Annotated in this window: 101 protein-coding genes, 2 rRNA genes and 1 pseudogene (2 of these 104 only partly in view); 61 read left to right on the top strand and 43 right to left on the bottom strand. The window is 41.0% G+C overall.

All coding sequences use genetic code 11. The annotated features are described in order from the left end of the window. On the bottom strand, nucleotides 1–2,502 hold the 5' portion of the coding sequence (locus tag OM33_RS22085; RefSeq protein ID WP_052141017.1) for a GGDEF and EAL domain-containing protein. Its footprint begins 1,269 nt before the window's first position; 2,502 of the gene's 3,771 nt are visible here — the first part of the coding sequence; the start codon lies at nucleotides 2,500–2,502; the stop codon falls past the left edge of the window. A gap of 93 nt (nucleotides 2,503–2,595) precedes the next feature. Beyond that, nucleotides 2,596–3,060 carry a tRNA (uridine(34)/cytosine(34)/5-carboxymethylaminomethyluridine(34)-2'-O)-methyltransferase TrmL gene (trmL, locus tag OM33_RS13945; RefSeq protein ID WP_038642585.1) on the bottom strand — a complete coding sequence of 155 codons (465 nt, stop codon included), beginning with the start codon at nucleotides 3,058–3,060 and terminating at the stop codon, nucleotides 2,596–2,598. Nucleotides 3,061–3,154: 94 nt separating this feature from the next. Between trmL and OM33_RS13940 the strand changes: the two genes are divergently transcribed. Further along, the gene (locus OM33_RS13940; RefSeq protein ID WP_038642583.1) at nucleotides 3,155–4,024 is read left to right on the top strand and encodes a cation diffusion facilitator family transporter; all 870 of its coding nucleotides are present in this window, start codon (nucleotides 3,155–3,157) and stop codon (nucleotides 4,022–4,024) included. On the opposite strand, the gene OM33_RS13935 is transcribed toward OM33_RS13940, so the two are convergent. Genes OM33_RS13935 through OM33_RS13925 form a run of 3 tightly spaced genes read right to left on the bottom strand, consistent with a single transcriptional unit; the run spans nucleotide 4,002 to nucleotide 6,983 of the window. Continuing rightward, nucleotides 4,002–4,928: an alpha/beta fold hydrolase gene (locus OM33_RS13935; protein WP_038642581.1), complete on the bottom strand. Its 927-nt coding sequence runs from the start codon at nucleotides 4,926–4,928 to the stop codon at nucleotides 4,002–4,004. The genes OM33_RS13940 and OM33_RS13935 overlap by 23 nt on opposite strands. Next, the gene (locus OM33_RS13930; protein ID WP_038642579.1) at nucleotides 4,912–6,300 is read right to left on the bottom strand and encodes an ATP-binding protein; all 1,389 of its coding nucleotides are present in this window, start codon (nucleotides 6,298–6,300) and stop codon (nucleotides 4,912–4,914) included. Before OM33_RS13930 ends, OM33_RS13935 begins: the two co-directional genes overlap by 17 nt. Continuing rightward, nucleotides 6,300–6,983, bottom strand: coding sequence for a response regulator transcription factor (locus OM33_RS13925; protein ID WP_038642577.1), 684 nt, complete (start codon nucleotides 6,981–6,983; stop codon nucleotides 6,300–6,302). The genes OM33_RS13930 and OM33_RS13925 overlap by 1 nt, the downstream gene beginning before the upstream one ends. Nucleotides 6,984–7,138: 155 nt before the next feature. Between OM33_RS13925 and OM33_RS13920 the strand changes: the two genes are divergently transcribed. Then, nucleotides 7,139–7,588 carry a Spy/CpxP family protein refolding chaperone gene (locus OM33_RS13920; protein ID WP_038642575.1) on the top strand — a complete coding sequence of 150 codons (450 nt, stop codon included), beginning with the start codon at nucleotides 7,139–7,141 and terminating at the stop codon, nucleotides 7,586–7,588. A 59-nt stretch (nucleotides 7,589–7,647) separates the two neighbouring features. On the opposite strand, the gene yacG is transcribed toward OM33_RS13920, so the two are convergent. The 8 genes and pseudogenes from yacG to nadC all read right to left on the bottom strand — a co-directional run bounded on the left by yacG (nucleotide 7,648) and on the right by nadC (nucleotide 16,027). Next, nucleotides 7,648–7,881, bottom strand: coding sequence for a DNA gyrase inhibitor YacG (gene yacG / locus OM33_RS13915; RefSeq protein WP_038642573.1), 234 nt, complete (start codon nucleotides 7,879–7,881; stop codon nucleotides 7,648–7,650). Between the two features lie 83 nt (nucleotides 7,882–7,964). Next, nucleotides 7,965–9,647 carry a type IV-A pilus assembly ATPase PilB gene (gene pilB / locus OM33_RS13910; RefSeq protein WP_038642571.1) on the bottom strand — a complete coding sequence of 561 codons (1,683 nt, stop codon included), beginning with the start codon at nucleotides 9,645–9,647 and terminating at the stop codon, nucleotides 7,965–7,967. Between the two features lie 131 nt (nucleotides 9,648–9,778). Beyond that, nucleotides 9,779–10,369: a dephospho-CoA kinase gene (coaE, locus tag OM33_RS13905; RefSeq protein ID WP_038642569.1), complete on the bottom strand. Its 591-nt coding sequence runs from the start codon at nucleotides 10,367–10,369 to the stop codon at nucleotides 9,779–9,781. Between the two features lies 1 nt (nucleotide 10,370). Then, on the bottom strand, nucleotides 10,371–11,255 hold the full coding sequence (locus OM33_RS13900) for a prepilin peptidase (RefSeq protein WP_038642567.1): 885 nt from the start codon (nucleotides 11,253–11,255) through the stop codon (nucleotides 10,371–10,373). Nucleotides 11,256–11,261: 6 nt separating this feature from the next. Next, complete coding sequence (locus tag OM33_RS13895; protein WP_038642565.1) at nucleotides 11,262–12,497, bottom strand: type II secretion system F family protein; 1,236 nt, start codon at nucleotides 12,495–12,497, stop codon at nucleotides 11,262–11,264. A 92-nt stretch (nucleotides 12,498–12,589) separates the two neighbouring features. After that, the gene (gene pilB, locus OM33_RS13890) at nucleotides 12,590–14,278 is read right to left on the bottom strand and encodes a type IV-A pilus assembly ATPase PilB (RefSeq protein ID WP_038642563.1); all 1,689 of its coding nucleotides are present in this window, start codon (nucleotides 14,276–14,278) and stop codon (nucleotides 12,590–12,592) included. Nucleotides 14,279–14,658: 380 nt separating this feature from the next. Continuing rightward, nucleotides 14,659–14,784: pseudogene (locus OM33_RS23055) on the bottom strand (pilin); the annotation flags it as partial. A 388-nt stretch (nucleotides 14,785–15,172) separates the two neighbouring features. Continuing rightward, nucleotides 15,173–16,027, bottom strand: coding sequence for a carboxylating nicotinate-nucleotide diphosphorylase (gene nadC / locus OM33_RS13880; RefSeq protein WP_038642561.1), 855 nt, complete (start codon nucleotides 16,025–16,027; stop codon nucleotides 15,173–15,175). A gap of 195 nt (nucleotides 16,028–16,222) precedes the next feature. On the opposite strand from nadC, the gene ampD reads away from it, so the two are divergent. Together ampD and ampE are read left to right on the top strand one after the other, a co-directional pair. Further along, nucleotides 16,223–16,768 (top strand): 1,6-anhydro-N-acetylmuramyl-L-alanine amidase AmpD, encoded by a 546-nt coding sequence (ampD, locus tag OM33_RS13875; RefSeq protein ID WP_052141016.1) that lies wholly within the window; start codon nucleotides 16,223–16,225, stop codon nucleotides 16,766–16,768. A gap of 8 nt (nucleotides 16,769–16,776) precedes the next feature. Then, nucleotides 16,777–17,625, top strand: coding sequence for a beta-lactamase regulator AmpE (ampE, locus tag OM33_RS13870; protein WP_038642559.1), 849 nt, complete (start codon nucleotides 16,777–16,779; stop codon nucleotides 17,623–17,625). Nucleotides 17,626–17,655: 30 nt separating this feature from the next. Here ampE and OM33_RS13865 read toward each other — a convergent pair whose 3' ends face one another. Beyond that, nucleotides 17,656–17,916, bottom strand: coding sequence for a hypothetical protein (locus OM33_RS13865; RefSeq protein ID WP_199922456.1), 261 nt, complete (start codon nucleotides 17,914–17,916; stop codon nucleotides 17,656–17,658). A gap of 275 nt (nucleotides 17,917–18,191) precedes the next feature. Between OM33_RS13865 and pdhR the strand changes: the two genes are divergently transcribed. From pdhR to OM33_RS13815, 9 genes are all read left to right on the top strand, one after another. Beyond that, nucleotides 18,192–18,938, top strand: a complete 747-nt coding sequence (pdhR, locus tag OM33_RS13860) for a pyruvate dehydrogenase complex transcriptional repressor PdhR (RefSeq protein ID WP_038642555.1) — start codon at nucleotides 18,192–18,194, stop codon at nucleotides 18,936–18,938. Between the two features lie 69 nt (nucleotides 18,939–19,007). Then, nucleotides 19,008–21,674, top strand: a complete 2,667-nt coding sequence (gene aceE, locus OM33_RS13855; protein WP_038642553.1) for a pyruvate dehydrogenase (acetyl-transferring), homodimeric type — start codon at nucleotides 19,008–19,010, stop codon at nucleotides 21,672–21,674. A gap of 12 nt (nucleotides 21,675–21,686) precedes the next feature. Next, a complete protein-coding gene (aceF, locus tag OM33_RS13850) occupies nucleotides 21,687–23,588 on the top strand; it encodes a pyruvate dehydrogenase complex dihydrolipoyllysine-residue acetyltransferase (RefSeq protein WP_038642551.1) in 1,902 nt (633 codons plus the stop codon). A gap of 226 nt (nucleotides 23,589–23,814) precedes the next feature. Continuing rightward, the gene (gene lpdA, locus OM33_RS13845; RefSeq protein ID WP_010561735.1) at nucleotides 23,815–25,239 is read left to right on the top strand and encodes a dihydrolipoyl dehydrogenase; all 1,425 of its coding nucleotides are present in this window, start codon (nucleotides 23,815–23,817) and stop codon (nucleotides 25,237–25,239) included. A 120-nt stretch (nucleotides 25,240–25,359) separates the two neighbouring features. Continuing rightward, a complete protein-coding gene (locus tag OM33_RS13840; protein WP_038642549.1) occupies nucleotides 25,360–26,031 on the top strand; it encodes a tRNA-uridine aminocarboxypropyltransferase in 672 nt (223 codons plus the stop codon). Nucleotides 26,032–26,801: 770 nt separating this feature from the next. Beyond that, complete coding sequence (locus OM33_RS13830; protein WP_038642545.1) at nucleotides 26,802–27,803, top strand: Fe(3+) ABC transporter substrate-binding protein; 1,002 nt, start codon at nucleotides 26,802–26,804, stop codon at nucleotides 27,801–27,803. Beyond that, nucleotides 27,803–29,449 carry an ABC transporter permease gene (locus OM33_RS13825; RefSeq protein WP_038642543.1) on the top strand — a complete coding sequence of 549 codons (1,647 nt, stop codon included), beginning with the start codon at nucleotides 27,803–27,805 and terminating at the stop codon, nucleotides 29,447–29,449. The genes OM33_RS13830 and OM33_RS13825 overlap by 1 nt, the downstream gene beginning before the upstream one ends. Further along, entirely contained in the window at nucleotides 29,442–30,500 is a 1,059-nt protein-coding gene (locus OM33_RS13820) for an ABC transporter ATP-binding protein (RefSeq protein ID WP_038642541.1), read from the top strand. The genes OM33_RS13825 and OM33_RS13820 overlap by 8 nt, the downstream gene beginning before the upstream one ends. 15 nt (nucleotides 30,501–30,515) lie before the next feature. Beyond that, nucleotides 30,516–31,427, top strand: a complete 912-nt coding sequence (locus OM33_RS13815) for a Dyp-type peroxidase (RefSeq protein WP_038642539.1) — start codon at nucleotides 30,516–30,518, stop codon at nucleotides 31,425–31,427. Between the two features lie 55 nt (nucleotides 31,428–31,482). On the opposite strand, the gene argR is transcribed toward OM33_RS13815, so the two are convergent. Continuing rightward, the gene (gene argR / locus OM33_RS13810) at nucleotides 31,483–31,950 is read right to left on the bottom strand and encodes a transcriptional regulator ArgR (protein WP_038642536.1); all 468 of its coding nucleotides are present in this window, start codon (nucleotides 31,948–31,950) and stop codon (nucleotides 31,483–31,485) included. Between the two features lie 286 nt (nucleotides 31,951–32,236). Here argR and mdh point away from each other — a divergent pair, with 286 nt between their 5' ends. After that, nucleotides 32,237–33,175, top strand: a complete 939-nt coding sequence (gene mdh, locus OM33_RS13805) for a malate dehydrogenase (RefSeq protein WP_038642534.1) — start codon at nucleotides 32,237–32,239, stop codon at nucleotides 33,173–33,175. 101 nt (nucleotides 33,176–33,276) lie between these two features. Here the strand turns inward: mdh and OM33_RS13800 are convergent, their stop codons facing one another. From OM33_RS13800 to rdgB, 3 genes are all read right to left on the bottom strand, one after another. Further along, nucleotides 33,277–35,103, bottom strand: a complete 1,827-nt coding sequence (locus tag OM33_RS13800) for a DUF885 domain-containing protein (protein ID WP_038642533.1) — start codon at nucleotides 35,101–35,103, stop codon at nucleotides 33,277–33,279. An 84-nt stretch (nucleotides 35,104–35,187) separates the two neighbouring features. Next, on the bottom strand, nucleotides 35,188–36,324 hold the full coding sequence (gene hemW, locus OM33_RS13795; RefSeq protein ID WP_038642531.1) for a radical SAM family heme chaperone HemW: 1,137 nt from the start codon (nucleotides 36,322–36,324) through the stop codon (nucleotides 35,188–35,190). After that, a complete protein-coding gene (gene rdgB, locus OM33_RS13790) occupies nucleotides 36,324–36,917 on the bottom strand; it encodes an RdgB/HAM1 family non-canonical purine NTP pyrophosphatase (RefSeq protein ID WP_038643410.1) in 594 nt (197 codons plus the stop codon). Before rdgB ends, hemW begins: the two co-directional genes overlap by 1 nt. A gap of 202 nt (nucleotides 36,918–37,119) precedes the next feature. On the opposite strand from rdgB, the gene OM33_RS13785 reads away from it, so the two are divergent. After that, nucleotides 37,120–38,799: an alkaline phosphatase gene (locus OM33_RS13785; RefSeq protein ID WP_038642529.1), complete on the top strand. Its 1,680-nt coding sequence runs from the start codon at nucleotides 37,120–37,122 to the stop codon at nucleotides 38,797–38,799. 56 nt (nucleotides 38,800–38,855) lie between these two features. Here OM33_RS13785 and OM33_RS13780 read toward each other — a convergent pair whose 3' ends face one another. The 4 genes from OM33_RS13780 to OM33_RS13765 all read right to left on the bottom strand — a co-directional run bounded on the left by OM33_RS13780 (nucleotide 38,856) and on the right by OM33_RS13765 (nucleotide 41,455). Continuing rightward, the gene (locus tag OM33_RS13780; RefSeq protein ID WP_038642527.1) at nucleotides 38,856–39,296 is read right to left on the bottom strand and encodes a DUF4426 domain-containing protein; all 441 of its coding nucleotides are present in this window, start codon (nucleotides 39,294–39,296) and stop codon (nucleotides 38,856–38,858) included. Between the two features lie 91 nt (nucleotides 39,297–39,387). Beyond that, a complete protein-coding gene (locus OM33_RS13775; protein WP_038642525.1) occupies nucleotides 39,388–39,924 on the bottom strand; it encodes a YggT family protein in 537 nt (178 codons plus the stop codon). Further along, nucleotides 39,924–40,745, bottom strand: coding sequence for a pyrroline-5-carboxylate reductase (gene proC / locus OM33_RS13770; RefSeq protein WP_038642523.1), 822 nt, complete (start codon nucleotides 40,743–40,745; stop codon nucleotides 39,924–39,926). Before proC ends, OM33_RS13775 begins: the two co-directional genes overlap by 1 nt. Nucleotides 40,746–40,768: 23 nt before the next feature. Further along, complete coding sequence (locus OM33_RS13765) at nucleotides 40,769–41,455, bottom strand: YggS family pyridoxal phosphate-dependent enzyme (protein ID WP_038642521.1); 687 nt, start codon at nucleotides 41,453–41,455, stop codon at nucleotides 40,769–40,771. Nucleotides 41,456–41,492: 37 nt separating this feature from the next. On the opposite strand from OM33_RS13765, the gene OM33_RS13760 reads away from it, so the two are divergent. The 3 genes from OM33_RS13760 to OM33_RS13750 are packed head-to-tail and all read left to right on the top strand — an operon-like array spanning nucleotide 41,493 to nucleotide 44,602. Beyond that, on the top strand, nucleotides 41,493–42,545 hold the full coding sequence (locus tag OM33_RS13760; protein WP_038642520.1) for a type IV pilus twitching motility protein PilT: 1,053 nt from the start codon (nucleotides 41,493–41,495) through the stop codon (nucleotides 42,543–42,545). Nucleotides 42,546–42,560: 15 nt separating this feature from the next. After that, nucleotides 42,561–43,691 (top strand): PilT/PilU family type 4a pilus ATPase, encoded by a 1,131-nt coding sequence (locus tag OM33_RS13755; RefSeq protein ID WP_038642519.1) that lies wholly within the window; start codon nucleotides 42,561–42,563, stop codon nucleotides 43,689–43,691. A gap of 14 nt (nucleotides 43,692–43,705) precedes the next feature. Beyond that, the gene (locus OM33_RS13750) at nucleotides 43,706–44,602 is read left to right on the top strand and encodes a hypothetical protein (RefSeq protein WP_038642517.1); all 897 of its coding nucleotides are present in this window, start codon (nucleotides 43,706–43,708) and stop codon (nucleotides 44,600–44,602) included. Nucleotides 44,603–44,677: 75 nt separating this feature from the next. Here the strand turns inward: OM33_RS13750 and ruvX are convergent, their stop codons facing one another. From ruvX to rsmE, 4 genes are read right to left on the bottom strand one after another with little or no spacing between them, the layout of a single operon-like run. Beyond that, nucleotides 44,678–45,118 (bottom strand): Holliday junction resolvase RuvX, encoded by a 441-nt coding sequence (ruvX, locus tag OM33_RS13745; protein WP_038642515.1) that lies wholly within the window; start codon nucleotides 45,116–45,118, stop codon nucleotides 44,678–44,680. Next, nucleotides 45,119–45,688 carry a YqgE/AlgH family protein gene (locus tag OM33_RS13740; RefSeq protein WP_038642513.1) on the bottom strand — a complete coding sequence of 190 codons (570 nt, stop codon included), beginning with the start codon at nucleotides 45,686–45,688 and terminating at the stop codon, nucleotides 45,119–45,121. A gap of 24 nt (nucleotides 45,689–45,712) precedes the next feature. Then, nucleotides 45,713–46,672: a glutathione synthase gene (gene gshB / locus OM33_RS13735; RefSeq protein ID WP_038642511.1), complete on the bottom strand. Its 960-nt coding sequence runs from the start codon at nucleotides 46,670–46,672 to the stop codon at nucleotides 45,713–45,715. Between the two features lie 54 nt (nucleotides 46,673–46,726). Further along, on the bottom strand, nucleotides 46,727–47,470 hold the full coding sequence (gene rsmE, locus OM33_RS13730) for a 16S rRNA (uracil(1498)-N(3))-methyltransferase (RefSeq protein ID WP_038642509.1): 744 nt from the start codon (nucleotides 47,468–47,470) through the stop codon (nucleotides 46,727–46,729). A gap of 73 nt (nucleotides 47,471–47,543) precedes the next feature. Between rsmE and OM33_RS13725 the strand changes: the two genes are divergently transcribed. From OM33_RS13725 to OM33_RS13715, 3 genes are all read left to right on the top strand, one after another. Further along, nucleotides 47,544–48,443: an ABC transporter ATP-binding protein gene (locus tag OM33_RS13725; protein WP_038642507.1), complete on the top strand. Its 900-nt coding sequence runs from the start codon at nucleotides 47,544–47,546 to the stop codon at nucleotides 48,441–48,443. Beyond that, complete coding sequence (locus OM33_RS13720) at nucleotides 48,436–49,452, top strand: ABC transporter permease (RefSeq protein ID WP_038642505.1); 1,017 nt, start codon at nucleotides 48,436–48,438, stop codon at nucleotides 49,450–49,452. The genes OM33_RS13725 and OM33_RS13720 overlap by 8 nt, the downstream gene beginning before the upstream one ends. 82 nt (nucleotides 49,453–49,534) lie before the next feature. Further along, nucleotides 49,535–49,981 carry a globin family protein gene (locus OM33_RS13715; protein ID WP_038642503.1) on the top strand — a complete coding sequence of 149 codons (447 nt, stop codon included), beginning with the start codon at nucleotides 49,535–49,537 and terminating at the stop codon, nucleotides 49,979–49,981. Here OM33_RS13715 and OM33_RS13710 read toward each other — a convergent pair. Continuing rightward, complete coding sequence (locus OM33_RS13710; RefSeq protein WP_038642501.1) at nucleotides 49,978–50,874, bottom strand: DUF350 domain-containing protein; 897 nt, start codon at nucleotides 50,872–50,874, stop codon at nucleotides 49,978–49,980. The two genes, OM33_RS13715 and OM33_RS13710, sit on opposite strands and share 4 nt — an antisense overlap. A 130-nt stretch (nucleotides 50,875–51,004) precedes the next feature. Here OM33_RS13710 and glnE point away from each other — a divergent pair, with 130 nt between their 5' ends. Continuing rightward, complete coding sequence (gene glnE, locus OM33_RS13705) at nucleotides 51,005–53,806, top strand: bifunctional [glutamate--ammonia ligase]-adenylyl-L-tyrosine phosphorylase/[glutamate--ammonia-ligase] adenylyltransferase (RefSeq protein ID WP_038642499.1); 2,802 nt, start codon at nucleotides 51,005–51,007, stop codon at nucleotides 53,804–53,806. On the opposite strand, the gene OM33_RS13700 is transcribed toward glnE, so the two are convergent. The 3 genes from OM33_RS13700 to tolC all read right to left on the bottom strand — a co-directional run bounded on the left by OM33_RS13700 (nucleotide 53,803) and on the right by tolC (nucleotide 56,879). Then, entirely contained in the window at nucleotides 53,803–54,372 is a 570-nt protein-coding gene (locus OM33_RS13700; RefSeq protein WP_038642498.1) for a TcpQ domain-containing protein, read from the bottom strand. The genes glnE and OM33_RS13700 overlap by 4 nt on opposite strands. 203 nt (nucleotides 54,373–54,575) lie before the next feature. Further along, nucleotides 54,576–55,499 carry an LpxL/LpxP family Kdo(2)-lipid IV(A) lauroyl/palmitoleoyl acyltransferase gene (gene lpxL, locus OM33_RS13695; protein WP_038642496.1) on the bottom strand — a complete coding sequence of 308 codons (924 nt, stop codon included), beginning with the start codon at nucleotides 55,497–55,499 and terminating at the stop codon, nucleotides 54,576–54,578. A gap of 99 nt (nucleotides 55,500–55,598) precedes the next feature. After that, nucleotides 55,599–56,879, bottom strand: coding sequence for an outer membrane channel protein TolC (gene tolC / locus OM33_RS13690; RefSeq protein WP_038642494.1), 1,281 nt, complete (start codon nucleotides 56,877–56,879; stop codon nucleotides 55,599–55,601). A 193-nt stretch (nucleotides 56,880–57,072) separates the two neighbouring features. Here tolC and OM33_RS13685 point away from each other — a divergent pair, with 193 nt between their 5' ends. The 8 genes from OM33_RS13685 to rraB all read left to right on the top strand — a co-directional run bounded on the left by OM33_RS13685 (nucleotide 57,073) and on the right by rraB (nucleotide 65,226). Beyond that, entirely contained in the window at nucleotides 57,073–57,696 is a 624-nt protein-coding gene (locus tag OM33_RS13685; RefSeq protein ID WP_038642492.1) for an NUDIX domain-containing protein, read from the top strand. Further along, nucleotides 57,690–58,136: a DUF1249 domain-containing protein gene (locus OM33_RS13680; RefSeq protein ID WP_038642490.1), complete on the top strand. Its 447-nt coding sequence runs from the start codon at nucleotides 57,690–57,692 to the stop codon at nucleotides 58,134–58,136. The genes OM33_RS13685 and OM33_RS13680 overlap by 7 nt, the downstream gene beginning before the upstream one ends. After that, entirely contained in the window at nucleotides 58,123–58,905 is a 783-nt protein-coding gene (locus tag OM33_RS13675; protein ID WP_038642488.1) for a metallophosphoesterase, read from the top strand. The genes OM33_RS13680 and OM33_RS13675 overlap by 14 nt, the downstream gene beginning before the upstream one ends. Then, nucleotides 58,887–59,453, top strand: a complete 567-nt coding sequence (locus OM33_RS13670) for a YqiA/YcfP family alpha/beta fold hydrolase (RefSeq protein WP_038642486.1) — start codon at nucleotides 58,887–58,889, stop codon at nucleotides 59,451–59,453. Before OM33_RS13675 ends, OM33_RS13670 begins: the two co-directional genes overlap by 19 nt. Nucleotides 59,454–59,553: 100 nt before the next feature. Next, on the top strand, nucleotides 59,554–61,452 hold the full coding sequence (parE, locus tag OM33_RS13665; protein ID WP_038642484.1) for a DNA topoisomerase IV subunit B: 1,899 nt from the start codon (nucleotides 59,554–59,556) through the stop codon (nucleotides 61,450–61,452). A 28-nt stretch (nucleotides 61,453–61,480) separates the two neighbouring features. Beyond that, a complete protein-coding gene (gene parC / locus OM33_RS13660; RefSeq protein WP_038642482.1) occupies nucleotides 61,481–63,787 on the top strand; it encodes a DNA topoisomerase IV subunit A in 2,307 nt (768 codons plus the stop codon). Between the two features lie 391 nt (nucleotides 63,788–64,178). Next, nucleotides 64,179–64,913, top strand: a complete 735-nt coding sequence (locus OM33_RS13655) for a 1-acylglycerol-3-phosphate O-acyltransferase (RefSeq protein ID WP_038643407.1) — start codon at nucleotides 64,179–64,181, stop codon at nucleotides 64,911–64,913. Beyond that, a complete protein-coding gene (rraB, locus tag OM33_RS13650) occupies nucleotides 64,891–65,226 on the top strand; it encodes a ribonuclease E inhibitor RraB (protein ID WP_038642481.1) in 336 nt (111 codons plus the stop codon). Before OM33_RS13655 ends, rraB begins: the two co-directional genes overlap by 23 nt. A 58-nt stretch (nucleotides 65,227–65,284) precedes the next feature. Here rraB and OM33_RS13645 read toward each other — a convergent pair whose 3' ends face one another. The 5 genes from OM33_RS13645 to OM33_RS13625 form a co-directional block, all read right to left on the bottom strand. Next, on the bottom strand, nucleotides 65,285–65,569 hold the full coding sequence (locus tag OM33_RS13645) for a hypothetical protein (RefSeq protein WP_038642480.1): 285 nt from the start codon (nucleotides 65,567–65,569) through the stop codon (nucleotides 65,285–65,287). An 89-nt stretch (nucleotides 65,570–65,658) separates the two neighbouring features. After that, the gene (locus OM33_RS13640; protein WP_038642479.1) at nucleotides 65,659–66,816 is read right to left on the bottom strand and encodes a glutathionylspermidine synthase family protein; all 1,158 of its coding nucleotides are present in this window, start codon (nucleotides 66,814–66,816) and stop codon (nucleotides 65,659–65,661) included. Continuing rightward, entirely contained in the window at nucleotides 66,816–67,403 is a 588-nt protein-coding gene (locus OM33_RS13635; protein ID WP_038642478.1) for a DUF1190 domain-containing protein, read from the bottom strand. The genes OM33_RS13640 and OM33_RS13635 overlap by 1 nt, the downstream gene beginning before the upstream one ends. A gap of 8 nt (nucleotides 67,404–67,411) precedes the next feature. Beyond that, nucleotides 67,412–67,816, bottom strand: coding sequence for a DUF350 domain-containing protein (locus tag OM33_RS13630; RefSeq protein WP_081991090.1), 405 nt, complete (start codon nucleotides 67,814–67,816; stop codon nucleotides 67,412–67,414). A gap of 63 nt (nucleotides 67,817–67,879) precedes the next feature. After that, a complete protein-coding gene (locus OM33_RS13625) occupies nucleotides 67,880–68,251 on the bottom strand; it encodes a PilZ domain-containing protein (protein WP_038642477.1) in 372 nt (123 codons plus the stop codon). A 123-nt stretch (nucleotides 68,252–68,374) separates the two neighbouring features. Between OM33_RS13625 and OM33_RS13620 the strand changes: the two genes are divergently transcribed. Further along, entirely contained in the window at nucleotides 68,375–68,962 is a 588-nt protein-coding gene (locus OM33_RS13620; protein ID WP_038642475.1) for a hypothetical protein, read from the top strand. Nucleotides 68,963–68,968: 6 nt separating this feature from the next. Further along, a complete protein-coding gene (locus OM33_RS13615; protein WP_038642473.1) occupies nucleotides 68,969–70,051 on the top strand; it encodes a rhomboid family intramembrane serine protease in 1,083 nt (360 codons plus the stop codon). 62 nt (nucleotides 70,052–70,113) lie between these two features. Here the strand turns inward: OM33_RS13615 and ettA are convergent, their stop codons facing one another. Further along, complete coding sequence (gene ettA, locus OM33_RS13610) at nucleotides 70,114–71,787, bottom strand: energy-dependent translational throttle protein EttA (protein WP_038642471.1); 1,674 nt, start codon at nucleotides 71,785–71,787, stop codon at nucleotides 70,114–70,116. A gap of 144 nt (nucleotides 71,788–71,931) precedes the next feature. Between ettA and OM33_RS13605 the strand changes: the two genes are divergently transcribed. The 11 genes from OM33_RS13605 to OM33_RS13555 all read left to right on the top strand — a co-directional run bounded on the left by OM33_RS13605 (nucleotide 71,932) and on the right by OM33_RS13555 (nucleotide 84,663). Further along, nucleotides 71,932–74,160, top strand: a complete 2,229-nt coding sequence (locus OM33_RS13605; RefSeq protein ID WP_052141014.1) for a patatin-like phospholipase family protein — start codon at nucleotides 71,932–71,934, stop codon at nucleotides 74,158–74,160. Nucleotides 74,161–74,359: 199 nt separating this feature from the next. Beyond that, nucleotides 74,360–75,616: a serine hydroxymethyltransferase gene (glyA, locus tag OM33_RS13600; protein ID WP_010561692.1), complete on the top strand. Its 1,257-nt coding sequence runs from the start codon at nucleotides 74,360–74,362 to the stop codon at nucleotides 75,614–75,616. Between the two features lie 69 nt (nucleotides 75,617–75,685). Beyond that, nucleotides 75,686–76,135 (top strand): transcriptional regulator NrdR, encoded by a 450-nt coding sequence (nrdR, locus tag OM33_RS13595; RefSeq protein ID WP_038642469.1) that lies wholly within the window; start codon nucleotides 75,686–75,688, stop codon nucleotides 76,133–76,135. Nucleotides 76,136–76,139: 4 nt separating this feature from the next. Beyond that, a complete protein-coding gene (gene ribD, locus OM33_RS13590) occupies nucleotides 76,140–77,261 on the top strand; it encodes a bifunctional diaminohydroxyphosphoribosylaminopyrimidine deaminase/5-amino-6-(5-phosphoribosylamino)uracil reductase RibD (protein ID WP_038642467.1) in 1,122 nt (373 codons plus the stop codon). Between the two features lies 1 nt (nucleotide 77,262). Then, entirely contained in the window at nucleotides 77,263–77,922 is a 660-nt protein-coding gene (locus tag OM33_RS13585) for a riboflavin synthase (protein ID WP_038642465.1), read from the top strand. A 24-nt stretch (nucleotides 77,923–77,946) separates the two neighbouring features. After that, nucleotides 77,947–79,059: a bifunctional 3,4-dihydroxy-2-butanone-4-phosphate synthase/GTP cyclohydrolase II gene (ribBA, locus tag OM33_RS13580; RefSeq protein WP_038642463.1), complete on the top strand. Its 1,113-nt coding sequence runs from the start codon at nucleotides 77,947–77,949 to the stop codon at nucleotides 79,057–79,059. Nucleotides 79,060–79,156: 97 nt separating this feature from the next. After that, nucleotides 79,157–79,621 carry a 6,7-dimethyl-8-ribityllumazine synthase gene (ribH, locus tag OM33_RS13575; RefSeq protein WP_010561687.1) on the top strand — a complete coding sequence of 155 codons (465 nt, stop codon included), beginning with the start codon at nucleotides 79,157–79,159 and terminating at the stop codon, nucleotides 79,619–79,621. Nucleotides 79,622–79,630: 9 nt separating this feature from the next. Further along, nucleotides 79,631–80,044, top strand: a complete 414-nt coding sequence (nusB, locus tag OM33_RS13570; protein WP_038642461.1) for a transcription antitermination factor NusB — start codon at nucleotides 79,631–79,633, stop codon at nucleotides 80,042–80,044. A gap of 34 nt (nucleotides 80,045–80,078) precedes the next feature. Next, nucleotides 80,079–81,047 carry a thiamine-phosphate kinase gene (gene thiL / locus OM33_RS13565; protein WP_038642459.1) on the top strand — a complete coding sequence of 323 codons (969 nt, stop codon included), beginning with the start codon at nucleotides 80,079–80,081 and terminating at the stop codon, nucleotides 81,045–81,047. 11 nt (nucleotides 81,048–81,058) lie between these two features. Further along, complete coding sequence (locus tag OM33_RS13560; RefSeq protein ID WP_038642457.1) at nucleotides 81,059–81,529, top strand: phosphatidylglycerophosphatase A family protein; 471 nt, start codon at nucleotides 81,059–81,061, stop codon at nucleotides 81,527–81,529. A 14-nt stretch (nucleotides 81,530–81,543) separates the two neighbouring features. Further along, the gene (locus tag OM33_RS13555; protein WP_407681040.1) at nucleotides 81,544–84,663 is read left to right on the top strand and encodes a diguanylate cyclase domain-containing protein; all 3,120 of its coding nucleotides are present in this window, start codon (nucleotides 81,544–81,546) and stop codon (nucleotides 84,661–84,663) included. A 67-nt stretch (nucleotides 84,664–84,730) separates the two neighbouring features. Here OM33_RS13555 and dxs read toward each other — a convergent pair whose 3' ends face one another. From dxs to xseB, 3 genes are all read right to left on the bottom strand, one after another. Continuing rightward, nucleotides 84,731–86,596, bottom strand: a complete 1,866-nt coding sequence (gene dxs / locus OM33_RS13550) for a 1-deoxy-D-xylulose-5-phosphate synthase (RefSeq protein ID WP_038642456.1) — start codon at nucleotides 86,594–86,596, stop codon at nucleotides 84,731–84,733. Nucleotides 86,597–86,665: 69 nt separating this feature from the next. Continuing rightward, a complete protein-coding gene (gene ispA, locus OM33_RS13545; RefSeq protein WP_234402740.1) occupies nucleotides 86,666–87,523 on the bottom strand; it encodes a (2E,6E)-farnesyl diphosphate synthase in 858 nt (285 codons plus the stop codon). Nucleotides 87,524–87,564: 41 nt separating this feature from the next. Then, entirely contained in the window at nucleotides 87,565–87,798 is a 234-nt protein-coding gene (gene xseB / locus OM33_RS13540; protein WP_038642454.1) for an exodeoxyribonuclease VII small subunit, read from the bottom strand. Nucleotides 87,799–88,033: 235 nt separating this feature from the next. Between xseB and pomA the strand changes: the two genes are divergently transcribed. Beyond that, nucleotides 88,034–88,795: a flagellar motor protein PomA gene (gene pomA / locus OM33_RS13535; RefSeq protein WP_038642453.1), complete on the top strand. Its 762-nt coding sequence runs from the start codon at nucleotides 88,034–88,036 to the stop codon at nucleotides 88,793–88,795. Between the two features lie 3 nt (nucleotides 88,796–88,798). Beyond that, entirely contained in the window at nucleotides 88,799–89,710 is a 912-nt protein-coding gene (locus tag OM33_RS13530; protein WP_038642452.1) for a flagellar motor protein MotB, read from the top strand. Between the two features lie 89 nt (nucleotides 89,711–89,799). On the opposite strand, the gene OM33_RS13525 is transcribed toward OM33_RS13530, so the two are convergent. Further along, entirely contained in the window at nucleotides 89,800–91,854 is a 2,055-nt protein-coding gene (locus OM33_RS13525) for a TonB-dependent receptor (RefSeq protein WP_038642451.1), read from the bottom strand. 120 nt (nucleotides 91,855–91,974) lie between these two features. Here OM33_RS13525 and OM33_RS13520 point away from each other — a divergent pair, with 120 nt between their 5' ends. The 10 genes from OM33_RS13520 (at nucleotide 91,975) to OM33_RS22080 (ending at nucleotide 104,331) form a co-directional block, all read left to right on the top strand. After that, entirely contained in the window at nucleotides 91,975–92,244 is a 270-nt protein-coding gene (locus tag OM33_RS13520; RefSeq protein WP_038642450.1) for a hypothetical protein, read from the top strand. Beyond that, nucleotides 92,237–92,563 (top strand): hypothetical protein, encoded by a 327-nt coding sequence (locus OM33_RS13515; RefSeq protein ID WP_038642448.1) that lies wholly within the window; start codon nucleotides 92,237–92,239, stop codon nucleotides 92,561–92,563. The genes OM33_RS13520 and OM33_RS13515 overlap by 8 nt, the downstream gene beginning before the upstream one ends. Beyond that, the gene (locus OM33_RS13510) at nucleotides 92,560–94,179 is read left to right on the top strand and encodes a PepSY-associated TM helix domain-containing protein (RefSeq protein ID WP_038642447.1); all 1,620 of its coding nucleotides are present in this window, start codon (nucleotides 92,560–92,562) and stop codon (nucleotides 94,177–94,179) included. Before OM33_RS13515 ends, OM33_RS13510 begins: the two co-directional genes overlap by 4 nt. Before the next feature lie 248 nt (nucleotides 94,180–94,427). Next, the gene (locus tag OM33_RS13505) at nucleotides 94,428–94,910 is read left to right on the top strand and encodes a hypothetical protein (RefSeq protein ID WP_052141013.1); all 483 of its coding nucleotides are present in this window, start codon (nucleotides 94,428–94,430) and stop codon (nucleotides 94,908–94,910) included. Nucleotides 94,911–94,979: 69 nt separating this feature from the next. Continuing rightward, nucleotides 94,980–96,890, top strand: a complete 1,911-nt coding sequence (locus tag OM33_RS13500) for a DNA topoisomerase III (RefSeq protein WP_038642446.1) — start codon at nucleotides 94,980–94,982, stop codon at nucleotides 96,888–96,890. A gap of 179 nt (nucleotides 96,891–97,069) precedes the next feature. Continuing rightward, nucleotides 97,070–98,326: an efflux RND transporter periplasmic adaptor subunit gene (locus OM33_RS13495; protein WP_038642444.1), complete on the top strand. Its 1,257-nt coding sequence runs from the start codon at nucleotides 97,070–97,072 to the stop codon at nucleotides 98,324–98,326. 41 nt (nucleotides 98,327–98,367) lie between these two features. After that, nucleotides 98,368–99,069, top strand: a complete 702-nt coding sequence (locus OM33_RS13490) for an ABC transporter ATP-binding protein (RefSeq protein WP_038642442.1) — start codon at nucleotides 98,368–98,370, stop codon at nucleotides 99,067–99,069. Nucleotides 99,070–99,080: 11 nt separating this feature from the next. After that, nucleotides 99,081–101,504, top strand: a complete 2,424-nt coding sequence (locus OM33_RS13485; protein WP_038642440.1) for an ABC transporter permease — start codon at nucleotides 99,081–99,083, stop codon at nucleotides 101,502–101,504. A gap of 149 nt (nucleotides 101,505–101,653) precedes the next feature. Then, nucleotides 101,654–103,030, top strand: a complete 1,377-nt coding sequence (locus OM33_RS13480) for a sigma-54-dependent transcriptional regulator (protein WP_038642438.1) — start codon at nucleotides 101,654–101,656, stop codon at nucleotides 103,028–103,030. A 2-nt stretch (nucleotides 103,031–103,032) separates the two neighbouring features. After that, the gene (locus tag OM33_RS22080; protein ID WP_052141012.1) at nucleotides 103,033–104,331 is read left to right on the top strand and encodes a sensor histidine kinase; all 1,299 of its coding nucleotides are present in this window, start codon (nucleotides 103,033–103,035) and stop codon (nucleotides 104,329–104,331) included. Here the strand turns inward: OM33_RS22080 and OM33_RS13470 are convergent. Beyond that, nucleotides 104,324–105,625 carry an NAD(P)/FAD-dependent oxidoreductase gene (locus tag OM33_RS13470; RefSeq protein WP_234402697.1) on the bottom strand — a complete coding sequence of 434 codons (1,302 nt, stop codon included), beginning with the start codon at nucleotides 105,623–105,625 and terminating at the stop codon, nucleotides 104,324–104,326. The two genes, OM33_RS22080 and OM33_RS13470, sit on opposite strands and share 8 nt — an antisense overlap. 386 nt (nucleotides 105,626–106,011) lie before the next feature. Between OM33_RS13470 and OM33_RS13465 the strand changes: the two genes are divergently transcribed. From OM33_RS13465 to OM33_RS13455, 3 genes are all read left to right on the top strand, one after another. Continuing rightward, nucleotides 106,012–107,013 carry a 4-hydroxyproline epimerase gene (locus OM33_RS13465; protein ID WP_038642436.1) on the top strand — a complete coding sequence of 334 codons (1,002 nt, stop codon included), beginning with the start codon at nucleotides 106,012–106,014 and terminating at the stop codon, nucleotides 107,011–107,013. A gap of 11 nt (nucleotides 107,014–107,024) precedes the next feature. Continuing rightward, nucleotides 107,025–108,503, top strand: coding sequence for an aldehyde dehydrogenase (NADP(+)) (locus OM33_RS13460; RefSeq protein ID WP_052141011.1), 1,479 nt, complete (start codon nucleotides 107,025–107,027; stop codon nucleotides 108,501–108,503). Between the two features lie 116 nt (nucleotides 108,504–108,619). Further along, nucleotides 108,620–109,273: a GntR family transcriptional regulator gene (locus OM33_RS13455; protein ID WP_038642434.1), complete on the top strand. Its 654-nt coding sequence runs from the start codon at nucleotides 108,620–108,622 to the stop codon at nucleotides 109,271–109,273. A gap of 75 nt (nucleotides 109,274–109,348) precedes the next feature. Here OM33_RS13455 and OM33_RS13450 read toward each other — a convergent pair whose 3' ends face one another. After that, on the bottom strand, nucleotides 109,349–109,723 hold the full coding sequence (locus OM33_RS13450) for a rhodanese-like domain-containing protein (protein WP_038642432.1): 375 nt from the start codon (nucleotides 109,721–109,723) through the stop codon (nucleotides 109,349–109,351). A gap of 12 nt (nucleotides 109,724–109,735) precedes the next feature. Next, a complete protein-coding gene (locus OM33_RS13445; RefSeq protein ID WP_038642430.1) occupies nucleotides 109,736–111,043 on the bottom strand; it encodes an amidohydrolase in 1,308 nt (435 codons plus the stop codon). A gap of 80 nt (nucleotides 111,044–111,123) precedes the next feature. Between OM33_RS13445 and OM33_RS13440 the strand changes: the two genes are divergently transcribed. The 3 genes from OM33_RS13440 to OM33_RS13430 all read left to right on the top strand — a co-directional run. Further along, nucleotides 111,124–111,981 (top strand): tetratricopeptide repeat protein, encoded by an 858-nt coding sequence (locus OM33_RS13440; RefSeq protein ID WP_038642428.1) that lies wholly within the window; start codon nucleotides 111,124–111,126, stop codon nucleotides 111,979–111,981. Nucleotides 111,982–112,632: 651 nt separating this feature from the next. Then, nucleotides 112,633–114,165, top strand: a 16S ribosomal RNA gene (locus tag OM33_RS13435). Nucleotides 114,166–114,441: 276 nt separating this feature from the next. Continuing rightward, nucleotides 114,442–115,343 (top strand): 23S ribosomal RNA (locus OM33_RS13430); it runs 1,979 nt beyond the window's last position. The 16S and 23S rRNA genes sit together here, the layout of an rRNA operon.

Genomic DNA, 115,343 nt, shown 5'->3' with positions numbered 1-115,343 from the left:
GAGCTGTTCCATAAAAACGGTTCGATTAAGTAACCCCGTTATTTGATCGCGAGTAGCGAGGTGTCTGAGTTGTTTTTCTTGTTGCTTTTGTTGAGTGATATCCTTAAACATACCGATATAGTGTATTTTAGTAAGCAACCCTAATGTGCTTGAGAGCCTAATTTTGGTGATATTCAGTGAAATTGCCATCAACTCAGTATTTTTTCGTTTACTCCAAAGTTCCCCTGACCAAGACCCTTTTTCTTGAATGGCGCGTTTGATTATGTGTTCTAGTTTGGTATTACGTGTTTCCCCATCAAATACTTTCAGTTGCTTGCCGTAAACGTCTTCGGCAGAGAAGCCTGTAAGCGTATAAAACGTTTTGTTTGTATTGATAACTTTAAGGTTTTCATCGCAAATCCAAACCGCTTCCTGAGTTTGTGCTAGCAGAGCAGATGTAAGGCCGTATTGTCTATTTTTTCGATGCTTAAACCACCAAAAACTGGACATTAAAGCTAAGAAACTTAAGAGTATAAGAGTTGCGATTTTCCAGACATTAAAGTCAAAATAGCTATGAGTGATTGTTAGATTGATAGGCTGTTGATTTAAGCCATTTCGATTAACGACTTTCAGAGTATTTAAGGAGCTGTTAATAACATGGAATGTTAGGGTATTTTGTCCAACTGGCAAGGCTATCCAAGGAGAGCTGGGCGAAAATCGGTAGCTAAGTGCAAGCCCTGTTGTCGGTATTTCGCTATCATAAAAAGAAAGTGTAACTTGTGTCTCTTCCTCAGTTAGTGTGATGTTGTGACTGATAATATTATGATGCGTATTGTTTAAACTTATACTGTTTAGTTTTAGCCCTGTTAACGGGGTAATTGCTGGGGCGCTATTTAATGGATACGAGAAAACGTTTTCACCAGTAACAAAGAGCTGTTGTTCGTTATAGAAAAAATCAAAATCGCTTCTTAATAGATTAGTGTTATTTAAATAGGTGACTACTTGTTCAAATTCAGCATCAAATAATAATGTTTGAAAAGGTGTTTTGAGCCAAATATAACGACCGCCATTATGATTTAAATTTGTCACAGTGGTGTTTAGTAATTGCTTTGATTGCCAGTTGTCACCCTGCTTTTCTAGTAGCCAAAATCCTGTATTAGTTGATACGAAAAACTTACCTTTAAAAACACTAGCAAACTCTATTTCCCCTATCTGTGATGTGGAATTAAAGAGTGCAAAGGTAAGCTCACCAGTGTTTCGGTATATTCCTTCTTTGGTTACGATAAAAGGAGGGCTCTGTATATCTCCTATTAGCGCAATAGATTGCTTAAATGGAAACTTAGTTTGCAATTGTTGAGTAAGAAGATCAAAAGTGTAGACAAACTGAGCATCTGAAAACCAAATTTCTCCTCGGTTTGTTAAATAAAACTGTTTAATACCGCGATGGTTTATCAACTGGATAAGTTGTTCGGTGGCTAGGTGATAACGCCATAAGCCAGATTCATTTTTTATATATAGGTACTTATTCTGCCACTGTATTTCTTGAATTGACTGATGCGCTAATTTGTCGCTAAAAAGCGAGCTTAAGTTGTCAGAAGTGAGCTTAAGTTGATTGTATGAAGTTAAAAACCAGCTATTATTTTGGTGTTTTAAAAGTATGTGATTATTTTCAACCGGAAAGACGTGGGTTATTAAAGGCAGATCTAGGGGTCTCAGGTTTTTACTGTCTGTTTGAAAAAGAAATAGATTACCTTCGCTTTGCAGTATTAACGACGAACCATCGATAGGCGTGATTGCATCGATGGGTATTTCGAGACCGACTGATGCAATATTCGTTAGATTAGCGTCAATATAGCTAAGGGTGTTATTTTGGGTAAACCATAGCCTACTTTTTCGGTCTAGAAACATTGTTTTGATGGGATTATTTAATTTGAAACGTTTGCTTATATGAAGCTGATTTTCAAAATACAGCAGTTCACTTGCATTAGTTAATAACCAAAAGGAAGTATCACTGATAATTTCGAAATCATGAATTAGTACATTCAATTCACTTGTTAGGTTTTCTATTTTTTCTGAATAGGGCAGGTATCTAAATAAGTTTCCTTTGCTAATAAAGTATAACTGTTGTTGTTTGGTTTTGAGCTTTTCGACATGCTCATCTACAAGCATATGCGAGGTTTGATTGAGTAAGTCATATTTAATGAGTTGATTATCGGTTGCCAAAAATAGTTGGTTGTTTACCCTTGATAACTCTTTAAAAGTTGATGAATTGTAGTCTTGAAGCAGTGACTTATCGGCTTTAGCTAAGTTTTCTTTGGAAAAAATGTATAAACCTTCATGGCTAGCAATTAGAGAGGCACCATTAGGCAGCGATACAAGATCGTTTATTGCGATATTATGTTGCTTAAACTCAGTTAGGGAAGTGAGTTTTTGTGCTAAATCATCATTTGCAACAGTCTTAAATGTTGTAAAAATACAAAGAAATAATATTAAGCAAACTTGAAATAATATTGGGCGCTTCAATTAAATTGTCTAGCTAGTGTTTTTCATTTAGCTTAGTTTAATTTTTGCAAAGTGCGAATTGAAAGCGCCTTTAAAACCAAGGTGTGAGACTTTTTATACAGCACCCTCAAAATCAAACTGACGCCATGCCTCATAGACAAATACAGCGACAGCGTTTGATAAATTCATACTGCGACTGTCAGGCATCATTGGAATGCGTAAACGTTGCTCCGTTGGCAAAGATTCAATTAGGTCGTTTGGCAAGCCTCGTGTTTCTGGACCAAATAGAAGACAATCGCCACGTTCAAATTGCGCTTTGTGATAGTGGCCTGATCCTTTGGTTGTACATGCAAAAACACGTTTAGGTTGTGTTTTGTCTAAAAAGGCTTCCAAACTTGCATGACGTTCTATATGACTGAATTCATGATAATCTAACCCAGCACGACGCACGCGTTTGTCATCCCAATCAAAGCCAAGAGGCTCAATTAAATGGAGTTTAAAACCACTGTTAGCACATAAACGAATAATGTTACCTGTGTTAGGTGGAATCTCAGGTTGGTAGAGCACAATATCTAGCATTTTAAACCTTCGGAATAATGTTTTTTATTAGTTTATCAAAGCTTTTATGTTCGATACTATAAGTATTCGCTTTGAAAGTTCTATACACGCGGAAATGAAAGAGAAAGATTATGCATATTGGGTCAAACTCTCGAGCAGTTTGACATTAGTCTTAGCCAGCACCATGGTTGCAGCTAAATTTTGGGCGTGGCTTTCAACCGGCTCAACTACCATGCTTGGATCACTAACAGATTCATTGTTAGATATTACCGCTTCGGCAATTAATTTTTGGGTACTCAGAATTGCGCTAGTACCCGCAGATGACGATCATCGTTTTGGTCATGGTAAGGCCGAATCTCTTGTTGGTTTAGGTCAAGCTGCATTTATAGCAGGCAGTGCATGTTTACTGGCGTTTTATGGTATTGAGCGTCTTTTAAACCCCGTTACCAGCGAAGCTGTTATGACTGGTGTAGCAGTGAGTATTTATGCCGTTTTTTGTACGCTGCTTATCATAGCAGTGCAGCAGTGGGCATTAAGACAAACAAAGTCAGTGGCGATAAAAGCAGATTCAGTTCATTACAAAGGTGATCTATTGCTAAACCTAAGTGTTATTGTGGCACTTGTGCTTGCAAATATGGGTTGGGTTTACAGTGATGGCATTTTTACCTTACTGATCTCAGGATACCTTTTTTACAATGCCTTTGATGTTGCTCGTGAATCAACCGATTATCTAATGGATAAAGAGCTTGATGATGAAGTAAAAAATGATATAGAAACAGCTATCTTAGCCCATAACGAAGTACTTGGTTTTCATGACTTGCGAACGCGTCAAAGCGGTCCGACAAAGTTTATTCAATTGCATTTGGAACTGGATAGTAAGTTAACGTTAGCACATGCCCATCGTATTTCAGAGGAAGTTGAAACATCGCTTCACCGTATTATTGAAGGCGAAGTTGATGTACTTATTCACAAAGATCCATTTTAAAAAAGTCGAATATATCTTGCAGCGCCTTATCGCGAATGAGATCTTGCTCAAATAAGATTTCATGCCAACTATCTTGATAGACTTTTTTGGTGATTAATTCGTTTTTGCTGACAATCTGATTTTGTGCTTGGTTATCCACAATTGTATCTTTTTCGGCCTGAAGTAATAAAACTGGCAATGATGCTGATGCTGGTGTTGATTTTATTTGCTCAATAGCCGTAAATGCCTGCTTTAGCCATCCAACGGTGACTCCACCTAAGCGTAAGTCTGGGTTTTCTTTATAAAGTTGACGAAATACACGATATCGCGTTTCATTTTGCATTAATTGGTTATTTAAAAAGGGTTTATCTTGATAGCCTGCTTGCCCTAAAAAGTAATGTTTATTGAGTCCTATAAGACTTAGAGTATTGACTATCAACTTTGCCAACCAAGCTGGGATGTTTGGGGTAGGAATACCAAACATAGGTGCGCTTAATACCGCTTTGGTGAAGGGGTGTGGGTTATTAGCAAGGTACAGGTAACTGATGGCTGCCCCCATTGAATGAGCAAGCAAAAAGTGCTCACCTTGCCAATTGCTTTTTACGACTTGTTCAACGAAAAGAGCGAGGCCGTCGATATAATCATTAAAACTGTGAATATAGCCTTTTTCTGCAACTGGCAACAAACGAGTAGAAAGTCCTTGACCGAGATGATCAAACATAAATACAGCAAAGCCTTGTGAATAAAAGTCGTAGGCTATTTCTTGGTATTTTAAGTAACTCTCACAGCGTCCATTGACAATTGTGACTGCAGCTTTTGCATTTTTTGGGGCAATGTAAGCGTAATGAATTTGATTGCCATGAAAGCTTAAGCTTGCTTGTGTAAGCCCTTGCCAAAGTTGTTCAATTTTATGTTGTTTCGTCATCTTTAAGTGAAATGGTTACATTTAATCCTGAGTTTTGCTTATTTTTTAATGAAATAGTGCCTTGGTGTAATTCAATTGCTTGTTTGGCAATTGCAAGGCCAAGACCTGCACCACCGCTTTGTCTTTCTCGAGATTGTGAAGCGCGGTAAAAAGGTTCCAATAAAAACGGTAGGTCTGCTTCACTAACGCCCTCGCCATCATCACAAATATTAATAATAACCATATTTGGCTGATCAGTTATCTCACACTGAATGGCTGATTTACTGTATTTTATGGCATTTCTGAGTATGTTTTCAAAAGCACTTGCAATTAAAGCTGCGTCAAGTTGTAGGTGTTTCTTACTTGTGCCAATAACCTTAAGTACTTTGTGCTGTTGTTCAGCCTCAAATTCCGCGTCTTTGAGTACTTGCTGTAATATGCTTTGGAGAGATTGTTGTTCTTTTTCAATGTATTGATTATTAGCTTCTAAGCGCGAAAGTTTTAACACATCAGAGATCATTTTTTCCAAGTTATTCGCTTCTTTCTCAATGCGTGAAAGGTAACTGGCCTGTTCGCTTGATTGCTTTAATTGAGCAAGTCCAGTTGCCATTTGCAAGCGGGTTAATGGAGAACGTAACTCGTGAGAAATATCCGCCATTAGCCGTTTTTGGCTGCTTACTAAGAGCTCTAAGCGTTGCGCCATTAAATTAAAGTCTTTCGCCAGTGTTGTGAGTTCGTCGCCTGACTCAGAGCTTACAGCTACGCGAGTATCGAGTTGACCACTGGCAAGCTGGGAAGTCGCTCGCTTTAATGCATTTATTGGGTTAATTAATACACGGCTGAACAGTAAGCTGAGTAATAAGGTTGCGCCAATCATAACCAAGATTTTTAACCATAGTGGCATGAGCATAATACGAATGCCTAAAGGGGGAGAGCGCCAGGGCTCAATTTCATACATTAGGTAAACTTGATCTTGATAGTTAATTGTTACCGGACCTAATGCACGGTACTCTGCTGTAGTGATTATTTGCGGTGTTAGTTGTTGAGTGAAAGCCAATAATCCAACATCCGGTTGCGTTTTAATTGGTTGATTAAAAAAAGCGGTATTACTTTCAGGCAAAGTAAAATAAAGTAGGCGATGACGTGAAATACGCGGATGGCCAGCTAATTGCGCTAGTGTTTTCTCTTCTTTTTTTAAATGTGCTCTTTCTAAACCCATTGCTAAGCGCTTTAAATTTTCTAATTTGGGACCACGAAGATTGCGGCTTTCAACACTGTTTTCAGTAAGTTGACTAAATAAGAAAAGCACAGCAAAAGTACATAATATGGTGAGCCAAAACCAACCAAAAATTTTAAAAAAGAGGTAGTTTCTTGGATTGAATAACTTCAGCATCAAACACCGCCAAGTAAAATATAGCCAGCGCCACGTACCGTTTTAATTTTTTCTTGTTCTATGTGTTCTGCGATCTTTTTTCTAATATTGCTGACATGCATGTCAATGGAACGGTCAAAAGCAGCGAGTTTTCTGCCAAGTACTTGCTCACTGATAGTTTCTTTACTGACTATTTCCCCTTGGTTTTTAAGCAATAAAAATAGTATTTCGAATTCGGTACCGGTAAGTTCTATCTTTTGCTCGGCAGCAAATGCTTCACGGGTATGAGGTGCGAGACGTATACCATTTTCTTCAAATGTATTATTTGTTTGTAGCTGTTGAATATTTTCGATGCGACGCGTAATAGCTTTAACACGAGCTAAAAGCTCTCTATGATTGAAAGGCTTAGGTAAATAGTCGTCAGCACCAAGCTCAAGACCAAAAATTCGGTCAAAATCTTCACCTTTTGCAGTCAACATAATGACAGGAGTTAATTTGCTTTGACGTAATTGTTTTAATACTTCAAAACCATCAATACCAGGCAACATTACATCGAGTAGAATAACATCATAATCATGCGATTTAGCCTCAGCTAAGCCTGTATCACCTCTGTGCAAGGCAGTTATTGAAAAGCCATGTGATGAAAGGTATTCAGTAAGTAATTCTACTAGTTCTGTATCGTCATCGATTAAAAGAATATTCATGCGAAACCCTAATTAAACTGCTTTTAATAGCATTTTAAGTGCTTTTAAGTATGGCCAAAAGCAATTTACATAACCTTTACATTGCTTTGCGTTGCTTTTCATTACGCCTGTTAAAGTAACCATAACACCAAAAGAGACCTAACTGGAGAAATGTTATGAACGTAAAGCTATTAATCTCATCTATTGTCATTGCTGTTGCCGTATTTTCAAGCACTGCTGTGCTAGCTAAAGGGCATAAATCAGGAGTGAATATGTACCGAATGCTTTTATCGGAACGCGCGGCAGAAAAGTTGGATTTAACAGTTACTCAGCAAGCGAAAATTAAAAGTATTGCTGAATCAGAAAAAGCAGCCATTGAGTTGTTTAAAAACACCAAATCGACAAAACGCAATGAAGTAAAAACAATTGTACAGGCAGAAGTTTTTGATGAAGTTGCATTTCGCCAGGCATTTTTGGCAGGTCAGAATGAGCGCTTAGAATTAGCTGTTTTGAAAGCAAAAAACAAAAATGCGGTGTGGAATACCCTAACACTGGAACAACAGGAAAAAATCGAATCGATGATGAAAAAACGTAAAGCCAAAATGGCTAAAAAGCGCGAAAAGTAGCGCAATAGAAATAGAGTGCAACTACTCATTTTGCACTCTAATCTTTTATAAAATAGAGGTCATTCTTTGAAAAAACCTTCTTGATTAGCGGCGAGCAATGCTTCTATATCTTCGATGGTATCGGGGGTTAATGTTTGCTCTGGTGTTAATGGTGTTGAAATTGTGTGATTTTCCTCAGACCATTCACCTAAATCAATAAGTTGGCAGCGCTTTGAGCAAAAAGGGCGAAATTCAGACGAAGCTTGCCAAATAACTTCTTTCTTACAAGTAGGGCAGTTTACAGATGTAGGCACGAGTTAATTCCATTGTTCAATAATAGCCGAATGGTAGATAATTACGTATTCATAGTAAAGGCATCGACCCAAACTAAAGATGATTAATAACTAGTCACTCGATTGATTTCAGCTAGGCTCGTGACCCCTTTTGCTGCTTTTTCTAAGCCAGACAATCTTAAATTGTTAAAACCACTTTCAAGTGATGCTTTTGCAATATCAAGAGAGTTGCCTCCGGACATAATAATTTGTGAAATCTGGGGCGTAATTTTCATTACTTCATAGATACCAACACGGCCTTTATAACCTTCAGTGCAGTGCTCACAGCCAACAGCTTTATATAGGGTTATAGAAGCAATTTGCTGTTCAGAAAAACCTTGTGACTTTAACTCTTCCACGGGTAACTGTTCTGGTGTTTTACAATTATTGCAAAGCCGACGCGCTAGTCTTTGCGCTATGATAAGACTGATTGAACTTGCAACATTGTATGCTGGAACTCCCATATTAAGTAGACGTGTAAGTGTTTCTGGTGCTGAGTTAGTGTGAAGTGTACTTAGCACTAAGTGACCGGTTTGAGCAGCTTTTATGGCAATTTCGGCGGTTTCTAAGTCACGGATCTCACCAACCATAACAATATCAGGATCTTGACGTAAAAATGCACGCAGTGCATTGGCAAATGTCATATCAGCTTTGGGGTTGATCTGTACTTGGTTTACACCTACTAAGTTTATTTCGACGGGATCCTCTGCTGTGGATATATTCACTTCGGGTTTGTTTAAAATATTTAAACCCGTGTAAAGTGATACTGTTTTACCTGAACCTGTTGGGCCGGTAACTAAAATCATGCCCTGAGGTTGTGACAGAGCATCCATGTACATGGCTTTTTGTTCTACTTCATAGCCTAATACATCAATGCCTAACATGGCGCTACTAGAATCTAATATACGCATTACAATCTTCTCGCCCCAAAGAGTCGGCAAGGTTGATACACGAAAATCGATACTTTTTTTGGCGGTTATTTTGAGTTTAATGCGGCCATCTTGAGGTTTACGTTTTTCGGCAATATCGAGTCGTGACATTACCTTTACACGGGCTGATATACGCGACGAGAGCATTTGTGGCGGGGATGCTACTTCATGCAAAATACCGTCTATACGAAAGCGAATGCGATAAGATTTTTCATAAGGTTCAAAATGTAAATCGGATGCGCCTTTGCGAATTGCATCCATTAGGATTTTATTGATATAAACAATAATTGGCGCATCATCTTTGTCTGGCGCAGCATCCTCAGATAGGTTTGCTTCGGTATCGCTTACTTCAATATCACCAAACTGTTCAAACTCCTCATCAGAAAGGGCTAGGTCATCGGTTTTACTAAATATTGACTCTATAAATTGCTCAAGTGAGGTGTAATCAACCACTATGGCTTCGGTTTGCAGGCCAGTATTAAATTCAAAGTCTTCAAAGGCATCAAAATCGGTGGGATCAGAGGTGGCTAAAAAGAGCGTGCGGCCGCGTTTACAAAGCGGGATAAGATGATGCTTTTTAACCAACTCTTCGCTGATATTATCAAGGGGCACATTACTTGGATCGACTTTTGATAAATCAAGGCTTGGCAGGTTAAACCAAGCTGAGCAGTATTTAGCTAACTCTTTTGAGGAAAGCTTACTGTTATTAAGAATAAACTCACTGGTGTGGCTATTGGCTGTTGCAGATGTTGATATTTTATCGCTTGGAATAAAACCAAGAGAAACACACTTTCGAATAAGCGGAGAGTTTACATTCATAGTTAGCCCCCAATTTTTCATATAGTTAAGTGTTACTTAGAATGCGGGGATTGCAAGTTTTGCTAATTGACTTGAACTTTAGTCCTGTAAATTTATGCTTGGAAGATTATTTGAAGAGCCAGAGCTAGATATTAGTTTTTAAAACTTAGATGAATTGAGTTTACTTGGCTTTGTGTGTTTTCGATTGATTTACTGTTATCAATTATAATGTCAGCTTTTGCGAGTTTTTCTTCTCTAGGCATTTGTGCTTCTATAATGTTTCTAATTTGCTCTTGCGTCACCTTGTCTCGTTTTGTTGCCCGTGAAATTTGCATTTCTTTGGGAATATCAACCACCACTGTTTTAGCGCACAATTTTTCTAAGCCATTTTCAAATAATAGCGGCGCATCTAACACTACGTAAGGACCTTTTGCTGAATTTAACTGCGCTACGAGCTCTTGGCGGATTAGAGGATGTAATAGGGCGTTTAACCAGGTTTTTGCTTTTGTATCTTGAAAAATAATGTGACGCAGCTGCGCTCGATTTAGTTCGCCTGATGGTAATAAAATGTCATCACCAAATTGGTTTGTAATTTCAATCAGTGCAGGAGAGTTTGGCGAGACAACTTCGCGCGCAATTAAATCGGCATCCACAATGGTTATTCCTAATTGTTGAAAGAAGCCTGATACGGTGGACTTACCAGAAGCAATGCCACCGGTAAGCCCTAAAATTAGCGCGCTCATACTAGGGGGTAATCAAATTAAAATAGGTTGACTGAATCGATTCACCCCAGATAAGTGATATCCACCCAGCAATGGCAATGTAAGGGCCAAATGGAATGGGAGTGGCTTTATCTTTACCTTGAATACTAAGCACTGTAATACCTATCACGGCACCGACTAAGCTCGACATCAGCACAATCATAGGTAGCGCTTGCCAGCCTAAAAGTGCACCAAATACCGCCATTAGCTTAAAATCACCATAGCCCATGCCTTCTTTACCAGTCAGTAATTTAAATACCCAGTAAACAGTCCAAAACACTAAATAACCGGTTACAGCGCCAATAATAGCTTGCGCTGGGTCAATCGTTAGCCCCATAACAGAAGCTAATAATACTAACCAAAGTAACGGTAGGGTGATTTGGTCTGGTAGTAACATATGGTCTATATCAATGAAGATAAGCGTAATTAGGGCATACGTCAGTAGTAAATAAAGCAGCGCTTGTTCAGTTACACCAAAATAATAAGCAATCACTAAACCTGATAAGCCAGTTAAAAGCTCAATACTAGGGTAGCGCACTGATATTTTTTCGCCACAGCAGGCCGCTTTGCCGCGTAAAAATAACCAGCCAAATACAGGTAAGTTATACCACGGCTTTATTTTAGTATTGCAATGCGGGCAGGTAGAGCTTGGTGTAATTAAATTAAATGCTTGACTGCTTGCCTCATAAGGAGTTTTTAAGTTGTCGGCAAGCAGTAAACTGCACTCGGCTTTCCATTCGTTTTCCATCATTTTAGGTAAGCGGTAAATCACTACATTTAAAAAGCTACCAATGCAAATGCTTGCTAAAAATATGGTGAGGTAATAAAACCAGGGTGTTGTTGAAAAAGTCTCTAAAATACTGCTCATGAAAATCTAACCACCAACAATCTTACCTAACTGGAAGATAGGAAGATACATAGCAACAATTAAACCACCAACTAATACACCTAACACAGCCATAATAAGCGGTTCTAAAAGACTTGATAAGCCATCTACAGCATCATCGACTTCAGATTCGTAGATACTTGCAACTTTACCCAGCATTTCGTCAAGTGAACCAGACTCTTCACCAATAGCTACCATTTGAACAACCATATCAGGAAAGATGCCAGAATTCTTCATAGCAAAGTTCATTTGATTACCTGAACTTACTTCATTTTTAATATCTAAAATGGCATCGCGATAAACTGCATTACCTGAAGCGCCAGCAGCTGAATCTAAAGCGTCTACCAAGGGGACACCAGCGGCAAAGGTTGTTGAAAGAGTGCGTGCGTAACGGGCAACAGCAGCTTTATTAAGTATTAGTCCTACAACAGGCAATTTGAGGATAGCTTTATCAGTGTTGTCTCGGACTTGTTTGCTTGATTGGTGGGCGCGCTTAAACAGCATGAAGCCTGCACCAATAATACCAAATACAATCCACCAATAGGCTTGCATAAATTCCGAAATGCCAATAACAAACTGAGTGAAGGCTGGAAGCTCTGCCCCAAAACCGGCAAATACTTGTTCAAATTGTGGTACAACAAAGATAAGGAGAATGACAGTTACTATAAACGCAATGGTTAAAACAGCAACAGGGTAAAACATGGCTTTTTTAATCTTTGACTTCAGTGCTTCAGCCTTTTCTTTATAAAGCGCTACTCGGTCAAAAATTCTGTCCAAAGCACCAGACTGTTCACCGGATTCTACCAAATCACAGTATAGTTCATCAAAATATTTTGGATTTGCTCTGAGGGCTTTGCTTAAGGGATCACCCGCTTTAACTTCATCAGCAATTTTAGTTATGAGCTTTTGTAATGATTTATTCTCTGAACCATTGGCTATCATATCCAGCGCTTGAATAAGTGATACACCTGCCAATAGCATTGTGGCTAATTGGCGAGTGAAAACAGCCATATCTTTGGGTTTGATAGGCTTATCACCATTCATTCCAAATAAAGGTTGTGCTTTCTTTTTAACTTTGGAAGGTGTAATACCTTGTTTTCGTAACTGAGCCTTAACAATCGCAATGTTTGGACCGTTAAGCTCACCTTCCATACGTTTACCCCGAGCGTTAACGCCGACCCAGGAAAATGTGGTTAGGCCTTTGTTATTTTCATTTTTTGCCATACTTTATCCTTAAAAGTGAACCTGTTTATGGTTCAAGCGCCAAACATAGCTATTAGTTTAGCGTTATCTGTTGTTAGGGTCTAGATTGCTTATTAATAACTAGTTACACGGTTGATTTCTGTTATACTCGTTACACCTGATGCTGCTTTCTTTAGACCGGATTTTCTCAAATTATTAATACCTTCTTGTTCTGCGATTGTTGCAATTTCTAAAGAGTTACCACCTTGCATAATCACTTCGGCAATTTTGGGTGTAATTGGCATCACTTCATAAACACCGACTCGCCCTTTATAACCTTCGGTGCATTTATCACAGCCTTCAGCTTTGTATAACTGAATCGAGTTAATTTGCTCTTCTGTAAACCCTAATTTTAGTAATTCTTGCTCCGGTAAATGTTCTGGCTTTTTACATGCAGGGCATAGGCGACGGGCAAGGCGCTGAGCTATAATTAAACTAACTGAGCTTGCTATATTATACGATGGTACACCCATATTCATTAAACGGGTAAGTGTCTCTGGTGCAGAGTTTGTATGAAGTGTGCTTAATACCAAGTGACCTGTTTGTGCCGCTTTTATGGAGATTTCTGCGGTTTCTAGGTCTCGAATCTCCCCCACCATAACGATATCAGGATCTTGACGTAAGAAAGCACGCAGTGCATTAGCGAAGGTCATTTCTGCTTTTGGGTTGATTTGTACTTGGTTAATGCCAACTAAGTTGATTTCTACAGGATCTTCCGCGGTTGAAATATTTCTCTCGGGTTTGTTAAGGATATTTAGGCCTGTGTAGAGAGATACAGTTTTACCTGAACCAGTCGGGCCTGTTACTAAAATCATTCCTTGAGGCTGTGAAAGCGCGTTTAAATAAAGCTCTTTCTGTTCAGGTTCATACCCTAAAACATCGATACCAAGCATGGCACTCGATGAGTCTAAAATACGCATTACTATTTTCTCACCCCACAGCGTTGGAAGGGTGGAAACACGGAAATCGATGCTTTTTTTAGCTGTGATCTTTAGTTTAATTCGACCATCTTGAGGTTTTCGCTTTTCTGCAAGATCTAGCTGTGACATTACCTTAATACGTGCGGAAATCCGGCTTTCTAAGCCTATTGGTGGATTTGCAACTTCATGTAATACACCATCTACACGAAAACGAATACGGTATACATGTTCATAAGGCTCAAAATGTAAGTCTGATGCACCACGTTTAATGGCATCCATTAAAATTTTATTAATATAAACAATAATGGGTGCATCATCTTCTTTATTGCTTATATCGTCATCTTCTTCATCTTTATTATCGACATCGGCACTAATGCCACTGAGTTCACTAAGCTGATCGTCACTTAGCTCAATACCATCACTTTTTTCAAATAATGAATCAATCGCAGCATCGATTTCATCGTAGGCCGCGACAATAACTTCAGTTTGAAGACCGGTATTGAATTCGTAGTCTTCAAATGCGTCAAAGTTAGTAGGGTCTGCGCTCGCTAAATAAAGGGTCTTTCCTTTACAGGAGATTGGTAAAACACGATGTTTTTTGATTAGTTTTTCATTGCGTTCTCTTCCATCAGGCAGAAAAGCAAGGTCAATATTTTTTATTGACAGGTGTGGCGACTGGAAAAGATTTGCTACTTTATTTGATAATTCATTTGCGGTCATACCGCTTGCACTGCAAATAGCTTCAGCAAGAGAGGTGTCTTGGTTTTGAAATGATACAAGTTTGTTTTGATCCAAATAACCAAAATTAACGAGTTTTCTAACAAGTGGTGAACTTAATTGCATAAATGTTATCTTTCTACAGGCGAATTTTTTGACGGTAATTGGAGTTAACTATTTGATATATATTACAGCTAAAAAGGGTCTAGGCTAGTGTTTTATTAAAAAGATATGAAAATAGGACTAGTGCAAAGAAAAAAGCTGACCGAAGTCAGCTTTTTTAAAGCTTTAGCTTATGAGCAAGTTGAAGTCTCAATCGAGCAAGTGTAAGTTGTAGATCCTGGAGATTCTGCAGTTACAGTGAAAGTAGATGTTGTAGTTGTTGGTTTTGCAGAGTAAGCGCCGCATCTTGAATTTGAATAGTCATCAGGTGTGTTGCCTTGATATAAATCAACCGCTGCAGCTTTTGTGTATGCTGTAGCTTCTGCGTGACATGCGTTGTTTGCTGCATCTGCCGTGTAATCGTTATAAGCAGGAAGTGCTACTGCTGCAAGAATACCGATAATTGCAACAACGATCATTAATTCGATAAGTGTGAAACCCTTTTGGGCTGTTTGCTTCATGTTTTTCATAATGTACCTCTAACGAGTGTTTATGGGGCTAAGTTAGTAAAGTGAGCACAGCAGTATGTCTGCAATTACTCATTCCTTTGTTAGTATAGTTAACTTTCTCAAATGAGAAAGTAAGTATTAGTAACTTTTCCCTAAGCGATTAATACCAAACCATAAAAAATTATTAATTTATACTAAAAAACCACTCAAAGGTACTACTTAGTCGGTTCATTTAGGATAAAACTAATTCCTTATTATTAGCCTGTACATCCTGTACTCGCTATTTCTAATGAGATGCTAACACGACAGTTTGTCGTTGTGTAGTCTCTTTTTTTACAATTAGCTTACATGTTCCTAAAATCATACTTAAGGATGATTCCAAATGTATGAAAATGTTTCAACTTGCTAATCACCCGCCATTATTTTCAAAACGCATTGATAAATCAAGCGCTTTTACATGTTTTGTTAAAGCACCTGATGAAATAAAGTCGACACCGGCCTGTGAATAAGTACGTAAGGTCTCTAATGTCATATTGCCTGACACTTCTAGCTTCGCGCGTTTGTTGTTGATTGTTACGGCTTTGTTAATCATTTCTACGGTGAAATTATCAAGCATAATAATATCAGCGCCAGACTCTAGTGCTAGTTGAAGTTCTTCTAAGTTTTCAACCTCTACCTCAACTTTTTTATCGGGATGGTTTGTTTTTGCTTGTGCTACTGCATTCTCAATGCCACCGCACGCAGCAATATGGTTTTCTTTTATTAAGAACGCATCAAATAACCCAATACGATGGTTTTCACCTCCGCCACATTTAACAGCGTATTTTTGTAATAATCGTAATCCAGGAATTGTTTTACGTGTATCCAGTAGTTGGGTACCTGTACCTGCCAACTCTTTTACATAATGAGCAGTCGTTGTTGCTGTACCTGAAAGAGTCTGTACAAAGTTAAGTGCGGTGCGCTCAGCAGTTAAAATGGCGCGAGCATTACCAACTGCAGTAAATAATGTTTGGTTTTCTTCGATGGTATCGCCATCTTCAACAAGTACGTTTACTTCAACGCTAGGGTCAACTTGCTCAAACACTTCTAAGATAAGTTGCTTGCCGCAAAATATACCTGCTTCTCGGGTGATTACTTTTGCATTTGCTTGCTGTGTTTCGGGAATAAGTTGTGCGGTGATATCGCCATCAGCACCTTGGTAGTTTAAGTCTTCGTCGAGTGCAGATTTTACAAGTTGAGAAATTAATTGTTGAGAGAGCGCCATATTCAGAAAGGAAGAAAATTAAAGTTAAGTTAATTTTATCGTGTAGATATGTGATTGGCTACGGTTTTATTTGATTTCAGATTTCAGATTTCAGATTTCAGATTTCAGATTTCAAACTTTTACGATTTAGATTTCTTTCAGCTAATATCAAGATCTGTTAGTCTGGGCATTAAATTCTAAACTCTTACTAAAAGCATGAAAATTGAACAACATGTATTGCAAGGAGTTCGGTTTTTATCGTCTCCACACTTTAATCAGCGTCCCGATGAAGATGATATTTCGTTAATTGTTATTCACAATATTTCATTGCCGGCCGGGCAGTTTGGCTTACCTTATATAACAGAATTGTTTTTGGGTTGTTTAGATTGCAGTGCCGATGAAAGTTTTGCCGATTTGCAAGGCCTAGAAGTGTCTGCTCATTGCCTAATTCGACGTGATGGTAGTGTTATTCAATATGTGCCCTTTAATAAACGCGCATGGCATGCAGGTGTTTCTGAGTATAAAGGTAGGCAAGGGTGTAATGATTTTAGTATCGGTATTGAGCTTGAGGGCAGTGATCATGTTCCTTTCACAAATGCGCAGTATGCTAGTTTGGAAGAGCTAGTCAAAACGCTTATAAAACATTATCCTAGATTAAATAAGGATGAAGTAACAGGGCACAGTGATATTGCCCCTGGGCGTAAAACAGATCCTGGACCTCATTTTGACTGGCAGCGCTTTCGTGCGTTACTTAATCAGTAGAGTACATAATGATTTTAATTTCGGTAATTTTAGCTCTTATCATTGAACGTCTAGCAGCAAAAGAAGATGCATGGCAGCTCGGTACTTATATCAAGCATTACATTAGTGTGAGTGAATCAAATAGCTTGTTCAAAGGGATTTATAAACGTCGCGTTGATTTTCTCGTTTGGTTGCTGCTTCCTGTTTTGTTACTTTTTGCCGTAAGCGAGACATTTGATTTTGTGCTGTTAGAGTTAGCAATCAATGTGGTTGTACTTTTAGTTTGTTTTGGTTGTGCTTATCTACGGGCAAAATACAAAGGCTATTTAAACGCGCTACAAAGGCAAGATACTGAAGCAGCCACATTATACGCATTAGAATTAGGGCAAAAGCGCACGGAGCAACAAGGTGGTGAAACGCTAGGCCAAACAATTGCTTGGATAAACTTTCGTTATTATGGTGCAGTAATCTTTTGGTTTGTAGTGCTCGGGGTATGTGGCGCACTTGCTTATTCCCTTATCCGCCAGCTAGCTGATATTACGCGCAGCGACAAAGAATCTGTTTTTAGAATTCACAAAAAGTTTCTGCACAAAACCCTTTATTGGCTCGATTGGTTACCCGCTCGCATTGTAAGCTTTGGTTATTTAATAATTGGTAACTTTAGTCAAGGCACAGCAACCTATTTAAAATATGTATTCAATTTTTCTGTACCAAACAGACGTGTAATTGGTGATATTGCACTTGCTGCTGAGCGTGTTGAACAAGAATTTATTGGTTGCAGTTTTGAGGCGAAATGCATGGTTCGCCTTGTGAAGCGCAACATGCTTTTAATGTTGGCGGCGATAGCTATTCTTACCTTGCTTGGTTCGGTGAGTTAAAAAAGTATTTGAGGTTTCAGTGTTTTGGTTTCAGCTTTGTTTGCTGAACCCTGAACCCTGAACCCTGAACCCTGAACCCTGAACCCTGAACCCTGAACCCTGAACCCTGAACCCTGAACCCTGAACCCTGAACCCTGAACCCTGAACCCTGAACCCTGAACCCTGAACCCTGAACCCTGAACCCTGAACCCTGAACCCTGAACCCTGAACCCTGAACCCTGAACCCTGAACCCTGAACCCTGAACCCTGAACCCTGAACTTTATCTGGTCTGACCATTTTACTTTTTCCATCAATAAACCACTTTATCTGTTATTTTTTGTCTACGTTTATATTTACATTTCTTAAACTGCAGGGCCTGCAACGCTTTTATTTTGAGTTTTTGAAAAATACCTAGTTCATAATTAGGGCTCTGAATAGTTATGCCATTTATCTTGATAATTTTGACTATTCACCGTATTTCTGATAATTTATGCGCTAATTTTGGTATGACCAATTTACCTTTTGCAGATTTGATACTACATTTGCTTGATCAGGAAAGAGAAATAGAAGGTTACCTCAAAAGCCTATGTCATTTAAGATAAAAGCAGCAAAGCTGTCAGATGTGATTCTAGAGCAACTTGAGAATATGATTCTTGAGGGTTCGCTTGCACCTGGTCAAAAATTGCCTCCAGAACGTGAATTAGCAAAGCAATTTGAGGTGTCTCGTCCTTCTTTGCGTGAAGCCATTCAAAAATTAGAAGCAAGAGGCCTTGTCACTCGCCGTCAGGGCGGTGGTACCTATGTAAAAAACCAACTCGAAGGGGGCATGACAGATCCACTCTTTGATTTGATTTCTAAACACCCCGAATCACAATTTGATTTGCTGGAGTTTCGTCATGCACTAGAGGGTATAGCTGCTTATTATGCTGCTTTGCGTGGCACTGATACCGACTTTGACTATATTTCTAATTGTTTTGATGCCATTGCCACTGCAAATGATATTGAAACACAAGCCCAAATGATTAATGCCTTTCACTTTGCCGTTGCAGAAGCGTCGCATAATGTAGTGCTGTTGCATTTAATTCGTGGAATGAAGTCATTACTTGAGCAAAATATTCAACAAAATTTAATGGTGCTTGTACAAAAATCAGACGTTAAAACGCAACTTGCGGAACACCGCAAAGCGTTGTTTGACGCAGTTATTACAGGACAACCGGATAAAGCGCGTGATGCAAGTAATGCACACTTAGCCTTTATTGAAGAAGCTTTATTGCAAGCGGGTAAAGAGCACTCTCGTATTGAGCGTAGCTTACGTCGTTCGCAAAAAAATTAAACGATTTGAAACATAACTCGATTTATCTGTTAGGGATAAATTTGAATTTAAACATAAGGAACACTCCATATGTCTGAAGTCAATAAAATTGACGTTGACGCGTTAGAAACCCAAGAGTGGTTGCAAGCGCTTGAGTCTGTAGTAAAAGAAGAGGGCGTTGAACGCGCTCAGTTTCTATTAGAGCAAGTATTAGAACAAGCTCGTCTTGATGGCGTTGATATGCCAACAGGTATTACTACAAACTATGTAAATACTATTCCAGCAGATCAAGAGCCTGCATACCCAGGTGACACAACAATTGAACGCCGTATTCGTTCAATCGTTCGTTGGAATGCGATCATGATCGTTTTACGTGCGTCTAAGAAAGACTTAGAGCTAGGCGGCCACATGGCGTCTTACCAGTCTTCGGCTGCATTCTATGAGATGTGTTTCAATCACTTCTTCCGTGCACCAAACGAAAAAGACGGTGGTGATTTAGTTTATTACCAAGGTCACATTTCACCAGGTATCTACGCACGTGCTTTCCTAGAAGGCCGTTTAACTGAAGAGCAACTAGATAACTTCCGTCAAGAAGTAGATGGTAAAGGTATCTCTTCATACCCACACCCTAAGTTAATGCCTGAATTCTGGCAGTTCCCAACAGTTTCTATGGGTTTAGGCCCAATTGCATCAATCTACCAAGCACGTTTCCTTAAATACCTAGAAGGTCGTGGTCTAAAAGAGACTAATGAGCAGCGCGTATATGCGTTCTTAGGTGACGGTGAGATGGATGAGCCAGAATCACGTGGTGCAATTTCTTTCGCTGCGCGTGAGAAATTAGATAACCTTTGTTACCTAATCAACTGTAACCTTCAGCGTCTAGACGGCCCAGTAATGGGTAACGGTAAGATCATTCAAGAACTTGAAGGTCTATTCAAAGGTGCTGGCTGGAACGTAATTAAAGTTGTTTGGGGTGCTGGTTGGGATGCATTACTAGCGAAAGACACAACGGGTAAGCTATTACAGCTTATGAACGAGACAATCGACGGTGACTACCAAACATATAAAGCGAAAGATGGCGCATATGTTCGTGAGCACTTCTTCGGTCGTTACCCAGAAACAGCGGCACTTGTTGCTGATATGACTGATGATGAAATCTTCGCGCTTAAGCGTGGTGGTCACGATACATCTAAGCTTTTCGCAGCTTACAAAGCAGCGCAAGAGACAAAAGGTCGTCCTACTGTAATCCTAGCAAAAACGGTTAAAGGTTACGGTATGGGTGAAGCAGCTGAAGGTAAAAACATTGCCCACCAAGTTAAGAAAATGGACATGACGCACGTTGAACATCTTCGTTCACGTCTTGGTCTTGAAGACTTGGTATCTGATGAGCAAATCAAAGATTTACCATACCTGAAGCTTGAAGAAGGCTCTGCTGAGTATGAATACCTTCACTCACGTCGTAAAGCGCTTCACGGTTACACGCCTCAGCGTTTACCTAACTTCACGCAAGCACTTGAGCTACCAACTTTAGAGCAGTTCAAACCACTACTTGAAGAGCAAAAGCGTGATATCTCTACGACTATGGGTTATGTACGTGCGCTAAATATCTTATTAAAAGATAAAGGCGTAGGTAAAAACATCGTACCTATCATTGCCGATGAAGCACGTACCTTTGGTATGGAAGGTTTATTCCGTCAAATCGGTATTTACAACCCGCATGGCCAGAACTACACGCCTCAAGACCGTGACATCGTTTCTTACTACAAAGAAGCAACATCAGGTCAGGTACTTCAAGAAGGTATCAACGAGCTAGGTGCAATGTCTTCATGGGTTGCGGCTGCAACTTCATATTCGACAAATGACCTACCGATGATCCCATTCTACATCTACTACTCTATGTTCGGTTTCCAACGTGTTGGCGATATGGCGTGGATGGCGGGTGACCAACAGGCGCGTGGTTTCTTACTAGGTGCAACGGCTGGTCGTACAACGCTTAACGGTGAAGGTCTACAGCACGAAGACGGTCACTCGCACATTCAAGCGGGTACGATTCCTAACTGTATTTCTTTCGACCCAACGTTCGTATTTGAAGTTGCGGTAATCCTACAAGACGGTATTCGTCGCATGTACGGTCCTGAACAAGAAAACGTGTTCTACTACCTAACGCTAATGAATGAGAACTACGCACAACCTGCAATGCCAGAAGGTGCGGAAGAAGGTATTCGTAAAGGTATCTACAAGCTAGAAGACAACGCTGGCGACAAAGCACACGTTCAACTAATGGGCTCAGGTACTATCTTAAACGAAGTACGTAAAGCAGGTCAGATCCTAAGCGAAGAGTACGGCATCGGTTCAGATGTATTCTCAGTAACCTCATTCAATGAGCTTGCACGTGACGGTCAAGATGTTGAGCGTTTCAACATGCTTAACCCAGCAGCAGATCAAAAAGTACCTTACATCACATCTGTACTAGGTGAGTCTCCAGCAATTGCTGCAACTGACTACATGAAGAACTATGCAGAGCAAGTACGTGCTTACATGCCAAGCGCATCTTATAAAGTACTTGGTACTGATGGTTACGGTCGTTCAGACAGCCGTGAAAACTTACGTCGTCACTTCGAGGTAAATGCAGGTTACGTAGTAGTCGCTGCACTTACAGAGCTTGTTAAGCAAGGTAAAGTTGACGCATCAGTTGTTGCTGACGCTATCAAGAAATTTGATATCGACACAACGAAAACTAACCCACTATACGCATAAGAGGCAGATAGAATGGCAATCGAAATTCATGTTCCAGACATTGGCGCAGATGAGGTTGAAGTAACTGAGATCCTAGTTAACGTAGGTGACACAGTTGAAGTTGATCAATCTCTTATCACTGTTGAAGGTGATAAAGCTTCAATGGAAGTGCCAGCTGCGCAAGCGGGTACAGTGAAAGAAATTAAAGTAGCTGAAGGCGACACTGTTGCAACTGGCTCTTTAATTATGATTTTTGATGCTGCGGGTGATGCACCTGCAGCAGCCGAGCCTGAAGCACCAGCAGCCCCAGCGGCTGCACCTGCTCCAGCAGCGGCATCTGAATTAGTCGAGGTTCACGTACCAGACATCGGTGGTGACGAGGTTGAAGTAACTGAGATCATGGTTGCTGTAGGCGACGTGGTTGAAGCTGACCAATCAATCTTAAACGTAGAAGGCGACAAGGCTTCTATGGAAGTACCAGCACCATTTGGTGGTACAGTTAAAGAAGTGAAGGTTGAAGTTGGCGGCAAAGTATCAACGGGCTCGTTAGTATTCGTATTTGAAACAGGTGCATCTGCGCCAGCTGCTGCTGAAGCGGCTCCTGCGGCAGCGCCAGCTCCAGCATCGGCGGCAGAACTTAAAGAAGTTTTTGTGCCAGACATCGGCGGTGACGAAGTTGAAGTAACTGAAGTCATGGTTGCGGTAGGGGATGTAGTTGAAGCTGACCAATCAATCTTAAACGTAGAAGGTGATAAGGCCTCTATGGAAGTACCAGCACCATTTGCAGGTACTGTTAAAGAAGTGAAGGTTGAAGTTGGCGGTAAAGTGTCGACTGGTTCTCTTGTTTTTGTATTTGAAACGCAAGGCTCTGCACCTGCTCCTGTAGCGGCACCAGCAGCGGCTGCACCAGCAAAAGCGGCTCCGGCAGCATCTGCGGCAAAACCAGCGCCAGCAGCGGCACCTACAGCTTCAGCACAAAAAGATGAGTTTGTAGCGAACGACCAATACGCACATGCATCACCTGTAGTTCGTCGTCTAGCGCGTGAGTTTGGTGTAAACCTAGCACGTGTTAAAGGCACGGGTCGCAAGAACCGTGTACTTAAAGAAGACGTACAAAACTACGTGAAGGAGTTAGTGAAGCAAGTTGAATCAGGTCAGCTATCTAAAGGTGGCAACACTGGCGGTGGCGAGCTAAACCTAATTCCTTGGCCAAAAGTAGACTTCAGCAAGTTTGGTGAAGTTGAAGAGAAGAAACTTTCTCGTATCCAAAAGCTTTCTGGTGCAAACCTTCACCGTAACTGGGTACAGATCCCACATGTTACGCAATTTGACGAAGCTGACATCACCACGCTAGAAGCATTCCGTAAAGAGCAGAATGTACTGGCTGATAAGAAGAAAATGGGCGTGAAGATCACGCCACTAGTATTCGTAATGAAAGCAGCGGCTAAAGCACTAGAAGAGTTCCCAACGTTTAATTCATCACTGTCTGAAGATGGCGAAAGCTTAATTCTTAAGAAGTATGTAAACATTGGTATCGCAGTAGATACGCCAAATGGTCTAGTTGTTCCTGTTGTTCGCGACGTGAACAAGAAAGGCATCATTGAGCTATCTCGCGAGTTAATGGAAATCTCTGGCAAAGCACGTGAAGGCAAACTAACAGCATCTGATATGCAGGGCGGTTGTTTCACTATTTCTAGCCTAGGTGGCATCGGTGGTACTGCGTTTACCCCAATCGTAAATGCACCAGAAGTTGCTATCTTAGGTGTCTCTAAGTCAGACATGAAGCCGAAGTGGAATGGTAAAGAGTTTGAGCCGCGTCTAATGGTGCCGCTAAGCTGTTCATACGACCACCGTGTAATTGACGGTGCGTTAGCAGCACGCTTTACTGCAACACTTGCAGCTTACTTGAGCGACATTCGCCAGTTAGTGATGTAAGAAAAGAGCTTAACGCATAACTTCGGTTATGCGTTTTGTTTATAGCAAATAGTATTAATTGAACGAAATCTCTTGAAAATTGCACGACATATGTAAACGGCAATGCTAGAATTTCGCGCAATATTAATTTATCTGCCCAAAGTCTTGTTAATTGAGATAAATAGGCAGGAGTTTGGGTGATACAATTCTCGTATTATCCCGTTCGAATAACAGTTAAGGTAATAACATGAGCAACGAAATCAAAACTCAAGTTGTTGTACTAGGCGGTGGTCCTGGTGGTTACTCTGCAGCATTCCGTGCTGCTGATTTAGGTTTAGATGTAACATTAATCGAATCACGCAATACTTTAGGTGGTGTGTGCTTAAACGTAGGTTGTATTCCTTCAAAAGCACTTTTACACGTAGCTAAAGTAATTGATGACGCAGCTGAAATGGCGTCTCACGGTGTTACTTTCGGTGCTCCTCAAATCGACCTAGACAAAATCCGTTCATGGAAAGAGTCTGTAATTGGTCAACTTACTGGCGGCCTAGACGGCATGGCGAAAATGCGTAAAGTTAACGTAGTTAACGGTTACGGCAAATTCACAGGCTCTAACACCATTGCTGTTGAAGGCGAAAACGGTACGACTACGGTTACTTTCGATAATGCAATTATCGCTGCGGGCTCTCAGCCAGTAAATCTACCTTTCATCCCTGAAGATGATCGCGTAATTGACTCAACAGGTGCACTTGAACTTAAAGATGTTCCTGAAAAGTTATTAGTACTTGGTGGTGGTATCATCGGTCTTGAGATGGGTACTGTTTACCGTGCATTAGGTTCACAAATCGACGTTGTTGAATTTGCTGATCAACTAGTACCAGCTGCTGATAAAGACGTTATCAAGATTTACCAAAAGTACGTAAAGAACAAGTTCAACGTAATGCTTTCTACTAAAGTGGTTGCAGTTGAAGCGAAAGAAGACGGTCTATACGTTTCATTTGAAGGTAAAAATGCACCAGCTGAAGCTGTTCGTTACGACAAAGTACTTGTTGCTGTTGGCCGTACTCCAAATGGTAAACTACTTGATGCTGAAAAAGCGGGCGTAGCAGTTGATGAGCGTGGCTTTATCAACACTGATAAGCAAATGAAGACAAACGTTAACCACATCTTCGCGATTGGTGATATCGTTGGTCAACCAATGCTTGCACACAAAGCGGTTCATGAAGCGCACGTAGCTGCTGAAGTTATCTCTGGTAAGAAGCATTACTTCGATCCTAAGTGTATCCCTTCAATTGCATACACAGATCCAGAAATTGCATGGGTTGGTGTAACTGAGAAAGAAGCAAAAGAGCAAGGTCTTAAAATTGAAACTGCGGTATTCCCGTGGGCAGCATCTGGCCGTGCAATTGCTTCAGCACGTACTGAAGGTTCAACTAAGCTTATCTTCGATAAAGACTCAGGTCGCGTTATCGGTGGTGCAATGGTTGGTATCAACGCAGGTGAAATGCTTGGTGAAATCGGCCTAGCTGTTGAAATGGGCGCAGACGGTGAAGACCTAGCGTTAACAATTCACGCTCACCCAACATTGAACGAGTCAATCGGTCTTGCTGCAGAAATTTTTGAAGGTTCAATTACTGACCTACCAAACAAAAAAGCAGTTAAAAAGAAGTAATCTAATTCTTCTTTAGAAAAACCCAGCCACTGCGCTGGGTTTTTTATTACCTGTATTTTTTGAGATTAGCTCAAAGAGATAAAAAACGCTAAAATACGCCGCTTGCTTGGGAGGGGTCGATTGAAAAATTCAGTATTAGCACTTAGACAACAACAAATCGCTGCAGCAAAGCGCGAATACAAGGCGCGAGGTTCAAAATTATCTCGCTGTGAGCATTGTTTGTTATCTGAAACCTTATGTATTTGTGATGGCATCGAAGAGGCAAGCTGTAATGCGGCTGTTTGTTTGCTGATGTATCACAATGAAAGTTTTAAGCCATCAAATACCGGGCGTTTAATTGCTGATATTGTGCCAGACAATTATGCATTTCGCTGGGATAGGACGGATCCAGATGAAGCACTGTTAAGTTTATTACAAAGTGATAACTATCAGCCCTTTATCGTGTTTCCTGAAGATAATATGCCAGCCGAACGAATTGTTAAACACGTTGGCCGCGTTGAAGGAAAAAAGCCGTTATTTGTTTTTTTAGATGGCACCTGGCGTGAAGCGAAGAAAATGATTCGTAAAAGCCCTTATTTAGACGGGTTCCCTATTTTATCAATTAGCCCGGAAAAACTTTCAGAGTATCATTTACGAGTGGCTGCATTTGAACATCAACTCGGAACCGCTGAGGTCGCAATAATGGTACTAGAGTTAGCAGGAGAGCTTGATGCTTCGCAAAAGCTAGAGCGCCATTTTGTCGATTTTAGAAATGCCTACTTGAAGGGTAAGCGCAGTAAATTAGTTCCCTAAAAGCTCGATTGCACTTATGAGATGAATCTGGGGCTTGTCAAAATACAAGTGCGATAATTTTAATTGTCGAAATGAGTAATTTCTTTATGGGTAAACTTTGCTGAGTTGTGCCTTAAACATTAAAGATAAATTTTAGGCAAATAAAAAGCGCAGCTTTAAGCTGCGCCTTAACGGAATCTTTTTAGCATCCTGCTATGCAAATATGCGTTGTTTGTATAATTGCAATCCTTGATATCCTTATTTTGACATGACTCGTCAATGAGCTATTTCCCTGCTCAGTCCATCACTCCTAAATACAATCCTGTAAAAAAGTCCTTTTCAGGTCTACATCCTGTAAACCAGCAATTCCCTTGGCATCCTAGCCCAAATTCCATCTAGTAAATCCTACCAGCTCCTGCCGCTTACTAATCCTAAGTAAGGTCAATTCAGTCCATTTCCTTTTGACAGTGTCTATTCTAGGGAATTGCTTGTTGAATAAAACAAGATAAATCACTTGTACGGTTTGTTTTATTACTGAAATAGAAGAAAGGTTAATACTAAGTGTACTAAAAACAATTGCTTAGTTTTATTGTGTTGGTTGTATCAGTGTGTTTTTTGAGATAAATAGGGAAGTTCTGTGAGATATTTCTCACATATAAATTCGGCAATATCGTTTTTTGATTCTTTCGTATAATCACGTTTATTTGGCATCAAAGCTATTTTGTTCTGTACATTCGATATCAGATAGATACAATTCAAGTGATAATACTTCTTATTTATGGTACCCCGAAATGAAAAAAGCAATTGCATTACTCGCACTGCTTGCAGCTGGTGAAGTTGCAGCAAAAGATGTTGTTAATATTTACTCTTACCGTCAGGGCTTTTTAATTGAACCTATCTTACAAGAGTTCACAAAAGAGACGGGTATTGAAACTAAAGTAGTATTTGCCAAGAAAGGCCTTATTGAAAAGTTAAAAAAAGAAGGTAAGTACACCAAAGCTGATATGGTACTTACTTCAAATTTTAGCGCACTGTTACAATTGGAAGATGAAGGTTTAGTACAACCCATTAACAGCGACGTTATTGAAAAAAATGTTCCAGCACAATTTAGAGATGACGAAGGCAGTTGGGTTGCGTTAACCAAGCGTGTGCGCAATGTTTACTCATCAAAAGAGCGTGTTGGCAGATTAGATGCATTAACTTATGAAGATCTTGCTAAGCCAGAATACAAAGGCAAAATTTGCATGCGCTCAGGTAAACACCCTTATAATTTGGGATTGGTAGCTTCAATGATCGCCCACCATGGCGAAACAGAAGCACGTGAATGGTTGAAAGGGTTAAAAGCTAACTTAGCACGTAAGCCACAGGGAAATGACCGCGCGCAAGTGAAAGCCGTTAAAGAAGGGTTATGCGACATTGCACTCGGTAACAGCTACTACTTTGGTAAAATGCTGAATGATCCAAAGCAAGTTCCTTGGGCTGAATCTGTATACATTAATTTCCCTAACCAAACAAACCGCGGTTCACATATTAACGTTTCTGGTGCGGTTTTAACCAAACACGGTAAAAACACTGCTAACGCGTTAAAATTAATCGAATTTATGACTGACAACAAAGCTCAGAATATGTATGCTTCTGTGAATATGGAATATCCGGTTAAACCGGATGTTGAAGTTTCTGAGTTAGTGGCATCTTGGGGCAAATTTAAGGAAGATGCACTGCCATTAACGAAGGTTAGTGAATACCGTCCATTGGCATTGAAGCTAATCGACGAGGTGAAATTTGATCTTTAATGCGCTTTAACTTCTCACTGTCTAAATGGCAGTTTATTGCTTATGCGACAGGCTTATGCCTGTCGCTTCCGTTATTGTTCCTGATTTTTGAATCGTTTCAACCTGATACTGAGGTTTTTGAGCATTTAAAGCAGACTGTTTTGTGGGATTATACCTACAATACTGTGGTGCTTATTTTTGGTGTTTGCCTGCTCAGTAGTATTATCGCTTTACCGCTTGCATGGCTCTGCGCTTATAGTGAATTTCCCGGTAAAAAGCATTTTGAATGGGCATTGATGTTACCGCTTGCGATGCCAACTTATATCATCGCTTATGTCTATACTGACTTATTCGATTATGCAGGTCCTGTGCAATCTTGGTTACGCAGTGTTTTTGGTTGGCAGTCACCGAGTGATTATTGGTTTTTTGATATTCGTACCTTGGGTGGCGCCATGGTCATGATTGCCTTGGTACTGTATCCATATCTTTTTTTAATTTTTAAAACGGCCTTAAAAGAACAATCTTATAAATTGGTTCAGGCCAGCCAAGTAATGGGCTATTCACCGACTAAAAGCTTTTTTAAAGTGTCTATTCCACTGGGGCGAGGAGCGATTGCAGCAGCGCTTGCGTTAATCAGTATGGAAACCATGGCTGACTTTGCCACAGTTAATTATTTTGCAGTGAGCACGCTCACAACTGCGGTCTATGATACTTGGCTTGGGTATTACTCCTTGACTGCTGCCGCTAAAATTTCAGGCATTATGCTGCTCTTTTTATTTATCGTGATTGGTGTTGAGAAGTTTAGTCGTCGCAATCAAGCTGTATTTGAACGTGGTGCCAGCGAAAATAATGGCCCCTTATATTATCTCTCAGGCGTATCGTCTTGGGCTGCTACTTTTTATTGTTGCCTGATTTTATTTGCCGGCTTTTTGTTACCTATTTTAATCCTTACTAGCTATGCCATTGACTACTTTAGTGATGCGTTCAATAGTGATGCATTCTTCTATGCTTGGCAAAGCCTTAAGATTGCACTAATTGTGAGTGTTATTTGTGTTGTGTTAAGTGTGCTTGTTAACTTTTATCAACGTCATGCAAATACACGTTGGTCGGGTATTCCAGGTAAAATTTCAAGTACCGGCTATGCCTTACCTGGAACGGTATTGGCAATTGCGGTACTTCTGCCGCTGACCACCTTTGATGAACACATAAACATTTTTGCCGAATCAACTGGGTGGTTTGAAGAACCGGGATTGATTTTTAGCGGTACTATTTTCGCGTTAATGTTTGCCTATGTCGTTCGCTTTTATGCAATTGCACAGGGTGCAATTGAATCGAGCTATGCGCGTATTTCGCCATCGCTTGATATGGCGAGTCATTCTATGGGAGTTGGAAAAGCTAACACATTAAAACGCGTGCATTTACCGCTTTTAAAAAGGGGGATGTTCACCGCGGGTTTAATTGTATTTATTGAATGTATGAAAGAACTCCCAGCAGCATTACTGCTTCGTCCATTTGATTTCGAAACCCTTGCGACATATGTTTATCAGTACGTCAGTGATGAGCAGTTGGAGTTAGCATCAGTATCTGCATTATTTATTGTGCTAGTTGGATTAATCCCTTTATACCTCGTTAATAACACAATGGAAGCTAAAGCATCTCATGAGTAATTTGTCGATTAACAATTTAGAATATAGCTACAATGGCAAACCGATATTGCACGATTTGTCATTGCACGTGAACGACAACGAAATTGTATGTTTATTAGGTGCCAGTGGTTGTGGCAAGACAACGACTCTTAAGGCCATTGCTGGACTATTAAAACCCAGTAAGGGAAATATTTCGATTGCACAAGTTGCGGTTAATGGCGATGGGCTCTATGTGCCTCCACAAAAGCGCAATATTGGTATGATGTTTCAAGACTACGCTTTATTTCCGCACTTAACTGTAGAGCAAAATATTGCCTTTGGGCTTCACCAAGAAAGCACGAATGTGCGCAAAGCCCGTGTGAAAGAAATGCTTTCACTGATCAAACTTGACGATTTTGCACACAGATACCCACATCAACTATCAGGTGGGCAACAGCAACGTGTCGCTATTGCCCGTGCTTTAGCTTATAAGCCAAATTTATTATTGCTTGACGAACCTTTTTCCAATATTGATCACCAAGTACGTTTTCAATTAATTGATGACATTCGTCGTATTATTAAAGATCAGCAAGTATCAGCGATATTCGTAACCCACTCAAAGGAAGAAGCATTTGCTTTTGCTGATAAATTGGCAATTATGGAAGAGGGTAAAATTGCACAGTTAGGCACGCCAGAAACGCTTTATCGTAAACCCGCTACAAAAGGCGTTGCTGCATTTTTGAGTGATGGCATTTTTATTGATGCTGAAGCACACTCTGGGACAGAATTTAAAACGGATTATGGTACGATTTCTTCTCTTGAGCCTGTAATGAATGGCTCTGGTGAAGTATCTGGTCAAGGCTGTATTTATCTTAAGCCACAGTATTTATCACTCAGTGCTAATGAACAAGGGCAGGGCGAGTTTATCGCTAGTCGTTTTGTTGGTAATCGTTATCTATGTCGCGTTAAATTAGGACAGCAAGAGTTAGAAATACCTTGTGCTGAACTTGAAAGTTATCAGGCCGGTCAGCGATTAGCTATTGATGTTAAGCCACATTTAGTTAATTATTTCGCCTATACTAATAAAAATTAACATAGGAAACTCAGTATGCCCCAAGCGCAATCCGGCGTGTGTGCTGAAGCTAACTTGCATGGTGTACACCTTTTCTTAAATGTACTCGATGGGCAGGAACTCAGTATCTCAAGCAAACTCGCTCGAATCTTAGAAATTCAAGAGCGATTTGAAAATGAGTTTTCAGAAGCGCTTGTGTCTAGCATCGTTGCCATTGGGTCACAGTTTTGGCCGCATTTGTACCCTAGCAAAATGCCTAAAACCCTTGCTGGTTTCCCACAATTTGAACATCTTGAACATGCGACCCCATCAAGACCGATTGACTTAATGATCCAAATACGGGCTGATCGGCTAGATGTGGTACACCTATTTGTGATGGAAATAATCACATTATTACGCGGTGATATTGAGTTAATCGATCAGGTTAAATGTTTTCATTATTTAGATGGCCGCGATTTAAATGGCTTTGTCTATGGTATTGCTAACCCCCACGGTCGAAAGAAACAAACCGTCGCTTTAGTGGGCGACGAAGACAGTGACTTTAGCGCTGGCAGCTATATACATATTCAGCGTTATCGTTACGACTTAAAGGCGTGGCAAGAAGTCTCCAAAGCAGAGCAAGAAGTGGTAATGGGGCGCACATTAAGTGCTAATCAAAAAATTTCCTGTGCGCCTGAGAATAGTCACAGTGAGCGAACTGAGCTGTATGACGAAAACGGCAATGCGCTATTTTTAAATCAAGGTATGCCTTTTGCTGATATAGATCAGCAAGGTTTCTTATTTATTAGCTGTGCCAATAATGGCTATGCTTTTCAAACATTACTTAAACATCGATTGGGTTATATTGATGATAATGGCCCGGATATGTGGTTGGAGTTTGCGAAAAGTGATTTTGGCGCAGCGTTTTTTGCGCCATCAGTAAATATGTTGAGAGAGTTAGCTAGGTAGCGAGAGTTTAGCTGAGATCAAGAGAGTTTAACGCGTTAAACTCTCTTGTTGGTAATTATACGTTTTCAAATAAGTTTTTAACGCGCTCTAGCGTGACATCAATTTCAGATATTTTCGCTGGGGCGATAAAAATAGTGTCATCTCCAGCAATTGTTCCAAGTACACCGTCTGCTTTACCTAGCGAATCAAGTAAACGCGCGATTAGCTGTGCCGCACCTGGGCTTGTGCGAATGATGATCATCATCTCATTATGCATAATGTCGATGACAAGCTGGCGCAGTGGGCTTTTGGCTGTCGGTACACCCATTTCAGCAGGCAGGCAGTAGACCATCTCTTGTTTCGCATTACGGGTACGAACAGCACCAAATTTACTTAACATGCGAGACACTTTACTCTGGCTGATATTATCAAAACCCATCTCTTTTAAGGCGTCTACAATTTCACCTTGTGAGCCAAAGTTTTCTTCTTTTAAAAGGGCTTTGAACGCTTTCACTAGCGCTTCTTGTTTGTCTTGTATTTGCATGTGAACGGGCTGTTTAGTTGATAGATGAACGTTATATTAAATTCTACACAAGTTAAGGTGAATTGCATTAATAAAATAGTAATCTTAATTTAAATTGAATGAATAAATCTCAAGGAAAGTTTGATTTTTTTGCTTGATAGCGTTGTCAACTAATTGAGCCGCTAAAAGTTTACAACTATGGTCGCTATTTATATAAAAAATACCTGTTTTATTTGTTTTTATGCGTACTTTTCATTATCTTTATGGCACTTTTTTAAATACCTACCTCTAATCACGGAGAATTCACATGAAAGTTGCAGTTTTAGGCGCAGCTGGTGGTATCGGCCAGGCCCTTTCTTTATTACTTAAAACACAATTACCAGCTGGTTCTGAGCTATCGTTATACGATGTTGCACCAGTTGTTCCAGGTGTTGCTGTTGACCTATCACATATCCCAACTGCAGTTAAAGTTGAAGGTTTTGGTAAAGACGATTTAGATGCAGCACTAGCTGGTGCAGATATCGTAATTATTCCAGCTGGTATGCCACGTAAACCAGGTATGGATCGTGCTGACTTATTCAATGTTAATGCAAGCATTGTTAAAACACTTGCTGAAGGCATTGTTAAAAACTGTCCTAAGGCGCTTGTAGGTGTTATCACTAACCCTGTAAACGGCACTGTTCCAATCGTTGCTGAAGTATTCAAAAAAGCAGGTACTTACGAAGCTAACCGTGTATTCGGTGTAACGACACTAGACGTTATTCGTTCAGAAGCGTTCATCGCTGAACTTAAAGGCGTAGACGTTGCTTCTGTTAAGGTTCCTGTAATTGGTGGTCACTCAGGCACAACTATTCTGCCACTTCTTTCACAAGTTGAAGGTGTTGAGTTCACTGCAGAAGAAGTTGAAGCACTTACTCCACGTATCCAAAACGCGGGTACTGAAGTTGTTAACGCGAAAGCGGGTGGTGGTTCAGCAACACTTTCAATGGGTGCAGCAGCTGCACGTTTCACTCAGTCTTTAGTTAAAGGCTTACAAGGTGAAGAAGGTGTTATCGATTACGCATACGTTGCTGTTGAAGGCGGTGATGCAGCTTACTTCGCACACCCAGTACGTTTAGGTAAAAACGGTGTGGAAGAAATCCTTTCTTACGGTGAGCTTAGCGCATTCGAAGAGAAAGCGAAAAACGATATGCTTGAAACGCTAAACAAAGATATCAATGAAGGTATCGACTTCATCAACGGTTAATACCACGATAAGCTTTTTGAAAAGGCCGCAATTGCGGCCTTTTTTGTTGATAGCTAAAAATAAAAAAAGGCGCTAATCGCGCCTTTTCATGGTAAGAAAGATTAACCTTGTTTGCTTGCAACCCAATCGTTTACAAAGCCTTCTAGGGTATTGAGTGGCACCGGGCCGCTCTTAAGAACCACATCGTGGAATTCACGAATATCGAACTTTTCGCCAAGTTGTTTCTTTGCGTTTTCACGCAGTTCAACAATCTTAATCATACCAATTTTGTAAGCCGTAGCTTGTGAAGGCATTACAATGTGACGCTCTACCATTTTCACACCGTCTGATGTTGCATTTGGCGTGTTATTTACGTAGTAGTCAATACCTTGTTGACGGGTCCACTTCATCGCGTGAATACCGGTATCCACTACTAAGCGACATGCACGCCATAATTCCATTGCAAGACGACCAAAATCTGAATAAGGGTCTTCATATAAGCCCATTTCTTTTGGTACAAGCTCTGAGTATAAACCCCAACCTTCGATATAAGCAGTGTAACCACCAAACTTACGGAACTTAGGAATACCTTCTAATTCTTGAGCGATAGCAATTTGCATATGGTGACCTGGAATACCTTCGTGGTAAGCAAGTGCTTCCATTTGGTAAGTTGGCATAGCTTCCATATCGTATAGGTTGGCATAGTAAATACCTGGGCGTGAGCCATCTGGTGCAGGTTGCTGATAAAACGCCTTACCCGCTGCTTTTTCACGGAAAGCTTCAACACGCTTTACAATCATGTCTGCTTTTGGCTTAACAATGAATAACTCGTCTAAACGCTCTTTCATGTTATCGATCATTGCTGTTGCATCAGCAAGGTATTTTGCCTTGCCTTCTTCAGTGTTCGGTAAGTAGAACTGTTTATCGGTTTTCATGAACTCCATGAATGCTTTTAAATCGCCTTTAAAGCCTACTTTATCTTTAATTGCGCGCATTTCATCGTGAATACGTGCAACTTCAGCTAAACCAATTGCATGGATTTCTTTTGCTGTAAGATCGGTTGTTGTAGTGCGAGCCAGTGCATTATTGTAGTACGCTTCACCTTCAGGGAACTTCCAAGCACCATCGCGATTATCCGCGCGAGACTCTAAACCAATTAAATAGCTAATAAGTGATTCATAGGCTGGACCTACTGATGCTTTAAGTGCTTTTGTTGCATCTGTAACAAGTGCATCTTTTTCATCTTGTGCAATTTCAAGCTTAGCCACTTTACGTTTAAAGTCAGCCAGTAGTGTTGAGTCTTCACCTGTTGTAAACGGTGCACCTTTTAAGATGTTTTTACTTGAATCGATAACATGTGGAAACACAAACTTAGGCGCAATAATGCCTTTTTCTGCACGTGCTTCTAAGTCTTTTTCAAGTTGTTCAAATACCACAGGTACGCCATTTAAACGTGAAATATACGCTTTAGCATCAGATACATCAGTAATTTGATGTTGGTTAATTAAAAATGCAGGTACCATTGAGTGAGTACCATACATTTGATTAACTGGGTACGTATGATGACGCCATTTGAAGTCGCTAATGTTTTGTTCTAAGCCTTGCTCCATTAAGTCGTAGCTTACCTGAGTGGTCGCATCTAGTTTGCTGCGATCAAATGCGCGAAGCGTGATAAGATCTTGTTTAGCAAGCGCTAAATCTTCTAGGGCACGAGCTTCTGAGCCATCATCCCATTTATCGTAGTCTTTTTTGATACCCATGTAGGTTTGATAAACAGGGCTGCGCATAACACCGCGCATAAATACTTCTTCAAAAAACGCATTTGCACGTTCGCTTTCTGACTGTTGTTTAACGACTTCTGTAGTTGTGTCTTGGGTTGTTGTTGGAGATTGACAACCAACTAAAAAAACGGAGCTGATTGCTGCTGCAATTAATGAGCGCTTAAGCATTGTGTTTTACCTTTATAGTTATGAAATTAATAACGAAGTGATTAAACAAACGTTAATATGTTCTAATTGTTGCATCAAACGACGTTACACAAATAATTGTAACAAGTCATTTAAAAAACGGTGACCTTTTGCGGTAACATGCCAGATCTCTTCGTTTTGTTGCATTAATCCTGCATTGACCGCTTGATTTAAATTAGAGTGTACCTCGCTAATCGGCAAGCCTGTTAAGTCAACAAATTCATTAATATTGAATGTTTCTTGTAAGCGAAGACGATTCATAAAATATTCGAATGGCAATTCATCCTTTTCAACATGCCAACTATCAAACAGATAAGGGCGTGTTAAGTCCATATAACCTTTAGGGTGCTTAACTTTAACAGTACGCACTATTTTGTTACTGGTTAAATCGGTGATTTTACCATGTGCGCCACAGCCAATACCTAGATAGTCGCCAAAGCGCCAATAGTTAAGGTTATGCTGACATTGAAACCCTGGTTTGGCATAACCTGATATTTCATATTGCTGATAACCGGCATCGCTCAGTAATTTGTGGCCTTGTTCTTGAATTTGCCACAAGGTTTCGTCGGCTGGCAAAATGGGCGGCTTAGAAGCAAATTGTGTATTCGGTTCAATCGTTAGTTGATACCAAGAAATATGTGGCGGATTGAGTGCAATTACTTGTTTCAGGTCACTTAATGCATCATCAATGGATTGATCGGGCAAACCGTGCATTAAGTCCATATTGAAGCTGTTCAAGCCAATCGTTTTAGCAAGTTTTGCGGCGTTGATTGCTTCATTGGCGTCATGGATTCTGCCTAGGCTTTTTAGTTTATCTTGTTGCAATGATTGCACGCCAATCGAAATCCGATTGACGCCTGCCGCACGGTAGCCAATAAAGCGCTCAGCCTCGACAGTGCCAGGGTTAGCTTCAAGCGTAATTTCAATCGTGTTAGAAAATGGAATAAGGCGTTCAATTCCTTGCAACAAATCTGAAATCGCTTTCTCGGAGAATAAACTGGGTGTGCCTCCTCCGATGAAAATACTTGTCAGTTCACGACCTTGGGCATAACTTACGTCAGTTTTCAAATCATCCAAAAGGTGCTGCACATAAGCAGATTCGGGGATCTCAGACTTTAAACCATGGCTATTAAAGTCGCAGTAAGGGCATTTTTGCACGCACCACGGAATGTGAACGTAAAGACTCAGCGGTGGCAGTTTCATTACAGCGCCTTTAATTGTTCAAGTAATAGAGTAAGCGCTTTTCCGCGGTGACTTAGACTATTCTTAGTCGCTTTATCCAGCATAGCTGCGCTGCAATTCATTTCATGGCTGAAAAATACAGGATCATAGCCAAAGCCTTGCTCGCCTTGACGCTCAGTTAAAATCTCTCCTTGCCAAACTCCTTGGCAAATCAGTGGAGTAGGGTCATCTGCATGGCGCATAAGCACCAATACACACCAAAAGCGCGCCGTACGGTTTGGATTGTCACCGAGTTCGGTTAATAGTTTGTCGATATTGTCTGAGTCGTTGGCATTAACACCTGCAAAACGAGCGGAATAAATACCTGGCGCACCGCCAAGCGCTTCAACTTCAAGGCCTGAATCGTCCGCAATGGCTGGCAGACCTGTTATTTTTGATGCATGTCTTGCTTTAATAATCGCGTTTTCAATAAATGTGGTGCCTGTTTCAGCGACTTCTGGTACATCAAATTCAGATTGCGCAACAACGTCAATATTTAGGCTTGAGAGTTTATCGGCAAGTTCAGCTACTTTGCCTTTGTTGCCAGTTGCCAACACAATTTTGTTTAGGGTCATTTTGGTATCTGTTTTAGGTGACGATGACATTATTATATCAATTGCAGGGAGCGAATGCTTAGTAGATTTTTGAAATGTTATACTGTTACTTTTCAATGGGTTAGGGGTCGAGTTAATATTCTAAATGCCACAAATATGAAATCTTAGTTTAACAATTGATAAGTAGGCTATCGCAAAATTTATTTCAAATGGGTACAAAATAATGAAAAAAACATGTGTCGCCCTAGCAGTTGCTAGCTTATTCATGACGGGTTGTGGTTCTGACGACAAGGAAATTGTTGAAGTAATAAAAGAAGTAGAAGTAATCAAAGAGGTTGAAGTACCACCGGCCGTTGTTACTGAAGTAAAGAATGTAATTCTAATGATTGGTGACGGCATGGGTCCTCAGCAAGTCGGTCTGCTTGAAGAGTATGCTCGTCGTGCACCAAACTCAACATATCAGAGCAAAAATGGTGTAACAGCACTGTCAAAATTTGCTAACCAAGGTGTTATGGGATTATCACTTAATGCGCCTCACGGAACTAATGGTAAGTTGGTTGTTGATTCAGCGTGTTCAGCAACACAGCTAGCCACGGGTATGGCTGCTGGCTCTGAAATGGTTGGTCTTGACGACCAAGGCAACATTGTTGAAACCATCTTAGAAAAAGCGAAAAAGGCGGGCAAAGCGACTGGTTTAGTGTCTGATACACGTATTACCCACGCAACACCAGCAGCATTTGCTGCGCACCAACCTCACCGTTCACTTGAGCCTGAAATTGCAGAAGAGCTAATTGCTAGTGGCAGTGTTGATGTATTACTGTCAGGTGGAGCACGTGTATTTTTACCGTCAGATATTAAAACGGATACTGCCGATCGTGATGTAATGAAAGCCTTAGGTGCACCTGAATCAGTTTATAAAAAATCAAAGCGCAGTGATGATCGTAACCTAGTAGTTGAGGCAAAAGAGCAATTTGGCTATGAACTTGCGTTTGATAAAGCTCAATTAGAAGCAACTGAAACAACTAAGTTGTTAGGCTTATTTGCTAACTCAGGTATGGCAGATGGCATTGCATACTCTGCGTGTAAAGAAGCAAACAGCTGTTCGCAACCGTCGTTGAAAGAGATGACAATGAAAGCCCTTGATGTGCTGTCAAAAGACGAAGACGGTTTCTTCCTTATGATTGAAGGCGGTCAAATTGACTGGGCGGGACACGCGAATGATGCTGGTTGGATGTTACACGAATTACTCAAATTCGATGAAGCTGTTGAAGCAGTGCATGAGTGGGTAAAAGACCGTAATGATACATTAGTCGTTGTAACCGCTGACCATGAAACGGGCAGCTTTGGTTTTAGTTATTCTCGCTACAATATGCCTGAAGCGACAACACTTCCTGGCGATGGCATGCAAGGCCGTGACTATAAACCAAACTTCAACTTTGGTGATTTAAGTCACTTAGAAATGTTGTATAAGCAGTCAGGTACTTTCTACAACATGCTTGATATGGCTAATGCAGATTGGAATTTTGATGCGGCAACAGCAAATGATTGGATGACAGCTATCAATAATTACAGCGAATATAAAGTGACATTAGAAGAAGCTGAGAAAGTGGGTGAGCGCGAAAATAACCCTTACTACGATCCAGACCATAAATATCAGAGCGCAGATGTTACGCCAAAATTTGATGACTTTAACGAATTTTACGTTTATGCAGATGAAGATCACACTGCAAAAATTGGTCGTGCTTTAGCGCATCATCAAAACGTTGTTTGGGGTACAGGTACGCATACCGCAGCACCAGTGCCAGTATACGCATTTGGTCCTGAAGGTGTAACAAAGCAATTTTCAACCATGCAACATCACGTTGATATTGGCCAAAAAATGATGGCGGCACTTGGTTTATAATCAATCGTACATTAAAAAAGCGCCGAAAGGCGCTTTTTTAATGCTTAAACTAAGACTTAATCAACATAAAATTTTTGTTGAAACTTCAACACTTCCGTTTTGTTTTGCCCTTTAATATCAAGATTAAAGCGATAAAGTTCCTCATTGCTGTAACCAAGCTCTGCAATATAATATATAGCTTCTCCATCTACTATTTCTTTAAAAGAAAGCTGTTCGGTGTGACCCAGTAAGTTTTTCGCTGTGCCAGACAGGCTGACTTTCTGAGCTGCTTTGCTTTTTTTATCGAGCACAGAAATATTGATTACAGCATTGTAATTACTTCGCTCAATACCATAATGCTGGGCTATTTTAGGTTGTAATACAGTTGAAGGAAATGCGATATAGTGGACTTGCCAGGTACCAAGCTCTTTATATTGCCCACCTTGTTCGGTATTGGCGAAAACAGTTGTGGTTGAAAGTGCACAACAGGCTAAACAAAGTGTCAGTAGGGTTTTCATATTCCGCCCCTTAAAATGAAATTAATATTAGTATAGATGACAAAAAAGCCGCATTTTGCGGCTTTTTTATTCTACCTCAATTTTTTGATTTTTATCTAAATAAATCAAGGAATAGAATTTGTAAGAATTGTAATCCGATAATCAAGATAAGAATCGACAAATCTAATCCACCAATCGGTGGGATAATTTTACGAATGGGACGTAGCATCGGTTCGGTAAGCTGGTGAAAAATGGCTTCAACAGGGTTATAACCTTGGCTCACCCAGCTTAAAATTGCACGGATAATCAAGACCCAAAATACTAAATTCAAGCCTTCTTTAATCACTGTGATTGCGCTGCCAATAAGAACTGTTAATGGTTCTAATCCACCAAAAAATAACAGTGAAACTGTGACAATTTTTAATGCTGCGACAATTAAGGCAAGCATTAAGGACGCTAAATCAAAGCCGCCGAGTCCTGGAATTACTTTTCGAATAGGGTTGAGTAATGGGCTTGTTGCCTTTACCACAAATTGGCTTAATGGGTTATAAAAGTCAGCGCGTGCTGTTTGCAGCCAAAAACGCAGCAAGACAACCATTAAATACAAGTCGAAAATGACTTCGACTAAAAATCGAAATGCATCATTCATTAAAATTCTAGCTCCATTTGTTGTGCTCGGGCAATACAGGCATCCATCGCATCGGCAACGGTTTGCGTTAAGTTTTGCTGTTCAAGGTGCGCAATTGCAGCCGCTGTCGTGCCACCTTTTGAGGTAACATTAGCACGTAACTGACTGATTGATAAGTCTGGAGATTTTGCCACCATATCACTTGCACCAACGGCAACTTGTTGCACTAATTGACGTGCTTGCTCAGCATCAAAACCTAGTTCTATTGCCTTTTGCTCGATGGCTTCTAAAAATAAAAACACATAAGCGGGCGACGAGCCGGTAACAGCAATAATGTCGTTAATTTGATCTTCTGTTTCTAGCCAACTAACAATACCCGTTGCGCTAAATACTTCGGTTGCGAATTGTTTTTCTTGCTCATTCGTATTGTTACTAAATAGTCCGCTCACACCTTTACCTTGTAAGCTGGGTGTATTTGGCATACAGCGGATCATCTTCACTGGGTGGTCTAGCATTTCTTGTAAGCGTGCCACTTTAATGCCAGCTGCAACAGAAATAAATACCTTATCTTTGTACGCGATGCCTGACTCTTTAATAGTTTGGCAAAGGGCTTCCATCATTTGTGGTTTAACTGAGAGCACAACATAATCAGCTTGGTTAATGGCTTGAATGTTATCGCTAGTAACTTGAATACCAAAGTCATCACCAACTTTAGCCAATTTTTCAGCATTGCGATTGGTTGCGATAATATGGTTTGGGCTAAAGCCACTATTTACTAGCCCGCCGATAATGGCATAGCTCATATTTCCAGTACCAATGAATGCGATGGTTTTTTGTGACATAGGGACTCTCTTTTACGATTTAATTAAGTTCTTGGGCCGAAGATATCAGTGCCAATTCGCACCATAGTGCTGCCTTGGCTTATCGCAGCTTCAACATCATTACTCATGCCCATAGAAAGTGTATCAATAGATTGATATTGGGCCTTTAACTGGGTAAAACAAGCGTTGAGCTTGGCAAAGCTGGCTTGTTGCTGTTCATTTGTTTCACTTTTTTTGGGAATCGCCATTAATCCCCGCAATTCTAAATTTTCTGCGTTGGCTACAAATGCGGCGAGTTCGGGTAACTCGTTAATAGCACAGCCTGACTTCGTCTCTTCATCATCAATATTTACTTGAATAAGCACATTTAATTTTGCTGAGTTGCTTGGACGTTGTTCATTCAGACGCCTTGCTATTTTCATGCGGTCTACACTTTGCACCCAATCAAAGTGAGCTGCCACAAGGGCACTTTTGTTTGATTGAATTGGCCCAATGAAATGCCATTCAATATCATTTAAATCTGAGAGCTCAGCAATTTTTTCAACGGCTTCTTGTACATAGGATTCGCCAAACTGACGTTGGTTCGCATTATAGGCTTCTCGTATTAAAGTACTAGGCTTGGTTTTGCTGACCGCTAATAGAGCCACTTTTTGCCCTGAAATGTGAGAATTTTTTATCGCTTTTGTGATTCTGTCATAGGCGAATTTAAGTCGTTCTGCTATTGTAATCATATAATTATTCAAAAAAGTAACATAGTGGAGCAATCCAATGGACATTACTGAATTATTGGCATTCAGTGTGCAACATAATGCATCAGATTTACATTTATCATCAGGTGTTTCACCGATGATCCGCGTTGATGGCGACGTTCGAAGAATTAATATCCCCGCACTTGGGCCAAAAGACGTAAACGGCTTAGTCTATGATATTATGAATGATAAGCAGCGAAAAGAGTATGAAGAAAACTTAGAGTGTGACTTTTCGTTTGAAGTACCCAATTTAGCCCGTTTTCGTGTAAATGCCTTTAATTCAAACCGTGGACCTGCAGCCGTATTTCGTACTATCCCAAGTACTGTATTAACCCTGGAAGATTTAGGCTGCCCTGAAATTTTTAAAGATATTTCAAACAACCCACGTGGTTTAGTGTTGGTTACAGGGCCAACCGGTTCAGGTAAGTCAACGACGCTTGCTGCAATGATTGATTACATTAATACCCACAAACATCATCACGTACTAACGATTGAAGACCCTATTGAATTTGTTCATGACAACAAACAAAGTCTAATTAACCAACGTGAAGTTCATCGTGATACGCATAGCTTTAACAATGCCCTGCGTTCAGCATTACGTGAAGATCCAGACGTAATTCTAGTCGGTGAATTACGTGACCTTGAAACTATTCGCCTTGCAATGACAGCTGCAGAAACTGGTCACTTAGTGTTTGGTACACTTCACACCACCTCAGCACCTAAAACCATTGACCGTATTATCGATGTATTCCCAGGTGAAGAAAAAGACATGGTACGTTCAATGCTCTCTGAATCATTACGAGCTGTAATTTCACAGACACTTGTGAAAAAAGTAGGTGGCGGACGAATCGCAGCACACGAAATCATGATAGGTACCCCTGCTATTCGTAACCTTATTCGTGAAGACAAAATTGCACAGATGTACTCGTCATTACAAACGGGCGCATCGCATGGCATGCAAACCATGGATCAGTGTTTAGCTAATCTACTGAATCGCGGCTTAATTACGCAGCAAGATGCCTATGCTAAAGCGCACGATAAAAACAACTTTGGCGCCCCAGGCGCACGATAGTGTTTAGAGGTATTTATGTACAATCTTGATCATTTTTTAAGACAAATGGTAGAGAATGAAGCATCGGATTTATTCGTTTCTACACATCTACCAGTCAGTGCCAAAATTAATGGTGAATTACGCCCTGTAGGCGAAAACGACTTAACCGAAGAAGAAGCCCTTGCGATGGTTGAGTCGGCAATGACAGAAAAGCAAATTAAAGAGTTCCACGACACGAAAGAGTGTAACTTTGCAATTGCACGCGATTCAGGTCGTTTCCGTGTCTCAGCCTTTTGGCAGCGAGATAAAGCTGGCATGGTTATTCGTCGAATTGTCACGACTATCCCTGAAGTACAAGCACTTGGCTTACCAACAGTATTAACTGATGTGATTATGTCAAAACGTGGCTTGGTGCTATTTGTAGGTGGTACGGGTACTGGTAAGTCAACTTCATTAGCAGCCCTTTTAGGTTACCGTAACCGTAATCAGCGTGGTCATATTTTAACCATTGAAGATCCCATTGAATTTGTGCACGAACACCAGAAAAGCATTGTGACCCAGCGAGAAGTAGGTCTTGATACAGATAGCTTTGAATCAGCGCTGAAAAGCTCACTTCGTCAGGCTCCAGATGTTATTCTGATTGGTGAGATCCGTTCGCAAGAAACCATGGAATACGCGCTCTCTTTTGCTGAAACTGGTCACTTATGTGTGGCAACATTGCACGCCAATAACGCAAACCAAGCAATCGACCGTATTATGCACTTAGTGCCAAAAGAAAAGCATGACAAGTTAAAATACGATTTAGCCCTTAACTTACGTGCCATTGTAGCGCAACAATTAGTACCAACCAGTGATGGCCATGGCCGTGCAGCTGCGATTGAAATATTACTCAACTCGCCCATGGTTGCTGAACTAATTAAACGTGGCGAAGTGGGGGCAATTAAAGAAACCATGTCGAAATCTCGCGAGATGGGTATGCAAACATTCGACCAAGCGCTTTTTGATCTCTATCAGCAACACCGTATTAATTATGCTGATGCACTGCATCATGCTGATTCGCCAAATGACTTACGATTGATGATTAAACTTCGTAATAATGAGCAACAGGGTGCCGGTTTCTTGCAAGGGGTGACTGTTGATGGTCTTGATGGAGATAAAAACCAGTAGTAAGTGAAGCGTCTATGTTGAAGTTATGTCGTTTTAAAGTTTTAGTATTCATTCTCTTTAACCTGTTAACAGGATTTGCTGCGTATGCAGCAAAATCCTCAAATGAAATTGATATGTATATCCGTGATGATGTGTATGTCGACTTTCAAGCGTTTGTTGCAGGTCGTGATCTGCATGAAATTAAGTCTTTCACAGGCTATCGCATGCGTCGCGATGTAGTGGATATGGTACTTGCTTTGCAGGCTCTGAAAATCGGAGGCTTTGACAAGCGTTTTAATTATCAGGTGGGTAAAGTCACGCTCAGAAATACCAATATTTTAGAGCGTGGCAAACAGCTACTTAGCTTTGACACTTATTGGTACGCAGATGCCGAAAAAATCGCTGAATATGCTTATATTTCAGAACCTGTTTTTCGCAAAGGCGAATATTTAGCAGGTGTTTTTGCCCACCCTGAAAACCGAAAAGTGTTTACTATTGATAGTCTTGAAGACTTTTCATCGTTTACGTCTATTTCTACTCCACGCTGGCATGCTGATTGGCAAACACTTTCAAGTTTAAAATTGAAAAAGTTATATCAAGATGATGAGTGGCTTCAACAAATTCGGGCTGTGGATAAAAAGTGGGCTGATTTTGTTTTATTGCCTTTTATGCCCGCTTTAAACAATCACTATAAACTTCATTCTCTTGAGTTACTCGCTGTGCCAGGAATAGCCCTGACATTTAATGATAGTCGTCATTTTGTGGTAAGTAAGAAGCATCCTGATGGTGAAGCTGCTTTTAATGCGCTTCAAAAAGGATTACGTGAGCTTGCTAAGCAAAATCGGATTAAAAAGGCCTATATTGAAGCTGGCTTTATACCGGAAAAAGGCACAGTGAAGGTACTTAACAGTGCCTTGATTGATAAACAATAAACTTAACTCAAAACAAGAAAAGCTCGATTTGTAATAAGTTGAGGGGTAATTTATCTACCCCTTATAACTTTGCACTTAGTCTGCGTAAAGGCTTTCAAAATAGCTCTCGAGGATAATTTGGGCAGACATACTGTCTACTTTATCTTTTGCTAAATTACGATAACCACCGTGGTCAAATAAGCGCGCTTTAGCGTCTGTAGTGGTCAACCTTTCATCTTGTACTTCAACTTGATAACCAAACATGCCATGTAAACGTTTGGCAAACTTCTTTGCTTTGAAGGTGACTTCTTGATTGGTACCATCCATATTGAGCGGCAAGCCAACGATTAATAAGTCAGGTTGCCATTCATCAAGGACCTTCTTTAGATTATCCCAATTAGGAATGCCATCTTTGGCTGAAATTGCACTAAGTGCAGTTGCTGTGCCAGAAATCTCTTGTCCGACGGCAATGCCAATACTTTTCGTACCAAAGTCAAAGCCAACTAATGTGCGTTGACCAATTGGTTTTTTACTCATTTACGCGTGTCCTGAATAAAGCGACAGTTTATTTATATCAATACCTAAACTTTCGATCGCTTTTTGCCAGCGCAAGTGTGCTGGCGTATTAAAGATTATATCTGGGTCTGCAGGCACAGTAAGCCAAGTGTTTTCAATTAGTTCCTGTTCTAATTGACCTGGATCCCAACCGGCATAACCCAAGGTAATTAGGAAGTTGTCGGGAGCGTCATAACTGGTGAGCTCATGCAATACATCTTTAGAGGTGGTTATCATGATTTCTGAGCTAATTGCCGAGCTTGAGCTGTAACCAGGTTTACTGCTATGCAATACAAACCCGCGGTCGGTATGCACTGGACCACCTGACATAACAGCGACACTGCTATTACTGGCCATTTTGTTATTTTCAATGTCGATCTGATCAAGCAATTCACCAACAGTAAGATTCGTTGGCTGATTAATAACAAGCCCCATCGCACCATCCTGGTTGTGCTCACAAATATAGGTCACACTATGTTTAAAGCGCGGATCGGGCATGTTTGGCATAGCAACTAAAAAGGTGTTTTGTAATGACTCGGTTTGCTTACTCATCTAATAACCCCTGTTACTGTATTGTTATCTCTTAGTATGCGCTAGTTTGTGCTCAATTGCGTCGAATAACTTGCCTGTAATAGAAATATCATAAGCAGCTTCAATTTCTTTAACACAGGTTGGTGCTGTCACATTTATCTCTGTGAGCCTATCGCCAATAATGTCGAGACCAACAAAAATTAACCCTTTTTCAATTAATGTTGGGGCTACAGCCTCTGCAATTTTTCGTTCAACGTCAGTAATTGGGCGGGCTTCGCCTCGGCCGCCTGCAGCAAGGTTGCCGCGTGTTTCCCCGCCTTGTGGAATGCGTGCTAAGCAATAAGGAATTACTTCACCATTTACAACAAGAACGCGCTTGTCACCGTTCTTTATTGCTGGAATAAAGTTTTGTGCCATTGCGTATTGGCTACCATGGTTGGTTAGGGTTTCACAAATTACACCAATATTAGGGTCATCTTGTTTAACACGAAAGATTGAAGCGCCACCCATACCATCAAGCGGTTTAAGAATAATATCTTTGTGCTCTTCTAAAAATTCACGAATATGTGATTGTTCTCGGGTTACTAGGGTATCTGGTGTGTGCTCGCTAAACCACGCGGTAAATAGCTTTTCATTTGCATCACGCAAGCTTTGCGGCTTGTTAATAACTAACGTTCCGGCTTGTTCAGCACGCTCTAGTAGGTAGGTTGCGTAAATATATTCAGTATCGAATGGCGGATCCTTACGCATTAAAATAACATCTAGGTCAGCGAGCGCGATTGTTTGCTTTTCTTGTAATTCGTACCATTTTTCAGGGTTGTCAAACACAGTGGCAACGGATGACGTTGCGAAACTTTGCCCACCACGTAAAAACAGGTCATTCATTTCCATATAGTGAATTTCAAAACCACGTTTTTGTGCTTCGAGCATCATGGCGAAGCCGGTGTCTTTTTTAATATTAAATCCTGAAATGGGATCTGAAATAATGCCAAGCTTAATCGTCATGTTAGTTTCCTTAATTTTCAACTCTCTATGTTATGGGGACGCTCGAGGTTTATATCAAGCTAAATCACCATATGCGAGCTGCAAAGCAGATAAAACGGTGAGTGCTGCGGTTTCAGTTCGCAACACACGTGGTCCAAGCTTAATATCGATAAAATTAGCAGCCTTTGTTGCAGCAATTTCGCCATCGGTAAAACCACCTTCAGGACCTACAACAAAACGCATCTTTTCACGATTAAAGTTGCTAATGCTATCAATCGTTTTAATGCTGTGCTCAGCACGTGGGTGTAAGGTTAGTTTAGTTTCGTCGCTTTCTTGAGCCAGCCATTGTTCTAATTTAATAGGAGGATGAATAATAGGAACAAAATTACGACCAGACTGCTCTGCGGCAGCAATTGCAATTTTTTGCCATTGTAGGTGTTTCTTTTCAAGACGTTCACCTTGAAGCTTTACACCGCAGCGCTCACTGAATAGGGGAGTGATCTCAGTAATACCGAGCTCAACCGATTTTTGAATGGTGAACTCCATTTTCTCGCCTCGAGAAATGCCTTGTCCTAAATGAATTTTCAATGGCGATTCATAAGTTACGTCATGAAACTCATCTACACTGACATAGACATTCTTTTTATTGGCTTGTGAGATTGTACAAAGGTATTCGCCACCTGCGCCATTAAATAGGCTCACCTGTTGTCCTGCTTGCATTCGCAAAACTCGGCCAATGTGCCCAGCGGCATCGTCGTCAAGTTGCAATTCTGTGCCTACTTCAATTTGACCTGGTTGGAAAATATGGGGAACGCGCATAATGACTCTCAAAGATTAATATGCTTATATGGTATGAAAAGCCAATCAATAAAGGCAAGTATTAAAGGCGCTTATGACAACAATTCTTGAAGTAAAGCAGCTCAGCAAACAGTTCTCTGATTTCTATGCGGTCGATAAAATTGACTTTAAGGTTAGCAAAGGGTCATGTTTTGGTTTGCTCGGTCCAAATGGTGCAGGTAAAACCACCACTATTGAAATGCTTGAGGGGATTTTAGCACCAAGTTCAGGCGATATTTTATTTAATGACAAACCGATTACGCGCGAAGACTTTCAAAAGTTAGGTATTCAGTTTCAGCACACCGCATTGCAAGATTATTTAACGGTGCGTGAGACGTTAATGTTATTTTCTTCTTTTTATAGTAAAACCTTACCTACAGACGATTTAATTGAACAATGTCAGTTAGCGGAATTCATAAATGTGGATCATCGCAAGCTGTCAGGTGGGCAAAAGCAGCGTTTACTGCTGGCCTTGGCATTAATTAATGATCCAGAACTTATCTTTTTAGATGAGCCAACAACTGGACTTGACCCACACAGTCGACGACTTTTTTGGGATCTTGTAAATAACATAAAAGCCCAAGGTAAAACGATTTTGTTAACAACCCATTATATGGACGAAGCAGAATATTTATGTGATCAAATTGCGATTATGGATAAAGGCAAAATTATAGCAATGAATAGCCCTGAAAACTTACTGCGAGAGCATTTCAAAGGTGCCCTTATTTCTTTGCCGAAAGAAAACCTCTCTGCATCACATAATTTAGTAAATGTGCAATTTAGCCAAGATAGTGCACTTATTCATACTGACGATACTGAGGCCACTATCGCTGCCTTATTGGCGCAGCAAATTTCATTGCAAGGCTTGCAAATAAAGTCGGCAAACTTGGATGACTTATTTTTGAAGTTAACGGGACATGGGCTGCAAAGCCAAGGAGAGCAGCAAGATGTTTAAGCGTTTTTTCGCTGTGTTAGTGGCGCGCAATTATGAGTTTTTTCGCGACCGTTCGGCGCTAGGCTGGAACCTTGTGTTTCCAATTCTGTTGGTTGTTGGGTTCGCCTTTATCTTTAAAAATGATAACCCAACTTTATTTAAAATTGGCTACTTAGGCGATTTAAACCAACACAGTATTAGCCAATATAAGCACTTAGAATTTATTGAGTACAGCAATAAATCAAGTGCCATTGATAAACTCAGACAGCATAAATTGGATTTATTAGTGAGTTTTAAAGACAACCAATATTGGGTAAATACCAGTTCTGCAAATGGTTATATTGCAGAAAAATTGCTCTTAGCTGAAACGACTCAAAATCACAGCGGCCAATTTATCAAAGAAACAATCGAAGGACAGGAAATTCGTTATTTAGATTGGGTGGTGCCTGGGATATTAGCAATGAACATGATGTTTTCGTGCTTATATGGTGTGGGTTATGTCATTGTTCGTTATCGTAAAAATGCAGTGCTTAAACGTTTAAGTGCAACGCCGCTCAAACCTATTGAGTTTTTAGCGGCGCAAATAGTGTCGCGTTTACTCATTGTAGTCGTACTAACCTCGGGGATTTTTTTTGCTTGTAATTTTATATTCGACTTTTACCTTGTAGGAAATATGTGGTGGCTATTGTTGTTGTGTATTCTAGGTGCATTTGCCTTGATTTCACTTTCCTTATTAATTGCATGTCGTTCTGAATCTGAAGAGTTTACGGGTGGCATTTTAAACTTAGTTTCATGGCCAATGATGATGTTATCCGGTGTTTGGTTTTCTCTTGAAGGTAGCCCTGCATTTGTGCAAGCAATTTCGCAAATATTTCCACTAACACAAATGCTCATTGGTGCACGAGCTGTGATGTTAGAAGGGGCTGGTTTTATTGAAATTGCGCCACAAATTTTTATTCTAGTTGGGCAAAGCGTTTTGTTTCTATTGCTTGGCTCATTATTTTTTCGATGGAAAGGGCAAACGCGCTAGTTGTATTTTTTGCCCTTGTGCGTCCTAGCATTCTATTATTTCTGGACTAGGCTTGTGTAATTACACATAAACTGATGATGCTATGACACCACACCAAATCGAGTTAGTGCAATCGTCCTGGGAAAAGATAGTGCCGATTGCAAGCGATGCAACCGCGATGTTTTATCAGCGCTTGTTTACGATTGCACCACATTTAAAACCGCTGTTTCAAGGGGATATTGAAGAGCAGGGTAAGAAACTTGCGACTATTTTAACTACCGTAGTTCGCGGGCTGAAGCAACTCGATAAGTTAGAAATGAAAGTGTGGCAATTGGGTCGGCGCCATACAGCATATGGCGTTACAATGACTGACTATCAACCCGTTGCTGACGCATTACTTTGGACCTTAGAGCAAGGTTTAGGTGCTGATTTCACAGTGCAAACAAAGGATGCCTGGGTTGCGGCCTACACTTTACTTAGCAGTGTTATGCAGGCCGGCGCTGATTATCCCTATGCCAACTTTTCTTTGTGGAAATCCGAGCAGCGTTAAATTGAGAAGAGGCGAATAAGCAAAATACCGATGGCCAAATGTACTGCTAACTCAATATTGGCGATACCAATATTGTCCTGTTGTTCAACTTCGATGTTTGTTTGCACTTTAGGTAGCGCTAATTTGAGCACTAAGAATGCAGTAATTTGATGCAGTGTTACAAATACAACAACATTAACTAAAATCGTTATGATGTTGTCGATAAAGTTACCTGGAATAAACTGAATGCTTGATAGCGCTGCAAATATCGCCAGTGAAAGAGCGATCATTCGTGCAGCAAAACGCAGGCCCAGAGAAGTATTATCATAAGCGAAATAAGTTTGCAGTGAAGCGCCTTGGTTGGTTGCTGCAAACCCACGTTCTTGCCAACGAGTGTGAAGCAAAATAACCAATTGAATTGCAATAAATGCAATAATGTCGGTGAGAAGTGTATTAAAATTAGTCGCTTTTGACCATTTATAAAGCCCCAGTACCACAATTGAATTTGCAAGTAATACGCCTGTATCTATTAAGGCTGCACACATATTGCGTTTTTCAATGGCTCTGGCTTCATTGAAGTCTGCGAGAATTAGTCTGTTGTGGATCCATTTACCGAACCAAATAAAACTGAGTGATAATGCTAATGCCAATGCAAGATGGGGCAAGCTCTCTTGCCACAAAGTAAGGTTAAACTCTCTTGCAATAAAACCCACCACTAAGATTATACTGAAAATTGACGAAGCATAGCTTATGCCCATCGCAAAGTTATCTTTCTTAGCCAATTCATTCATTAAATCATGATCAGTACTTGATGCGCGTAACTGCTTTTTCAACACCATTAGAACGAGCAATACCAATAAACCTGTAATAGCAAATGCGACTAAAAGATCGTTTGAGAGCGTGATATAAGACATAAAAATTGTATTCTTTTTTGCTAAGATACAAAAGCGTGATGACCTTTCAAATTGAGCAGAATTGATACTGCTGAGTTCAACACGTTCTGACCTAGCATATAAATTTAATTGTTAAGAGTGTAAGTAAGTTATGGAGTTAGCACAAGGGTTACAACAATTAGGCGAACAGCGTTTTGCAAAACTTTTCTCTGCAGAGACTGTTCTACCAGAAATAGTGTCATTACTAGCTTTAAGTGATTTTGCGTTTCGTATTTTAGAGCAGCGCCCAGAATTGATTGCTTACTTGCAAGATAAAACTTGGCTTACCAATCGCGATACCCCCGCCGTTTTTGAAAAGTCGCTGAATGAAGCTGACGAACCAACGGCATTTAAAACACTCAGAGACTATCGTAATTTATATTGGCTGAAATTAGCTTATCTAGACTTAGTTGCAAGCAACGACATTCGCAACAGCATTAGTTACACCTCTCAACTAAGCGAAGTCTTAATTGATTCTGCCTATCGTTGGGCATACGCACAAGTTGCCAGTGTATGGGGCAAGCCACTTGATAGTGAAGGCAATGCAATGCCAATGTTGATCTTAGGTATGGGTAAGCTTGGGGGCTATGAGTTAAATTATTCATCTGATATCGATTTAATCTTTACCTACCCTTATCAAGTGGAAACACAAGGAGGACGTAAATCGTGTGAAGCACAGGTTTTCTTTACTAAAGTTGCACAAAAAACCATTGCGGCACTTAACCAAGTAACCCCTGAAGGGCAAGTCTTTCGAGTAGACATGCGCCTACGCCCATTTGGTGATAGTGGGCCATTAGTGATGAGCTTTAATGCGATGGAAGAATACTATCAAGAGCAGGGTCGAGACTGGGAACGTTACGCAATGTTAAAGGCGCGCTTACTTGGTGCTGAAAGCCCTTATTGGCAAGAGTTTTATGCGATGCTAAGGCCGTTTGTCTATCGTAAGTATATTGATTTTTCAGTGATTGAATCGCTTAGAAAAATGAAATCATTGATAGCCCAAGATGTTAGACGCAAAGGGTTAACAGAAAATATAAAGCTGGGTGCAGGGGGAATTCGTGAAGCCGAGTTTGTGGTACAAGCGCTACAAATGATCCGTGGTGGACGCGAGCCGGCTCTACAAGTGCAATCGTTTTGTAAAGCACTGGAAGCATTAGCACGATTAAATGAAGTGCCACAAGAAGTGGCAAATACACTCACAAATGGGTATTTATTTTTAAGACGTATCGAGCAGTATTTGCAGCAATTTGATGATAAGCAAACACAAACCCTGCCGCAAGATGAACTAGGCCAACAGCGACTAAGCGTGCTACTTGGTCAAACACACTATGGTGATGCAGTAGCTGAAATAAACCATCAAATGGCGATGATCCACACCGAATTTAACGCCATGATAGGGCCTGATGGAGAAGACGAACAAGAGGTAGATTCGCGTTATCAGTTACTGTGGGAAAAGCCCAGTAAAGACGTTATTTCAAGCCATCAACTCTTTAATCAAGAAGTTGATTTCTATCATTTAGTCCATGACTTCAAACAATTAACAACCAAACGCAAACTCGGTGGGCGGGGACGAGATGTTCTGGATAAGCTGTTGCCTAGCCTGCTGCAACAGGCAGATAAATGTGCATGTGAGGCAAGTATTTTAAAACGCGTACTTGCTGTCGTTGAGAAAGTGATCTCTCGCACAGCCTATTTAGAACTCCTGCTGGAAAACCCGGGGGCACTAAATCAATTATTTAAGCTTTGTGCACATAGCAAATGGATTGGAGAGCATCTAGCGTGTTATCCAATATTACTGGATGAATTAATCGACCCTGCGCAGCTTTATAAAACGTTACCTTTGAGTGGCTACGAGCAAGAAATTCGCCAATATTTTTTGCGAATTGATGACAATGACCTTGAAATGCAGATGGAAGCATTGCGTCAGTTTAAGCAAACACATCAATTAAAAATTGCTGCAGCTGATGCAACAGGTGTGCTTGACGTAATGAAGGTAAGTGATCACTTAACGGCGCTTTCAGAAGCGATTGTCAGTCAATGTGTTAACTTAGCGTGGCAGCAAATGGTAACACGTTTTGGCTATCCGCCAGGTGCAAACGATGATGAAAAAGGATTTGCGGTAATCGCATATGGTAAAGCGGGTGGTATTGAGCTGGGGTATGACTCAGACCTTGATTTAGTGTTTGTGCACAATAGTGACGGTCAAGGGCAAACCGATGGCAATAAACAAATTGATGCGCGCCAATTTTACTTAAAACTAGCACAACGCTTGTTGCACCTGTTTAACACACGTACAGCATCGGGCATTTTGTATGAACTTGATACACGTTTACGTCCTGAAGGCGCTTCAGGATTGTTGGCAATCAACATTGAAACCTTCAGAGAGTATCAGCTCAATCAAGCATGGACGTGGGAGCACCAAGCATTAGTGCGTGCCAGAATGATTTATGGGCAGGCTACTTTGTTTGAACGCTTTGACGCAATTCGAACTGAAGTACTGTCACTTAAACGTGAGCGAGCAAAATTGAAAGAAGAGGTGGTGAATATGCGCCAAAAAATGCGCGATCACTTAATGAAAGGGGATGACGCTCTTTTTGATATTAAACAGGGATTAGGCGGTATGGCAGATATTGAGTTTCTAGCTCAGTACATAGTATTGGAAAATACGCATCAACAGCCACTTATCTCACAATATTCGGATAATATTCGCATTTTTGAGCAAGCGGCGAATCTTGGTTTAATAGAGCAAAACGAAATGTTGGCACTAAAATCAGCTTATTGTGAACTTCGTGAGCTATATCATCAAGTAAGTTTACGTCAAGAGGCAAAACTGGTGAGCGTGGCAAGTGTTGCTGATAAAACACAAGCAATCAGGGCAATTTGGCAAAAGTACTTAATTGAAGCTAACAATTAAAGTGTGGCTTTAACGCAATTGTCGCGTACATAACGGGTTGGGTTTTCAGTAATGACTGCTGTACCGTGTTTGTAACAGAAAAAGCCATAGACAGTGCTTTCAAAATCGCTGTCAATGGCTTTAGATACCTGATAAAGCGTTGTGATAAAGGTTTCATCGACACGAAAGTTGTCTTTAATGATGTAGTCTTTATCGAGATACCATAGAAATTCAATACCTTCTTGCTCGGCAAAGTCAGAAAGTACTGCTTTTAAGGTGTCACCTTTATCAAAGCGACGGGCTTTAATTTCACCGCGCCAATTAGCAGGGATTTTAGTTGAAGAACGTTTTTGTTGCAGATGTTGAGCGAGCGAAGTATCAGGCGTATCGAGTTGAATAACATATTTTTCACGCTCGGTCATAGAGCTTAGGGTATTACGAAAGCTACTGTAAAAGTTTGATAGGCCTTCTGCTGCGGCATTTGATTTTGAGTCTGAGTTAAACACAGGGCCTTTGCCGAGAAGCAAATAAAGTGCAGCAGCGATTAAAATAATACCCAAAGATAAATGCTTAAGCCAAAACCACACAACAACTCTCAATGCTTAAATTAGAAACAAATCAATAATAGCCCCAACATAAGCCTTTTTTGCATAATACTAAATTCGTATTTTAGGCGGTTTGCTTAACTATTAAGCATGTTTCACCTGATAAACACTCATTGTTAGGGAGTTGGTTGACTCCCTAAAAACGCTAACCCTCAACAAAGACATGGTATTCGAGTCTTAATTATCTATTTGTAATATGACGTCGCGTTTGGATCTTTTTGTGTTTTAAAGCGGCGATGCAGCCATAAATATTGCTCAGGCGCTTTTCGAATTGCGTCTTCCATTGCCTTATTCACACGGGTTACGTCATTTATATCATTACCCGTTGGGAAACCTTCAAAAACAGGGCTGACATCGAGGAAGTATTTACCACCTTTGCGGTAGGTTGAAAGTGCGACCGTTTCACTATTTTTACTGCTAGCAAAAATTAACGTGCCGGTTGTCGTACAGGTTTCTTCTACGGCAAAAAACGGTACAAATTCAGAGCGTTTACGGCCATAGTCTTGATCCGGTAAGTAGTAACAAAGTTTTTGCTTACTAAGCGCTTTTAATAAGCTTTTTACATCACGTTTGGTCACTAACGCTTCACTAAAGCGCAGGCGGCCATTAACAATAATGTATTCCATTAAAGGGTTGTTATGCGGGCGATAAAAACCAACACCTGTATTTTGAATGCCCATCATACGACCTGCAACTTCGAGATGCATCATATGCGGCACTAACATCAGAACACCTTTACCGCTGTTAATTGCATTCTCAATATGGTGGTAACCGGTAATGCCACCAAAGTGCTTTTTGGCACGCCACTGGGGCCACCACCACGCCATACCAGACTCAAAAATAGCAATCCCAGTGTTTTCTAAGTTTTCTTTGACTAACTTTGCTTGCGCCGCCTTATCGAGCTCAGGGAAGGCTAGTGCGATGTTAACTTCGGCAATTTTGCGGCGCTTTTTAACAAAACGATAAACTAAACGGCCAAGTAACTTTCCAAGTAAAATCTGTAGGTTATAAGGCAACCAAGAAAGCAAATACAGAATAAATACACTTAACCAAGTAAGCCAATATTTAGGAGCTAGAAAAGAATATGAAAAAGGCGCTTTAGTTATCACAATATCGTTTGGCAAAAGTAAAAAATTAGCGCGAGTATATCAAAAAGAAAGGAAAACGTGGGAATTGATTTATTCCCACGTTGAATTAGATTACCGAGGTTAGTTTAGGCCACGGTTAATTGCTTCGATATCACTGCGAGACAGTGTACCTTCGGCAAGTTTTAAACCAAGAGTAGATACAACATAACGGTAACGAACCGCCGATAAGTTACGGCTTGCGTCGTATAAGTTACGAGTACTTAGTAATACGTCTACAATAGTACGTGTGCCCACTTCAAAACCTGCTTCAGTGGCTTGCAAAGCACTTTCAGCAGATACTACTGCTTGTTCAAGTGCGCGATATGTCGCGATATCTGACACTACTTGATTATATGACGTACGAACTTGTTTATTTACGTTACGGTAAGCACTTTCAAATTCTTGGCTTGCTGCAACAAAATATTCAGTAGCTTGGTTTACCGCTGCATGCGTACCACCACCTTGGTAAATTGGCACAGAGAAACCTAAACCTACTTTAGTTTGATCTACACGAGGACCTGTTTCGCCAAGGCTATCGCCATAAGAAGCCGATAAAGTCAGTTTCGGATAGTGGCCTGCTTTTGCTTGTTCGATTTGCTCTTTAGCAATATCTACAGACACACGTGATACTTGTAGCGAAATATTATTTTCTTTTGCTGACTCAACAAATTCAGTGCTCTTACGTGCAGGCTTTACTGTTGAGAATTTATCAGTGTTAAGGGCATTAAGTTTTTCGTGATATTTACCAGTGATCTCACCAAGCTCTTCGCGCGCGGTTTCAACATCATTGATTGCAACAATTTCGCGAGCAACGGCATTATCGTATTGTGCTTGCGCTTCGTGTACATCAGTAATAGCAGTAAGACCTACCGCATGGCGCTGTTTGGTTTGCTCAAGCTGACGTTCAATAGCACGTTTTTCTGCGCGAACAAACTCTAAGTCATCTTGGCGTGCAAGCACATTAAAGTAAGCATTAGAAACACGAACAATCAGATTTTGCTGTGCTAGCTGATAACTTGCATCTGCTTGAAGAGCTTGCTTTTCTGCAATGTTAAGTGATTTCCAAGACCCCAAATTGAATAGGTCTTGGTCTAATCTAATACCGCGGCTGAAAACATCCGAGTCACCTAGATCACCATCCGTTTTCTCATAACCCATTGTTGCACCGATTTGCGGTAATAAAGCCGCCATTGCGATATCCGTGTTGTAGTCTTGTGCATCGCGCGTTGCTTTTGCCTTTAAAACTACAGGATCGTTTGCAAGTGCGATTTCGTATACTTGCATTAGGTCTTCTGCATTTGCTTGTGTTACTGAAAAACTACAAGTAAATGCAACTAGCGCAGATAATAGTTTCTTTTTCATAGTTGTTGTCATCCCCAGACAATTTTTGAAAGCATCTTAGCGTGTTTTTTTAGTGATTAGAAAAACAATACAGTAAAACAAAGTATTCAAGTGTAACAGAATATGAAAAATTCGTTTTATTGGCTTAATAAGCTAAAATACCGAAAAATCGATAGATTATCGAATAGATTTTAAACTAATTGATACGTTTAATATGGCCAAAATTACAAAATTCAAGCAGTCAGATGTAGAAATAGTCGCTAAAAAGCGCACCTTTAATGGTTTTTTTAAAATTGATGAATACCATTTTCGACACGCGCTTTTTGCTGGTGGTCAGTCAGATATCGTAATACGTGAAATATTTGAACGTGGCGATGCCGTTGCGGTCTTACCCTATGACCCAAAATTGGATGCGGTGTTACTGATAGAGCAAATCCGCATTGGTGCAATGAGCGATGATAAGTCGCCATGGTTGTTTGAAGTGATTGCCGGAATGACAGATGGCAGCACAGATTACGAAGCAGTCGTAAAAAAAGAAGCATTGGAAGAGTCCGGCATTGCGCTTGAAAATATTGAGTTTATGTTATCGTATCTTTCAAGTCCTGGCGGTACCTCAGAACGTTTGTATTTGTATTATGCTGAGGCAGATTTATCAAATGCAGGTGGGGTTTTTGGCGTACCTGCGGAAGGTGAAGACATTAAAGTACATGTTTTGCCTGTTGCGGAAGCGTTTAAATTATTAGATGAAGGTGAGATGGATAACGCCGCAACGGTTATTTGTTTACAATGGCTTAAACTCAATATTGAATCAATAAGAGAGAAGTATCGTTCGTGTTAGCACAGGCTTATCGACAAAATTTACCGAAGTACATTCGTTTGTGCGAGCAAAATTACGCGCGCATAAATCGCCTGTTGCCAAAACAAAATGATAAAGGGGCGGTTAACAAAGTATTGGTAGGTGGTTTCGAGTTTACCCTAACTGTGTTAGAAGCATCTCCCTATACAAATTTGGTGTCGCTAAAACAAACCGACAGTCAGGTAATTGGCTTTACCCGTCCGGATTTAAATGTGCGCGTCTATCATGATGCGAAAGTTGCTGAAGTAGTATGTAAATATTACCCCAAACGGGTGAAACCTTCATATGGTTACCCCAACCCAGATATGCATCAAAAAGATGAAAAATATCAACTTAATGCATTTTTAAAAGATTGGTTAGAATACTGCATCAACCAAGGTCGTAGTACTTTTCATTGGGATACAGATCATGGCGTGGTTTAAGCAGAAAGCACATTTTGATAAAGACCAGCTTACACTAATCCATATCACGGATAGTCATGTTTTTGCTGACCTAAATGGTGAATACTTTAATGTAAACACAGCGAATTATCTTCGTGCCACACTCGCACATATCAAGCTAATTGATTGTGATGCAATCATTTTTGGCGGTGATTTAACGCAAGATCACAGTGAAGAATCGTATCATTTATTCGCACAACAGGTGGTGGATGCAGGGCTTGCTGACAAGCTTTTTTGGTTACCAGGTAACCATGATGAACTAGATGTTTATAATCGTGTTTTTACTCAGTATGGTATTGCCAGCTGCAAAGCAATACACAGCAACAATTGGCAGGTGTTACTCACCAACTCAAAAGGCCCAACGCCTGCGGGACTAATGACAAAAGCTCACCTTAACGAAATCATGTCAGAGTTAAAGAGTAGTGCCAAAGCGTCCTTGGTTTTAACCCACCATCACCCTATAGCCATAGATGGTTATCTCGATAAACACATGTTAGAAAATGGCGATGAATTGCTAGGTTTGCTTTCGCGTCATAGCAATGTAAAAGCCTTGATCCACGGTCATGTGCACAACGAGTATAGCTGGATATTTGATGGTTTTGCGGTATTTGCAACGCCTGCAACATCAATTCAATTTGAGAAAAATACCCCAGATTGGCAGCAAGTAGACTTAGGTCCTGCATTTCGTATGATACGATTACAAGACGAAGGCAGTTTTCACACTCAGGTAGTATGGCTAAACAACGCGTAATTTACATTCATGGTTTCAACAGTTCACCCGATTCATTTAAAGCACAACAGTTTGGTCAATATTTAGCGAAATATCATGATGTTGAGTATTTAGTGCCAAAACTAAACCACGAACCGCGAGAAATTTTGTTGACGCTCGAAGCGTTAATAACACCTAATACAAAACTGATAGGTAGCTCGCTTGGCGGTTTTTTTGCGACGTTTTTATCTCAGCGTCATCAGCTACCAGCAGTTGTTGTTAATCCAGCGGTTGTTCCATTTACTTTGATGAAGGACTATCTTGGCCAGCAATATAATCCTTACCAAGATTATTATTACGATGTTACTACACAACATGTTGCTGATTTAAAGCAGCTGTATGTTAATTCACTTCCTTCACCACAATTAATATTCCTTTTACAGCAGATGGGTGATGAAGTATTAGATTTTTCACAGGCGGTCGATTATTATAAAAACTGCCGTCAGCGTATTGAATTTGCTGGCGATCACAGTTTTATTGGGTTCCAACGTTATTTCCCAGATATTGTAGATTTCCTGAAAATATCGTAAAACAGTTATAACTATAAAAAACGCGCTAAAACCTAGAACTTTTTACCCACAAGGGAAACTAGGTCACCAAAGATAATTAATATAAAAAGAACCGCATTTCATGACGACACAAGATTACAATGCAGAAGCCATTGAGGTATTAAATGGACTTGAACCGGTAAAACGCCGTCCAGGCATGTATACCGACACCACCCGTCCTAACCACCTTGGTCAAGAAGTTATCGATAACAGTGTGGATGAAGCTTTAGCGGGGCATGCATCAAAAATTGATGTCATACTCCATGAAGACAATTCACTGGAAGTTATTGATGATGGCCGTGGTATGCCGATAGATATTCACCCTGAAGAAGGTATTCCAGGGGTAGAACTTATTCTGACTAAACTGCATGCCGGTGGTAAATTTTCGAATAAAAACTACCAGTTTTCAGGTGGTTTACACGGGGTAGGTATCTCGGTTGTAAATGCCTTATCAACACGGGTATTGGTAACTGTTCGTCGTGATGCCAAAGTATATGAAATTGCGTTTGAAAATGGCGACAAGGTGCAAGACCTTACCGAAGTAGGTACTGTGGGTAAGCGCAACACCGGTACCTCAGTACATTTTTGGCCTGATGCCAGTTATTTTGATTCTGCCAACTTCTCACTTAGCAAGCTCAAGCATTTATTAAAAGCAAAAGCGGTTCTGTGTCCAGGCTTACGCATTCGATTTATTAATAAGCAATCGAAAGAGACCTTAGAGTGGTTTTTTGAAGATGGTTTAAAAGATTACCTTGCCGATGCATTAAAAGAATACGAAGTATTACCAAAACAACCATTTACTGGCGAATTTGCAGGTTCTACCGAAGGGGTGGATTGGGCAGTGTTATGGTTGCCAGAAGGCGGCGAGGGGGTTTATGAGAGTTATGTAAACCTTATTCCAACCGCACAGGGTGGTACCCATGTAAATGGTTTGCGTCAAGGCTTGTTAGAAGCGATGCGTGAATTCTGTGAATTCCGTAATTTATTACCACGTGGTGTTAAATTAACTCCAGACGATATCTGGGAACGCTGTAGTTATGTGTTGTCAGTGAAAATGCAAGACCCGCAATTTGCTGGGCAAACGAAAGAAAAGCTATCTTCACGTTCAACTTCTGCATTTGTATCCGGTGTGGTAAAAGACTCGTTCAGCTTATGGCTGAATGAACATACAGATATCGCTGAATTGCTAGCAGAAATTTGTATTAGCAACGCGCAAAAGCGTATGCGTGCCGCGAAAAAAGTGGTGCGTAAAAAAATCACTTCAGGGCCGGCATTACCGGGTAAATTAACCGACTGTAGTACACAAGAAAGTGAACGCAGCGAGCTTTTCTTAGTAGAGGGTGACTCTGCGGGTGGTTCTGCAAAACAAGCGCGCGACCGTGAATTCCAAGCTGTGATGCCACTGCGCGGTAAAATCCTCAATACTTGGGAAGTCGAGTCAGGTCAAATACTAGCGTCACAAGAAGTTCATGATATTTCGGTGGCGATTGGTATGGACCCTGATTCAAGTGACTTATCAAATCTGCGTTATCACAAAATTTGTATCCTAGCTGATGCGGACTCTGATGGGTTACACATTGCAACCCTACTATGTGCACTGTTTGTCAAGCATTTCCCAATTCTTGTTGAACAAGGTCATGTTTATGTCGCAATGCCGCCTCTTTATCGTATTGATGTGGGTAAAGAAGTGTTTTACGCCCTTGATGAAGATGAGAAAACAGGCATCTTAGACCGCATTGAAGCTGAGAAAAAACGTGGCAAAGTGAATGTGCAACGCTTTAAAGGTTTGGGTGAAATGAACCCAATGCAGCTACGCGAGACGACAATGGATCCAAATACCCGTCGCTTAGTGCAATTAAGACTTGATGGCGATGAAGAAACACTAGAAGTAATGGATATGTTACTTGCCAAAAAGCGCTCAGGCGATCGTCGTGAATGGTTAGAAACCAGCGGCGACCAAGCAGATTCGTGGAACTCATAACAAGCATAATAAATTTAGGTAAACGAGCATGTCAGATCTCGATACCCTCGCAATGCAAGGGATAGAACAACAAACAATGGCGCAGTTTACGCAAAGCGCCTACTTAAATTACTCGATGTATGTCATAAAAGACCGTGCATTACCGCATATTGGTGACGGTTTAAAACCAGTACAACGTCGAATTGTGTATGCGATGAGTGAACTAGGCTTATCGGCAGCGGCTAAATATAAAAAATCAGCCCGTACAGTGGGTGACGTACTTGGTAAATATCACCCTCATGGTGATAGTGCCTGTTACGAAGCCATGGTACTGATGGCGCAGCCGTTTTCTTACCGTTATCCGCTGGTGGATGGTCAAGGTAACTGGGGTGCGGCAGATGATCCTAAGTCTTTCGCGGCGATGCGTTACACCGAAGCGCGTTTGTCTAAGTTTTCTGAGGTTTTATTAAAAGAACTAGGCCAAGGCACAGTCGATTGGATCCCTAACTTCGATGGCACCATGAAAGAGCCTGAAGTGTTACCTGCGCGTTTACCGCACATTCTACTTAACGGTATCACTGGCATTGCAGTCGGTATGGCAACAGACATCCCGCCTCACAATGTTCGTGAAGTAGCGAGTGCCTGTTGTGCATTATTAGATAAACCAAAAACCGAGCTTGAAGAGTTGCTTGATTTAGTACAAGCACCAGATTACCCAACAGATGCGGAAATCATCACGCCTAAGGCGGAAATTCGCAAAATCTATTCAAGTGGTAAAGGCTCTATCAAAATGCGCGCGGTTTATACCGAAGAGCAGGGCGATATTGTTATTACAGCACTGCCTCACCAATGTTCAGGTGCGAAAGTACTTGAACAGATAGCAACGCAGATGCGCGCTAAAAAATTACCTATGGTGGCCGATTTACGTGATGAGTCTGATCATGAAAATCCAACCCGAATTGTGATTGTGCCGCGTTCAAACCGTGTAAAAGCTGAGCCTCTTATGGCGCACTTATTTGCTACCACAGACCTTGAGAAAAACTACCGTGTTAACTTAAACATGCTGGGCCTAAACGGCCGTCCTCAAGTAAAAGATCTGAAAACTATTCTATCTGAATGGTTGGTTTTTAGACGCGAAACAGTTCGTCGCCGTTTACAATACCGTCTAGATAAAGTATTGGCACGTTTGCATATTTTAGAAGGTTTATTGATAGCCTTTTTAAATATTGACGAGGTGATTGAAATTATTCGCTCTGAGGATGAACCAAAGCCGGTATTAATGGCACGTTTTGGTATCACTGAAACACAAGCAGAAGCAATTTTAGAACTTAAACTTCGTCACCTTGCTAAATTGGAAGAAATGAAAATTCGTGGCGAGCAAGATGAGCTTGCCAAAGAGCGTGATAAGCTTGAGCTGACTCTAGGTTCTGAGCGTCGTATGTCGACGTTACTTAAAAAAGAAATTCAAGAAGCCGCTGAGCTTTATGGTGACGACCGCCGTTCACCTGTAGTTGAGCGCGGTGAAGCAAAAGCCCTGAGCGAAAAAGATTTAATGCCATCTGAAAGCGTTACAGTGGTGCTTTCTGAAAAAGGCTGGGCACGTTTTGCAAAAGGTCATGATATTGATGCTGAAGGACTAAGTTATAGAGCAGGCGATAGCTTCAAATCTCTTGCGAAAGGTCGCAGTAATCAACCAAGCGTATTCTTAGATAGCTCTGGTCGAGCATTTGCGACCGATACCCACAGCCTGCCATCAGCGCGTAGCCAAGGTGAACCTATGACAGGGCGCTTTAATGTGGCAGCTGGCGCTAATCTTGAACATGTCGTGATGGGAGATGAAAAAGCTAATTTCTTGATGGCATCAGATGCAGGTTATGGCTTTATCGCTGAGTTTAATGATTTAGTCAGTAAAAATAAAAACGGTAAAGCGCTAGTGACAATTCCTGAAGCGGCATTACTGATGACACCTCAGCCAATTCATGATGTTTCTACGGATCGATGTTTAGCGATTTCGAATGAAGGACGTATGCTGATCTTCCCTATTCGAGATTTGCCAAAACTGGGTAAAGGTAAGGGTAATAAGATTATCTCTATCCCAAGTGCACGAGTGAAAGCACGTGAAGAGTTTGTCAAAGTATTGGGAATTGTGCCGGATGGTGCGTCTGTTACGCTTCATGCAGGCAAACGCAAGCTTACGCTTAAACCAAGTGATCTTGAGCATTACTATGGCGAACGCGGACGACGTGGTAACAAGTTACCGCGAGGATTACAACGCGTGGACTTAATGGAAGTCGAGTTTACTGCGGCACAAGAAATGATTGATGATGCTATTGATTCGGAAAAGAACGACGATTAGTTACTGTTGACCTTTACTGTTTGAGTTTGCAGCAGTTTGAAGTGTGTGTATACAAGGCACAGCATGTCTACTAGAGTTATTTTATATGGACATGCGATAAAGGTTTTTGCTCCAGTGCCCCACATTTTTGTGGGGATAAACAGCAGAAATACACTTCAATCGCTGTCTTGACGGGTCATCTAAACGCCTTATAACACAAAATGTGTTTAGATCGAATTTAGAGTAAATCACAAAGATAAACAGTTACTAGTGCTTATTTGTAGCGAAAAGCGTTAAAATAGACAAAACCAGTTCCAATTTGGGACTGGTTTTTTTATAAACTATGTTTTTTAGCTTACACATGTTAGCTAAAATTCGTATAATGGCGCGCTTAGTTATTGGAGACGTTATTTTGATATTTGCTGTTCGCTTAGTATTGCTTGCGATTTTTATCTTATTTAGTGCCGTTTTTGGCTTGTTACTGTGTTTAGTAATGCCATTTAACCGCAATCATGTTCACCGGTTTGCTTCTTGGTATGGCAGTATGCATAAGGTGTTGGGTGCTAAAATCGATCTCAAAGGACTTGATAAATTAGATAAACAAAAATCGTATGTGTTTGTCTCAAATCACCAAAACAATTATGACTTATTTACAGTAACCAATGCAGTGCCAGAAAATACAGTTAGCATTGGCAAAAAAAGTATTCGCTTTATTCCGTTTTTTGGTCAGCTTTACTGGCTATCAGGTAATATTTTGATTGATCGCAATAATAAATCGAAAGCGAAAGGCACAATTGATAAAGCAGCATCAAAAATTAAAAACGATAATATTTCAGTCTGGCTTTTTCCTGAGGGAACACGCAGCTATGGCCGTGGTTTGCTGCCTTTCAAAACAGGCGCGTTTCATACCGCATTGCAAGCAGATGTTGAGGTTGTGCCAGTATGTATGAGTACCACCACGGGCCGAATTAAATTAAATCGTTGGGCTAACCCAACAGTCTATATTGAATTGCTAGACCCAATTCGGTTAGATAAGGATGTGTCGGCAAGAGAGCATGCAAAGCAAATCCATGCTATGATGCAGAGTAAAATTGAACAGCTAGATGCTAAAGTAGAGAGCGATTGTGGAAAACTGGCGCGAAATTAGTGAAGACATTGTTGAATCGTTACTAGAAGACGGTTCAAACCCAGATAAGTTATATGAAGTTGAACACCACTTTGTATGTGAAGACTTTGATAAATTAGAAGAAGCTGCGCTGGCAGCGTTTAAACTTGGCTTTGATGTTGAAGATCCGGCTGAACTTGAATTAGAAGATGGCAGCAAAATTTGGGGCTTTGACGTTGTGGTTGAGTGCGAACTTGATGCTGAACTTATTCTTGAAGATGTTGATAAGCTTATCGATCTCGCTCAGAAAGCGGGTGTTGAATATGATGGCTGGGGTACTTACTTCCAAGAGTAAGCCTAAGTTGTTTTATTCATACATAGAATACGAAAATAGCGCCCGATGGCGCTATTTTTTATTGTGTGTCATCTTGAGAAAGATTGAATGGTGAAAACAGTAAGATGGGCACTAGAATTACTGTATGAATCGATAACCATGCCAATGTGCCGTCATAAACGCCAAGTGCTGTTATTGCAGTAAATAAGGCAAGTGCTGAAGACACCACTGCTAATAACCAATAAAGGCCTATAGGACTGTTCTTATCAAGGTTTATATTTTCGGCACATTGGTTACTTTTGCAATAACACGACATTGCAATTACAACTGTCACAAATGAAAAAGCAATCAATAAAACTTCCATCAGATAATCCCTGAAATAAATTCATACCACTAAGATTATCGTGCCTAAAATCACAAGTCAATATTAATGATAATTATTATCAATTAAATTTAACCTAGGATGATATGAGGAATAAATCGTGATGAATCTTGAGTAATTGGCGAATCATCTTCCCGAATAGTTAATCCACAACTTTGATGATTCACTAACCAGCTACCAATAAGCGTATGATTACCGTTAAATACAGGTAAAGGCGCGAGCGCTTGCACAATATAGCCTTCTTCGCCGTAACAGCCCTCGCTATGAAGGCGACCTTTAGTTGGATGATGCCAAGTAATATTTGCCCCTTCACGGCCAAAAATAGGTTTTTGAACGTAACCATTTTCTAACCCATCACCGACATTATTGGCAAAGTAGGCAGGTAAAAGGTTGGGGTGATTGGGAAACATTTGCCAAAGCAGTGGCAGCAGTGCTTTATTCGACAGAATTGCTTTCCACTCAGGCTCTATAAAGCGGGTGTGCGTTTTATTAAGATGCTTTGAAAATGCATCTTTAAAGAGATCTTCCCAGGGATAAAGCTTAAAAATATGATTGATTGGTGTCTCTTCGGGATCAAGTAATTGCCCTTTATCATCAACACCTATTTCCTCGATAGGAAAGCGCGCAGTCGCAATACCTGCCTGGTACGCACAATCTTGAAGGTAGGTAACCGTTCCTTTATCTTCAGTTGACCCATCTGAATAACAAAAGCTTAATTGATGTTTTAAATTGAGTTCGCTAAAGCGTTTAATCAAGCGTTCTTGAATACTGTTAAATTGATCTGCTTGGCGGGGCAGTATTGCACGGTCAACTTGTTGCTCTAGCCACATCCATTGGAAAAACGCAGCTTCATAAATAGATGTAGGTGTATCAGCATTGTATTCCAATAGTTTTGCAGGGCCTTTACCATGGTAAGAAAAGTCCATTCGGCCATAAAGACTAGGCTCTTTTTGTTGCCAGCTGCGTGTTATCAATGACCAGAATTTTTCAGGAATGGCGAATTGCTTTAACCAATAGTCATCATTAACGACTTTATCAACGGCTTGTAAACACATTTGCTCAAGTTCGTTGGTTGGATCTTCAATATCGTTTTCGATTTGCGCGAGGGTAAATTGATAATAAGCTGATTCATCCCAATATACATCGCCATCGATAGTCGCAAATTCAAAGCCAAAATATTCGGCCTGTTGTTTAAGGTCAGGCCGAACGGGAATACTTCGACGGAACATTAACCGCCATAGCTCCGTGATGAAGCGCGACTGCCAAATCCGCCACGTGAGCGTGAGATTGATTTGGGCTTAGAGGTGAATTTCACTTTTGACTTTTTAACCATGATTGAACCGCGATTATTAATCGACCCAATGGTTTGGTTATTGCTGTTGCGAAAACTAAAAAAGTCATCTTTTGCGCGATAAAGAGGTTTGCTACCACCATAGCTACTACCACCAAAGTGAGCGTATTTTTTACGCTTTTTCTTTTTCGCATAATCGAGTGCTTCATCCACGGCTTCAGCGACAAGGCCAATCATAAATCCCGCCATGATAGGGCGCCAAATGCTATTGTTGTCGCGCTCACATTGATCAAAGCCGAAGTCACTTTCGCAGTTAGATTCGGAGGTATACTTAGGTGCTTCAACGTAATGGTTAGCGAGCGCTTCTTGGTATTGAACTTCACATTCAAAGCGTTCAACGCCCCATTGTTCGCAATCATCTACATCTTTAAATAGCAATGCAGATTCATCACTTTCACCGCAACCACTTAAGCCAACTCCGGCACCAAGCATTAACGTGAGTTTAAGTTTACTCGTTCGTTTCATAATGCCCCCTAGTATGTCATACAGGCAGCATTTAAAATCCCCGTCGCAAGTGAGGCGACGGCTAAGAAAATACCAGCGCTTAACTCATCTTTATTGATGCGTTCAGTGATTTTTGGCATATAAATTTTTACTGCGAAGAAGGTTACTAGCTGCATAACACCTGCAATCACACCCCAAATAGCGAAATCAATCAGAGAAACAGAGTTAATTGCGGCACTGGCAACCGGCAGTGTAAAGCCTAAAAACGCGCCAGCAAAAGCGATTGCCGCGGTGCGATTGTTTTGCTTCATTAGTGTCCATTCGCAGTGTGGAGTTACCAGTGTATAGATAAAGATAAATGCGAAAATTAATGCATATCCAAGGGCAAAATAAAGTAAAAACGGAACAAAGCCCGCCAGTGAATCCATAATCATTATTGTTATACTCCAAAATAGCTGTATGTGTTTTTATGGTAATTTATCACATACTGAGAAAGGTTAATCTGCTAACCCTGATAAATGTTCAAGCTCACGATAAAGCTCTTCCTCATCTCCCATGTTAAGTTCAATTAAACGTTTTAAATGTGTCACACTGTCAATTTCAATTTGCTCGCAACGCAAACCTAATTGCGAATTTTCGACGTGCGCGAGCGCAACGAGCATTTCAATTTCAATATCACTGCTTGATAGTTGAAATGACAAGGTTGCACTTATATCAAGATCACATGCCGCTGGCCAGTTACTGGGTTTTTTTATCAAAGCGCCTTTAAGCGAAAGATCTAAAAGCTCAGCACTGTAATCTACACCTTGATAATTTAAGGTGGCAGGGGTGCGATAAATAATCCGGGTGAACTGTCGTCTTTCTTGCATTAGCATGCTCCTTATCGTCATCCTTAAAGCATAGCCGATTAACAAAAAATATTAAATATTTTCATGCTGATATGTTTTAATAGCGGGCTCAAAATAGGGAATTAATTTTAAAAGGGAAAATTCATGTCTGAGCAAGTTTCTGAATGCATTGAAAAACAAAAGATTGACCATGGTGAATTAAAAAAAACCGGTTTTTGGTTAAATCAGGTCTTTATGATTGTGTCGACCATAGTGGGCGTGTTCCTCGCGGCACAAAGCGGTTTAGAGCAAGCACTTAAATTCGATACATTAAGTAAAATGGAAGATAACTATTATCTTCGCATGTCGCTGTATGATGAGTTAGACGATGCGGTTAAAGAGTTAGAAGCATACGCAGTTATTCTAGCTAAAAGTCCACCTAAATCAGTGATTCAAGAACAACGTCCAATGCTAGAGAAATACGTCTGGCAAACAATGAAATACAATCCAACGACACTTGAAACACCGAGTGAAATTTTGTCGGAAGTACGCCGCTTTTACAGCAAAGCAGACCGTACCATTGACCAAGTTGGTCGCTGGGCAATCAGTTCTCGTCACGCTTCAAAATTATTATTAGAACAAACGGAATACTTTAAAAACGGACCGTTATTAAACCTCAAAAACAGCGCGGAAGAACTCAAGCGATTACTTGCGAAAGAAGATATTCAAATTGGCGTATTAAAAGGAGAGTAATGAGCCATGACTAAACGTTGCCCAAAGTGCGTAAATGTTGCACTTGAAGTTACCCATTATTGCGGTGAAGAAATAGATGTGTGTCGCCAGTGTGGTGGTCTATGGTTTGAGAAGAACCAAGTTAATCGCATGATTGAAGAGATTAATGATGGCCCAATTGGCGAATGCTACAGCCATCATTTTGGCGAGCCTCAAGGCTGCACTGAATTAAACTGTCCTGACTGCGGCAGTCATTTAGAAGCGGTGCATTTATTAAAAGATTATGAAACCGAGCTCGATATTTGTCGCAAATGTGATGGTAGCTGGATTGATAAGGACGAACTCACATCAGTCGAAAATAGTCCTGAGTTACGAGGAGCGCTTGATGAACTTAACAAAACAGTGTCATGGAAGACGTATTTATTCCAATTTCTAACGCAAATGCCGGTTGAATATAATATTAAAACTAGGTCAAAGCCTTGGGTTAATTGGTCTCTCATTGCACTTAATATAATCATTTTCTGCGCCTATTTTTTCGATGTAAGCAGTTTTAACTATGTGTTAGAAAACTTTGCTCTAAGGCCGCTCGATGTTAATAATGGCCAAGAAATTTGGACTTTACTTACCTGTGTTTTTTTACATGGCTCAGTAATGCACTTAGTCGGTAATATGTACTTTTTATATATTATTGGTGACAATTTAGAAGATGCCTTAGGCCATAAAAAGTACTTAGCGTATTACTTAATATGTGGCTTAGGTGCTTCATTATTTAGTTTGTTAATGTCACAAAATCCAAGTATTCCATCAGTTGGGGCAAGTGGAGCCATCGCAGGTTTATTCGGTATGTATTTAATGTGGTTTAGACACGCTAGCTTGACCTTTATGTTTATTATTTATCAGAAAAAGCTCAGCGCGGTTTGGTTCTTTGCTATTTGGATCGCGATAAATATTTTTGGCTTAGTTGCACTGCAAGATGGCGTAGATTATGGCGCGCATATTGGCGGATTTGTTGTGGGCCTAATTATTGGTTACTTGTTAAAAGAGAAGGTGCTTGCTGAAAATCCATTAATAAAACTACTTAACCAGCCTGAAGCAGTATTAAAACGTTAGTATTCAACAGATTAAAAAAGCCCGCAAATGTGCGGGCTTTTTTTGGATTGCGTGAAAATCAATTAACCGATTTTCTTGTACTTAATACGTTTTGGTTGCGCAGCTTCTGCACCAAGCGTTTTCTTAAGCCATGCTTCGTATTCTGTGTAGTTACCTTCAAAGAAATTAACTTGGCCTTCATCACGGTAATCAAGAATGTGCGTCGCAATACGGTCAAGGAACCAACGGTCGTGCGAGATACACATTACACAGCCTGGGAATTCTAAAATGGCATTCTCAAGAGCACGTAATGTTTCAACGTCTAGGTCATTGGTAGGCTCATCGAGTAAGATCATGTTACCGCCAGCTTTTAGAAGCTTGGCTAAGTGAAGACGGTTACGCTCACCACCCGATAAGTCTTTGACGAATTTCTGTTGGTCATTGCCTTTAAAGTTAAAGCGCGATACATAAGCACGGCTTGGAATTTCAAAGTTACCAATTTTTAGAATATCTTGGCCTTCTGATAGTTCTTGGAATACTGTTTTTGAACCATCTAAGTCATCACGGAACTGATCAACCGTTGCAAGCTGAACCGTTTCGCCAAGTTCAAAGTTACCTGCATCTGGTGTTTCTTGACCACTCAACATACGGAATAAAGTTGATTTACCTGCACCGTTAGCACCGATAATTCCGACGATAGCTCCTTTTGGTACAGAGAAGCTTAAATCATCAATCAGTACACGGTCGCCGTAACCCTTTTTGATGTTACTCACTTCAAGTACTTTATCACCTAGGCGAGGACCTGGAGGAATAAAGAGCTCGTTTGTCTCGTTACGTTTTTGATAATCAGAATGTTGTAGTTCTGAGAATTGCGCCATACGTGCTTTCGATTTAGCTTGGCGACCTTTCGGGTTAGAACGCACCCACTCAAGTTCTTGCGCAATTGATTTCTGACGAGCTTTCTCCGCTTTTTCTTCTTGCTTCAAACGCGCATCTTTTTGTTCAAGCCATGACGAGTAATTACCTTCCCATGGAATACCTTCACCACGGTCAAGCTCTAAGATCCAACCAGCAACGTTATCAAGGAAATAACGGTCGTGGGTAATCGCCACAACAGTACCTTCGTAATCGTGTAAGAAACGCTCTAACCATGCAACTGATTCGGCATCTAAGTGGTTAGTTGGTTCGTCGAGTAGAAGCATGTCTGGCTTTTCAAGTAATAAACGACAAATTGCCACACGGCGACGCTCACCACCTGAAAGTACTTTAATCGGCGTATCCCATTCTGGTAAACGAAGGGCATCGGCTGCACGCTCTAGAGCATTATCTAGGTTGTGACCATCGTGTGCTTGAATAATTGCTTCAAGTTCACCTTGCTCTTTTGCCAATGCGTCAAAATCTGCACCGTCCATTGCGTATTCAGCGTAAACTTCATCTAAACGTGCAAGGGCATTTGTCACTTCAGAAAGTGCTTCTTCAACTGTTTCGCGAACAGTTTTATTTTCGTCTAATATTGGCTCCTGAGGTAAGTAGCCAATTTTGGTATCAGGGAACGCGCGTGCTTCACCTTCAAACTCGGTATCAACACCGGCCATAATGCGCAGCAAGGTAGATTTACCTGCACCGTTTAAACCAAGCACACCAATTTTTGCGCCAGGGAAAAATGAAAGCGAAATATCTTTTAAAATAGTACGCTTTGGCGGTACTACTTTACTAACACGGTGCATCGTGTAGATAAACTTATCCGGTAAAGGCATGAATAATCCTATAGTATTTTGAATAATATAATTGCTGCATATTGTAGTGCGATATATGGGGGCATTCAATGTCGTGACGTATTTAAAATGACATTCTATTCAGTTAAGGTAAGGTATTAAAAAAATTATAGAAATTGCTTAACCATGTTAGCCATTCGCAAAATGCCCGTTGTTCTGTTGATTTTCTTTTTGATTGTTAGCCTACCAGTGCTTGCTAAAACGCAACCTAAAATAGGGTTAGTGCTTGGCGGTGGTGGTGCCAAAGGTGGTGCCCATATCGGCGTGCTTAAAGTATTAGAGCAAAATAATGTAAAGATTGACTATATTGCAGGCACTAGTATTGGCGCGTATGTTGGTGGCATGTATGCCCTTGGTTACTCAGCAGATGAAATAGAAGCCTTTATGCTTAACGAAGATTGGGATCAGGGTTATTCCGATGACATCCCTCGCCAAGACCTTCGTTACCGTGATAAAGAATTAAGAGATACTTATAATTTACAGCTTAATTTAGGCATACGTGAAGGCGCAATTAAATCATCCAAAGGGTTTTTGGTTGGGCAGAGTATGGGCCGGTTACTGCGTAATTCCACGCGTACAGTGCATTTGTTTGATGACTTTGACCAGTTGGCGATTCCATATCGCGCAATAGCCACTGATTTAAGCACCAGTGAAGCTGTTATCCTCAGTTCAGGCAGCATTGTCAAAGCGATGCAAGCATCGGCATCTGTACCCGGTGCCGTTCAACCAACTGAAATTGATGGCCGCTTATTGGTCGATGGCGGGATTGCTAATAACCTACCGATTGATGTAGTAAAAAGTATGGGAGCGGATATTGTTATTGTGGTGGATATCGGTGCGTCTTTAGCATCAAGCAATCAATTTACCTCGACGGTGGAAGTGCTCGGTCAATTGTCAACCATACTGACCAACGCATCGACCCAATGGCAAAAACGTCAACTTACTGAACACGATATTTACATTCGACCAGATATAGATGATTTAAGCACGACAGATTGGGCTGATTTACCAGAATCCTTTACTCGAGGCCGTCTTGCCGCAGAGCATGTACAAGATAAAATTGCGGCTCTTGGTGTGCCGCAAGTCGAGTTTGAGGCATATTTAAATACCAAACAACAGCGCAGTGAAAACTGGTTTAAACCTTTAAGAAACGCAATTTTAGCAATTTCTCTAGATAATCAATCAGCAATAAATAATAAAATTATTTTGCAGCACTTTGCATTAAAACCAGGCGATTCACCCTCCGAACATGATATTCAATTAGCGGTTAATCGTGTTTACGCATTAGATGAGTTTGAACGTGTTGAAACTGAATTTAAAGACACCGAACAGGGGCGGGTTTTAGTGCTTAAAACGGTGGGGAAGTCGTGGGGACCAAATTACATTGATTTTGGTGCTAATTACCAAAGTGATGTTACGGTAAACTCAGTGTTATCTTTGGACATGGCCTATACACGCTCGGCGCTTAATGAATATGGCGGGGAGTGGCGCACAGAATTATCACTCGGCTTCGAGGAATATCTTGCAACTGAATTATATCAACCGCTTAATGCAGAAGATGATTTTTATGCTCGCACACGCCTTGGCTTTATTCGAAATCGCTACACCTTACAAACGGTTACACAAGCATACTTTGATCTTGATAAAAATTACCTTACAGGCATTGCTGCCCTTGGTTATAACTTCAATAACTACTGGCGCTTGGAAGCGGGTGTTTTAAAAGATAAGGGTACGCTTGAACAGAAATCCATAGTAAATGAGAAGTTTGATTATGATCAGAGCGCTTTTTTCAGCACATTAATGTTTGATAATTTAGACAGTATAAGCTTTCCAACCAAAGGGAATCGTTTACGTATTTATTTTGCAAGAGCAAAAGAAGCCTATGATGATGTACTTGACCCTGCGGATAATCGCATGAGCACAAAGTTTAAAATAGATTGGCGAGGTGCTTTTTCCCTTCGGCATCATGCTTTTGTAGGCACTGCATCTTATGCCGAATACGACTCTGACGGTGCATTTACGGCGAATACAGAGCAGCTGGGCGGCTTCTTAAATCTATCTGGATACGGCAAAAATGTATTAATTGGCCCGAAAAAGGCATTTGCGGCGGCCATTTACCAGTATGATCTTGGACGCGATATATTAAATATGACAAGTATGCCTCTCTATTTAGGTATCAGCGCAGAAGCGGGGAATGTGTGGCAGGTGCAACAGGATATCGATTTACAAGATTTAATCTTTGCCAGTAGTTTGTTTGTTGGCACCGATACCCGATTTGGGCCCGCAGCTGTCGGTTTTGGTGTAACAGATAACAATGAAAGTACTTTTTTTATCTCCTTGGGCAAACACTGGTAGTTATATAAAATTATTTTATCTAGTTTTTACGGTGTATTTTAATTTTTAATCAATCGATTTAAAAATATCATTAAAAATACACTGTGAAAATTTTTCAATCCCTGTTTAAATAACTTCACATAGACAAAGTAGGCAAGCGCGCTTTTTAAGCGTACAATACGCCCTTTATCCCACAACCATCTTCTATTTAGGAGTAACCATGTTAGAACGTAGCATGAATATCTCGGATTTTGATCCAGAACTATTTGGCGCAATGGAAAAAGAAAAGCAGCGTCAAGAAGAGCACATCGAACTTATCGCGTCTGAAAACTACTGTAGCCCGCGTGTACTTGAAGCACAAGGTTCTCAGTTAACTAACAAATACGCGGAAGGTTACCCTTACAAACGTTATTATGGTGGTTGTGAGCACGTTGATGTTGTTGAGCAATTAGCAATTGATCGCGCAAACGAATTATTTGGTACTGACTACGCAAACGTACAACCGCATGCGGGTTCACAAGCGAACGCAGCGGTATTCCAAGCGTTACTTCAGCCTGGCGACACAGTTTTAGGTATGAGCCTTGCACACGGCGGTCACCTAACTCACGGTTCACACGTGAACTTCTCAGGTAAAACGTACAACGCTGTTCAGTACGGCCTAAATGAAGAAACTGGCGAAATCGACTACGCACAAGTTGAAGCGCTAGCACTTGAGCACAAGCCTAAAATGATCATCGGTGGTTTCTCAGCATACTCAGGTATTGTTGATTGGGCTAAATTCCGTGAAATCGCAGACAAAGTAGGCGCTTACCTATTAGTTGATATGGCACACGTTGCAGGTCTTGTTGCTGCTGGCGTTTACCCAAGCCCAGTACCATTTGCACACGTTGTTACAACAACGACACACAAAACATTAGCAGGTCCTCGTGGTGGTCTAATTGTGTCTAACTGTGGTGACGAAGAGATTTACAAAAAGTTAAACTCTGCGGTATTCCCAGGTGGCCAAGGTGGTCCTTTATGTCACGTTATTGCTGCTAAAGCAGTTGCATTTAAAGAAGCGCTAGAGCCTGAGTTCAAAGCATACCAAACACAAGTTGTTAAAAATGCTCAAGCGATGGTTGAAGTATTCAAAGCACGTGGCTACGACGTTGTTTCTGGTAAAACAGACAACCACCTATTCTTACTTGATCTAATCAACAAAGATATCACAGGTAAAGATGCTGACGCGGCACTAGGTAATGCATACATCACAGTTAACAAAAACTCAGTACCTAACGACCCACGTTCACCATTCGTAACGTCAGGTCTACGTATTGGTTCACCTGCTATCACGCGTCGTGGCTTTAAAGAAGCAGAAGCAAAAGAGTTAACAGGCTGGATCTGTGATGTACTAGACAACATCGAAGATACTAAAGTACAAGACGAAGTACGTGAGAAAGTTAAAGCAATTTGTGCGAAACACCCTGTATACGCATAATGTTTTCTCATAGTTAACATGTTATGATAAGGCCGCTTTTTTGCGGCCTTTTTTATTTCGAGGAAGTTTATGCATTGTCCATTTTGTACAGCTAATGACACTAAGGTAATAGACTCACGTTTAGTCGGTGGTGGTCATCAGGTGCGTCGTCGTCGCGAATGCAATGAATGCCATGAACGTTTTACTACTTTTGAGGGCGCAGAACTGGTAATGCCCCATGTAATTAAACAAGATGGCAGTCGCGAACCGTTTAATGAAGACAAACTGCGCAATGGGTTACGCCGTGCACTCGAAAAACGCCCTGTTAGCACTGAGCAAGTCGAAGAGGTGGTGCATCAAATAAAATCACAACTCCGTGCGACAGGTGAGCGTGAAGTAGCCAGTAAAACAGTGGGTGAATTTATTATGGAAGCGCTGAAAAAACTCGATAAAGTGGCCTATGTACGCTTTGCTTCCGTATATCGCTCATTTGAAGATATTAAAGAATTTGGCGAAGAAATTGCGCGTTTGGGTGAATAAATAAATGTTGGATAGTCGTTTTTCTGAACGTGACCATTTTTTTATGTCACGTGCTATCGAACTGGCCAAGCAAGGTCGTTTTACCACAACACCAAACCCTAATGTGGGTTGTGTTCTAGTTAAAGATAACCAAATTATAGGTGAAGGCTTCCATATTCAGGCAGGTGGTCCTCATGCTGAGGTGCATGCGCTGAAAATGGCTGGCGATAACGCCAAAGGCGCAACTGCTTATGTTACGCTTGAGCCGTGTTCGCACTATGGTCGTACACCGCCATGTGCTGAAGGCCTAATTAACGCAGGCGTTAGCCGTGTAATTGCCGCCATGGTTGATCCAAATCCAGAAGTCGCAGGTCGCGGTTTAAAGATGCTCGAAGATGCCGGAATTGAAACCGATTTTGGATTACTAACCAATGAAGCTGAAGCACTCAATTTAGGCTTTTTAAAACGTATGCGTACCAACTTGCCATATGTACGCTGTAAGCTTGCTGCTAGCCTTGATGGCAAAACTGCATTACATAATGGCGAAAGTAAATGGATCACTTCCAGTGAATCGCGTCGTGTTGTGCAAGCACTTCGCGCTGAAAGCTGTGCGGTGCTCTCGGGTGCCGATACTGTGATTATCGATAACGCGAAATTAAATGTGCGCTTTGATGAACTCGATGAGCTAGACGCAAAACACAGTACTCGTCAGCCAGTGCGTGTAATTATTGACTCACAAAACCGTCTCACACCTGAACTCGCGTTATTTCAGCAAGAATCTAAAATTATTATTGCTCGCACAAAGCTTGATAATTCGCATACTTGGCCGCATTTCGTTGAACAAGTAATAGTGAAAGCTACAAATGACAAAGTTGATTTACCCGCATTAATGGCAATGCTAGCAGAGCGAAGCATCAACTTAGTCTTGCTCGAGGCTGGAGCAACCTTGGCTGGCAAAATGTTTGAAGCAAACTTGGTGGACGAACTTGTGTTGTTTATGGCGCCCAAACTGATGGGGCACACTAGTAAAAGTTTAATCAATTTGCCAGCGTTTGACGCCATGTCGCAAGTTCCAGAACTTGAAATTAAAACCCTTAAGCATGTAGGGCAGGATATTTGTCTACATGCATTGGTAAAAAGAAATTAATATGTTTACAGGCATTATAGAAGCAACCGGTACGGTGGCTGCAATTGAAATGATCTCCGGCGATATGCGCGTTACCATTAACTCCGGCAAACTGGACTTAAGCGATGTTAAATTGGGAGACAGTATTGCTACCAATGGCGTGTGTTTGACGGTTATCACCTTGACAGGTCACGGTTATATTGCTGATGTATCTAAAGAAACACTGTCTCTAACAAACTTTGAAAACTACCAAGTTGGGCAAACGGTTAATCTTGAAAAAGCCTTAATGCCACAATCGCGTTTAGGCGGCCATTTAGTCTCGGGCCATATTGATGGCATTGCGACCGTAACGCGCGTTGAAAAAAATGCCCGCGCAACAGAATACTGGCTCAGTGCGCCATCTCAATTACTTAAATACATCCCGTACAAAGGTTCGGTCTGTATTGATGGTATTAGCCTTACTGTAAACGAAATAAACAATAACGAATTTAAGCTAACTATTGTGCCGCATACCGCAGGCGAAACCACCATAAGTGGCTTTAAAGTAGGTAGCAAGGTGAATTTAGAAGTGGATCAGCTTGCGCGCTATTTAGAGCGTTTAATGATGCCACAACACGAATCAAAACCGACAAGCACTCTCACTCATGAGCTTCTAGCGCAAGCTGGCTTTATGAACCGATAACCAGTCGCAAGCAAAGGTAACAAAATGGGTTTACACACTGCAGCAGAAATTATTGAAGATATCCGTCAAGGTAAAATGGTCATTCTAATGGATGACGAAGACCGTGAAAATGAAGGCGACCTAATTATGGCATCTGAGCATATCAGTGCAGATGCAATTAATTTTATGGCGACGCATGGTCGCGGTTTGATTTGTTTAACACTAACACAAGAGCGTTGTCAGCAGCTTAACTTACCGCTAATGGTAAGCAATAATGGCGCACAGTTTTCGACCAACTTTACAATGTCAATTGAAGCGGCAAAAGGCGTAACAACGGGAATTTCAGCTGCAGATCGTGCACGTACAGTGCAAGCGGCTGTTGCAAAAGGCGCAGTGCCTGAAGATATCGTTCAGCCAGGTCATATTTTCCCAATTATGGCGCAACCGGGTGGTGTATTAACCCGCGCAGGACATACTGAAGCTGGCTGTGACTTAGCACGTTTAGCTGGATGTGAGCCATCGTCAGTAATCGTAGAAATTCTTAATCCAGATGGCACCATGGCGCGCCGTCCAGACCTTGAAGTATTTGCTAAAGAACACGGTTTAAAAATGGGCACCATTGCCGATTTAATCGAGTACCGTAACTTAAATGAAGCCACGATTGAACGTGTAGCAGAATGTAAGCTACCTACAGAGCACGGTGAGTTTGACCTAATCACCTATAAAGACACCATTGACGGTGAGCTTCACTATGCGATGAAAAAAGGCGACGTTAAAGAAGACGATGCAACCTTAGTACGTGTTCATCTACAAAGTACCTTTAACGATATTTTGCTTTCAGATCGTGCATCTGATCGCAGCTGGACCCTTTCGGGTGCGATGAAATACATCGCTGAAAATGAAGGTGTATTAGTTATTTTAGCGAAACACGAAAATCCTGAAGATTTAGAAGCGTTATTTAAAGCGTTTGAAGCGCAAGACAAAGGTGAAAGCCCAAGTGTGCGTAAGTTCCAAGGCACCTCGCGCACAGTAGGTGTTGGTTCACAAATTTTGGCTGATTTAGGCATTCACAAAATGCGCCTAATGAGCATGCCGAAAAAGTATCATGCAATTTCAGGTTTCGGGCTTGAAGTGGTTGAATACGTTGAGCCGAAATAAGCTTAAAAATAAGCCTAAAAAAAATTAATTTAGTATGATAAAATCCGCGCCTTTGCGATTGCGCGATAAATGAATTAGCCAAAGAGAAGGGCATAAAATGAAAGTGATTGAAGGTAAATTAAACGCTCAAGGGAAAAAGTTTGCTATCGTTATTTCTCGCTTTAACGATTTCATTGGTAAAAGCTTACTTGATGGTGCAGTTGATACCTTAAAGCGTATTGGTGATGTAAACGATGACGATATTACTGTTGTTTACGTACCAGGTGCAGTAGAGCTTCCTTTAGCAGCTAAGCGCATCGCAGCAAAGAAAGAATTCGATGCAATCATTTCACTTGGTGTGATTATCCGCGGTGGTACACCGCACTTTGACTTAGTTGCGAACGAGTCAAATAAAGGCCTAGCAAGTGTATCGCTAGACTATGATATTCCTGTAGCGTTTGGTGTTTTAACAACAGAAAACATCGAACAAGCCATTGAGCGTGCAGGCACCAAAATGGGCAACAAAGGCGGCGAAGCGGCTCTTGGTGCACTAGAAATGGTTAACCTGTTAGAACAAATTTAAGGGTACTTAATGAAACCAGCAGCTAGACGTAAAGCCCGTAAACTGGCATTACAAGCAATTTATTCATGGCAAGTAAGCGGTAATCCGGTTGCAGATATCGAACAACAAATGCTTGTTGAAAACGATGTAAGCAAAATTGACGTGGATTACTTTAAAGACTTAGCACGTGGTGTTGCCGTAAATCACAAGGCGTTAGATGAAGCTGTTAAGCCGCATCTTGATCGTCCTTTTGAAGACATCGACTTAATCGAAAAAGCGATTTTGCGTCTATCTTGCTATGAACTTAAGTTCCGTGAAGACGTGCCTTATAAAGTTGCTATCAACGAAGGTATTGAGCTAGCAAAACTATTTGCTGCTGATGATAGCCATAAGTTTGTGAATGGGGTATTAGACAAAACCCAGAATCAGCTTAGAAAGAAATAATTGGAGAGCCGGCTTTAGGCCGGCTTTTTTGTGCATGCAAGAATTTGAATTAATCTCTCACTTTTTCAAAGGCCGCGGTGTCGCTCGTAAGGATGTGTCACTGAGTATTGGTGATGATGCGGCATTGATTAACGTGCCAGAAAACTGCCAGTTGGCTGTGACCACAGATACCCTTGTTGAAGGGGTTCACTTTTTTAACGATATCGACCCAAAAGCACTTGGTTACCGCTCACTTGCCGTAAACTTAAGCGATCTTGCGGCGATGGGCGCAGAACCAGCTTGGATTTCCGTGGCATTGACACTACCAAAAGCTGAGGCGCAGTGGCTGGAACAGTTTACCCAAGGAATGCACGAAATTGCGGAATATTACAATGTACAAATTGTTGGTGGTGATACAACGCAAGGGCCACTAACAATTAGCATTTGTGCTAAAGGCTTTGTGCCTAATGGTTGTGCGTTAACGCGAAGTGGTGCAAAAAATGGGGATTGGATTTTTGTTACTGGCTCTCTAGGTGATGCTGGCCTTGCCATCGATAGCAAATATGGCAAAGTCACACTGACTGAACCGCAATTCAATGCTGCCAATAAAGCATTTGATTTTCCAACTCCGCAGGTCGCGGCAGGGCAAATGCTACGTTGCAAAGCAACTAGTTGCATTGATATTTCCGATGGTTTGATAGCTGATATTGGTCACATTTGCCAAATGTCCGGTGTCGGCGCTAAATTGTTTGCCGAAAACATTCCGCTAGCGGCAACGGTTAAAGCGGTGTTGCCACAAGAACATGCGCTAAATTATGCTTTGACCTATGGTGATGAGTACCAATTACTGTTCACTGTGCCGGAAGAGCACAGAACAACCGTTGAGATGACATTGAAACAATATGGTGTTGAGTTAAGCTGTGTTGGTCAAATTACAAACCACGTTGGAAGTGTAGAATTAACGCTAAATGGTAAACCTTTTACCCTTGAACAGGCTGGTTTCGAACACTTTAATGATAAGTAGTAGGAGTGTGCGTGGCACAATTTAATCTAAAAAAGTTTTCACATTTTTGTGCTTTAGGTTTTGGCCTCGGACTGGCTCCTAAAGCGCCAGGTACGTTTGGCACATTAGCAGCAATTCCATTTATTATGATGACAATGACGGCGCCTTTATGGTTACAGCTTGTTGTTGCTATTGCGATATCTGCAATTGGTATTTGGTTTTGTGAAGTAGCAAGTCGTGATGCTGGTGTACACGATCATCCTTCAATTGTCTGGGATGAAGTTGCCGGTTTTTATATTACTATGATAGGTGCGGCGATTTCGTGGCAAACCTTGTTGGTTGGCTTTATCTTATTCCGCTTTTTCGATATTGTTAAACCTTGGCCAATCAAGTTGCTCGATAAACACGTAAAAGGTGGCTTTGGCATTATGGTGGACGATATTCTCGCAGGAATATTCTCCTTACTATGCTTACAATTAGTGCTTTATTACGGGCTAATTTAATAATGAGATAAACCGTGCTGTTTCGCTTAATACTGTTATTGACCTTTGTACTTTTAAGTACCTTCAAATTTGCTTACGCATCATTAGATGATTATGTGGTGAAGCAGTGGCACATTCAGCACGGACTCGCATCCCAATCGCTTAAAAATATTGTGCAAGACCAGCAGGGCTATTTATGGATTGGCTCACAGTTTGGTTTGAGCCGTTTCGACGGTAATCGCTTTACCAATTTTAATGTTAATAACAGCGACTTCCTGCCTAGCAATGCAATAAACAGTTTACTGCTCGATAATGAGGGTTTCTTGTGGATTGGCACGGACAATGGATTAGTAAAATTTAGTCCCAGTGAATTGAGCTTTGAGCGCTTTAGTTTAAACGGTCCAGTCCGTGATATTGCGCAAGATAATAACGGCCGTATTTGGATAGCATCAAACAGCCTCTACCTTTATTCCAATCAAAAACTTAATACAATTTCGCAATTGCTGGGCGTGAGTGACACTAATAATAATTTTAGTAATAAGCGCAATGCCCTTGTAAAACTCATTGGTGAAGTACGAAAAATGGCACTTTCACCTGACGGTATTTGGCTGATTAACGATCGCTTTTTATTGCGTTTACAAAGCTTAGCAAACGCCCGAACAGGTAAAATTCGGTTTGAAATCACGGAGCGAATTTCATTACCGCAACGCCTCGCGCAGTCTGTACTGTATGATATGGCTTGGCTTGAAGGTGACTTATTTATTGCTTCCGAAGTGGGTGCTTACTTTTTAGATATTGACCAAGAGTTAAGACCTTTCTCGTTACCTTACGCAAATAATGCCACTGTTTATAAATTTATGTATGACTCGGATGGCTCGCTTTGGGTATCCACTAAGGGACGTTTGCTGTATCGCGATAGTAGCGGTGTTTGGCAGTGGATTGAACCGTCAGATCTTGAACAAACAATCTGGTTTTCTGATATTTTCCGAGACCAAGATGACAATATTTGGCTTGCAAGTTTAACCGAAGGTTTGTGGCAAGCGCGTCCAAGCCAAGTAAAACGACATCGCGATAGTAAAGGGTTAAACCAGCCCGTTACCACATTAAAATTTGGTCAAGATGACCAGCTTTGGCTAGCAACAAACAGTGGCATCGGCTATCTCGATGATAAAGATAAGTTTCATATTGAGATAGCAGCAGCAAAATTAGGTGGGCTTACAGTACATGATTTGCACTTTCAAGGCTCGCGCTTATTTATTGCTACAAACCGCGGTGCTTTTGTTTACGACAATAAAGAACTTCGCAAACTTGATGCTGCGGCACTGCGTTCTACTGCAGTGTTTGCAATTGAAACTGCGGAGCAAGGTGGCTTATGGCTTGCCACCGACAGAGGGCTGTATCGATTAGCATTTAATGGGTTACGTTCGTTTGTTTATAACTCATTTCTAGACAGTAAATACATCACGTTTATCAATCAGCAAAATGGTAACGGTTATTTAGGTACTTCGCGTGGCGCGTACTTTTTTAATGAGCGAGGTATTGAACGCCTAGCGATGGGCAGTGCGCTAGCTGAATCAAATATTAGCTTTATTCTTCCGGTTGACAGCAAGCTGTTTGTTGCCACACAAAATAATGGGCTTTTTTACCGCAATGATAAACGCGTATGGCGACAGTTAGATGTGTCAAGTGGCTTACCTTATGGCCCTATATTAAGTTTATATTTTGATGATGCATTGCAACATCTATGGGTGAGTACTAGTAAAGGTGTGTATCGATTACCAATCAAACAATTTGATGATGGCGCCGATTCGTTGCAAGTAGAGCAAGTCATTTCTCCATATAATAAGCAGTTAGATGGTAAAACCAGCCAATGTTGTTCTGGTAATGCGTTAGGTGCAATTGCCAGTGTTGATTCAAGCTTGTGGTACCCGAGCAAATCTGGCTTAGTTGAAATCCCAACAAATATTCGTTTGTTTAATGAAAGTGACATCAGACCCATTATTGAAACCGTTACTGCTGACAACGGCGGCGATAAGAATGTCTACCCGGTACCTGAACTTGATACCCTTATTTTGAATACTGAAGAGCGAAACTTAACCTTGGGCTACACCGCGATAAATTACCAAACAGCATCAAATATTGACTTTCGATATAGGCTTGTTGGGCTTGATGGCATCTGGCGTGAAGCTAATAATAGCCGCGAGGCTAACTATGCCAATCTACCTGCGGGTAAGTTCGTTTTTGAGCTACAAGCTAAACGTCCGGGTCAAGAATGGACCAATGCAGATACCATTTCACAAACCTTAATCATTCCAAAAGCATTTGATGAAACAGTGATTTTTCGTCTTATTGTTGTGATGTCATTTATCCTTGCTTTGTATATTGTGTTTCTGTTTTACCGCAATCAAGAACGTCGTAAACAAGAAGAATTAGAACGTTTAGTAGAAACACGCACACAAGCACTGATTTCTGCGAACGAACAACTTAATAAAGCGAATGATCGATTAAAACTAGTTAGTCACTCAGATGAATTGACAGGCCTTCGTAGTCGTCGCTTTTTGTTTGACCAATTGCCTAAAGATATTGAGCATTTCCAAAGTAACCGAGAAAGCCTTGAAATTCAGGGTAAATGTATGGCGCTACTGATCTTAAACTTGGATAAATTTAGCCATGTAAATGATGTGTTTGGTTCGTTTGCCGGGGATAACTGCCTGCAACAAATTGCTTCAATGCTAACAGAGCAAGTGTTAGGCGCTGACTATGTGGTGCGCTGGAGTGGCGATGAGTTTCTTATTCTATTAAGGGATATGCAAAAAGGCGCTGTGCATCAGTTTGCACGCAGCATTAGCCATCAACTTGCAGAACAAGAGTTTGTTATGCCTGATGGCCGTAAAACCAAATTGACCGGTTCAGTAGGCTGGGCGTTTTATCCATTGCCATTATTAGGTGGGCAGATAATTAGCTGGGAAACCTCCATTAAAATTGCAGATATTGCGCTGCAAAAAGCGAAGGCGAAAAAACCAGGCAGTGTTGCTTACTTTAGCTTTTCAGAGAATATCGACGCATTTGAATTTGAAGACAGTGAGCGTATTGCCATGCAACTTGAAATGCTATTGGAAACAGAACAAGCTAAGTTGCATATTTCAGAAATTTAAAATGAGTGTCAGGATTAAGAGTTCAGATTTCAGAAAGTTTCTGAAACCTGAACTCTAATAGGAGAGGCTACTTAGAAATGTAGTCTTTGATACTTTGTGCAATACCGTTGGCATCTAAGCCAAGTTCAGCATGCATTTCTTGTTGCGTACCGTGTTTAATAAACTCATCTGGTAAACCTAAATTAAGCACCGGCATGGTTAGCTTTTCAGCCATGATAAACTCATTAACTGCAGAACCTGCACCACCCATTAACGCGTTATCTTCAAGGGTGACAAGTGTTTTGTGTGTGGCAGCAAGGTGTTTAATTGCATCGCCATCAAGTGGCTTAACAAAGCGCATATCTAATAGCGTTGCATCAAGTTCTTCAGCCGCTTTCTTTGCTTCGTCAAGCAAGGTACCAAAACTTAAAATAGCGGTTTCTTTACCTTCGCGAATTACTTTCGCTTTACCAATTTCAAGTGCGGTCATTTCAGCATTTGGTAAAATATCGCCTGCACTACCACGTGGGTAACGCACGGCACTTGGTCCTTGATGAAGGTGGCCGGTATAAAGCATTTGACGGCATTCATCTAAATCACTTGGCGCCATTATCACCATATTTGGAACGCAGCGCATAAAGCTCAAGTCGTAAGCGCCTTGGTGAGTTTCACCATCAGCACCAACGAGACCTGCACGGTCAATAGCGAACATTACCGGTAAGTTTTGCAGTGCTACATCGTGAATAAGCTGATCGTAGCCACGCTGTAAAAAGCTTGAGTAAATCGCTACCACAGGTGTTAACCCTTCACAGGCTAAACCTGCACCGAGTGTCACTGCATGTTGCTCGGCAATTGCTGCATCGTAATATTGGCTTGGGAATTCTTTCGAAAAACGAACCATGCCAGAACCTTCACGCATGGCAGGGGTAATAGCCATTAATTTAGGATCTTGTGCTGCCATATCGCATAACCAATCACCAAACACTTTGGAAAATGTCGGTGCACTTGGTTTTGATTTCGGTAAGCTGGTTGTACTTGGGTCAAACTTTGGTACACCATGATAACCGATAGGATCGGCCTCGGCTGGTTTGTACCCTTTACCTTTTTGCGTACGAACATGCAGTAACTGTGGCCCTTTTAAATTACGCATATTGCGTAATGTGTCGGTTAACATACCAACGTCGTGACCATCAATAGGACCAATGTAGTTAAAGCCCAGTTCTTCAAAGAAAGTACCTGGTATCACCATGCCTTTTAGGTGTTCTTCCATGCGGCTGGCAAGTTCTTTTACCGGGGGCATGCCCGAAAGTAACTTTTTACCGCCTTCGCGAATATTCGTATAAAAACTGCCAGAAAGAATACGCGCAAAGTGGTTATTGAGAGCACCTACATTTTCTGAAATCGACATTTCGTTATCGTTTAAGATAACCAACATATCGGGGTTCAAATCGCCTGCATGGTTCATTGCTTCAAATGCCATGCCCGCAGTCATTGCACCGTCGCCAATTACAGCCACAACTTTACGGTTCTGAGCTTCTTTTTCAGCTGCTAATGCCATACCGAGCGCAGCAGAAATAGAAGTGCTTGAGTGGCCAACACTAAACGTATCGTATTCACTCTCTTCACGGAATGGGAAAGGGTGTAAACCGTCTTTTTGGCGGATGGTGTGCATTTGTTCGCGACGACCTGTTAGAATTTTATGAGGATAAGCCTGATGGCCTACGTCCCAAATTAAACGGTCAAACGGCGTGTTATACACATAATGAAGAGCTACCGTTAATTCAACCGTTCCTAAGCCAGAAGCCAAATGGCCACTGCTTTGAGAAACAGAGTTGAGTAAGTAATCTCTCAGTTCGTTACTGAGCTCAGGCAAATTTTGTTGCGGAATATCACGCAGTTCTTCCGGCGTATTGGCTAAGCTTAATAACGGATACTTGCTACTATCAAAAGTCATGATGTTTTAAATTCTATCCTAAAAATACGTCGCCAATTTATTATTGTAAGTTATTTGGCGCACTAGGGATCAATGATCTCTAGCAATTATATATTCTGCAATGGCTTTGAGTCGACCTGTATCGGCGTCTATTTCTGACAATGCGGCGATTGCTTGGTTCACAAGATCATGCGCTTTGTCTTTGGCGCCTTGCAATCCAAGCAATGCGGGGTAAGTTGCTTTGTTTGCTTCAAGGTCTGAACCCTGCGGTTTACCAAGTGTTTGTGTGTCGCCTTCAATATCTAAAATGTCGTCTTGCACCTGAAATGCTAAGCCAATTGACTCAGCATAACGTGCTAATGCGCTAATCTCAGTATTTGTTGCATTGCCTGCCAGCGCGCCCATGGTAATGGCTGATTTTAACAACGCCCCTGTTTTTAGTTTATGCACACGCTCTAATTGTTCTAATGAAATAGCACGGTTCGTTGCATCAATATCTAACGCCTGACCGCCACACATACCAACCAAACCGGATGCATGGGCCAAAGTGTTAACTATTTTAAGCTGATTATTGGTTGAAGTGCCGATAAATTCGCATTCGGTAATTGTTTCAAATGCTAAACATTGCAGTGCATCACCCACTAAAATCGCGGTCGCTTCATCAAACGCAATATGACAGGTAGGGCGGCCGCGGCGTAACTCATCATCGTCCATTGCTGGCAAATCATCATGTACCAGTGAATAGCTATGAATACATTCAATGGCTGATGAGATGCGATTTAAGTCGTCTTGATGGGCGTTAAATAATTCGCCGGTCAAATACACCAAAATTGGGCGCAGACGTTTACCACCATTAAGTAAACTATAGCGACACGCAGCAACTAACCTCTCATCACTTAAATGCGCTGCAGGGGTTAGTTCAGTAAGGTTTTTTTCGATACGAGGCAAATACGTAGAAATAATGGATTCAACAGAGTTCAAATGACAGCCTACTGGTTAAAATCGACAAGTTGGGCAGTGTCGTTCTGTCCCATTAAAATTTGCACTTTTTGCTGCGCTTGTTCAAGCTTACTTGAAGAGGCTGACGCTAATGCAATACCGCGTTCAAAATGTTTTAGTGCGGTTTCTAGCGGCAAATCTCCGCGTTCCATTTCATTTACTATGTTAGATAGTTCAGAAATGGCTTCTTCAAAGCTTAAATTCTCTGGTTTTTTGCTCGCCATGGGATACCTGTCACGCAATTATCATAAAGAGGCCTAATTTTATGGTTATTGACCGGCTAATTCAATTTAACTTGCTAAATAGGCAAAATAATTTCACTAATACTTTTATATCCCTTGCCGATAAATAAAAGTAAATTATTATAATAGTTACGATATCTTACGTTTTAGTAAGCATATTGAGCCTCAAATTTAAAAACCCAAACATGGTTTATAAGCATTACAACTGGGAGTCAAAGTGGATTTAGCAACGGTTATAGGCATTGTCGGTGCAATAGGTTTTATTGTAATGGCAATGATCATGGGTGGTGATCTCGGCATGTTTGTCGATGTGCCATCAGTATTAATTGTATTTTGTGGTTCATTGTTTGTTGTACTTTCCAACTACACCATGGGGCAGTTTTTTGGCATAGGTAAAGTGGCTGGTAAAGCCTTTATGTTCAAAATTGAAGCGCCAGAAGAATTAATCGAAAAATCAGTTGAGCTTGCAGATGCAGCGCGTAAAGGGGGGTTCTTAGCCCTTGAAGAAGCCGAAATTCCAAATCAATTTATGCGCAAAGGCATTGATATGTTGGTGGATGGCCATGATGCCGATGTAGTTCGTGCCACTTTGCAAAAAGATATTAGCTTGACCACAACGCGACACGAAGCCGGCGCAGGTTTATTTAAAGCGCTGGGTGATGTTGCACCTGCAATGGGTATGATCGGTACCTTGATTGGTCTGGTTGCGATGTTATCAAACATGGATGACCCAAAAGCAATTGGGCCAGCAATGGCGGTAGCCCTTTTAACAACGCTTTATGGTGCATTTCTTGCCAACGTAATTGCCATTCCTATTCAAGCAAAGCTTGAAAACCGCAAAGATGAAGAAGCGTTAAATCAAAAGCTTATTTTAGATGCGATTTTAGGTATTCAAGATGGTCAAAACCCCAAAGTAATTGAAGGTATATTGAAAAACTACCTTGCTGAATCTAAACGTGCTGTAGATACAGAGGGATAAGCTATGTCGGATGAAGCAGAAGAGTGTAAATGCCCGCCCCCCGGACTACCAGCGTGGATGGGCACCTTTGCTGATCTGATGTCGCTTTTAATGTGCTTCTTTGTACTGTTATTAGCGTTTTCAGAAATGGATGTGTTGAAGTTTAAACAAATTGCTGGCTCCATGAAATTCGCTTTTGGTGTACAAAATAAAATAGAAGTGAAAGACATACCTAAAGGTACTAGTGTAATCGCCATGGAGTTTCGCCCAGGTAAACCGGACCCCACACCAATCGAAACTATTCAACAGCAAACCGTTGAGATGACGCAGCAAATGTTGGAGTTCCAAGCGGGTGAAGAGGACAGCGCCGGTGGTAGGCAAGAGCAGCGCGGTAATCGTCGTGGTGGTGAATCATCTAGTACGTCTAAAGAAACTGCCAGTGAAGCACAACAAGAAAAAACCAATGAGCTATTAAAGAAAATTGCGCAACAATTAGAAAAGCAAATTATCGATGGAGCAATTGAGCTCGAATCACTGGGTCAGCAAATTATTATCCGTATTCGTGAAAACGGTTCGTTTCCATCAGGCAGCGCATTTTTGCAGCCGCAATTTAAACCTATTATTCAAGAAATCGCGGTATTACTTAACGATGTACCGGGTGAAATTACGGTGTCAGGTCATACTGATGATTTTCAAGTAAGTAATGAGCTTTATACCAATAATTGGGATTTATCCGCAAAACGAGCCGTGGCAGTGGCGACTGAAATGCAAAAAGCACCGTCATTTGATAAAGGCCGCATGGTGGTGATTGGTCGAGCTGATACACGGCCACTTGAACCAAATGTGGATGATGAGTCGCGGCGTAGAAATCGTCGTGTTGAGATTTCGATCATGCAAGGTAAAGCTAAAGAGTCGACGCCAATCGATTTACAGTAAACATAAACCACAGTTGATATAAAAAAGGCCTCATTACTATGAGGCCTTTTGCTTAGCTAATATTAACTTTGGATAGATAGTTAACTAAATTAGAAGCGGTAAGTTACCGAACCTCCTACAGTACGTGGGTCGATAATTGCAGCATAGCCATCAGGGTAGCGTCTACCTGGTGGTTCATACACTGTTGTTGCTTGTTTATCCGTTAAGTTGTTAATAAACGCATTAATCAGCCAATTATCTAACTCATAATTAAGCGAAACACGCGCAACGCTATAGTTACCTGCTAGACGTTCCTCGCTATTGGTAATTTCTCCATAGTAGTCATCAACATAATTGATCGAAGCACGTGCAGAAAGTGCATCTGTAAACCAGTAACTTGCGCCTAAATTGGCAGTAATACCTGGCGCTGAGCTTAGTTCATTGCCATTAATATGTTCGTACTCAGGACTGGAATCTTTAATTTCAGAGCGCATTAATCCAAGGCCTGCATTTACTTTAAAGTCTTGAGTTAGCATCGCGCTTGCCTCTGCTTCAAAACCAAATGTTGTAACAGCATCAATATTAGAAATTCGACGGTTATAGTCAGTTGCTTGGTAGTCTGAATAGTCGTTATAGAAGAGGTTTGCACTTAGGTTGATATTGCCACTGTTAAAGCTTGAACGTACACCCGCTTCAAACGTATTTACTGATTCAGAATCGTAGTAGTAATATTCACCAGCATACCAATCCAGTGCACCGCCAGCGCCATTATACCCTTTGCGCGCACTTACTGTTGCCGTTGTGTTGTTTGAAATTGCATACTGTAAAACTAGTTTAGGTAAGGTAATGGTATTTGCTTGGTCAAGCACTGACGCTTGATCCATAACAAAATCTCGATATTGAGACTCCCGTTCAACGCGACCACCGGCAATTAATGTGAAACCATTGGCAAACACAAAGCTTGCTTCACCATAAAGCGCTTTAGACTCACTTTCGTCATGACCATGATAAATCGAGCCTCCAATACTTTGATAATCTTGCTCACGTTCAAAATAGGCAAGTCCAACAAAACCATAAAATTGTGAATTATTTAGACCAAAACGCATTTTGCTATCAATGGTTAAGTTATCTTCATCAACAGTCAAGCTCTGTTGATTTGTAATGTCCACATCGTAGCTGTCAAAGCCCCATTGATAGTCCATTCCTGCTACTAATAAATCGAAGGCTATACTGTCTGAAAGCGTATAGTCTAGTTTTAAACTAAGTGTGGTTGAATCAGTATTCATGTAACGCTGACCGGTGGGAATATAATCCCATGGATTATTTGCGGTATAATATTTACGCCCTGTATCACCTTTTTCGTGGTTGTCAGAAACCGTGACTAAGGCTGAGAAATCCTTAACAGCGTCTGGTTCCCACAACAACTTTGCTTTTATTCGGGTAGTTTTTAATTCATTTAAATCAAAGCCTGGTTCATGTGTCTCGTAAATAACACTGTTGTCGAATGAGTCACCGTTAAGCAGTTGCCCAGTAAAGCGAAATGCCAGTTGCTCATCAATTAACGGGCCCGATACCATAACTGAACTATCAACATATTGGTTTTGATTACGATAACCTAACCTTGCAGCACCTTCCCAGTTGTAGCTTGGATCTTTGGTTTTTATGTAAATTAAACCACCTAAATTATTGCGACCGTTATTTGTTGATTGCGGTCCGCGAAACACCTCGATTTGTTCAATATCCCAAATGCCACTGTCGCCTGTTAAATCTGCCATAAAGGGTTCAGCTACACCGTCAATTAATGTTGAAACACGCGCACGAGCACCACCAGAAACACCGTTAAAACCAGTTGCAGAGCCATTGCCTGAAACACCACGAATATCCGGTACGGAGCCGGTAAGTGTTACCACGTTAGGAATTTCAGATACCGCTTGGCTAATGGTTATGTGTTGTAATGAACGCAATGTTTCTTCTGCAATAACTGACACACTCGAAGCTGTATCTTTTAAGGTGCGATCCGCTTTTTCACCGATCACAATAATTTTTTCTATTGATTCGAGAGTTTGATCATCTTCTGCTTTGCTAGCCGTTGAGTACAAAGAAGTTAAAACAAGTAAAGAAAGCGTGTGTAGTTTAAAATCACCAATCGTTTTATCGTTAGGCATTTGGGGTAATTCCTTTTTATAAGAGATTGAAAGTAGAGTTAAAAAACGATATTCTAAATGCAAATGATTATCATGTAAATTTCAGCTTATCTTTTATTCACAACACTCGAAGGGGCAAAAATGGATTATTTTTCTGTGCTGCCAATAGCAATAATGCTGTTAGCAGTCGCGTTGTTGTATTTTTCTAATAAACATCAAATGGTGTTTGCCAAAACGTGGCCTAAACAATTAAGGCCTGTTGCCTATCTGCTTATTATCGCGGCAATCACCACTATGGCACTTAAATTTGCACTTTCGGCAGCAATATTTATTAGTCTAATGGTGATTATGTTAAGCATTATTTTTCTGCCCACGTTCGCCCATTTAACTAAAGGAAAAACAAATGAGTGATTATGCAGGTAAGCAACAAATCAAATTGCAAGCTGATTGGTGGTCTAAAACCTTAGCGGGTATTTTTCTTGGCCTATTGCTGAGCTATGGCTTAGTTGCACTATTTGCGTGGTTTGGTCCAGACAATGTTAATCAAGCTATTTCAAATGAGCGTGCGTTATGGCGAGTACAATTTAATATGTGGTTAGTTGCGCCAATTTGGATGTGTGTGTTGTCGTTGGTTTACTTGTTTAGAAGTGGCAAGCAGGCATGGCTCAAACTGGGTTTTGCAAATTTAGTAATTTATGGCGTTTGGATGGCATTAAGGAGTGCGCTATGAAAATCAAAAGCGATATTTTAAGGACATACCAAAACGTACACACCTGGACAGGTATTGTTGCAGGGCTTTTTTTGTTTATTGGATTTTTTGCTGGCAGTATTACCATGTTTCGCTCAGCAATTGATGATTGGGCAACACCACCAAGTTATCAGCTACCACATACGGATTTAGCAAGTATCGAAGCCGCATTACCAAAAGTGCTCGCCAACTATCCTGAAGCACAAAAAGAGTTAGTGATTAGTTTTGATAATACGCAATCACCCTTTACTTGGTACACCCAAGGCGGTGGCCGCGGGTTGAGGCTTGATGACCAAACAGTGCACGCTACAGTTGATGAAAAGGGTGAGATAATTACTCATGATTCCACCGTAAATGAACTCTCTGGTTTGGTTGATATGTTGCATCGCACTGGCGGTATTTTAGGCGAAGTGGCAGGGCACCATATGTTGGGTGAGTTTATTATGGGTTTTGCTGCGCTTTTGTATTTTATTGCGTTAGTGTCTGGGGTCATTTTCTTATTACCCACATTAACTAAATCATTTTTTGCCCTTCGTAGCGCAAAAGGTGCCAATCGTTTTTGGCTTGATAGCCATAATCTAGTGGGTATTGCCAGTTTGCCATTTCATATCATTATTGCGTTTACCGCCGTGGTTTTTGCTTTTCACGATTTCTTCTATGCAGGGCTCTCACAAGTGTATGGTGATAATGAACTGTTCCCAAGTGATCCGCCTAACAAACAGGTATACACACTAGACCATTTACCAACGCTGTCAGATTATTTTGAAACAGCCGCAGCTTATGCGCCCGGTTATCAAGTAAGTGAAATTCGTTTGTCAGGGCTAAGTGGTGCGCGTGCCAATGCGGCGATTTCACTAGTAAACGAAAATGAAGTAATGCGCGGGCCAAATACCGATTTCATTTTTATGCACCCTTACACCCTCAATATTCAAACCAGCAGTATCTCAAGTGGTGATCAAGGTGTTTGGGTTAATGCTGTAAGCACTTACTTTGCGCTGCATTTCGGCAGTTATGGTGGTAACTTTGGCCGTTGGTTGTATTTTGTGATGGGGCTTGCGGGGGCATTTTTGTTCTACACTGGCAACTTACTTTGGCTTGAAAAGCGCAGGCAAAAGCAAGGTAAACAAACGAAGTCAGTACAATTTATGGCAAAACTCACCATAGGGGTGTGTTTGGGCTCATTACTTGGGGTGATTAGTTGTTTTGCACTCACTAAATGGCTAAGCATGACTAGCCTAAATATTAACCATGCCTACATGTGGATTTACTATAGCTGCTTTATAGGGGCGATTGTTTTAAGTTTTACAGTTGGTGCAGCAAAAGCCGCGATAAGCTTAATTAAAGTCAGTATTGTGGCGTGTTTACTGATACCACTAACATCTATTATTGCGCTATTTTTACCATCGCTTAGTATTTGGCCAGCAAGGGGAGTATCACAGGTTATAATCGAGCTTTGTGCGCTTTTGTGTGCCTTTATTTGCTTTAGAGCGCATCAAAAATGTGTAAAACGTTTTTACTCAGGTGAGAAAAATAGTATTTGGGCTCTTGCAAATCAACAAACACCTCCTATTGAAGCCTCGCTTACCGCCTCTAAATAAACTTGATATTTTTTAAACAAAATATGCATTAATACATTTGGTTAGACGCTTATTTGTAATATAAAGAAATAATTTTTCATTAAAAAATACTTGTGTTTTTTAGGATATTCAGTAATTTGTAAGGTGCCTTTTGGCAAAACAACTACAAGGAGATAATTATGAAAACAGTAGATAAATTTTCTTATATGCCAGGCACCGGTGGAACTGGTGGTGGTACTGATGATAATGATAAAAAATAGCATTAATTGATGTCTATTAAAGAGCTGCTTATAGCATTAGGCAGCTATCACACATTTCTAGTAATAGCTTCTTTTGTACTTCTTGTTTTATTAAAGCAAAAACAAGGAGCTGTGTTTGCGGGTACAACCGCAGCCTTCTTTTTACTCGCTAATTTTTATTTCTCCTATTTAATTGAGTGGGACTCAGGCAATTTATATCGTTACTTTATATGGCTTTTGCATGATGTAATTTGGATGGGGACCATTGCTTATTTAGGTTTAAAAGATAAAGTTTCTTGGCGTCAATCTGTACTTGGGCAGCTTTTTTGTATTCCGATTATTGGCTTAAATGCATTCCGAGCAATGGATATGGGCTTTAATAGCTTTAATTTTTCACTTGCACCTTATCAGTTTATTTACCCAGTATTTGAAACAGCTATTGTTGCACTCTGCTGGCTACCTATTTTTGTTTATTTAAAAAACAAACTATTTGCAAAACCACAAACCGCTTAATTCTTTATTAGCATTTATTCTGTAATGCGATATAGTTAACTGTAATTATATACAGTTGTTTATTTTGATTTGAAACTCTATATCGCAGAAAAACCGTCTTTAGGGCGTGCTATTGCGGATGCACTGCCAAAACCTCATAAAAAAATGGATGGCCATATTATTGTGGGCAATGGTGATGTAGTGTCGTGGTGTATTGGCCATTTACTGGAACTTGCTGAACCTGATGACTATCACGAGCGCTACAAAAAATGGAATTTAGCTGATTTACCTATCGCCCCTGACACTTGGCAATTAAAAGCCAAAGCTAAAACTCGCAAACAACTTACCTTACTCAAGAAGCTAATTAAGCAAGCCAGCCAACTTGTCCATGCAGGCGACCCTGACCGTGAAGGACAATTGCTGGTAGATGAGGTAATTAGTGAAGCAAAAGTATCAAAAACAAAACTTGATAGTACCGAGCGTTTGCTGATCAGCGACCTTAACTTAAACGCCGTTAAAAAAGCTTTGAATAATTTAAAATCAAATCGTGATTTTATACCGCTGTCTGTCTCTGCATTAGCGCGCTCGCGTGCCGATTGGTTAATCGGCATGAATTTAACCCGTGCTTATACCATTAAAGGTAAACAGGGCGGTTATAGTGGAGTGCTATCAGTTGGTCGGGTGCAAACACCTATTTTAGGCTTAGTGGTTCGTCGCGATTTAGAAATCGAAAACTTCGTCAGTCGCCCGTTTTATGAAGTAATGGCTGAGAATATCACAGAAAAAGGAGAGCAATTTCAAGCTAAATGGCTGCCAAGTGAGGCATGCGTACCTTACCAAGATGAAGATGGCCGTGTGTTGCATAAGGGCCTCTGTGAAAATGTCATAAGCCGTATTACAGAGCAGCAAGGGCAAGTGTTATCTGTTGAAGAAAAAACCAAAAAGCAAGCGCCGCCATTACCTTATAATTTATCTGCGTTACAGATTGATGCGGCAAAGCTCTTTAAAATGCCAGCCAAAAAAGTGTTGGATATTTGCCAAAGCTTATATGAAAAGCATAAGTTGATTACGTACCCACGTTCAGATAATCGTTATTTACCAAAAGAACACTTTTTTGAAGCGCCACATGTGCTTAGTGCGATAGAAAATAACAAAGGGCAAACCAGTGAGTTAATTGCTAACGCTGATACCTCAATTAAACATAAATGTTGGAATGATAAAAAAGTAGAGGCGCACCACGCTATTATTCCCACCAGTAAAAAGCTTAAAAGTGCGAGTTTAGGCTTTGAAGAAGAAAAAATTTATGGCCTTATTTGCCGCCAATATTTAGCATTGTTTTACCCCGATTACATTTATCACGATACAAGTGTATTGGTTGAAATTGCAGGCGGTAAGTTTAAAGCGACGGCAAAGCGTGAAAGCCAATTAGGCTTTAAAGTACTGATGGGAAAAAGCGAATTAAAAGATGAAGTCACTCTGCCTGCGCTTTCAAAAGGACAACTATTTACCTGCCAACAAGGGCGCTTAGTTGAAAAGCAAACAGAGCCGCCGCAACATTTTAACGATGCCAGTTTATTGAGTGCCATGACCGGTATTGCGCGCTATGTAGACGATGCTGAAATTAAAAAAATCTTGCGTGAAACAGATGGCCTAGGCACTGAGGCCACACGCGCTGGCATTATTGAATTACTATTTAAACGCTGCTTTTTACAGCGCCAAGGAAAACATATATTAGCTACCGAAACCGGTAAAGCTCTAATTAATGTATTGCCTGATAAATTAACAAAACCCGATATGACCGCGCTTTGGGAGTCGCAATTAACGCAAATTGCCGAAAAGCATGGTAGTTATACTAGTTTTATGTCACCACTACTTAATGAATTAAAAGGGCATATTGAACTTGCTTGCAAAACACCGGTCACTGGATTTAATCATTTACCCCAGCCAAAACAAAAACCGTTTAAGCGCCGTTATAAACGCAAAGCAAAAACAACCAGTTAAGTAAAAAGCTACATCCCAATTTTGGGATATAGTTTTTTAAACGTCATCCCAAAATTGGGATGTGATATAAAGCTTAAAATTGTCAATTAACTATAACCTATTGTTAGTATTGATTTTTATTGTTTGGCACGCTCTTTGATATAGGTCTATTACCAATGCAAACAGATTAGGCATTTAAAATGGACATTATCAAAACTAAAAAAACACCGTTTTACAAAAAGAAAGCAGTAGTATTTTCAATGGCAGCTGCACTTTTTGCAGGCGCCGTTTATGGTGTTGCGCAAGTGGATTTTGCAAGTGCGACGGTTAAGCGTTCTAACTTACTAACTGCAGAAGTTAAAGCAGGCGAATTTACAATCAAAGTATCGGGTCATGGAGTGTTGGCGCCACACGATGTGCGCTGGGTTGCCAGTAATGTTGAAGGTAAAGTCGAAAAAATTCTTATGAAGCCAGGTGCAGCGGTTAATCAAGGCGACTTAATTGTCGAGCTTGCTAACCCAGAACTTAAGCAAAAAGTGGAAGAACTACAGTGGGAGCGAACGGCGCTTGAAGCTGAGCTAGCAGCACTAAAAGTAAGCCAACAAACTAAGTTGCTTGATATGCAGGCAAGTTTGCTACAAACCAAAATGGCCTACGATAAAGCAAATATGCGTCTGCAAGCAGAAGAGCTATTAATTAAAAAAGGCAACGCAACCGTATCTCGTCTTGATTACGAAAATTCAAAATTGACTGTGTCACAGTTAAAAGAAACTCTTGCGATTGATAAACGTCGTGAAATGCAGCTTGGCGAAAATTTAAAGGCGAACCTCACTGCACAGCAAGCACGTTTGGAAAAGTTAAACAAAACCATTGAGCGTGCCGAATTTCAACTTGCATCGCTAAAAGTCGTGGCGCCAGTTTCGGGTATATTACAGGCCATGCCGCTTGAATTAGGCCAGCGTGTATCACTTGGTAGTAATGTTGCAAAATTTGCTAAGCAAGATGATTTAATTGCTGAATTAAAAATCCCAGAGCTTAAAGCATCCGCTATCGCGCTTGGCCAGAGTGTAGCGATTGATACCCGCTTTAACACCATTATGGGCACAGTGAAACGCATCGACCCTGCAGTTGTAGAAGGTACAGTGCAAGTGGATGTTGAGCTTGAAACACCATTACCACAAGAAGCGCGCCCCGATCTTTCTGTTGATGGCGACATCATAGTCGCTAAAAAAAGTAACACCTTATATGTTCGCCGCCCAGCATTTTCACAAGCTGAGCGCACCCTAAGTGCTTTTAAATTGGTTGAAAATGGCCGTTACGCTGAAAAAGTGGCGGTGACCTACGGAAAAGCATCAAGTACCGAAATTGAAATTGTAACTGGATTAGCCGTGGGTGATCAGGTGGTCATCTCTGAGCAAAGCGAATTTTCACGTCATGCACGTGTTGCGCTGAACTAATCCAAAACCACATTAATAACGAATTTTAAAGGAATAATTACATGAATACACTAATTAAACTAACAAACCTAAAAAAAGTATTTGCTACCGATGAAGTTGAAACTCACGCCCTAAGCGAGATTAATTTAGATATTAAACAAGGTGAGTATGTATCAATTTCGGGCCCTTCAGGTTGTGGTAAATCAACCTTGTTATCAATTTTAGGCTTACTGGATACCTGTTCGGGTGGCAGTTTTGAATTAAACGGTCATCAGGTCGCTGGGCTTGACCACAAACAGCGCGCATACATTCGCAATAAAGAAATCGGTTTTGTATTTCAGTCGTTTAACCTGATTAGCGATTTAACGGTAGAAGAAAACGTTACTTTGCCTCTAACTTATCGTAAAGACTTAAGTAAAGCAGAGCGTAAGCAAATGGCGCTGGCGGCACTAGAAAAAGTTGATATGAGCCACAGAGCAAAACATTACCCGGCGCAACTTTCGGGTGGTCAGCAGCAACGTGTTGCTGTAGCACGTGCTATTGTTGGCAACCCTTCAATTATTCTTGCGGATGAACCAACCGGTAACCTTGATTCTAAAAATGCAGAACTAGTGATGGCGCTGCTAGACAAATTACATGCAGAGGGCACCACCATTTGTATGGTTACTCACGATCCCCGTGGTGCAAAACGTGCTGAACGCATTGTGGAAGTATTTGATGGTCGCATTGTTGGCGATACTGAAACGCATGTTGCAGTCGCATAAGGAGAAATGCCATGTTAGACGATATTTTATATGCTGTGCGAGGGATGCTTAAAAACCCACGTTTTGCAGCGCTAACCACCTTTGTTATGACCATTGGTTTAAGCTTATGCATTTATATGTTCAGCTTTATTTTCAACACGTTGAACGGAACTATTCCACTTGAAAATGGCGAGCGTTTACGCAAAGTGACAACGGTAGTAAACGGTGTGGCGTATGATGGTACGTCGGTGCGTTACCAAGAGTACCTCGATATTGTAAATCAACAAACCAGCTTTGAGTTTCTAGATGCTTACGATACTTACACAGTAACCGTTTCAACCAGTGACCGTGCTATTCGCTATTCATCGCACTTTGTAAATGAAGAATTCTTTAAAGTATCAGAGGCGAAAGCAGCGCTTGGGCGCTTACTGACTAAAGCAGATTCTACAAGCAATGAACGTGTGGTAGTGTTAGGCGATTTAGTATGGCGTGAAATGTTTGCGTCAGACCCAACAATCGTCGGTCAAAAAGTTCGTATCGATGGTAAAAACCACACTGTGGTAGGAGTAACAGAGCCAGGTTATCGCTTCCCAGACTTTGCGCAAATGTATATGCCTTTTAAAGTTGAAAGCCAAGGTCTTGCGCGAGAAGATTCTAACTTCGTAGCAGTTTACGGTGTACTCAAAGAAGGTGTTTCTGAGCAGCAGGCAAATCGCGAAATGGAGACAATTTTCGCGGAATTTGCACGCCAGTATCCAGAGCTAAACTCTACAAAAATTGGCTTTGTTTGGACTTTCCAAATGGAAAAAATTGGTAAAGGCGGTGATGCGCTGGTACTTGCTATGGCGTTAGCGGTGTTGTTTATTTTAATCTTAGCGTGTGTAAACGTAGGTAACTTGTTGTTATCTAGTGCTATTGAGCGCAACAAAGAAAGTGCCATTCGTACAGCGCTGGGTGCACCACGCTCTGTGCTTATTCGCCAATTAATGTGTGAAAGCTTAATTATTAGTGTGCTTTCTGGTTGCTTAGCTGTGTTAATTGCAGGCTATGGGTTAGATTTAACGTTTGACTACTTTTTAAATTCACTGCCAATTGAACCGCCATTTTGGTGGCAAGCAGGGCTTACTCAAACAAGCTTGCTGATTACTGTGGTAACGGTGTTAAGCACAGTACTCATTACTGGTGGCTTACCAGCATGGCGTGCGACTAAAACCGATATTAACGCAGTATTGCGTGACGGTACACGCGGTGCGCAAAGCAAAACGGCGGGTTTACTTAGCAAAGTAATTGTTGGTTTAGAAGTCACTTTATCGTGTGCGCTTATTATGCTTTCAGCGGCGATGCTTAATTTAGTAAGCAAAATGAATGACGCTGATTATGGTGTTGCGGTTGATAACCGTGTTGCAGCACGAATTGCATTGCCAAGCGAACGCTACGGAAAAGAAAACATTGCAAGAGCAAAACAGTACTATCAATCACTTGAAGAAAAGCTAACTGCAAACCCTGCAATTGAAACTGTTACCTTTAGTCAGTCATTACCTCACACCTGGGGTATTTTTCAAAATATCTCGGTTGAGGGAGTAGATTATGGTAAAAACCCTAGTTACCCAGGTTCTAACGTCAGCATTGTTATGAATAACTATTTTTCAGCAATGGAGATGACATTACTGGAAGGGCGCTTATTAAATAACAGCGATGCAGCAGGAACAAGCCTAAATGCGGTTGTTACTAAAAACTTTGCTGAAAAACATTTAGCGGGTGAAAACCCAATTGGCAAGCGCATTAAATTAATGGAAATGGATAATGCAGTAGTCACCATTGTAGGTGTTACAAACAATGTCATATTCGGTCAACCTTTTGAGCATAATAGTGATAAAGCATCAATGTTTTTGGCTTATCAGCAGTTTCCTCGTTTGAATATGAATGCGGTAATTAAAAGTGTTTCAACAGCCCCAGCAACGCATAACCCTGTAAGCTTATTAAATAAAGCGGCGGTTGAATTAGATGCTGATGTTGCACCTTACAGTATTACTGATTTACAAACAGGTATTGAGGGGCGCTTATCGGGTATGAATTTTATTGCCAATATCTTCATTTTGTTTGCTATCTCGTCAATGGTCATTGCATTTAGTGGAATTTACGGTGTTATGGCTAACTCTATTGTGCAAAAAACGCAAGAAATTGGTGTTCGCCGCGCGCTTGGTGCAGATAACAGCAACGTGTATAACCACTACTTAATGCAAGCGATAAAACAGCTAGTGGCTGGCTTAGTTTTAGGTATTCCATCCGGTGTGCTTTTAGTAAAAATGTTAGAGCAAGGCAGTATGGCTGAGGGCTCGATGCTTGTTTATATCGGTGTACCCGTGTTAATTAGCTTGGTAATTGTTCTTGCAGTTGTGCTACCAGTTCGTAACGCACTTAATATGGAACCATCAAGTGCACTTAGGCACGAATAGATAAAACTTAAAAAGCCAGTGCTTGCACTGGCTTTTATTTATTGATTTAACCCAAGTTAACTTTTACCCTAAAACCACTATCGAGCATTACACTTAGTGCCTTTGTTCTCTTTTAAGCAAACAAGAATTAACGCAGTAAAGGATAAATTGTGTCTCATATTTTAATTGCTGATGACGATCCCAGTATTGTTGCCGCACTTCGCCTATTTTTAAAAAGCGAAGGGTTTAAAGTCACTACAGCAAGTTCACCAGCAGAAGCTGTCTTTTTTGTTAAACAAAACGACATTGATCTCGCTTTAATCGATTTAAATTATCACGCAGATACCACCTCAGGTCAGGAAGGCATTAATCTTACCGAACAGCTTGCAAGCCTTGATGAAAGCTTGGCAATTGTATGTATGACCGGATGGGCAAGTGTTGAAATCGCTGTGGAAGTAATGAAAGCCGGTGCTGGCGATTTTGTTGAAAAGCCATGGGAAAACGAGCGCTTATTAACAGTCATCACCAACCAGCTAAAATTGCGCGAGCAAAAGCTGCAAAACCAAGTGCTTAACCAAGAAAACCAAAACTTAAAAAGCGAACTGGCACAAAGTGATGGTGAGCTGATTGTTGAATCTGCCCCAATGAAAGCGTTACTTGCACAACTAGAACAAATCGCCAAAGCAGATATCAATGTGCTGATCACAGGGCCAAATGGCACCGGTAAAAGTTTACTCGCGCAGCATATTCATAATTTGAGTAACCGCAATAATGAGCGTTTTGTTTCAGTAAATATGGGCGCAATCAGCGAAAGCTTATTTGAGTCTGAACTATTTGGCCATGTAAAGGGTGCCTTTACCGATGCTAAGGAGAATCGTATTGGCCGCGTTGAGCTTGCAGAAAAAGGCACTTTGTTTATGGACGAAATTGGTAATATTCCACTGCCACAGCAAGCAAAATTACTGCGCTTATTAGAAGAACACCAATTTGAAAAAGTTGGTTCAAGTAAAACTCAAACAGCGAACATTCGTTTAATTTCAGCAACCAATGCCAATTTAGATGCGATGGTAGAAGATGCTACGTTTCGCCAAGATTTACTTTACCGGTTAAACACGTTTGTAGTGTGTTTACCAAGTTTAGCTGAGCGTAAAGATGACATCTTGCCAATGGCAAGTAACTTTATTGCTAAAGCTGCCAAACGTTTTAACAAACCAGCGCCGAGTTTATCGCCTGCTGCGTGTGATGCACTTTTGGCATACGATTGGCCGGGCAATGTACGTGAGTTATCTCATACGTTAGAGCGTGCCACTTTACTTGCAGTAAGCGAAATCAGCCCAGAGCATTTAATGCTAACGCCGAGTGCAACTCAAGTTCCACAAGCTCAGGAACAAATAACCGCTAAGTACCAAGGCACAATGGATGAAATTGAAAAAGCAGTGATTGAACAGCGCTTAATGGAATATCAAGGTAATGCACTAGATACGGCAAAATCGCTAGGTTTAAGTCGCAGTGCGTTTTATCGTCGCCTCGATAAATTTGGTATTTAGTCGTGAAAAGTTTTTTCAATCAGCTACAACGTTCGGTGTTGTGGGCGGCGCTTCCAGGTAATTTTATTGCCTTGGTGATGATATGGCAGTCAGACCTCAGCATTTATTTGCAAGCACTGGTGAGTTTGTTACTAATTTTAGTGGTGGCGATTAATCTTTATTATTTATTTGATAAATTAAACGAGCAGTTTTTATCGTTAGCAAATTTAGTTGAAGCGTTAAATGCAGGTGATTACACCTTGCGCGCCAAAGGGGCGACTGAGTCATCGGCGTTCGGCGATTTAGTTCAGCAGATTAACCGACTTGCGGATAACTTATCTACCACTCGCTTTGAATACAAAGAAAGCCAGTTGTTATTAGCGAAACTGATTAAACAAATCGGTGTGATTATTTTCGCCTGTGATGAAAATCAAAAAATTACCTTGGCAAACCCTGCGGCAGAGCACTTTTTTGAAAAATCCGAGTCCAAGTTGATTAACCATACACTGGCTGATTTAAACTTGGTTGAACTTATTGATGCGCCCAATAATCAGTTGGTGATGGTGGCAAATAAGCAAACAAAATCTCGTTTGCATTTATATCGCGATAACTTTCGAGAAGCAGGTAAGCAGCATAACTTGTTTATTTTATCGGATTTAGAATCAGTACTGAGCCATCAAGAGCAAAAAGCATGGAAAGACTTAGTACGTGTGTTAAGTCATGAAATTAATAATTCGCTGTCGCCCATTATTAGCTTAACCGACACATTAAATAAAATTTCTTCGAATTTGCCGATTGACGGCGAAGACAAAGAGGATATTCAAGGTGGCTTAACCATTATTGGCGAACGAGCAACCCGCTTAAAATCCTTTATTCAAGGTTATCGACAACTTGCGACCTTGCCAGAGCCGCAAAAGAAACCGCATGATTTAGCAAAAATAATTTCCAGAAGTACAGAGTTACTAGGATATCCCTGTAATTTACATTTAGCAGATAACTGTATGGTTGAAGTGGATGCCGCCCAACTAGAGCAATGTTTAATAAATTTATTGAAAAATGCCCATGAAGCAGCGCCACAGCAAACAATTGATATTTCGCTTAAACAAGATACGCAACAAGTGGCAGTAGAAATCAGAGATTTAGGTGCAGGAATTAGTAATCCTGATAATCTTTTTGTGCCTTTATACACCACAAAAAAACAAGGCACAGGTACTGGTCTTGCGCTGTGTCGTCAAATTGTATTAGCGCATAATGGGGTAATATCGCTTAGCAACCACCCTGAAAGTGGTTGCATCGCGACAGTCGTATTACCGCTTAGTTAAAACGGGCAATGGAGTAAGGCGTAAGATCAATTTGCGGTGTTGCGTCTTGTACTTCTGCAGTTATGAGTTCCGCACTAATGGCTGCTAAGGTTAAGCCCAGATGCTGGTGGCCAAAGTTAAAAAACACGTTATTGTGTTTGGGTGCACGTCCGATCACGGGTAGTGAGTCCGGTAGTGTAGGGCGAAATCCCATCCATTTTTTATCTTCTGCAGGATGATCATCCACCATATCTGGCCAAATTGATTCACCTAGCTGCTTTAACATATCTGCACGGCGATAGGTTGGTGCTTTTGAAAGACCCGCAAATTCTACTGTACCTGCAAGGCGTAAGCCCTCTTGCATTGGGGTTAGGATAAATTTCTTCTCAAACGACACGACTGGCATGGTGGGCATTTGTTCACTGGATACCATATAGTGGTAGCCGCGCTCTGTGTCGAGAGGTACTTTATAGCCAAGCTGTTTACAAAGTGCCTTCGAGTGCGCGCCGGTGCACATTACCAATTTATCAAATACTAGCGCATTGTCGTTGGCATTTATGGTGATACCAGAGTCGTTTGAAAAAAGCGATGTCACTTCAACTTGCTTAAAATTAACGCCTAATGATTTTGCATAGTCAAACAGCGCCATATTTAATTTATAAGGGCTACAAGTATGGCCCACGTCTGTAAAGTAAAGAGCGTGCGTAATTGCTGGGTGTAACCCCGGTTGCAACTCATCCAATTCGTGTCTTTCTAATAACTTCACGTTTACGCCTTCTTTTTTGTAGTGGGCGCGTGTTACGAGTGCATCTTTACGAGAGTCTGACTCGAAGGTAAGTAAGCTGCCATTTAAATGAAATAGTGATTCGGTATTTGTTGCTTTAGTTAAACGTTGCCATGCGTTTATTGCCGACTGATTTAACTGTTTTAGTGCGTCTTTATTGCGATTAAACACACGCGGACGCATATTTGCTAAAAAACGCATAAACCATGGCAGTGCTTTAAACAAATAACTCGGGCTAATCCGCAGAGCGCCTTTTGGGTCGAGCAGCATTTTTGGTAGTTGAGGCAATATAGAGGTTTGTGCGAGCGGAAACACCTGCTCCGTAGCAAAGTGCCCCGCATTGCCTTTTGAGCAGCCTTCACTAATGCCTTTACTATCAAGTAGCGTTACTTGATAGCCCAGTTGCTGAAGTCGAATAGCGGTTGAAATACCGATTACACCTGCGCCAATCACAGCAACATTTTGATTAACCGAGCTAGAGATGTTGTTCATTTGATAAAAATATAACTTTACTTTGTATACAATATACATTAACTTAATCGGTATACAATGTACAGTATCACTTTTCGAAGTAAAAACAAATTAAACCAAACTGAAAACTTATACTGACAGTTTAACTGGTAAATATGTGTGGTATTTGGTGTTAGTTGTTACCTAGACTAGGTTTAATTACTGTGCCGCAGTAAGTTCATTGCATCAACTATCTTAGCGATTCGCGTTCAAGATAATGTATTCAAAGGGGTACCTTTTCAGTCTATAGGCTGGTGGAAACGAGGTAATGCAGTGATTGAAACAATGACAATTTAGAGTGATAAATCACTTAGGTTAACTAATTAGGCTTTCCCCATTAGCCGAGGCGCGCATCTGTTTGCGCGCCTATTTCGCATTACAAAAGTTAAAAATTAGGAGCGCAACAAGTGAGAAAAGGGACCTATTTTTGTATTGATGCCCATACCTGTGGCAATCCAGTACGATTGGTTACGTCAGGTCATCCAGTGCTTGAAGGTAAAACAATGGGTGAGAAACGCATGCATTTCATGCGCGAATATGACTGGATCCGCCAGTCGTTGATGTTTGAACCTCGCGGACATGACATGATGTCGGGTGCGTTTTTATATCCACCTTGCTCAGATAATGCTGATGCATCAATTTTATTTATTGAAACTTCTGGGTGTTTGCCAATGTGCGGACACGGCACTATCGGTACCTTAACCGCCGGTTTAGAGGCGGGCCTGATTCAGCCAAGAATACCGGGTAAATTAATAATTGATGTGCCTGCAGGGCAGATCAATGTTGATTATCAGATGACCAACAATAAAGTTGATTGGGTAAAAATTTATAATGTTGCGGCTTATTTAGCGCATCAAGATATTGAAATTGACGTGCCAGAACTTGGCAAAATAAAACTTGATATCGCCTATGGTGGTAACTTTTACGCCATTGTTGAGCCACAGGAGAACTTTCCGGGGATCGATAAGTGGACACCGGGTGATGTTTTAAAATTTAGTCCTTTGGTACGTGAAATTGCGGGTCGTGCAGTGGAGTGTGTTCACCCAGAAGATTCTAATGTCAAAGGACTTTCTCATGTTTTATGGACAGGCGCACCAAAAACCGAAGGTTCTACGGTTGCCAACGCAGTGTTTTATGGCGACAAAGCCATTGATCGTAGCCCTTGTGGTACAGGCACATCAGCGCGTATGGCGCAATTACATGCGAAAGGCTTATTAAAGCCAGGCGAAAAGTTCGTACATGAAAGTATTATTGGTAGCCAATTTGTAGGCACCATCGAGTCCGTAACCGAAATCGGTGGCATTACTGCTATTAAGCCATCGATTCAAGGTTGGGCAAAAATTACCGGATACAACCAAATACTAGTGGATGATGAAGATCCCTATGTCAATGGTTTCCAACTAGTTTAAGGGGAAAGTAGATGTTTACAGGATTAAGCTTTATTAATAACGAATGGTCTTCACTGGGTGAGGGGTCATTTAACGCGATAAATGCATTTGACCATACGCCACTTGAGCCTGCATTTAAAAACTGTAGCCTTGAGCAGTTAGCACAAGCATGTGATGTGGCAGATGCTGCATTTAAAGTTTATCGTAAAACCACAAAAGCCCAGCGAGCTGCGTTTTTAAATGCGATTGCTGATGAGCTTGCAAGCAAAGAAGATGAACTGGTTGCACGTACACCGCTTGAAACTGGTTTACCTGAAATGCGTATTAAAGGTGAGCTAGGTCGTACTGTTGGTCAGTTACGTTTATTTGCAGCAAATTTAGAGAAAGACGCTGAATTCATTGCTGAAGATGCAGCAATGCCTGAGCGTCAGCCTTTACCACGTCCAACGTTAAAAATGGCAAAAATTGCCATTGGTCCGGTAGCTGTTTTTGGTGCGAGTAATTTCCCTCTTGCCTTTAGTGCGGCAGGTGGTGATACAGCATCGGCATTAGCGGCAGGTTGCCCTGTGGTTTATAAATCTCACTCGGCACACCCTGGTACCAGTGAAATTGTGGTACGTGCGATTGAAGCGGCAATTACTAAATGCGAGATGCCAAAAGGTGTTTACCAGTTGCTTCATTCGAAAAGCTACGATGTAAGTCATGAATTAGTTAAAAACCCAAAGATCCAAGCAGTAGGCTTTACGGGATCGTTTGGTGTGGGCATGGCCTTGCAAGACAGCATTAAACAACGCAAGCAGCAAATTCCATTTTATGGCGAGCTAGGCTCTACAAATCCGCAAGTATTGCTTTCTGGTTTTGTTAAAGGCCAAGAAGAAAAATTGGCAGCAACATTTATTGCGTCGCTAAATATGGGCGCAGGTCAATTCTGTACCAATCCGGGTTTATGGCTGATTGCTGAAGAAGAAGCAGAAAGTTTCAAACAAGCTGTAGCAAAAGAGGTGGAAGTTTCTGCACCGCAAGCCATGTTAACGCCGGCTATTTTAAAAGCGTATAAATCAGGTTGTGAAAACTTCGCAAACTATGCAACGCTTGTTGCAAGTGGTCAATCTGAAGAACTTCGTTGTAGTACGCAAGTCTTTACAACGTCTGCAACAGAATTCAGAAACAACAAAGCATTACATGAAGAAGTCTTCGGCCCTGCTGCGTTAATGGTAACGTATTCATCAAATGATGAGCTTGTCGCTTTAATTGATGAACTAGAAGGTCAATTAACTGCAACCATTCATGGTAGCGAAGCATTGGTTCAGCAACAGGCTGACATTGTGGATGCGTTAAGTTATGTGGTTGGCCGTTTAATATACAACCAAATGCCAACGGGTGTGGAAGTCTGCGATGCGATGATGCATGGTGGTCCATTCCCTAGTTCAACAGATGTGCGTAGTACGTCTGTCGGCAGCCAAGCAATAGAACGATTCTTGCGTCCTCTATGTATACAAAATGCCTTTTAGAGTTCGTTAGAAATAATTGTGTGTTCCCGTTCTAAGGTAAAAGGCCAGCTATGCTGGCCTTTTTTTATAATTTGTATAAACTATTGCCAAGTTTATACAAAATACAAAGAGATAAAATGGGGCTAGCATATAAAACACGTACCGAATTTGTGGTTGATGCGATTCGTGAAAAAATCTTAAAAGGCGAAGTGAAAGCAGGTCAACCATTACGCCAAGCGGCGCTTGCTGAAGAACTTGATGTGAGCCGTATTCCTGTACGTGAGGCCCTATTACAACTTGAAGCTGAAGGTTTAGTCAAATTCCAAGCGCACAAAGGTGCGATTGTGACTGAGTTAAATGCAGCCCATGTGGATGAATTATTTGAATTACGCGCAATGTTAGAGTCGGATTTACTTGCTCGCTCAATTCCAAATATGAATCCAGAAGATTTTGACCATGCAGAAACGCTGCTAGCAAAACTTGATGAAGCATTAACCCATGAAGACAGTGCTAACTTATGGGCTGATCTTAATACTAGCTTTCACACTTACTTATACCAAGCCGCTGAACGCCCCCAAACGTTAGAAGTAGTTAATATTTTAAATAAGAACTCTGACCGCTATATTCGCATGCACTTATTATTAGCTGGTGGTATTAAAAAGGCGGGTGGTGAGCATAAGCAGTTAATTGACTATTGCCGTGCAGGTGATACAAGTAACGCATGCCAATTACTTAAGCAGCATATTCTTGGTGCAAAGGAAGAAATTAAAGCGTTACTAATTGAAGAATAAAATCAAATAAATTAAAAAAACCAGCCTAATGTGGCTGGTTTTTACTTTAATGCTAAGTAGCAAAGCCTAACGTAATTACTTTTTAATTAAAGGTAACTGTTTTTCATTCCAAGCAAGGTAGTCACCTTCTAAGTGTTTTAATTTAAATCCTTTCTCAGTTAAGGCTTTTTCAAATAAACCAGCACGGCGACCAGAGCGACAATACACAACCAGGGTTTTATCTTTTAGCTCTTCCAAAACCGACATATTCTCTTCAATTTGGTTATGAGGAATATTGAGTGCACCTTTAACATGCCCATCATTAAATTCCTCTATTGAGCGAACGTCGATAATAGTATATGCATTGTCAGACATTTGGTTTTCTAATAACTGTTGTTGCGTAATTACGGGTGTATTAGCAAAACATGCAACACTAAATAGTAGTGATGCGATAAGTAAAATATATTTCATGTGTGTTGTCCTTTAGTTGTTATTAAATAAATCGACTGCTGCTTGGCTCATGGCGGTTACCCCTGTTTTAATTGTCAGTGGATAATCTGGTGCAAACTTACTTGAATGAAGTGAAGGTAGTTTAGTGCCGTTTTTCATTGCGCTTTCGTATTCTGTAGAATTAACTCCGCCAAGCCAAAAAATAGTGATTGGTACATTTTCATCGGTGCGTCCAAACAGGCCAAAATCCTCACCCGCCATTACTGGTTCAGCTTTTAATGTATTGGCTTCACCAATGGCTTTTTTAATACTCGCGGTGACACGCGTTGCAAGCTCTGGATTATTATAAGTAGACGGAATACTTTCAGATTCATGTACGATTACTTCAGGTAGCTCGTTTTCTGAAAGACCGGCACTAAGTGCAATCCCTTTAGTAATACGTTTTATTGCTGCAATTTGTTGATTACGTGCATCTGGGTTATACGAGCGTAATGTAAGCTGCAACTTTACTTGATTAGAAATAATGTTGTGTTTTGAGCCACCATGAATCGAACCTACAGTAATCACACTAGGTTCTAACGGTGAGATTTCTCGGCTAGCAATGGTTTGTAATGCCAATACTGTACGAGATGCCAGTACCACTGGGTCGATAGTGGTATGTGGATAAGCTCCATGACCACCGCGACCTTTTATAATTACATCGACAGAGTCAACATTTGCTAGCGCATAACCTGGGGCAATGGCCACCTTACCAGCAGGTGCTGAGGCACTTACGTGTAAACCTACAACATAATCAGGTTTAGCAAACTTCGTATAGAGACCTTCTTTGAGCATTGCTTTTGCGCCACCGCCAACTTCTTCAGCTGGTTGTGCAACCATCATTAATGTACCTTGCCAGTCATCTTTATGCTCTACTAGTTGCTGAGCTGTACCAATAAAACTAGTCATATGTATATCATGACCACAGCCATGCATTACACCCACTTTATTACCGCTTTTATCGATCACTCTTACTTTTGATGCGTACTCTTTATTTGTTTCTTCAATAATTGGTAGGCCATCGGTATCTGCTCGCAGCATAACGGTAGGTCCGTTACCATTTTTGAAAATGCCAACTACACCATAACCGCCAACATTTTCGGTTACTGCAAAACCAAGCTGTGATAATTCATTTGCAAGCTTTGCTGCCGTTTTTTCTTCTTGGTAAGAAAGTTCTGGGTTTTGATGGAGGTGCTTATAAAGTGAGTTTAATGTGTTTTGTTGCGTAGTAGTAGGTTCATATTGATTGGCTGCAACGGAACAGCTTGTGATAATCAAAGCGTTGAGTAATGCAAATTTCATTTGTTATTCTCTTTTTTGGCATTGTTTTTTAATTATATTGCCTCCATATTGATACTAATTGAAGTTAATAATTAATATATATGAACAATATTATTGAACTAACAGCGGATAGCTTCCAACAAGTCATTTCCGAAACAGCTCCTGAAACATTAATTGCATTATACTTTTATACTCAGCAAGCGCCTGAATGTGTATCAATGACCTCATTGCTTGAAGAAAAAGCAGCGCAATACTCTGAGCACTTGTTATTAGCCAAGCTTAATTGTGATGTTGAGCAAGCATTGGCATCTCAACTCGCACAGCAAATTGGTTTACAGGGTATTCCTGCCATTTTACTTTTAAAGGGTGGCGCTCCGGTTGATATGTTACCAGGGCCTCAATCGAAAGAAATGTTAGATGCTGCTTTTGAAAAACACTTACCGAATGCAGAAGACTTATTGGTAACTGAAGCGCAACAGCTTTTGAGCCAAGGTAATTTCTCAGAAGCCTATACAAAAGCAAAGCAGGCATATGATGTAAATGCACAAAATAGCAAGGTTAAACTAATTCTTGCAGATATCTGCTTAAACATACAAAAAGTAGATGATGCTGATGCCCTGTTATCGACTATTCCAATGGTTGATCAAGATGCTTACTTTAATAATTTAAAGGCAAAGGTAGAGTTAGCGCAAGAAGCGAAGGACTCACCAGAGATTAAGCAACTAGAAGCCGAAATTGCAAAAGACGAAAATAATTTTGACGCGAAAGTGAAACTTGCAGTGCAATATGATCAAGTTGGACGAAAAGAAGAAGCGTTAGAAACCTTATTTAGTGTACTGCAAAAGGACTTAGCGTTTGGTGATGCACGCAAAATGTATCTAGATGTCATTGCGACATTGCCTGATGGTGATGAGTTAGCAGGGAAATATCGTCGCAAGCTATACAGTATTCTTTACTAACACACACTATATAAATAAGAAGGAGCCAAAAGGTTCCTTTTTTATTTCATATTGTTTTAAAAAATTTGACATATAAATTTGCAATCCTGAAAGATTGATCGATACTTAAATTCCTCTTTTTGAGTTCAAACGCCCGAAATCGTACGTTTAACGTTCGGTTTTGTAGCCTTAATGTTAAATTTAGAATTAAATCGCTATTTTTTACAAAAAACTCAAAAAAAGGGTTGCGCCCAAATCAAATCTCTCTATAATGCGCCTCCACCAACACGGGGAACGACGCAGCATAGCAGCGAATCACGAGTTGGGTAAGTCAAGTAAAACTGAGTTTTGAAACTTTCTTAAAAATATAAGAAAAATAATCAAAATTAAGTGTTGACAAAAAATTAGGAAGGCGTAACATACGCAGCCCTAATAGCGACGAAGCGTCGCAGCAAACGCAAGGTTGTTTGCACTGTTCTTTAAAAATTTAAGCAATCATCTGTGTGGGCACTCGTACAGATTAAGTTCTAACATACGCTTTTAGCGTAACAAAATTTAGACTTAATTGAACTGAGTGACCAATTGATACGAAAGTATCAGCACAGTCAATTCGATATCTTTTGATATCAAAATCAGGATTCATTGAGTCGGACGTAAGTCCAAAAACACTTTTAATTGAAGAGTTTGATCATGGCTCAGATTGAACGCTGGCGGCAGGCCTAACACATGCAAGTCGAGCGGTAACATTTCTAGCTTGCTAGAAGATGACGAGCGGCGGACGGGTGAGTAATGCTTGGGAACATGCCTTTAGGTGGGGGACAACCATTGGAAACGATGGCTAATACCGCATAATGTCTACGGACCAAAGGGGGCTTCGGCTCTCGCCTTTAGATTGGCCCAAGTGGGATTAGGTAGTTGGTGAGGTAATGGCTCACCAAGCCGACGATCCCTAGCTGGTTTGAGAGGATGATCAGCCACACTGGAACTGAGACACGGTCCAGACTCCTACGGGAGGCAGCAGTGGGGAATATTGCACAATGGGCGCAAGCCTGATGCAGCCATGCCGCGTGTGTGAAGAAGGCCTTCGGGTTGTAAAGCACTTTCAGTTGTGAGGAAAGGTTAGTAGTTAATACCTGCTAGCTGTGACGTTAGCAACAGAAGAAGCACCGGCTAACTCCGTGCCAGCAGCCGCGGTAATACGGAGGGTGCGAGCGTTAATCGGAATTACTGGGCGTAAAGCGTACGCAGGCGGTTTGTTAAGCGAGATGTGAAAGCCCCGGGCTCAACCTGGGAACTGCATTTCGAACTGGCAAACTAGAGTGTGATAGAGGGTGGTAGAATTTCAGGTGTAGCGGTGAAATGCGTAGAGATCTGAAGGAATACCGATGGCGAAGGCAGCCACCTGGGTCAACACTGACGCTCATGTACGAAAGCGTGGGGAGCAAACGGGATTAGATACCCCGGTAGTCCACGCCGTAAACGATGTCTACTAGGAGTTCGGTTTTTCGGAACTGTCTTCCAAAGCTAACGCATTAAGTAGACCGCCTGGGGAGTACGGCCGCAAGGTTAAAACTCAAATGAATTGACGGGGGCCCGCACAAGCGGTGGAGCATGTGGTTTAATTCGATGCAACGCGAAGAACCTTACCTACACTTGACATCCAGAGAACTTACTAGAGATAGTTTGGTGCCTTCGGGAACTCTGAGACAGGTGCTGCATGGCTGTCGTCAGCTCGTGTTGTGAGATGTTGGGTTAAGTCCCGCAACGAGCGCAACCCCTATCCTTAGTTGCCAGCGATTCGGTCGGGAACTCTAAGGAGACTGCCGGTGATAAACCGGAGGAAGGTGGGGACGACGTCAAGTCATCATGGCCCTTACGTGTAGGGCTACACACGTGCTACAATGGCGCATACAGAGTGCTGCGAACTCGCGAGAGTAAGCGAATCACTTAAAGTGCGTCGTAGTCCGGATTGGAGTCTGCAACTCGACTCCATGAAGTCGGAATCGCTAGTAATCGCGAATCAGAATGTCGCGGTGAATACGTTCCCGGGCCTTGTACACACCGCCCGTCACACCATGGGAGTGGGTTGCTCCAGAAGTAGGTAGCTTAACCTTAGGGAGGGCGCTTACCACGGAGTGATTCATGACTGGGGTGAAGTCGTAACAAGGTAGCCCTAGGGGAACCTGGGGCTGGATCACCTCCTTATACGATTTAGAACTTTTTGTTCGAAGTGTCCACACAGATGATTGTTAGCTAAGCAATAGCTTAGTTAATTTGCTCTTTAAAAATTTGGAAAGCTGACAAACTTTAAATTAAGTACTTACTTAGTAAGTGCAATATTTAATTTAGAGTTCTCAAAATAAAGTAAAGAAAATATGCCGCAACATTAAGTTGTTGTTGGTATCTACTTTAGTATTCAATATTTAACTTCTGGCGGAGTTAAAAACTGTCTTTAGCAATACAAACCATTTTGGGTTGTATGGTTAAGTGACTAAGCGTATACGGTGGATGCCTTGGCAGTTGGAGGCGATGAAGGACGTATTAACTTGCGATAAGCCTAGTCAAGCTAGTAAAAAGCGCTTGAGACTAGGATTTCCGAATGGGGAAACCCACCACTTAGTGGTATCACTTACTGAATACATAGGTAAGTGAGGCGAACCGGGAGAACTGAAACATCTAAGTACCCCGAGGAAAAGAAATCAACCGAGATTCCGAAAGTAGCGGCGAGCGAAATCGGATTAGCCCTTAAGCTGTAATGTAGTTAGTGGAACATTCTGGAAAGTTTGACGATACAGGGTGATAGTCCCGTACACGAAAACTTATTTACAGTGAAATCGAGTAGGTCGGAGCACGTGAAACTTTGACTGAATATGGGGGGACCATCCTCCAAGGCTAAATACTCCCAACTGACCGATAGTGAACCAGTACCGTGAGGGAAAGGCGAAAAGAACCCCTGTGAGGGGAGTGAAATAGAACCTGAAACCGTATACGTACAAGCAGTAGGAGCAGATTCGTTCTGTGACTGCGTACCTTTTGTATAATGGGTCAGCGACTTATATTCAGTAGCGAGGTTAACCATTTAGGGGAGCCGTAGTGAAAGCGAGCGTTAACTGCGCGTTTAGTTGCTGGGTATAGACCCGAAACCCGGTGATCTAGCCATGGGCAGGTTGAAGGTCAGGTAACACTGACTGGAGGACCGAACCGACTATCGTTGAAAAGCTAGCGGATGACCTGTGGCTAGGAGTGAAAGGCTAATCAAACCGGGAGATAGCTGGTTCTCCCCGAAATCTATTTAGGTAGAGCCTCGGACGAATACTATTGGGGGTAGAGCACTGTTAAGGCTAGGGGGTCATCCCGACTTACCAACCCTTTGCAAACTCCGA

It is taken from the genome of Pseudoalteromonas piratica (genome assembly GCF_000788395.1).
Lineage (GTDB): Bacteria > Pseudomonadota > Gammaproteobacteria > Enterobacterales > Alteromonadaceae > Pseudoalteromonas > Pseudoalteromonas piratica.
This window is presented reverse-complemented; position numbering and strand designations above follow the sequence as displayed.

Bases quoted from the DNA above. Each gene is read 5' to 3' on its own strand.
- trmL (WP_038642585.1), bottom strand. From the start codon at position 3,060: ATGCTAGATATTGTGCTCTACCAACCTGAGATTCCACCTAACACAGGT.
- OM33_RS13940 (WP_038642583.1), top strand. From the start codon at position 3,155: ATGAAAGAGAAAGATTATGCATATTGGGTCAAACTCTCGAGCAGTTTG.
- OM33_RS13935 (WP_038642581.1), bottom strand. From the start codon at position 4,928: ATGACGAAACAACATAAAATTGAACAACTTTGGCAAGGGCTTACACAA.
- OM33_RS13930 (WP_038642579.1), bottom strand. From the start codon at position 6,300: ATGCTGAAGTTATTCAATCCAAGAAACTACCTCTTTTTTAAAATTTTT.
- OM33_RS13925 (WP_038642577.1), bottom strand. From the start codon at position 6,983: ATGAATATTCTTTTAATCGATGACGATACAGAACTAGTAGAATTACTT.
- OM33_RS13920 (WP_038642575.1), top strand. From the start codon at position 7,139: ATGAACGTAAAGCTATTAATCTCATCTATTGTCATTGCTGTTGCCGTA.
- pilB (WP_038642571.1), bottom strand. From the start codon at position 9,647: ATGAATGTAAACTCTCCGCTTATTCGAAAGTGTGTTTCTCTTGGTTTT.
- coaE (WP_038642569.1), bottom strand. From the start codon at position 10,369: ATGAGCGCGCTAATTTTAGGGCTTACCGGTGGCATTGCTTCTGGTAAG.
- OM33_RS13900 (WP_038642567.1), bottom strand. From the start codon at position 11,255: ATGAGCAGTATTTTAGAGACTTTTTCAACAACACCCTGGTTTTATTAC.
- OM33_RS13895 (WP_038642565.1), bottom strand. From the start codon at position 12,497: ATGGCAAAAAATGAAAATAACAAAGGCCTAACCACATTTTCCTGGGTC.
- pilB (WP_038642563.1), bottom strand. From the start codon at position 14,278: ATGCAATTAAGTTCACCACTTGTTAGAAAACTCGTTAATTTTGGTTAT.
- nadC (WP_038642561.1), bottom strand. From the start codon at position 16,027: ATGGCGCTCTCTCAACAATTAATTTCTCAACTTGTAAAATCTGCACTC.
- ampD (WP_052141016.1), top strand. From the start codon at position 16,223: ATGAAAATTGAACAACATGTATTGCAAGGAGTTCGGTTTTTATCGTCT.
- ampE (WP_038642559.1), top strand. From the start codon at position 16,777: ATGATTTTAATTTCGGTAATTTTAGCTCTTATCATTGAACGTCTAGCA.
- OM33_RS13865 (WP_199922456.1), bottom strand. From the start codon at position 17,916: ATGGAAAAAGTAAAATGGTCAGACCAGATAAAGTTCAGGGTTCAGGGT.
- pdhR (WP_038642555.1), top strand. From the start codon at position 18,192: ATGTCATTTAAGATAAAAGCAGCAAAGCTGTCAGATGTGATTCTAGAG.
- aceE (WP_038642553.1), top strand. From the start codon at position 19,008: ATGTCTGAAGTCAATAAAATTGACGTTGACGCGTTAGAAACCCAAGAG.
- aceF (WP_038642551.1), top strand. From the start codon at position 21,687: ATGGCAATCGAAATTCATGTTCCAGACATTGGCGCAGATGAGGTTGAA.
- lpdA (WP_010561735.1), top strand. From the start codon at position 23,815: ATGAGCAACGAAATCAAAACTCAAGTTGTTGTACTAGGCGGTGGTCCT.
- OM33_RS13830 (WP_038642545.1), top strand. From the start codon at position 26,802: ATGAAAAAAGCAATTGCATTACTCGCACTGCTTGCAGCTGGTGAAGTT.
- OM33_RS13825 (WP_038642543.1), top strand. From the start codon at position 27,803: ATGCGCTTTAACTTCTCACTGTCTAAATGGCAGTTTATTGCTTATGCG.
- OM33_RS13820 (WP_038642541.1), top strand. From the start codon at position 29,442: ATGAGTAATTTGTCGATTAACAATTTAGAATATAGCTACAATGGCAAA.
- OM33_RS13815 (WP_038642539.1), top strand. From the start codon at position 30,516: ATGCCCCAAGCGCAATCCGGCGTGTGTGCTGAAGCTAACTTGCATGGT.
- argR (WP_038642536.1), bottom strand. From the start codon at position 31,950: ATGCAAATACAAGACAAACAAGAAGCGCTAGTGAAAGCGTTCAAAGCC.
- mdh (WP_038642534.1), top strand. From the start codon at position 32,237: ATGAAAGTTGCAGTTTTAGGCGCAGCTGGTGGTATCGGCCAGGCCCTT.
- OM33_RS13800 (WP_038642533.1), bottom strand. From the start codon at position 35,103: ATGCTTAAGCGCTCATTAATTGCAGCAGCAATCAGCTCCGTTTTTTTA.
- hemW (WP_038642531.1), bottom strand. From the start codon at position 36,324: ATGAAACTGCCACCGCTGAGTCTTTACGTTCACATTCCGTGGTGCGTG.
- rdgB (WP_038643410.1), bottom strand. From the start codon at position 36,917: ATGACCCTAAACAAAATTGTGTTGGCAACTGGCAACAAAGGCAAAGTA.
- OM33_RS13785 (WP_038642529.1), top strand. From the start codon at position 37,120: ATGAAAAAAACATGTGTCGCCCTAGCAGTTGCTAGCTTATTCATGACG.
- OM33_RS13780 (WP_038642527.1), bottom strand. From the start codon at position 39,296: ATGAAAACCCTACTGACACTTTGTTTAGCCTGTTGTGCACTTTCAACC.
- OM33_RS13775 (WP_038642525.1), bottom strand. From the start codon at position 39,924: ATGAATGATGCATTTCGATTTTTAGTCGAAGTCATTTTCGACTTGTAT.
- proC (WP_038642523.1), bottom strand. From the start codon at position 40,745: ATGTCACAAAAAACCATCGCATTCATTGGTACTGGAAATATGAGCTAT.
- OM33_RS13765 (WP_038642521.1), bottom strand. From the start codon at position 41,455: ATGATTACAATAGCAGAACGACTTAAATTCGCCTATGACAGAATCACA.
- OM33_RS13760 (WP_038642520.1), top strand. From the start codon at position 41,493: ATGGACATTACTGAATTATTGGCATTCAGTGTGCAACATAATGCATCA.
- OM33_RS13755 (WP_038642519.1), top strand. From the start codon at position 42,561: ATGTACAATCTTGATCATTTTTTAAGACAAATGGTAGAGAATGAAGCA.
- OM33_RS13750 (WP_038642517.1), top strand. From the start codon at position 43,706: ATGTTGAAGTTATGTCGTTTTAAAGTTTTAGTATTCATTCTCTTTAAC.
- ruvX (WP_038642515.1), bottom strand. From the start codon at position 45,118: ATGAGTAAAAAACCAATTGGTCAACGCACATTAGTTGGCTTTGACTTT.
- OM33_RS13740 (WP_038642513.1), bottom strand. From the start codon at position 45,688: ATGAGTAAGCAAACCGAGTCATTACAAAACACCTTTTTAGTTGCTATG.
- gshB (WP_038642511.1), bottom strand. From the start codon at position 46,672: ATGACGATTAAGCTTGGCATTATTTCAGATCCCATTTCAGGATTTAAT.
- rsmE (WP_038642509.1), bottom strand. From the start codon at position 47,470: ATGCGCGTTCCCCATATTTTCCAACCAGGTCAAATTGAAGTAGGCACA.
- OM33_RS13725 (WP_038642507.1), top strand. From the start codon at position 47,544: ATGACAACAATTCTTGAAGTAAAGCAGCTCAGCAAACAGTTCTCTGAT.
- OM33_RS13720 (WP_038642505.1), top strand. From the start codon at position 48,436: ATGTTTAAGCGTTTTTTCGCTGTGTTAGTGGCGCGCAATTATGAGTTT.
- OM33_RS13715 (WP_038642503.1), top strand. From the start codon at position 49,535: ATGACACCACACCAAATCGAGTTAGTGCAATCGTCCTGGGAAAAGATA.
- OM33_RS13710 (WP_038642501.1), bottom strand. From the start codon at position 50,874: ATGTCTTATATCACGCTCTCAAACGATCTTTTAGTCGCATTTGCTATT.
- glnE (WP_038642499.1), top strand. From the start codon at position 51,005: ATGGAGTTAGCACAAGGGTTACAACAATTAGGCGAACAGCGTTTTGCA.
- tolC (WP_038642494.1), bottom strand. From the start codon at position 56,879: ATGAAAAAGAAACTATTATCTGCGCTAGTTGCATTTACTTGTAGTTTT.
- OM33_RS13685 (WP_038642492.1), top strand. From the start codon at position 57,073: ATGGCCAAAATTACAAAATTCAAGCAGTCAGATGTAGAAATAGTCGCT.
- OM33_RS13675 (WP_038642488.1), top strand. From the start codon at position 58,123: ATGGCGTGGTTTAAGCAGAAAGCACATTTTGATAAAGACCAGCTTACA.
- OM33_RS13670 (WP_038642486.1), top strand. From the start codon at position 58,887: ATGGCTAAACAACGCGTAATTTACATTCATGGTTTCAACAGTTCACCC.
- parE (WP_038642484.1), top strand. From the start codon at position 59,554: ATGACGACACAAGATTACAATGCAGAAGCCATTGAGGTATTAAATGGA.
- parC (WP_038642482.1), top strand. From the start codon at position 61,481: ATGTCAGATCTCGATACCCTCGCAATGCAAGGGATAGAACAACAAACA.
- OM33_RS13645 (WP_038642480.1), bottom strand. From the start codon at position 65,569: ATGGAAGTTTTATTGATTGCTTTTTCATTTGTGACAGTTGTAATTGCA.
- OM33_RS13640 (WP_038642479.1), bottom strand. From the start codon at position 66,816: ATGTTCCGTCGAAGTATTCCCGTTCGGCCTGACCTTAAACAACAGGCC.
- OM33_RS13635 (WP_038642478.1), bottom strand. From the start codon at position 67,403: ATGAAACGAACGAGTAAACTTAAACTCACGTTAATGCTTGGTGCCGGA.
- OM33_RS13630 (WP_081991090.1), bottom strand. From the start codon at position 67,816: ATGATTATGGATTCACTGGCGGGCTTTGTTCCGTTTTTACTTTATTTT.
- OM33_RS13625 (WP_038642477.1), bottom strand. From the start codon at position 68,251: ATGCAAGAAAGACGACAGTTCACCCGGATTATTTATCGCACCCCTGCC.
- OM33_RS13620 (WP_038642475.1), top strand. From the start codon at position 68,375: ATGTCTGAGCAAGTTTCTGAATGCATTGAAAAACAAAAGATTGACCAT.
- OM33_RS13615 (WP_038642473.1), top strand. From the start codon at position 68,969: ATGACTAAACGTTGCCCAAAGTGCGTAAATGTTGCACTTGAAGTTACC.
- ettA (WP_038642471.1), bottom strand. From the start codon at position 71,787: ATGCCTTTACCGGATAAGTTTATCTACACGATGCACCGTGTTAGTAAA.
- OM33_RS13605 (WP_052141014.1), top strand. From the start codon at position 71,932: ATGTTAGCCATTCGCAAAATGCCCGTTGTTCTGTTGATTTTCTTTTTG.
- glyA (WP_010561692.1), top strand. From the start codon at position 74,360: ATGTTAGAACGTAGCATGAATATCTCGGATTTTGATCCAGAACTATTT.
- nrdR (WP_038642469.1), top strand. From the start codon at position 75,686: ATGCATTGTCCATTTTGTACAGCTAATGACACTAAGGTAATAGACTCA.
- ribD (WP_038642467.1), top strand. From the start codon at position 76,140: ATGTTGGATAGTCGTTTTTCTGAACGTGACCATTTTTTTATGTCACGT.
- OM33_RS13585 (WP_038642465.1), top strand. From the start codon at position 77,263: ATGTTTACAGGCATTATAGAAGCAACCGGTACGGTGGCTGCAATTGAA.
- ribBA (WP_038642463.1), top strand. From the start codon at position 77,947: ATGGGTTTACACACTGCAGCAGAAATTATTGAAGATATCCGTCAAGGT.
- ribH (WP_010561687.1), top strand. From the start codon at position 79,157: ATGAAAGTGATTGAAGGTAAATTAAACGCTCAAGGGAAAAAGTTTGCT.
- nusB (WP_038642461.1), top strand. From the start codon at position 79,631: ATGAAACCAGCAGCTAGACGTAAAGCCCGTAAACTGGCATTACAAGCA.
- thiL (WP_038642459.1), top strand. From the start codon at position 80,079: ATGCAAGAATTTGAATTAATCTCTCACTTTTTCAAAGGCCGCGGTGTC.
- dxs (WP_038642456.1), bottom strand. From the start codon at position 86,596: ATGACTTTTGATAGTAGCAAGTATCCGTTATTAAGCTTAGCCAATACG.
- xseB (WP_038642454.1), bottom strand. From the start codon at position 87,798: ATGGCGAGCAAAAAACCAGAGAATTTAAGCTTTGAAGAAGCCATTTCT.
- OM33_RS13530 (WP_038642452.1), top strand. From the start codon at position 88,799: ATGTCGGATGAAGCAGAAGAGTGTAAATGCCCGCCCCCCGGACTACCA.
- OM33_RS13525 (WP_038642451.1), bottom strand. From the start codon at position 91,854: ATGCCTAACGATAAAACGATTGGTGATTTTAAACTACACACGCTTTCT.
- OM33_RS13520 (WP_038642450.1), top strand. From the start codon at position 91,975: ATGGATTATTTTTCTGTGCTGCCAATAGCAATAATGCTGTTAGCAGTC.
- OM33_RS13515 (WP_038642448.1), top strand. From the start codon at position 92,237: ATGAGTGATTATGCAGGTAAGCAACAAATCAAATTGCAAGCTGATTGG.
- OM33_RS13510 (WP_038642447.1), top strand. From the start codon at position 92,560: ATGAAAATCAAAAGCGATATTTTAAGGACATACCAAAACGTACACACC.
- OM33_RS13505 (WP_052141013.1), top strand. From the start codon at position 94,428: ATGTCTATTAAAGAGCTGCTTATAGCATTAGGCAGCTATCACACATTT.
- OM33_RS13495 (WP_038642444.1), top strand. From the start codon at position 97,070: ATGGACATTATCAAAACTAAAAAAACACCGTTTTACAAAAAGAAAGCA.
- OM33_RS13490 (WP_038642442.1), top strand. From the start codon at position 98,368: ATGAATACACTAATTAAACTAACAAACCTAAAAAAAGTATTTGCTACC.
- OM33_RS13485 (WP_038642440.1), top strand. From the start codon at position 99,081: ATGTTAGACGATATTTTATATGCTGTGCGAGGGATGCTTAAAAACCCA.
- OM33_RS13470 (WP_234402697.1), bottom strand. From the start codon at position 105,625: ATGTATATTGTATACAAAGTAAAGTTATATTTTTATCAAATGAACAAC.
- OM33_RS13460 (WP_052141011.1), top strand. From the start codon at position 107,025: ATGTTTACAGGATTAAGCTTTATTAATAACGAATGGTCTTCACTGGGT.
- OM33_RS13455 (WP_038642434.1), top strand. From the start codon at position 108,620: ATGGGGCTAGCATATAAAACACGTACCGAATTTGTGGTTGATGCGATT.
- OM33_RS13450 (WP_038642432.1), bottom strand. From the start codon at position 109,723: ATGAAATATATTTTACTTATCGCATCACTACTATTTAGTGTTGCATGT.
- OM33_RS13445 (WP_038642430.1), bottom strand. From the start codon at position 111,043: ATGAAATTTGCATTACTCAACGCTTTGATTATCACAAGCTGTTCCGTT.
- OM33_RS13440 (WP_038642428.1), top strand. From the start codon at position 111,124: ATGAACAATATTATTGAACTAACAGCGGATAGCTTCCAACAAGTCATT.